Genomic DNA, 114,686 nt, shown 5'->3' on the forward strand with positions numbered 1-114,686 from the left:
CCGCTGGGAGGGCACACTCCGGTTGCCTTGCAATCCGGACATCCTTTGCAGGCGGATATGTCAATCTTATATAAATCGCAGATGTCTGTTTCCCAGCCCGCTTTTGCAGCCGCCTGTACGGCAATTTGCAGCATCTTCGCCGTCATTCCGTCCGGCCTGGGACCGCCTTTAATGGCCAGCAGCCGTTTCGTCGGCATCTTGTACCTCCTTTGCGATCATACGCAGCAGCAGATTGCAGCCGTATTCCAGCAGCCCATTTGTTGTTGCGCCCATCGTTTCGGAGATATAGCTGCTTTTGCGATGCGCCACCATAATGAGCGAGGACAGACTGCTCCAATAGATCAGAATGGCTTCCTTGATCCGGGTGTCCGGGTTAACAGCCCCTTCCGCAATTCCCTGACGGATCATGCCTCCAAGTACGTCGTTAATTTCTTCCCCTACATTAAAAATGTCCCGCTTCACCTGCGGCAAATCCCGGCTGTCCAGCGGTTGGGTCTGGAAATCGACAATGCCGGCGTAAAGGTAGGGAGAGGACTCATAGAACGTAATCAGACTGTCGCATAGAGCTTGATATTTGGAAAAAAAGTCCGCCTTGTCATCCACATCATGCAGAATATGCTCCTTAAGCTGCATAAATCCTTTCAGTACGATCCGGCCATGAATCTCCTCCTTGCTTGGAAACTGAATGTATACTGTGCGTTTGCTGTATTCGGCGCTCTTGGCGATATCATCCATCGTCGTCGCCGCAAAGCCTTTTTCCGCGAACAGCTTCTCCGCTGCAAGGAGAATGTTCTCCTGATGCAAGTTTGCGATAGTCTCTTTGCGCGTTGTACGGTCCAACAGTATTAAACCTCCAGTTCTAAAAGTAAACTATTAGTTTACCTGGATGATATCATCTTTTTTTCAAGGTGTAAATCCATTCTTTCACATTTAATTTTCGTTTTACATTTCACATCGTTTTCAATTTACATTTCACCTCTGTTTTGACAGGAGTGGGTAGAGGGAGCTGCCCTTATGGTGGGGCACGAAAGATGTAGTTATCCGACGAACGGGAATTGCTCCGCCTTATTTCTTGTTTTACAGCTGTTTTGAGAGATTAACGGGAATTTCTCCGTCTTATTTACTCTAATTTCACTTCTTTGGGCCAAAACGCCAAAATTAGCTGGAGAAATTCCGCTTTATCGGATGGGCAGGTGCTGTTAGGGGAGAATTAGCGGGAGATTTTCCGGTTCATGGGGGAAGGGTGAGTGTCTGAACAGTGAAAGAGATAGTCCGAAAGCGAAGGAATGGGCAAGCAGGCTATTCGCAGGAAATCAGGCCGTACCGCCGAATGTAGTAAACGGAATACTTTGGAAAAAGAGCCGAATTATTAAAGGGGGTTCAAGAGGGTGAATACGAGCCTATACATGATTAGACATGCCGTTTCTCCGTATGTTCACGGACAGGAACGAAACCGCGGGTTATCGGAACAAGGAGCTGCCGATGCGCGAAGAGTAAAGGAGATTTTGAAAAACGAGGAGATTGCACATTTTGTATCCAGTCCCTACGCGCGGGCGATTGCTACCATGCAGCCTTTAGCGGAAGAGGCTGGGAAAGAGATTATTTTATATGAAGGGCTGAGAGAAAGAGCGTTTTTGAACAGGGAATATGGGGATGATGAGTTGCTTGCTGCGATCCGCCGTTCTTTTGAAGACGAAGGTTATAAACTGGAAGGGGGAGAAAGCAACAATGAAGCCGAGGAACGCGCCGTGCCGATTATTAAGCGACTGCTGCGGGAATATGCGGGGAGCAAAATAGCAATTGGAACCCACGGCAATATCATGGCGATCATTATGAACTATTACGATAAGTCGTACGGATTCGATTTTCTGATGTCGACGACCAAGCCGGATATTTATAAGCTGGAGTTTGCGGGGAAGAAGCTGGTGAGGGTGCAGCGGTTATGGGGACCGGAGTCTGGGACCGTGTAAAAGCCGCCCCATCAGGGACGGCGTTCGGCAGCACTTCTTTTTCGAGAAAAAAATCCGGATCTATGCGTTTAGACGCTTATGGTTCTGATGCGCCAGCGTGAGCAGCGCGACGTAGATCGGCTGGACGTTGAATTTTTTGCCGAACTCGAATCTGTACGAGCCGACTTGCGGGTTGTTGGTCTTAAAATACGGCGATTGAATATAGTGGATGGTGATTTCACTGTCATCGAAGCCGGTGCCGCCCGTTTCCATCGTAACTTCATACAGCGATTCGAGGGAGATGGAAGCAACCCGGGTCTTTTTGCCGGTTACGCCCTGGTGGTCGATAAAAATCAGCCGTTCGTCCGTAATGATAAACGTATCCCGCACGAGGCGGAATCCCATCTGGATCTTCTCATCCGGCATCAGGTACATTCCGTACTGGCTGTTCAGCTCGGGAATGGAAACCTCGGAATAATTGCCCAGCAGTCCGCTAAATAGATTCGCCATTTCAAATTCCTCCTGAGATTGTAATTCTACATTATTCTACATTCAAGGTGATTTTTCCTTTATGCTGCTGGCAAATTCTATATTTGAGATGGAGGTAATACGATATGAACCGAGAGGAATTTATCATTTTTACGGCGCTGACGAGTTATTTGAAAGAACTGGATCTTAATCCGGCGGAGTATCTGAGTAAGCAGGAGCTGCTGAAATATACCGAAATCGGCAAGGATTATCTAGGCATAGATACAGCGGAGTTTCGGACAGCATTAAAAGAGATCATATTGGAGATGGCCGCGAGGCATTTAAAATAAGCGGCGGGTGCCGATAGCGGATATATGCCATTAGGTATCCCGAGGTTTGGCAGGCGCCCCCAGTGCTGCAACCTTTCCGTATGTGCGCCGTCAGTTAAGGATAGAAATAGATTCAAGACTGTCCAATCAGCAGGGAGATGACACATATGAACAAGCACATAAAAATGATGACGGCAGGCGTTATGCTCACGGGAATGCTGGGTCTTGCCGCATGCAGTTCCGGAGGCGGAGAAGCATCCCCGTCGCCATCGGCGACTGCCTCACCGTCTGTACCGCCTTCTGCTGCCGCATCGTCAGCCCCGGCGACTTCCGCGGCTTCTCCGGCGGCCAGTGATGCTGCCCCATCGGGCAGTCCGGGCGTTTCCGCCGCGCCTTCGGCCGCTGCATCGCCTGCCCCCGGCGGCGGCATGGAGCAAAATACGGCCGCGCAGCTCAAAGAGCTGCTTGAGCTTGCCAAGCAGGGCAAAGCGCCGGGCATCCCGTTCGCCGCGCACACCGGGCTGATCGACGATGTGAAGCAGGCCTGGGGCGAGCCGGACAAGGAAGAGGGGGCGGGCAAAGGCATCTACGCCACCTACAGCACCAAGCATGCGGTGATCGGATTCAACAAGGGCAGCCTGATTTTTGATGTCCGGTCCAGCGCCGCCGATCTGCAGCAGCTGACGCTGAAGCAGATTGAGGACACGCTTGGCAAGCCGAATGACGTAAAGACCAGCGGGAACGACAGCATCTACATTTACAATGCGAGCGCGCAGTATCAGTTGAAATTCGTGATTCCGAAGTCTACCGGTAAAGTCGATCATATTTCGGTCTTCTCCGAGCAGGATTCCATCAATAATATGGCCGGGTAGTAAACAGAACGGTAAGGCCGCAGGTTCAGGTACTTAAGAGCAGTCAGGAGGGATTTCCCGCCTGGCTGCTTTTTTTCGGGGGATGACAATCGCCTCTTATCCGAGTTGAAACGCAGCACCGTGGTACAATTTTTTTGTTGTTGACAATAACGGATTCACGCTGTATATTTATCTTAAATCAAAGACACTTTGAGTAGAGATATTCTACATGAAGATATTTAAGTCAAAGATATATATGGGAGGTGAGTCAATGCCCATTCAATTAGACGATGCTCAAGCGACTTCTCTTAAGCTGCTTGTCGTTCTTTCCAAGGCGAACAAAGCGATTACGGATCAGGCTGTAAAGGATGTGAGGGGATACGGATTGTCACCTTCCGAATTTATGATTCTTGAGGTTTTGTACGCGAAGGGGAAAATTCCGATGCACCAAATTGGAGAGAAGATATTAATTACAAGCGGCAGCATAACCTACAATATCGACAAGCTGGAGAAGAAAAATCTGTTAAGACGTGTGCCATCCAACGAAGACCGGAGAGTGATCTATGCTGAAATTACCGAGGCTGGAAATGAATTATTTAACCGGATTTTTCCCGAACATGCCGCTAAAATCCACTCATTAATGAAGGCTGTATCCCCAGATGAGCAGCAAGAAGCGATTGTACTGCTTAAGAAATTAGGGAAACGGGCGAAAGAGAGTTAACCGGTAGCTGCTAAAGTTTAAAAATCCAATTAGGGAGGTTGTTCATTATGCAAACCAGAGTCTATACACCCGCTACGCAGGGAAGAGGAGAATTTGACGGCGGGAAAATTAAGGAACAAAAACCGATTGGCTTCTCGGGCGAAGGGTCGGTTATCAAACGGGTAGGCCCCTTATTTTATTGGGCATGGGCCACTTCAAGCACCGAAGCCGGGATCGGTCTGCACCCCCATCAAGGCTTTGAAATTTTGACTTATGTGGTTGAAGGCAATGCCTTTCACGGGGATACCTTGGGTACTGACAGTACAGTCGGCGCAGGCGGGGCGCAGGTCATGCAGACAGGTTCGGGCGTAAGTCATCAAGAACGGCTGAGCGCGGATTCGGAGCTTTTTCAAATCTGGTTTGAGCCGGAATTGACGGAAGCGATTCGGAGAAAGCCGACTTACCGGCAGTATGCGCATGAAGATTTTCCACAGGAAACGACAGCCGGATATACCGTAAAGACGGTCATTGGTCCTGGTGCTCCCGTTCAATTAGTCACAGACAGCGAAATGTGGGATGTTGAAGTAAGCGGCGGTGCAAGATATGTGCAAAAAGTGCCTGCCGGTTATACTTTAACGGCTTTAGCCATTCGCGGGGAAGGAGCATTGGCAGAGCCAGGAGCATCGGAGGAGCCCGTACCTTTCCGGCACAAAGATTTCATCATCAAAGCCGTGGAAGCCGATACGGAGCTGGAAATTACGAACTCGTCGGATCAAGACGCGCTGCGCCTGATTATCATCAAGGTTCCCGCAAAAGTGAGTTATCCGCTTTACCCTAAAAGATAAGTGAATCCATCGATTTTTGTAAAATATCTTTAAATAAAGATTATTAAATCCAAAACAATAGGAGATGACTTAGATGTTAGCATTGGGATTACTGGTTGTTCGTTTGGTAGTGGGGCTGTTGTTCATCGGGCATGGCGCTCAAAAGCTGTTTGGCTGGTTCGGCGGTTATGGCCCGAAAGGAACCGGAGGCTGGATGGATTCGATCGGCATTAAGCCGGGCGTATTCATGGCTGTGCTGGCGGGGCTGCTGGAGCTGATCGGAGGCGCTCTGCTTGCTGTCGGACTGTTTACTCCACTTGCCGCCTTGTTCATTACGCTGACTATGCTCGGCGCCATCGTTAAAGTGCATGGCAAGAATGGACTGTGGGTAACCGCTAACGGCTATGAATATAACGCAGTCTTGATTGCGGTAGCTGTCCTTGTGGCTTTATCTGGTGCGGGTGAATATTCGCTGGATGCGCTGTTGAATCTTTAATTGAGAGACCTGTTGATTAACTAAATTATGTAACTTCAAAAGCTCCGTGAGGATTATATAAATGAACATATTGCTGAATCCTTATCGTCCATTCAACCGGTAGCCTGTTCAAAGTGAATAAGCGTGAAAAACGGACAAAAGAAAGACACACCATCCGAGGCACCCTTGAATGTGTAGAGTCAAACAGCCATTTGAGCAAAACATAGACGATCAAATCCGAAAAGAGTTGGCCATACACGGCATTTTGGGTAGTACCAAACAAGAAGGGATGTTCAAATGTTGCATAATCCAGCGAAAGAAGACCTCGATTTGTAATAGATGATACACTGTAAACTTACGAGCATCGTCTTCGTACTTGGCAAGCCTAACCACAGATTGAACTTCTTCTGAAGTCAGCATGGATTGAAGGATGGACAGGTTTATGGTAGATTTTTTCATGGAGTCGCCACCTTTCGGTTGTTTGTAGGGGTACAAACATTTTACCGAGTTGGCGACTTTTTTCTACCATTTAGTGGTTAATCAACAGACGTGTAAAAAAGGCATTGCTTAAGATTACCCCATCAATACGGCAAGTATTGCATTAGTCGTGCAATCAACAGAGACATACATGTATGAACATACGCTTGCGAATATCCCCTTTCCCCATCTTGACCTAAACTAACTAGGTATTTTCGAAAGGAGAATCTGGAAAGCTATCACCTTGGTCAATACTAATCCAACAAGTCCAATTGAAGGGTAAAATCGCATGGCTACCAACTTGAGAATTGTAGACCTTGGGCACTGTCTGCAGAGCAAAATGGGTTGCATTACAAAATTAAAATAATTCTCAGCCGGGGAACAGTTAGAGATATAATGAAATGAAAAGAGTTTCATTAATTGTGTGAGATCAGTTTGCTCGATATAATGAGGAAAATTAACTCCACAATACGCGGCAGGAGGAGCAAATATCATGAAGCCGAAATACCAAATGACAGTGGAACAGAACATCTTTGTGGCCAAACGAAATATTATTGATTATATATGGAAGAGCGCCAAATTGGAGGGTTTTGCTGTAACGTATCCCGACACGGAAGCCATCTTCAACGGATTAAGCGTTCCCGGCATCAAAGTAAACGAAATTGTCGGCGTAAACAATCTGAAACATGCTTGGCAGTTCATTTTGGACAATCTCGATTATTCCATCGACCTGTCGTACATTTGCAAAATCAATCAACTGGTAGGTGGAGATAATCTGATTGTTCAGGCAGGCTATTTACGCAAAGTTCCCGTCTCTATCGGGGGTACAACTTGGCGACCTGATATGCCTGATGAATCGCAAATCAAAGAAGACTTATCTATCATTCATGCCATCGAGAGTCCCACGGAGCGAGCAATCACATTGATGCTCTATCTCATGCGAAAACAGATGTTTTTGGATGGCAACAAACGTACGGCCATGCTCTCCGCTAATCAGGTGATGATCTCTTCGGGTTGTGGCATCATTTCCATCCCGATTGAACATCAACGTGCCTTCACAGGTTTATTGGTGCAATATTACGAGTCCAATGATATGGAAACATTGAAAACGTTCATGTATGATTACTGTATTGATGGCATTCAGTTCGATCCTGTTCAGAAAACTGTTTCCCCTAAACCAGATAAAGAAGATATAGAACGCTAAGCCCCTTGAACCTTACGGAGAAGAGCCCATTCACTTTTTGTGGATACGACTCTTTTTCCTTTTTCATCTTAGATTAAGCGAGGGTTAAGTATCTACACAGACCTGTTGATTAACCAAATTATGTAACTTCAAAAGCCCCGTGAGGATTATATAAAGATGTTCAAATGTTGCTTAATTCAGCGAAAGAAGACCTCGATTTGCCAACGAAGCTATAGGCGGCGCTCGGGAGGCAGAGCATCTGCGCGGCATTCTGGGTGAACTGTCCGTAGCGGATGTCCGCATCTACGCGGCTCCAATGTGGGCAGCCGAAATGAATACCGTTATGCAGTCAAAAGATGGCTCCTGAATTCGTCAGGAGTCATCTTTTTTTTCGAGAAACTTACTTACGTCCTTTAAGTACGCCGTCAGGCGTTTCTTCTTAGCTGGAGTCCCCCGGATAGTGCCTGTTATAATAGCGGGAAGAGTTCCGGCAGGGAGTGGGAGGATCGGTATGGTTCTGGAATTTAATGAAAATGGGCATACGGTATCCGCCGGGGGAATCACGGTTGAATTGTTCGCCAAAGAGTCCAATCTACTGCGGTTCCTGTACCGCAACCGGGGGCGGGCGTTCAGCCGGGGGCAGCTACTGGACAGCGTATGGCCGCTCGAATATCCGGTGGAACGCACGGTGGACGATCATATCTACCGGCTTCGCAAAAAGCTCGTCCCGTTTGAAGGCCTGACGATCCGCACGGTCCGGGGATTCGGATACTGCCTGACCGTGCGGGAGCAAGCAACAGGCATTGATGCCCGCCCATCCGTTCAGGACGAAGAACTGCGGGAGAAGATGCGGGAGGTATTCGTCAAATATCATCAGTATGGGCAAGGGAAGTCGATGCTGGCGCTTGCCCGGCAGCAGGATATTTTGGGCTACGAGTTGGACCCGTTTTACTCCGTTTACGTGCATTTTGTGCAGGGCGATCTGGAGTGGCTGCTTAGCGGGGGAGATCCGCCCGGTTCGGAGCGCGCATACTGGCTGCTGCTGTTCTATATGTTCGCGGGCGAGCCGAAGGACGCTCTGGACTATTGCGAGCGGGTGCTTGCTGCAAGACTTCTGCCTCCGTCCCAGCACCGTGAAATGGAAATCCTCAATATTCTGGAGCTGTACGCACTGACGGGAGTACCGGAGAAGGCGATTGAACGGCTAAAGCTGACCCGGCGGGTCATTGCGGAACCGGGCTACGAAAATTTTGACACGCCCGTGTCCACCGCCGAGATGTTCGTCCACCTGATGATGGGGACTCCGGACGAAGAGATGCAAAGAATGGCGGGGGCTATTGAAGACCTTCTTCAGGCGAAGCCCTTTTTGCGGGAAATCGGAAGCTATACCGTTATTAAAGGGCTTTGGATGCTGAGAAAGAATGAAAGACGTACGGGCGAGGCGCTGCTGGACGAGGGGCTCGAAGTGCTGGAGCTATCCGGATTCGTGCCTATACGGTTATTTGGACTTTACCGAATTACGCAATTCTGCCGGCAGTTTGCGCCGTTTAAGGGTGTGGAAGCGGTGCTGCGTAAATACGAGGCGTTATTTGCGGAAGAGCAGGCGCGCTGCGGATTGCCCGGGCTCATAAGCCGGATCGAAGCGGCGCTGGACAACTGTCTGAAGACACGGCGCCAAGGCTGAAAGCGCGGGCTGCTATGCTTCGCAATCACGTAGTTGGAGTGGTCCGCTCTCTGATATTTCTCTGACAATCCGGCGATATACTCGGCGTAAAGAAAGGCGGGTACAGCCGGATGGAGGAATACTAGAGTGCGAATGGAAGCCCCTTTGACTAAACGAGAGACGCGCGCGGACCGCGGCCTCTTCGGCAACAAAATCTATATGCGCGTATATGCCGCTTACGCCGCGGCGGAATTTGGCGACTGGTTCGATATGCTGGCGATCCAGGTGCTGGTCGGCTACCGCTGGCAGGCCGGGCCGCTGATGCTGGCGCTGATTCCCGTCAGCCTGGCGCTGCCGGGCATTGTGCTTGGCTCCGCAGCGGGAGTAGCCGCCGACCGGCTGAACAAGCTGAAGCTGATGCGCTTATGCAACCTGCTGACCGCAGTACTGACCGCAGCGGTGCTGCTCGCTCCCGGCATGCTGTGGCTGCTGCCGCTGCTTGCGCTGCGGTCGGCCGTGTCTGCGCTGAATGTGCCGGCCCAGCAGTCACTCACCCGGAGCATTGTCCGGGAGGACCAGCTGCTCCAAGCCGCGTCCCTTAACGGCTTCGTCACGCAGGGCTCCAAAATCGCCGGTCCGCTGCTGGGCGGACTGGCGCTGGCCGCTCTTTCGCCCGCCTGGTGCATTGCGCTGAATGCCTGCATGCGGCTGCTTTCGTATGTGCTGCTGCTGTCCATAAAGAACGCTGATACCAGTGGGAGCACAGGCGCGGATTCGGATGTACGAAAAAAAGCAGGGGACCAAGCTGCCGACGGGGACTCGCTTTCGGCGCGGACAATGTGGAAGGAAGGCTGGAGCTTTATTTTCCGCAGCAGGCTGCTGCGGAATACGATGCTGTTTGGCCTGATGGGCGCCCTGTCGATCCAGATGGTTGATTTCCAGTTCGCCAGTTTATTCCGTACCCTTGCCCCGGATAGGGAATATTTGCTCGGCTGGCTGGTGTCGGCGGCGGGGGCGGGAGCGGTGCTGACGATCGCCGCCATGAATAAGGTGGGGCGCGGCGCAGGCTACGGCTTAAGACTGGGCGGAGGCTATGCGCTGATCGGCGCGGCCATCGGAGGGCTGGGCCTGCTGCCGCCTGGCGTTTCTCTCCTTCCCGTGCTGCTGCTGGGTCTGCTTATGGGCGCCGGAAACGGGATGTTCATGATCACCTTTAATTATTGTCTGCAAAAGGAAACGCCGCCCCATATGACAGGCCGGGTGTTCGGCATCCAGAGCATGGTGCTGAACGCCGCGATGATTGCCGCCCCGCTGCTGGGCGGCACGATGGTCGATCTGGCGGGTCCGCGGCGGATCTTTGCCAGCTTCGGCCTTGTAATCGCTATGATTGGTGCGGCAGGAATACTTCTTAGGCGCTTGCTGTGGCCGGAGGGGAAGGAAGGCCGGGAAGGGGGACATAAGTTTCAATGACGACTCGGGGAACCATTAAAAATAAATCGGGAACCTCTTGGGGAATAGTCCAATCTAGTCCCTGGGTATTACATACACTTAAAGGGTCAGATGCAGCATGCGATTGAGCATATGGAGATGTATCGATAGCCGCATATGGCATCACATCACGATTCCAGCAATTTCCGGAATTTGTCATCATGGGTTTGTGTGAAGGGGTCGTTCCGCTCATCGCCTTTTGTTTCACAGCAGACAAAAAAAGGATGAAGTCAGTATAAAAGTTCGTCGTAATTCTTGTTTCTTCGTTGGCTTCGGTTTTCGGCTTGATTGTTTTTGCAGCAGGTATTGATCCCCACTCTTTATGCGGCAAATGGATATTGGAAGTTCGAAGGAGTAAAATCAAATAAAAAAGGGAGCCGGACGCATCCGATTCCCTTAGGTTTAGAGAGGATATAAATTAGCTGCAAAAGAACGCCTTATCCTAAATGAGCTCGGACTTCTGAAGGAACCTCTGAATAATAACTGCAACTTCCGCTCTCGTAATGGGTGCTTTTGGAGCAAGCTCCATCTTATTTCTGCCCGAAACAATTCCCGATTGCAGACAGTCGGCAATACTCTCCTTGGCCCAATTGGAAGCATTCGCTGCGTCTTTAAATGGAGCAAGCGCTGCATTTGTCTCCTGGGCCGGGAGCTTGGTTTTCAAACCGGTCAGCGTCATTGCTTTTGATATCATCACAATTGCCTGTTCCCGTGTGACTTTGTCCGTTGGATGAAAGCTGCCATCTTCAAAGCCGCTGATGAATTGGTGGGCGTACGCAGTTTGAATGGCATCGCTATACCAATCGGAAGCTTTTACATCCGGGAATGCGGTTCCTCCATGCACTAACTTCACTCCTAGTCCTCGAACAAGAATGGCCGCAAACTCTGCGCGAGTAATGTCTTGATCGGGGGCATACCTTCCATTGTCGAACCCGTTAATGATCATGCGCGAGCCCAAATCATTTACTGCAGATTTCGCCCAATGGCTGGCGGTATCTTGAAATTCGACCGGATGTGAAATGATAGCGTACGTGCTATTCGACAAGCTCTTGATTGTCGCATAATACTTCCCATCCATAACGGTAAGCTGGGTTGGTACAGGGTGAACTAATCCGCCCGGTTCGACGACAATACCGGTTGTGGACTGGCTGGCGTCAACGCTACCGGGAATCGCTATTGTGCGTTCTACATATGCATTGAACCGGGACACTTCCAAGCTGCTGCTGTGATATGCCGCACGTACTGTAAAGTTAAGCGGAGGAGCGAGAAGCTTGAAATTGCCTTTGAATGCCGCATTTTCGATCGTTTGCAGCATGTCTGCCGCAGGAGCCGCAATTTCAATTTGAACGATCACATCCTGTAGTAGCGCCGATTGCTCCAGCTGATGGGAGATGGATTCTATATGGATTTGCCGGGCAGGCAGCGTATAGCTGGCCTGATCGGTTTGGATTTTCACCACCGCCTGATTTTGCTCCAGAGTTTTGATCATCTGGCCGTTGAACTCACCGATGACGACATCCGATCCCGGACTGAATGGAATTGTAATTACTGTACCCGGACTTGCCGCTGCAAAAAACTCCATAAATTTAGCGGGGTTTAGTGAAATCGTGGTGACCGATTGATTATTAACCCGGGTTGTTGTTGCTAATCCCCAATTTTCGGCTTTTCCATTGACCAGGATATTCATAACGGTTCCAGCATTCCCCGTTGTAACGGGATTTGTCGGTGTACCGTCCCCATCTCCGGCATTTGATGATGGTCTTGGAATAATCTCATTGGAAACGGCTGATCCGGCGCTTTTCCCTGCGCTGTTGACCGCTTTTACCGTAAACGTATAAGCAGTGCCGTTCGATAAGCCCGTAACGGTAATTGGACTGCTGGTTCCTTCCGCAATGATATTACCCGGCAAAGCTGTAACTTCGTATCCGATGATCGGGCTTCCGCCATTATCCGATGGAGCCGTAAAAGAAACGGTGGCCTGGCCATTTCCCGCAACCGCGTTTACATCTGTTGGAGCGGCCGGAACGGTTCTCGGCGTTGCGCTCAATTCATTGGAAACCGCACTGTCCCCTCCCGGGTTAGTCGCTTTAACGACAAAGTAGCTCGTAGTACCATTGGTTAAGCCTGTTGCATCAAAATCGTAAGTAGACCCGGTAACGGTAGCGACTTCGGGACCATAAGTGCCGGATGTTAAGCTTTGGTAGATTTTGTATCCCGTAGAGCCATCTACAGGACTCCAGGCAAGTTGTACATGTCCGTCACCGGCAACAGCGGAGTTCAGGATCGGCGGGGTTGTGTCGTTCACAAACAGGGTATACAGAGCGTTCGATCCCTTATTCATCACAAAAGCAATTACATGATGGCCTGTTTCTAATGCAGCCAAGTATTCCTTATGAATGGTTATTGTATTTGCGGATAATGTGTAGCTGGAAGCTTCCAGAATCGTGTCGTCAAGCTTTATGCTTGACAGTGTATTACCGTTCAAGGTAAGGGTTGTCACGATATCTTGATAGTGCCCCTCCACAGGATTGGACGAATATTTGTCAAAAATGCCCGATGCCGGGTAGATCGCACTATCCTGCAGCCTTGTAACCGAAATCGTATACCGCTTGAAGTAGCCCGAATCTTCCGCTATCACTTCTAGAGTGATGAGATTACTGCCTGGAGTCAGCGGCACATCTATTCCGTGTCCATTCGTCACCGGTGTGTAGCCGCCGCCATTCACGTTTACACGAACTGAAGCGCCTGCCGGATCGGCCAGCACCGGCGACACCGTCAACGTATCCGTCGTGCTGCCCGCGTCTTCCAGCGAATAGTCCAATCTTTCACTGGAGAACGCCTCATTAAGGCTTCCCGGCGATACGAGCAGCTCGCTTAACGCGGCATTATTATTTTTTCGCTTCACTGTGATCGTGTATACATTGCTTGTTATCCCGTCCTGGGCGGTTACTTGGATTTCAATGGTATTGCTTCCGACGTTCAGCGCCAGCGATCCGCTGGCTGAGCCGCTGTTAACCGTCATGTAGCTGCCTCCATTAACCCGAACCTTTACCGTTGACGCCGGATCGGCTGCCGTTGGAATTACCGTCAATGAATCGGCAGCATAAGCGGCACTTGCCAATGTATAGGCAGTCGTACCTGTTGCAAAAGCCGGACTTAACAGGTTTCCGGGAACGGTTAGATCACTCAAGCCGGTGTTCGTGCTGGGTGCGGCTCGTGTCACCGTTATCGTATACGTCTTGTTCGCCGTTTGATCATAGGATGCGGTCGCGATTACTATCGTATTGCTTCCGACATTTAAAGGAATCGCACCGGATGCAGCGCCATTGGTTGCCGCTGTTCCATTGATTGTCAAAGAGGCAGCGGGATCATCCAGCACCCCGGTGAACGTAATGCTGCTCGTTGTATAAGGTACGTGTGCTGTGTAATTCATTACCGAGGATTGAAAACCCGGGCTTAACGCTGCTTCATCTGAATGTAAATCAATCAAATCCGCGTCATTGGTCGATGGATAATAAACATGAATTGTATACGTTTTGGTTGCCGTTAAATCCGCCGAAGTTACCTTGATTTGAAACGTGTTATCTCCCCGATTTGTCGGAAGATACCCGGTTGATGTATAGGAAGGGATTGCAGTCCAAAAACCTCCATTCATCGAATACTCCATTGCCGCTCCGGAATTTGCAGGAATTGCCGCCGTGTAATAACCGATTGCAGAGCTGTGCATTCTTACCCAATATTCCGTCACTGATGGAGAAAAGGCAGGGGATAATGAGCCGGTCCCTTGATAAATAGACACCAGATCGGCATCCGCATCGCTTATTTGAGCTCGTACATACCAAGGAAGAGCTGTAATAAGGATCAAAACCGTAAAGCTGATGAAAAAATACCTTGCAAGTCTCACGAAACGCCTCTCCTTTCTTGTCTAACTATTATGTAAGAATAATTCTTAATATATCATATCGGTTATTTTATGTAAGTAAGTTAGTTTCATACGGACGTAAAGAATATGGGTTTACACAAATGGTAATAATTGATATCCTATCGATAAATGAAAACGCGATGATGAGAAGAGTAAGGAAATCACGTTCTTGCACAGAGAGCTCCGGCAGCTGAAAAGGAGCAAAGAGCGATTTCCCGAACCAAGCCTCTGAGCAGCATGCCGGAACCCTCAAGGGGATAGCGTGACGGGAGCTCCCGTTATTGAGCTAGAGTATAAGCATTGACTGCAATGCCGTACTTAAAGAGGTTAATATGGCGACATATTAATGAACCTGGGGTGGCACCGCGACAACTTCGTCCCCAAGACATGAAGTCTTGGAGGTGAAGTTTTTTTTGTACTGGTTGATCACTTTCTAAATTTCCGGAAATCTTTAGGTGTTCTTTCATGATATTTTTTAAAAGACTGAATAAAGTGATTTACATGATTGAAACCCACTCTGTGGGCTATTTCGGTTATTGTATAATCTGTTGAGATTAATAACTCGCTGCTTTTCTTGATACGGTACTTAATTAAGTAGTCGTAAGGTGTCATATGAATGGTTCTCTTAAAACTCCGAGTACATTCCGAAACACTTAGATGCGCTACATCAGCAATCTCTTGCAGTGTTATATTATTTGAGTAGTTCTGATGGATGAAGCTGAGCATTAATTGAAGTCTTTCTTGTTGCAGTTTTAAGTATTTAGGTGCTTCCTCAGAAGAGAGCGAAATGTTAGAAATTAAGGTAAACCATAATTGTACAGTTTTAATCGAAACCTCATATTCCCACCCCCAGTTTTTTTTCATATCAAATTTCTTTTTCATATCCCAAAGCATTTCCAGTACTTGACTTTCCCATTCAACATCTCCCTTGATTACTAGTGACACTAAGGAAGAGTTTGTATAAGGTAGTACATAATTTTTTTCCATGGCACTATCTGCATAGAAGGCCAGCAGCTTCTCAGGAAAATTAAAACTGACATACTGAGCGTTATGTGTCAGGTTCGTAGTAACATGAAGGACGCCCTCATTAATTAAAATTGCCTGTCCTGTTTCTAATTCATGATCAATCCCATTAACTTGTATAACTAGTTTTCCTTTAGTAACCAAAGTGATTTGTAGTTCTTCATGCCAATGTAAATCGTTAAATCCTCTACCTTCAGGAATACTTCCATGAATAGTATGGGTGTACATGATATATGGAAATGAAACATCGGGATATAAAATGGTCTCGTGCAACTGTTTTTTCATCTTAGCGAAGTCCTTTCTGATGACGATATTTCTATATAAATTAAAGATATAATTACACAAATAAAATGAAGGTGGTGATATTATCATATCAAATCTTCGGCTTATCATTATAATCCTGTGCACAGACTTTTGGTTACAATCCTTAAACTATTCAGAGGTGAGTGTTTAAATGGCAACGTTTGATGATTTTTTGAAATTAGATATTCGTGTTGGAACAATAATCAAAGCTGAGTTTTTCGCAAAAGCAAAAGTACCTGCTATCAAACTTGAGATTGATTTTGGACAAGAAATCGGAATAAAAACGTCAAGTGCACAAATTACCAAAAGATATACGGCTGAAGATATTATAGGGCAACAAATAATAGGGGTAGTCAATTTTCCTCCGCGTCGTATAGCCGGGTTTAATTCAGAGGTATTAGTTCTTGGAGGAATACCCGAAAAGGGGGATGTAGTTCTATTAAAACCTGATTTTAAACTACCTGATGGAACACCGATTGGGTGATTTGGCGAAAGGGGCGAGTTCAAGAAATATGAAACGAATCAACCGGAAGCAGCGTAATGCATAGCATGAACGTACTACAAGGATTCAATATTGCGGAGGTGGAACCGGTACATGTCTATGTTCAAAAAGGTATTGGCAAGCGTCGGCATCGGGTCGGCTAAAGTGGACACTCGGCTGGAGGAGGCGCGGGTAGTGGCTGGCGGTACGCTGCGCGGAGTGGTATCCATTCGCGGGGGCCAGGTGGAGCAGCAAATTGACAAGATTTATATTTATGTGAAGACTCAGTATGATAAAGAGGAAAATGATCGAAAGATAACGCACGAAACCGAAATCGCACGCATTCTCATTACCGAGGGATTTTTGCTGCAGGCCGGGGAGGTTCGGGAAATTCCGTTTGAAATTACCGTTCCTGAGCGTACGCCTGTATCGTACCGCCATACACCGGTATGGCTGATGACCGGGCTGGATATCAAGATGGCGCTTGACCCAAGCGACCATGATTATCTCGAGGTGCTGCCGAGCGATAACATGCAGGTGGTATTCGGAGCGCTGGATGAGCTGGGCTTCAGGCTGCGTGAAGTGAGCAATGAGTATGCTCCCCGTCTTGGCGCCGGCTTGCCTTTTGTACAGGAGTTCGAGTATGTGCCGACCCGCGAGTTTCGCGGTGCGCTGGATGAGCTTGAAGTGATGTTCTTCCCACGGGGCGACAATTTGGAGCTGTACATCCAGATTGACCGCAGAGCTCGAGGACTTGGCGGTTTCTTGTCGGAAGCCATGGGTACGGACGAAAGCTTTATCCGCGTGACCTTTACCGGAAATGATCTCCGCCGTGGTGTACATGAGGTATCCAACCAGTTGTATGAACTAATCTCCCGATACAGCTAAAATTGAAAGTAGAGCAAGTTCGCTCTCCTTATGAAGAGCACCCCTTAGAATAGTAATCGGATAACCTCCCAGGTTAATTCGATAAATCTAGGGGGTGTTTTTTTTATGCCTGGCAGAAGGACAATAGGCAAAAGCACTTGCACTTATATAGATAGGGCATATATTAGTGTAGAAAATTGAAGGAGGGATAGCGATGGGTGGTTATGCAGGGTTCTCCTCGACTACTACTGTCTTAGTGCTTTTCATTCTGCTGGTGATTATTCTGAAGACATTCTAAGATGACGTCCTTAAAAAGAAAGAGCCTACTTCACCGTATAGGCTCTTTCTCAAATGTTATGTGTACAATAAAGTGATGACAAGCAGCTCGTAAAGAACAAGGGTTAGAATCATTTCATCATACGGATTATAGAAAGCACGATTTCCCCCATGCCTTGGAACTGCCAAATGCAAGAAGCCCCTCTCGCAATTCACGATTCTCCCCGTGACCACCTGACCGTCGATTGTTTCAATCCTGACATATTGATTCGTATGTTGTCTGCATATATTGTGCAAATGGCTCCTGATGGATTTTAAGTTCTGAATGGACTGGCTGTCTGCTTGATACAGCACTTGTTGTTGAGGTACACCCATTTGAATGCTCATGGTTATTCACCACCTCTCTATGGAACTAATACATAATATGCCTATTGCAGCTGCGCGGTTCGTTCCTTTGGGAATGTCAGGATCAAGGTTCAAGCGTAGTTGGGTTTGGCTGCGGCTTGCTGAGCTTATGCCTCATGAGGCATAAGCTCAGCATTGTTGGGCTATTTTTCCATGCTATAATTATGCAAATGGACTTATCTGGAAGGTGACGCATGAGAAAAAAGATTCTGCTGATTCAGCCGGAGAACGAGAAAATCAACCGGTTCAGAAGGAAGCAGTTTAACAACTTCGTTCAGATCACGATGCCGTATTTGGCGGGATTCATTGATGAGAGCAAGTATCAGATCACGCTTATAGATGAATATCGGCAAAAAATCCCCTTCCGCCGCACGTTTGATCTGGTAGCCATTACCGTGAACACGCCGAACGCCTACCACTGCTACCAAATCGCGGAGAAGTTCCGGGCACAAGGGGCCAAGGTGGTCATGGGCGGACCGCATGTCACGCTGCTGCCGGAGGAGGCTTCCGGGCACTGCGACAGTATCCTGATCGGTGAAGCGGAGGAGACCTGGCCGGAATTTCTGGACGATTTTCATAAAGGAAAGGAACGGGCCGTGTATCGGTCGGAGGGCATACCTGATCTGAAGAATCTCCCTTTGCCGAGATGGGATCTTTTAAAAAGAAACCGGCTGATGAAGGGCGCCGTGTTCGCGACACGGGGGTGCCCTTACCGCTGCGCTTACTGCAATTTGAAGCAAATTTACCACGACCGCTTTCGCGTCCGTCCAATCCCGGAAGTGATCCGCGAAATCTCGCTGATGAAATCGAGGTTTTTCGTGTTCTGGGATGATAATTTTTTTGCGGATAAGGCACATGCCACTGAGTTGATGGAGAACCTGAAGCCTTTGGGCAAAAAGTGGGCGGCACAGGTGACCCTCGCCGATTGCAATGACGATGAACTGCTAGAGCGGGCGAGGGAAGCGGGCTGTCTGTATCTGTTCGTTGGGCTGGAGTCCTTTTCGCCATCGGCGCTGCGGGGCGTCAACAAAGGGATCAACCGGGTCGATTCGTACCGTGAAATCATCGGGAAGCTGCATGGGCACAAGATCATGATCCAGGCCGGCATTGTATTCGGCTTTGACGAGGATACTCCGGCAACCTTCCGGGATACGCTTGCAGCCTGCGAGGAGCTGGGAATCGACGGGGTTACCGTCAGCCTGCTTACGCCGCTGCCCCGGACACCCGTATACGCTGGAATGAAGCAGGAGCAGCGGCTGCTGAGCGGAGACTGGAGTCTGTACAACGGCAAGACGGACGTCGTGTTTGGACCCCGGAATATGACTTCGGAGCAGCTATTCGAGGGTTATCTCGATTTCCGCCGCCGTTTCTATTCGCTGCCATCCTTTATCAGACGGATGCGGGTTTCCAGGACGCATCTCTTCTACAATTTTATCATCAATCTGGGATACCGATTGGCCCTCAAGCGTTAAGCGGGAAGTCCGCTAGCTGAGGGCTTTTTTCTGCCGCAGATATATTATGGCGTTACGCCTGTACGGCGCGAACCCGCTTGGTTTGAGGACATTCGAGAGAGCCAAGCGGGAAAAATCGGAGCTTATCGGAGCCAAAAGCCAGTTACCGCGCGAATAAAAGGGATTTTCTCCCTCTTAATAAAGGGGAATTCCCGAAATAGGTCCTTTTCTCAGAAATAAGATGGAGCTTTTCCCGTTGGTTTCGATTAATACGTCCATGGAGGAAGAATAAACGGGAGATTTTCCAGGTTAACTCCTAAAAAAGCGAACGAAATATCCGGTACTCTCCAATAAAGAGTGTAAGACCGAAGGGGGAATGGCGGATGAATCATCCAAAACAAGATTCGGAGCTCGCAGCGCTTGTGCTTGCCGGCAGCCGTGAAGCGTATAGCGAGCTATATGAAAAAACAATAACCGAGGTGTATCGAACCGTCCGTTTCCTCATTGGGGAGTCATCCGATACGGATGATGTCGTCCAGGAGATTTACATTCAAGCGTACCGGTCTCTTGGGCAGTATGATGCGGCCCGGCCTTTTCGTCCGTGGCTGATGGGGGTGGTTATGCGGCAAATCCGTTCTTACCGGAGAAAGAGTTGGAATCATATCCGCCTGATTAAAAAAGCGCAGCAGAGTATCGCCCTGGCTTACGATTTTTCGGGGGAAGTGGTAGATAAAATATCGAACCGTCCCCTGATTGCAAGCGTGGAACGCCTTCCATTCAAGCTGAAGCAGGTCGTGATTCTGCACTATTTGAACGAGTACTCCCAGGAGGAAATTGCGGATGCGCTGGACATCCCTCTCGGAACGGTAAAATCCCGTATTCACGCCGCTTTAAAGAAGCTGCGCAGCAAGCGGAGCAGCGAGATTTTGCTTAGGGGAAAGGTGGAGGATTTGCATGAAGCTTGAGCAAGAGCTGCGAGAGGCATTGCGGGAAGAAAGCAGGGCCTGGACGGCTCCGCTGGAACTGAAGGACAGAATATTAAATCACAAATCACTGAACCCGGAGGGAAGAAGAATGAAAAAATGGATTGCGGCAGGCATTCTGGCCGCCGTGCTGCTCGTTCCTACGGGAGCGTATGCCGGGTACCATTATCTGGCGGACTCCGTATACGGCTCGCAGGAGCGGATAGAGCCATTCGGCGGCACCCAGCAGTATGATTATCTGGAGGAGAAGCTGCAAGCGGCAAAGCAGAGCTTTGAACCGCAGGAGTTCGCGAAGCTGATGGGCATGCTTAAAAAATTGGGCGATTATAACCTCAAAATAGCCGATGACACAGGAGTGTTGCATCCCGAGCGGCTAAGCCCCGCAGATCAGGAAACCTATAAGAAGCTGAACGCGGAGCTAGAGCCTTATTTTGAGAAGCTGAATGAGCGGGTAACTGCTAAGGAAGCTGTCCGGCAAGTGGACAACGTGTGGAAAGACGTGCTGGCCCGCGGGGAGCAAAACCTCAGCAGTCAGGATTTTGCCAAAGTGAAAGGAGTTATCAGCGGGATTCAAAAGCTGCAAGCTCAAGCGGCCCGGCCGGACGGCACTGATCGTGCGTTTACGAAAGAGGAGAAGGAGCAATTGAAGGAACTGGTTCGGCAGTTGGAACCCTACCAAGATCAGCTGGGGATTATGCTGAAGCCTGTGAAGTGATTTTGAGCGAATAATCGGTCTGGCAATGGGCGTCTTTAAAGCACGGATCTCAACCGATCTCATTGCCAGTTCCGGCCCTTTCAAGGGCTGTCCCGTAAGTCATGAACATGACCGGGGACAGTCCATTCGCTGTTCCGCATAAGGAGGGCTTTTATCAGGCAAAAGGTCGGGTGCCATGTATACTACCTGCAAGCTGCCGGCCCGGATGCTCAGATATTCTGTGCGTATTGCTCGCCCGGGGTGTTGATCAACGTTACATATAGACTCGAATTGGAGCCTTCGCCGCTTCGGTAAGAGAAATCTTCATCACCCGATATCTGAACCACATCGCCTTGCGATACGGAGATTTCTCGTCCATCGGAGGTTACTATTCCGCTGCCTTCAAGAAAGAGAATGTACACGCTGGCTCCGGGATGCTTATGAACGGGCAATTGCTGCCCCGGTCCAAAGTTCAAGACAAAAACTGTATGCTTGTCTTCTTTAAAGACAATGCGCTTGGTGAATCGGTCCGTTTGATATTCTTGAAATTGAACTAGCTCTTTCTTTTCCATTTGAAAATCACTCTCCTTGTTTTGAATTAATCAGGCCCTACAGCCGGATTTCGTATTCGCAGAACTAATTAGATTGTATAAGAATCAGACAGATGGCTAGTGATTTCAATCACATTATTTTCAATCGAATCGTGAAAGGCTTGTCTTGTTGCTGCTTTTTCCTGCTTATGATCACCCGTTCCAAGTGGCTGAGCCTTCTCAGGTGCGAACCCCAAGCGCACATAAAAACCCTGGGAGGTTCGCACCTCTTGCGGGGCAAGGGTTTTCGCGTTATTTTATAGAAGGAGCCCCCCTTTAAACGGTCATTTTAAGGGGTTCGCACTAAAGCGTTTGCATTCCCTTGCGCAGCAAGGGGTTACACTGATGCTGTCGCTCCCCGTGCGGGAGCGTGGATTGAAATTTTTGGAGTGGTATTCGTACAAAATATTTGCCGTACGTCGCTCCCCGTGCGGGAGCGTGGATTGAAATATGTAAAGATCCGACATTATTTAGCCTCCTTTGCTGTCGCTCCCCGTGCGGGAGCGTGGATTGAAATTTGGATCAGTATAGCCGGACCGCCGGAGCGATTGGTAGTCGCTCCCCGTGCGGGAGCGTGGATTGAAATAACGATGTAATCATCTAAGTGTTCGGGGGCATCAATGTCGCTCCCCGTGCGGGAGCGTAGATTGAAAATTCGCTTGGCAGCTTACGGGTGGATACCGAATGTGGTCGCCTCGCCTGGTGGAGTATGAATTGAAAATGGCATTTGAACTATCACTAAGCGAAATGAAGGGGATCTTAATCAGAAAGAGGGACAAATGACTTTGAAAGCCAATAACACTATCTATCGGTTAGAAACCTGTTAAGGCTGATGCCGTCTTTTAGACCTTGCTTATACATCAATGTTTCTGCAATTCCTTGAAGTAGGGCAGTGCTCGTATCATAATTTTGCAGCATTTCTTTGTATTCTTGGGGAAGATCGGTCATTAGAGTTAAGAACAACTGATTGCATTCTTCAATCAATTGCCTGTATTCATTACAGTTAGACAAAATCGAGTTAGCTATATACTCCATACGAGCGGAAAGAAACTGGTTAAAAGCTTGCTCCATGTATGCCATGAATGTCCTCCGACAAAATAATATCAAGGGTTGTATAAAATAAATTATATAGTGACATCACTTAGATGTCAACATGAATGTATGAGCGGAAATTTCATAATGATACAATAATGACATCACTTTTGGGGAGTATTAAACATATGGCAACTGATAAAAGAGTGTTTACGTTACGGCTAAAGGAAGAGAATTTCGATAAAATTAAGTACATCGCAGACAAGAACAAGAGGTCTATTGCCATGCAGATTGAATATCTAATTGAACAACATATCGAACATTTTGAAAAGGAAAAAGGAATCATAAAAACGGACGAATGATGGTTTTCAATGTTTGCAGACGGAATTCACTCTGCTTCCAGTAGACCCTAAATATAGCCGCGACAAAGTAAAAGTCTTTCCACAAGAAAACAAACGATACGGTTAGAGTATAAAACTTACACTTAAATAGAGAAGAGTATTCCTTCCTAAGCAATATTAATCCTCCGCATTTCGTGCTTGCCCATTATTTTTTATATTTAAAGATGACACTGACCCGTTCACAACAGAACTGGTCAACTTGACAAAGTTCGATTTCTTCAATCTTTCCAAAATTAGAAAAAATCGGTACCGAAGGCTCCGATTGAGAAGATAAAGTAAAATACTAGAACCGAGGTTAGGTTCAAAATGATTCGACTCCCCGGTGCGAACCCCAAGCGCACATAAAAATCCCGGGAGATTCGCACCTCTTGCGGGACAAGGGTTTTCGCGTTATTTTATAGAAGGAGCCCCGTTTTAAACAACCATTTTCAAGGGGTTCGCACTAAAGCGTTTGCAATTCCTTGCGTAGCAAGTGGTCGCAGCGGCTGCTGTCGCTCTCCATGCGAGAGCGTGGATTGAAATCTCCCACAGAACCGGAGCCGGAGCGTAAAGGGAGTCGCTCTCCATGCGAGAGCGTGGATTGAAATCTTGGGCGTCGTCGATGCTTCGCCACTCTCGTACCGGTCGCTCTCCATGCGAGAGCGTGGATTGAAATTTCACGGTTGAAGGCGATACTTCAAACTGTCTTGCCGTCGCTCTCCATGCGAGAGCGTGGATTGAAATGGGTTAGCGGTTGGCGGATCGGAGTTTACGGATGGTCGCTCTCCATGCGAGAGCGTGGATTGAAATATCTTTGCCAAGTTATTTATCAGATCGCGAACAGCGTCGCTCTCCATGCGAGAGCGTGGATTGAAATTTGGAGCCAGTACACACCAGCCTCTGCTGCTCCTTGTCGCTCTCCATGCGAGAGCGTGGATTGAAATAACTGCACCGTTCCCGGCGATCCCGCCACAGCCACGTCGCTCTCCATGCGAGAGCGTGGATTGAAATCGTTAATACTCCGCCCGTATCACGCAAGTTGTACGTCGCTCTCCATGCGAGAGCGTGGATTGAAATACTGGTGAAGCCCTACGGTCTTGGTCTTTATAAGTCGCTCTCCATGCGAGAGCGTGGATTGAAATCATGTTACTTCTGTGCTTTGCTCTGACTCATCCCACGGTCGCTCTCCATGCGAGAGCGTGGATTGAAATTGTCCAAGTGGATGCTTGTCGATCCTCGGCCTTGTCGTCGCTCTCCATGCGAGAGCGTGGATTGAAATGAGACAACGAGAACGCTGATAAGCCATACTCAGAGTCGCTCTCCATGCGAGAGCGTGGATTGAAATCATCTAAACCAAGAAGAAACATTATCGTGGCAACGTCGCTCTCCATGCGAGAGCGTGGATTGAAATAACCGAATGAACCAGCCAACGAGAAGTCCTATGGTCGCTCTCCATGCGAGAGCGTGGATTGAAATTACACGAATTGGTTTCCCGTTTACATATTCCGTCGTCGTCGCTCTCCATGCGAGAGCGTGGATTGAAATCTGAGCATGCAGCTATGGTAATTGGGAGCCCCGGTCGCTCTCCATGCGAGAGCGTGGATTGAAATCCGTTGACTGATCTCATGGTCATTTTGGGGCTTGTCGTCGCTCTCCATGCGAGAGCGTGTATTGAAATAGATCAACCTGGACAAGCTGGACATCCCCTCCTACAAGTCGCTCTCCATGCGAGAGCGTGGATTGAAATAATTGAATCTCTCGAAATATTTTTGATAAAAAAACGTCGCTCTCCATGCGAGAGCGTGGATTGAAATCGCTATGAAATGGTTTATTGTGGGCGGGGCGTTATTGTCGCTCTCCATGCGAGAGTGTGGATGAAATTGCGGCACCCAGTTTCACTGGCAATCTGACGGCCTAGTTTCGGCGCTTTATTAGCCTGAGGGAAGCTTACTCTTTGGGGCGCACCTCAAACAATTCGTTGGGACTGATATCGAAGTATAAACATAACTTCACGATCAGCGCTGCCGAGATTTTTTTCTTTTCCATATTGGTGTTATGCATCAATTCCATAATGGTTGTTCTACGGTGGCCTATCTCTTTAGACAATTTCAAAACGGACATATTATCGTGCTCTTTTAAAATCTCGTCCAATTTGCAATGGAGTGTATATCTGTTATATTCCATTTCGTCCTCCGAATTTAAGGTATTGCACTTCAAAAGTGCATATGGTATATTGTGGATACAAGGGTTGAACTTTAAAAGTGCAATCGTATTAAGAAAATCCATTTGCGGTTAGGTTGCCTTTTATAGATACCTATCTTTTAAAAAATTCAGTGGAGGATGCATATGCCCAAGCGTCGCCCCCGCAAGCTTAACTATCAAGCTGTAATAGACATTATGAAAAAGATTTGGTTTGGCCGGAATTGGGCGACTCGCCGGAGGCAATTCATTACTATCATCTCACTGATTCCCTTGGACGTAAATGGCAAACAATCGGTTGTCATGTAACGGACGCTATTTAATTCGCCAGCCAGATGCAATCAATTTGTAGATAAAATTGTTAATGTGAATCATTTCAGTGTCTTTAAGCTTTTGTATGAATTGAAAAATGAATACCTTGTACATGAACCGATGTCTCAGTAATCTTTTAAATCAATGTACAGTGTAAATCCAATTGAGGCACTTTCTCATTTTTTTCTTGAAAATGTGGATACTCTAGACTATTGGGAATGGAAACAGGCTGGCGGACCGCCGAACTGGCGATCTTTTATAGGAAAACAAATCCGGATCTCAGCCTGATTGAAGTCATAGAAAAAGCGGAAAGGTCCCGGGCAAAACAGTAGCTAAACATGTTGCTGCCCTGGTCTGTAAGCTTATGTTTGGTGCGAACCTCAAGCTCACATAAAAATCCCGGGAGATTCGCACCTCTTGCGGGACAAGGGTTTTCGCGTTATTTTATAGAAGGAGCCTCTTTTTAAACGGTCATTTTTAAGAGATTCGCACTAAAGCGTTTGCAATCCCTTGCGTAGCAAGCGGTCGCAGCGGGTGCTGTCGCTCCCCATGTGGGAGCGTGGATTGAAATTATCGAAAGTATCAAATGTGCCGGTCTCTTCGCCCTCGTCGCTCCCCATGTGGGAGCGTGGATTGAAATACTTGTTCGTCCTCCTTTTTTTGAAGCGCAGAATACAGTCGCTCCCCATGTGGGAGCGTGGATTGAAATGTTTGATTCGTCATCACTTATCCCTCCCGCGTATGGTCGCTCCCCATGTGGGAGCGTGGATTGAAATCAGCAACAGCGCTGATGTTTCCTGGTGTGAGATACGTCGCTCCCCATGTGGGAGCGTGGATTGAAATTTACGCTTAAACGGCCACATCCGTAATCACCTCCGCGTCGCTCCCCATGTGGGAGCGTGGATTGAAATAGGCGGCCATTAAGATGACGAATGACCAGCTTGGTCGCTCCCCATGTGGGAGCGTGGATTGAAATCATACCGCCTTGCCGCTTGCGTAGAACGTGTGTACGTCGCTCCCCATGTGGGAGCGTGGATTGAAATCATTCTGCAAATCTATCCCACCTTAATAGGCACGGGTCGCTCCCCATGTGGGAGCGTGGATTGAAATAGACCATTGCTAACGTGGACAGCCAGAGACGTATTCGAGTCGCTCCCCATGTGGGAGCGTGGATTGAAATAATGCTTTGAAGACACTGTCCAAAATCTTTTGTTGTCGCTCCCCATGTGGGAGCGTGGATTGAAATCTCAGACCAGTCTGCAAATTTTACGATGTTTTTCCGTCGCTCCCCATGTGGGAGCGTGGATTGAAATCGAACTCAAAGACGTTGCTGGAAAGGTTGTTAATGTCGCTCCCCATGTGGGAGCGTGGATTGAAATTTCGGTGCGGCGGATGTTACGGGCCAACATGAGGCCGTCGCTCCCCATGTGGGAGCGTGGATTGAAATCGAATCAACAAAGGCAATCGATACAAATGGGGATTGGTCGCTCCCCATGCGGGAGCGTGGATTGAAATTTCTATATAAATTAACATGTCCGTATCATATTAGTCGCTCCCCATGCGGGAGCGTGGATTGAAATCATAAATTCACATTAAAGTAAGTGATTTTTGTCGTCGCTCCCCATGCGGGAGCGTGGATTGAAATCATTCATGGTACAGGGCTTCTTGCAGCGTTTCGTAGTCGCACCCCGTGCGGGTGCGTGGATTGAAATAGCAATCCGACACTGGGCTAATCACTAAAACTTAGGGTCGCACCCCGTGCGGGAGCGTGGATTGAAATGTTAATGACACACCTTTGATTGCCCTCAATTCCGTCAAGTCGCTCTTGCTGCCCTGGGGGTAATTGCTAGTGCGAACCCCAAGCTCCCATAAAAATCCCGGGAGATTCGCACCTCTTGCGGGACAAGGGTTTTCGCGTTTGCAATCCCTTGCGTAGCAAGGGGTGGCAGCCGGTCTGTCGCTCTCCATGCGAGAGCGTGGATTGAAATTGAACTGCAATCCCAATAACACAACCATCCAAGAGTCGTCGCTCTCCATGCGAGAGCGTGGATTGAAATATCGGCTGTGACGGCATTCGCTTGGATATGATTACGTCGCTCTCCATGCGAGAGCGTGGATTGAAATTTCGAGACCAATAACGTCATATTCTTGTCCTTGATGTCGCTCTCCATGCGAGAGCGTGGATTGAAATTTTTTGGCTGGCCAGAAGGCAACCTCTGACGCGTGTCGCTCTCCATGCGAGAGCGTGGATTGAAATGATAAGAAAGAGTATGAACGATTGAAAGTGGAAGTTGCTCCCCATGTAGGAGCATTTTGCTCGGCTGATCTATAAAAACGACGACTCCTTTTTTTACAAAGAACATTATTCATAGGTTGACGAGTATGAAAATAACTGGAAATCGAAGTTCCGAAGCGATAAGATAGAAGTGCTGGAATTGTACATCAAATTGGAAAATCAATGAATTGGGGGCGTCTAACGATGAAAATTGCGGTTGCGGGCGATCATGCGGGTTTTTCCTTGAAAGAAGAAGTAAAAGCTTTACTAACCAGCCAAGGGCATGAGGTAGTGGATTTCGGAACGCATAGTGAGGAAGCTTCCGATTTGCCTGATTATATTTATCCTGCGGCTTTGGCAGTGGCTGAAGGGAAGGCGGACCGCGGGATTTTTATTGATGGTGTAGGCTATGGAAGCGCTATGATTGCTAATAAAATCTATGGGGTGTACGCGGCGGTCTGTCAGGACCCGTTCTGTGCGGAACTGGCGCGGTCTCACTCCGACACTAACGTACTGTGCATCGGCGGAAAAATTATCGGCTCGGCTATCGCCCTCGAAATCGTAAAGGTGTGGATGACGACCGACCACCTTGGAGACGTTGAGAAATACAAGCGCCGCGTGGATAAAGTGGTTGAAATATCGGAGAAGCACTTGAAAAAACTGTCCGAGCTTTGAACGGATGACGATTTTGCCGCTCTGGGAACGGTTTGCTTTTTGGCTTCCTGAGCGGCAGGATGGTCCTTACCTCAAGGGCATTGCTGCTGCCATCACTGTGATAATGATATTTAAATCTCAACGGCTCATGTATTCTTTCAATTTCTCGTCTATGATTCCTTTGTTATACAGCATTTCAAAAGCGTCCCTGCTACTCTGGGAAACCCCCAATTTCAATTCGGAAACCGAATGCATTGCCAATTCGATACACGCCTCGCAGCATCTTTGCAGATTAAAAATGATACAGATTCGAATGTTTTCGGTCTTGTTCAGCAAAATATCGCGATTCATGACTCGTCCTCCTGCAATAATGTCTGCAAAATCTCCCATCTTTCCTCATTAAGCATGGCATATTCTTTAAGCGACCGCATAAAAAGCTGTTGCCGTTTTAGCGGCTCGGCGTCACGCAGCAGTATCCCGATTCCGATAATTTGAGCGCGAAAGACAGGACTGTTGATAATATTTATTTTGAAAAAGATGGCAGTAACAATCCGCCTCAAGTATTCCGCTTTCTGAGGATAAGCTGGATAGGCTAGAAGCCAAGGGGGAGAGTATTAAGACAATAAACAGGTTTTTCTTGTCAGATCTTCTCGATTGTCTCTCGCTAATCAAAAAGTGCGAACCTGAAGCGAACATGAAAACCCCGGGAGGTTCACACCCCTTGCGGGACAAGGATTTTTGCGATATTTTGTAGTTGAAGAGTTATGAAGTGGACTGTTTTTACAGAGGTTCGCACTTTTTGGGCTTCAAACCCTTGCGGCGCAAGTGTTCTGTGGGCTACCTGTCGCTCCCCGTGCGGGAGCGTGGATTGAAATGCCGCATTATTAGAGGCGGGACGCTCATGCCGCAGTCGCTCCCCGTGCGGGAGCGTGGATTGAAATTAGTCAAACATCGTGGAAAGTCCCCATAGAACTGGGTCGCTCCCCGTGCGGGAGCGTGGATTGAAATACCGAACCGCGTCTTGCCCGTCAGCAACCATCTCGTCGCTCCCCATACGGGAGCGTGGACTGAAATACAAGCAAGCGGTACGCTACCAAACGGCGTAGTAGTCACTCCCTACCGGGAATGTGAAAGGAGGTTCACTGAATGGATAAACTAACTCTAACTGAAGCGCAACTACGAGAGATTGTCGACAGCTACGATATGCAGCATGAGGGGATCGATTCTTTTTTCAATCTGGAGAGCAAGGAGGTTGTCTTCGTCAATAATGAATTTTCTGATCCGGAGGACGAGGAATTGGAAGAGGAGATTGAAGAGGGGTTTGGCGAAATCTGGTTCCGCTTGCCAGAACGGTATTCCAGCGACGGGTACCGGGATATGGAGGATTTTGTAGATATTGTATCGGACGAACGACTGAGAGAGCTGTTGATAACGTCCCTTAGAGGGGGACGCGGGTTTTTTCGCCGTTTTAAAGATACGCTGGGCGACAACCCTGAAGAACTTGAACGTTACTATCAGTTTGTGTATGAACGCAACCGCGAACGGGTACTAAAGTGGATGGAAGCAGAGTTTGATTTGGAGATAGAGATAATAGGCGGGGAAGATTAAGGAGATTTATGCTGCCTCCAGTTGCACGAAAAGTTGGGAGCGGATTCATAGCGCATGCGGGATCGTATACATACGAAAAAAACTGCTGCTGCCCGATTCACTTCCAGCGACTGGTCACTTTAGCGGCGACCTATATTCTCTCTATAACGGCGGTAGCAAGGCTTTTGCGATATTTTGTACATATCGGCGAACTCGCTCCCCGTACATAAGCATGAGTTTAAAAAACATACTATTGCAATTGTTCTATTTTTCCAAGCCCCCGCTTGTCAAGCCCGTCTGCATATTGCGGCCAAGTTCCTCATAGACATGTACTAATCATTGCATTCAAAACAGGTTAAGGGGATGATGTCATGCGCCGGATTGCATGGGTACTCGCGATCATTATGAGCGTTACCCTGATCATGACAGGCTGCGGGAAGAAGGACTCCGCATCTGTGGTTAAGGATTTGAACGACGTTGCCGACAAGCTGGAGAGCAAGACGGGAGCCTATCAGGGGGAGGGCACGATGACCCTCTATACCGGCGAGCAGCCTCAGGAGTACAGGGTTGAGGTATGGTATAAAAACCCTTCTTACTATCGCATCAGTCTGGCCAATGTGCAGAAGAATATTACTCAGATCGTGCTCCGCAACGATGAAGGCGTGTTCGTGCTGACGCCGAGCCTCGGCAAGAGCTTCCGGTTCCAAAGCGACTGGCCGGACAAACAAGGGCAGGTCTACCTGTATCAGACGCTGGTGAAAGGCATCGTCGCCGACAACAACCGCCAATTCGTGGCTGACAAGGACAGCTATGTATTCGAAGTAGCCGCCAATTATCAGAGCAGCGCCCTGGTACGTCAGAAGATCTGGCTCGACAAAAAGACCTATGCGCCCAAGCAGGTACAGGTATCCGATTCGGAAGCCAAGGTTGTGGTGGACGTAAAGTTCAACAAGTTCGCTTTCAATCCGGAGTTTTCCGCGGATTCTTTTGATATGCAGAAGAATATGGCTTCGGGGGGGAATTCGAAAAATACGGTCGCTCAGGTCGACGAGAACGGCAATCCGCTGCCCGCAGCCGACAACCAGGAGGGAACGCAAGCTCAGGCGAATGCGGCCCTTGGCGATTTTGGCATTATTGAGCCGGGCTATACTCCGGAAGGCGTGACGTTCAAGGATTCCAATAAAGTCGAGAACAGCGACAATCACGCCGTACTTCTGCGGTATGACGGAATTTACCAGTATACGATCATGGAATCGCGCCCGCTGGATCAAGCTGTGTCGCTCGCGCCGGGAACGCTCATCGATCTTGGTTTTACGGCGGGACTGCTGACCGGGGATGAACAGCAGACCTTGACTTGGATGTCGGGTGATGGAGTGGAGTTCCGGATTACAAGCGCGAACCTTCCTCCTAGTGAAATGATGGAAATTGCCGCTTCTATGCAGGATCAAACGGGTAAATAAAAGGTTGTAGGCGGATACTGCGAATTGTGGGATGATTTCCTCTACAATGCGGTATCCGTTTTGCTATAACTTGCTGGCTGCACGCTTCCCCCTTTGCGCGGTGAACGTCAAACCCTCGCTTACATTGACAGTGCCTTCCGTTAGCATTACCATTACGAATAAGAAAGTGTTTAATGTGTATATTCGGCAGGATGACGCTTATCACAAACGAGAAGGTGACTGGAAGTGCAAGAAAGCTATCGACCGACCGTGGCCGAGATTGATTTGGATGCTTTGCGTGCCAATTATGAAAGCTTTCGGCGGCATTTGCCGGCGGGCGTGAAGTTTATGGCATGCGTCAAAGGCAACGCATACGGCCACGGGGCCGTGGAGGTGACGCGCGAGCTGGAACGACTGGGTGCGGACTATGTAAGTGTAGCTTTTCTGGATGAGGCGATCGAGCTGCGCCAGGCGGGAATTGTCCTGCCGATTCTGGTGCTCGGCTATACGCCGCCGGAAGCTATTGCCGCCGCCTGGGAGAACGATGTGACCGTGACGCTTTTTACCCCGGAAGGGTTGGAAGCGGCATCCAAACTTCCTTTGAATGACAGCCGGAAGCTGAAGGTGCATATCAAGATTGACAGCGGCATGGGCCGGCTCGGGCTTCTTCCGGACGATGTGCCGCTGTTCATCGAAGAGGCGCAGCGTGTCCGGCAGATCGAATTGGAGGGGATGTTTACTCATTTTGCCAAAGCGGATGAAGCAGACAAAAGCTATACACTGGAGCAGTACCGACGGTTCATGGGCGTGACGGAAGCGCTTCGGGAAAGACAGATTCATATCCCGATCATACATACGGGCAACAGCGCTACGGCCATTGATACCCCTCATTTATCTCCGAACATGGTGCGTGTGGGCGTCAGCATATACGGATTCTACCCGTCGACGGAAGTGAACCGGCAGCAGGTCAAGCTGCACCCGGTCATGACGCTGAAGACGAAAGCCGTCTATGTAAAAAGCCTACCGGAGAGCTGGGGCGTCAGCTACGGAACCCGCTACCGGGCGGACAACGGCGAATATATTGCCACGCTACCCATCGGGTACGCAGACGGATATTCCCGGATGCTAAGCGGTAAGGCGGAGGTGCTAATACGCGGCCGCCGCGTTCCTGTCGTCGGAACCATCTGCATGGACCAGTGTATGGTATCGCTCAAATCTTTCGCCAATGAGGCGGAACAAATCAAAGCCGGCGAAGAGGTTGTCCTCATCGGCCGCCAGGCTGGCGTCTCCATAACGGCAGACGAGCTGGCTCTCCTTCTTGGAACGATTCACTACGAGGTGACCTGCATGCTGGCCCACCGGGTGCCGCGCGTCTATATTCGCGAAGGCTCGGCTCCCCGTCTGGTAAATGCCTTACTTCAAGCCCCAAGCCCAAATCCTGTAAGTTAAGCGGGAAATATGCTCAAGGAATATTTAATCGTGGACGACATTGTGACTTATGGTCTATACGAACCGCCGTTTCTAGTTTATAATGGGATGCAGCATACTTGATATACTGGCGGCATATATTCGTTGTATAAAATTCCTTGCATAATGCTACACTGGAATACAAGGGCAGAAGGTTTGTGGGGGTGGAAGAGAAGTTGGCCAATTTGCAGAACACCAAAAGAATCATGATCAGCTTGCCCGATCATCTCTTGCAGGAGGTGGACGGAATTGTCCAGATGGAGAATTCCAATCGCAGTGAATTGATTCGGCAAGCCATGAAGCTGTATCTCAGCGAACGGAGGAAGCGTTCCATAAGGGAGTCTATGCAGCGCGGATACATGGAAATGGCTAAGATCAACTTGACCATGGCATGTGAAGCGTTCCTTGCCGAGGAAGATGCAGACAGTACTCTTGGCCGCTTAGTAAGCGGGGTGTAGATATTGATCGTAAAACGCGGCGATGTTTTCTTTGCCGATCTTTCGCCGGTAGTTGGTTCCGAGCAGGGCGGGGTAAGGCCTGTTCTCGTCATTCAGAACGATATTGGCAATCGCTTTAGTCCAACGGTAATTGTTGCGGCAATTACCGCACAGATCCAGAAGGCCAAGCTGCCTACTCATGTGGAAATTGACGCGTCATCCCACGGCTTTGACCGGGATTCCGTCATTCTGCTGGAGCAGGTTCGGACGATCGACAAGCAGCGCTTAACGGATAAGATCACCCATCTTGATGACGAAACGATGAAAAAGGTGGATGACTCGCTGCAGATCAGTCTGGGTCTGATTGATTTTTGAAGAGGACGGGCACAGCCATTTTATACAAAACGCAAGGAAGGCTCATCGCAGGTTTGCGGTGAGCCTTTTTTGGGCTTCTAGACCAGAGCTATTATTCGCGGCTATTCAATAAACTCTCCGGCTGGAACGCCTTCGGGCAAATATGATACTATTTGACGTATCGGATGTAAGAAAAGAGGGAGACGTATTGATCGAACAGGATATGAATATCGTTTCGGATGAAGCGGCGCGCCGGGAACGGCAAATGATGATCGGCCAGATTGCAAAAGAACTCGGCCTATCTGAGCGGCAGGTCGGAACCACAGCGGGACTGCTGGATGAGGGCAACACGATTCCATTCATCGCCCGGTACCGCAAAGAGATGACCGGAGAGCTGGACGAGAACGCGCTGCGTGATATTGAGGAACGGCTGAGCTATTTGCGTTCCCTTGGCGAGCGCAAACGTGAAGTCATCCGCATCATCGAGGAGCAGGGCAAGCTTACGGATGAGCTGCGTGAGCAAATAGCAGGGGCAGTCAAGCTTCAGGAAGTGGAAGATTTGTACCGTCCGTACCGCCAGAAGCGCAAGACCCGGGCGAGCGTCGCCAAGGAAAAAGGACTGGGGCCGCTGGCCGACTGGATCATGGAGCAGCGGCGCGGCGGAAACCCGGAAGCAGAGGCCGGAAAATATGTCGATCCGGCTAAAGGCGTGGAGTCGGCGGAACAAGCCCTGCAGGGAGCGCAGGACATTATTGCCGAGGCCATCGCCGATGATGCGGCGGTCCGTTCCTGGGTGCGCCAATTTACCGCCTCTCAGGGCATTCTCGTTTCCGAGGCGAAGGACAAAGAGCAGGAATCCGTCTACGAGAATTATTACAGCTACCGCGAGCCGGTCCACAAAATGCCGCCGCATCGTATCCTCGCCATCAACCGCGGGGAGCGGGAGAATGTGCTGAAGGTCAGCATTGAGGTGGATGCGGCCCGTATCCATGCGCATATCACACGCAAGCTGGTCAAAGGTCCGTCACCGGTTAAGGAGCTGCTCGAAGCCGTGGCCGAGGATGCCTACAAGCGTCTGATCGCTCCGTCGGTGGAGCGTGAAGTGCGCGGGGAGATGACGGAGAAAGGCGAGAATCAGGCCATTTCGATCTTCTCCGGCAACCTGCGCAGCCTGCTGCTGCAGCCGCCGGTCAAGGGACGCCGCGTCCTCGGCGTCGACCCTGCGTACCGCACCGGCTGCAAGCTGGCGGTCGTCGACGAGACCGGCAAGCTGCTGGAGGTGGCGGTAACTTACCCGACACCGCCGCATAACAAGAAGCGCGAGGCGGCGGAGAAGTTCAAAGAGCTGATTGCCAAGTACGGCATCCAGCTCATCGTCATCGGCAACGGCACCGGCTCGCGGGAGACGGAGCAGTTCACCGCCGAGACCATCGCTGAGATCGGCGACCCCGGGCTGGCCTACCTCATCGTCAATGAGGCCGGGGCCAGCGTGTACTCCGCCTCCAAGCTGGCGCAGGAGGAGTTCCCGGACCTGGATGTGGCCGAGCGCAGCGCCGCATCGATTGCCCGCCGCGTGCAGGACCCGCTGGCGGAGCTGGTCAAGATCGAGCCGAAGGCGATCGGCGTCGGACAGTACCAGCACGATGTGTCCCAGAAGCATCTGGACGAGAGCCTCACAGCGGTGGTGGAATCGGCGGTTAACCATGTCGGCGTCGATGTGAATACCGCATCTCCGTCGCTGCTCTCCTACGTGGCCGGCATCAACTCGACCATTGCCAAGAATATCGTTAAGTTCCGCGAAGAGAACGGCAGCTTTAAGAACCGTAAACAGCTGCAAAAGGTGCCGCGTCTCGGCGCCAAATCATATGAGCAGTGCATCGGTTTCCTGCGTATTCCGGAAGGCGAGAATACGCTTGACCGCACGCCGATTCATCCCGAGTCGTATGATGTAGTCAGCCGATTGTTCAAGGAGCTGGGGCTTGCGCTGTCGCAGATCGGCAGCAAAGAGCTGGCTGCGGAGCTTGCCGCTCAGAATCCCGAGGAGCTGGCGGCCAGGCTGGACGTCGGCGTGCCGACGCTGCGCGACATTCTGGAGAGCCTTCAGCGTCCCGGACGCGACCCCCGCGAGGAGCTGCCCCCGCCGATCTTTCGCACCGATGTGCTGAAGATTGAGGATTTGGCGCCGGGCATGGAGCTGCAGGGTACGGTACGCAACGTTATCGACTTCGGAGCCTTCGTCGATATCGGCATCAAGAATGACGGGCTGGTGCATATTTCCCAGCTTAGTTCAAGCTTCGTCAAGCATCCGATGGACGTCGTGTCCGTCGGCGACAATGTGACCGTCTGGGTCCTCAGCGTCGATCTGAAGAAAGGCCGGGTCAGCCTGACCATGCGCCCGCCGCGCGGCGAATAAAAAACCTCCAAACGTTCCCGGTCCAACCTGAAAGAAGGTTGGTCCGGGAACAACGTCTGGAGGTTTTTTTGGATTCTGCCGGGACAAGTCCCGGCCCGAAAGGAACGCTGCCGCTACTATACCTTCCCGCGAGCTTGGTACGGAGTCTCAGAACTGCGGAGAGTCCGGCTCCGGCGGCGTATACGATCCAGGCATAGGCTTGGCGCTAGCCACATAGCCTTCCGGTAGATAAGCAACGGCTGTCGCTTTGGATATTACCTGCGGATACATCCCTGGTCCCGGCTTGGTTACTTCATAATAAATGACAGCCTTTTTCCCCTCGCCAAACTCGATTTTCGCAATCGTCAGGCCGTACCCCGGATTGGGAAGATTGCCGACGGTAACCGACACTTTGTTCACGCCATCAGCCGCTTTTTCCACATTGATGTCTGCCCCCTGGCTCGTATCTGCGGAGCCGTCCCCGCCAAACATACTCTGGACAAAAGCTCTTGCGTCATGCACCCACGCTGCCGCCTCCGAACGGGTAACGGCGTCATTCGGACGGAACTTTCCTCCCGGATCCAGCGAAATAATGCGCATATTGAGAAGCGTTTGGAGACTGCCGTTTACCTCCGCGCTCAGTTTGCCGCCGTCAGCGATATTGAAATACATCTCCGTCACCGGAAAATCGCCCTTGGCCTTCAAGGCCGCATCCAGCAGCTGTGCAAAAGTGGCGCGGGAAACCGCCGCATTCGGGTTGACCGCTTTATCTAGCGGCAGGCCGTTCTGGACGGCAATCAGGAGAGAAGGGGCATACCAGGATTTATCATCGACCTTGGCAAAATAATCGCTGGCCTTGGACGGACTGCCCGGCACCGGATTTGTCTTAAGAGCAAGCCCGCTGACGATCAGTTGGACAGCCTGGCCGTATGTCATTTTGGACTTGGGAGCAAAAAGCTGACTCGTCACTCCGTTAATCACCCCAGCTTCATGCAGTGCGTTGATCTTGGCCTCAGCCGGATCTCCCTTCAGGTCGGAAAAAGCGAAAGCCGACGCTCCGAATAATACCGCCCCCGCCAAAATCCCGCATGCTATGGTCATTTTTTTGGCATTGTGCCTAAATGTCTGTCTCTTCATCATTATTCACCTCTTATCTTCATAGATGCCCAATACGGCGAAAAGGTTGCAAGGAGGTGAAAGATTGTCCGGTTAAGTGCGAACCCTAAGCGCACATGAAAATCCCGAGAGGTTCGCACCCCTTGCGGGACAAGGGATTTCGCGGTATTTTGTATATATTGGGCCGCTTTATTTTCCCCCTTTACAGAGGTTCGCACTTTTTGGGGCTGAAACCCTTGTGGAGTAAAGGATTTTTAGGGTGCCTGTCGCTCCCCATGCGGGAGCGTGGATTGAAATTCACTCTTCGGGATGTAGCCAGAGAGGAAGGATTGAGTCGCTCCCCGTGTGGGAGCGTGGATTGAAATCTTTAGGTGTTCCGGTGTTCCTGTGGCTACTTTGGGTCGCTCCCCGTGCGGGAGTGTGGATTGAAATCGCAAAGGTCACGATTTTCGCTGGCGAAGCCATCGGTCGCTCCCCGTGCGGGAGCGTGGATTGAAATTCGACAGGTATGGCTGCAATGTGTAAAAAATCATGGTACGTATTCAACGTATCCAGATTAATTAGCGGAAAGGTTTCACTCTCCGTACAGGAGACAAAGTTTCCTCTCAGTTATAAAATATATCCTACCTTGGGGCTTAAGTCTTTCACAGAGACAAGAGAGATCTGAAAACTTAATATGTAAAGCACCGAGAGCTTCGCTTTTACAGCAGAGTTTTGTGCTTTTTTAGCCTACTAAAGGAGACCTTACTCTTTTAGTCTGGTGCGAACCCCAAGCTCCCATAAAAATCCCGGGAGATTCGCACCTCTTGCGGGACAAGGGTTTTCGCGTTATTTTATATTAGGATCCCCATTTTAAACGGTCATTTTTAAGAGGTTCGCACTAAAGCGTTTGCAATCTCTTGTGTAGCAAGTGATCGTAGCGAGTGCGGTCGCTCCCTATACGGGAGCGTGGATTGAAATCATCTATCTCACCGCCTGTATTCTGAATGATGGAGTCGCTCCCTATACGGGAGCGTGGATTGAAATCGCGAGATACCGCTCGCTCCCACCGTTTTCCAGAAGTCGCTCCCTATACGGGAGCGTGGATTGAAATGAAGCATCCATGTGGATTACTTGGGCGACGTAGACAGTCGCTCCCTATACGGGAGCGTGGATTGAAATTGTCTGTAGCGCGTTGTCCACGGCGATAGATCCGGTCGCTCCCTATACGGGAGCGTGGATTGAAATTGAGCATATAAATGGACTCTGCCGGGAGTAGACATGTCGCTCCCTATACGGGAGCGTGGATTGAAATAATTAAGGAGCAAATACATATGAAAACTAAAACAGTCGCTCCCTATACGGGAGCGTGGATTGAAATCGCGATCCATGTTACTTGCACGCCACCATACACACCGTCGCTCCCTATACGGGAGCGTGGATTGAAATCGGAACAACCCCATCTGGCGGTATGATTCCGCAGGGTCGCTCCCTATACGGGAGCGTGGATTGAAATCCCTCGGCACAGTAATTTTTTATTGTTCCAGGTGTCGTCGCTCCCTATACGGGAGCGTGGATTGAAATTGGAAAACCATGACATAATTATTGTCCTCCTTTGTGTCGCTCCCCATGCGGGAGCGTGGATTGAAATGATAAGGAAACAAGTGACACGTTCACGAAAGCCATGCGTCGCTCCCCATGCGGGAGCGTGGATTGAAATCGCCGCCTCACTGTTACGTGCGGCGAGTGCTTCCTGGTCGCTCCCCATGCGGGAGCGTGGATTGAAATTCCGGAGCCACATCGCCGATAATCCGCAGCTCCGGCGGTCGCTCCCCAAGCGGGAGCGTGGATTGAAATCACTGCTCCCCCATGAGGCGCACCTGGTTGGCCCAACTGTCGCTCCCCATGCGGGAGCGTGGATTGAAATGGTTTCGTGGTAGTAAGTTTAGATGGTTATAAAAAGTCGCTTTCCGTGCGAGAACTCGGATTGAAACAATACCGCCTGGGCTTTATGGCTTTTTTGTTATTCATTGCTTGCTTTGCCGGAGTAGGGATTCAAATCGGACTTACCAGAAGCAGTGGAATGGTCATACTGCTCCCTTTGGTCAGTACGATCCTCCAATAAGATTTTCTACTAAATGCTTTACTCCAGTGCCTACTGGAGTATTTTTTTTGTTGAATTTTTACATAAAAAGAGGAATTAGGCCTAGTTCTGGAGAAGTATATCTGTGAATTTTAGGGTGATATTGGATATTTTGTTGAAACAAGGAGGATAGCATGGTAAGGGCTAAAGTTCTTGAATCAAGTAAGATTTGAGCAGTGGGTTCAGGCATCTGGAACAGAATTAATAACATATACAGGGAACATTGAGTGATATTGAAGATTTTTATAAAGGAATCGGCTCTTATTCACTTGAATTTCATGTACATTTCCAAAAGTGGTAAGGAGGAACTATGGAATATATTGCCCATATCCGCCAAAAGGATAAAAAAATTCAAACGGTGGAGGAACATCAGAAGGAAGTGCAAGTCGGCTGTGAGCAATATGGTGCAAAGATAGGTGTGACCCATTTGGCCGGATTGGCGGGAATGCTGCATGATATCGGAAAAAATACGAACGAGTTCAACACGTATCTTGTCAAAGCGGTCTACCACCCGGAAGCCGCTTCCCGAAAAGGCTCGGTCGATCATTCAACGGCGGGAGGAAAGCTGTTATATCAGCGCTATCACAAGGGCGAGGGAGTTTCGATGAACAAGCTGGCAGCGGAATGGATCGGGAACTGTATTATTTCCCACCATCAAGGGTTGCGGGATTTCCTTAGTCCACAATTGGACTCGCCTTATCTGAAACGGGTGGGGCAGAAGGAACTTGATGAGTATGACCGGGCTGTCGCCGCTTTTTTCGAACAAGTGCCAGCTGATAAGCTTGACCGCTATTTTGAGCAGGCGGTTGCGGAGCTAAAGCTTGCTTTAACCATCATCCAAGAGTATAAGTTGCCACGCATTACGCTTGCTTTACTCATCAAGTACATTTTTAGTTGCCTCATAGATGCCGATCGGACGAATACCCGGGATTTTGAAGCGGATGAGCATACGGACTGGATCAAGGATCATCAATCTTTTTTTCTTGAAAGCTATAATCGCCTGTTGGCGAAGATTGCATTGTTGAACGAGGCGAAGGATGCGGATCATCCAATTAATCGTTTAAGACGGGAAATGTCCCGGCAATGTGAAGAGTTTGCGCTGCTCTCATCGGGCATTTACACGCTCTCTATTCCGACAGGAGGGGGGAAGACGCTGGCCAGCTTACGTTATGCACTACGACATGCCCTTGAGACCGGTAAGGAACGGATTATTTATATTGTGCCGTTTACGACGATCATCGAGCAGAATGCGAAAGAAATACGGGAAATCATTCAGAATGATGATATGGTTCTGGAGCATCATTCCAATGTTGTGGATGAAATTGATCCTGGCAGCGATGATTACGATTTGGAAAAAGAGAAACTGAAGCTTGCCAGGGACCACTGGGATCGACCGATTATTTTTACTACCATGGTACAGTTTCTGAATACCTTTTACGCCAAGGGGACCCGCAATGTGCGGAGATTGCATCAATTGTCGAATGCGGTGCTGATCTTTGATGAGGTCCAGGCCGTTCCTCACCGCTGCCTTTCGCTGTTTAATGCGGCCCTCAACTTTCTCCACACCTTTGGGAAATCCAGTATTGTGCTATGTACGGCGACGCAACCGGCGCTTGATGATGTCAGACATAAGCTGCATTTGTCCGAGCAGTCGGAGATGATCAAGAATTTGAGTGATGTGGGACGGTATTTTAAAAGGGTGGAGTTGGTCGATTATACCGCCAAGTGCGGCGCTTCGGGATGGGGAGCGGAAACATTGGCTTCCTTTGTACGTGAGAGAATGAATGAGGTGAACAGCGTGCTGGTCATTCTCAATACGAAGACCGCCGTACGGAAGCTGTTCGCCGAGCTGGATCAGGAGGAATGGGCCGAAGATAGAAAGGTACGCCTGTTCCATTTAAGTACGAATATGTGTGCAGCGCATCGGAAAGATGTACTGGCCGAGTTGATTCAAGTGCTTGACTCCAAAGTAAATGAACGGGTGATATGCGTCAGTACCCAGCTTATTGAGGCCGGGGTGAACATCAGCTTTGATTGCGTGATCCGCTCGCTCTCCGGACTGGATTCGATTACGCAGGCAGCGGGTAGATGCAACCGCCATGGGAAAGACCCTTTGCGTCAGGTGTACGTCATCCAATCTGCGGACGAGAACTTAAACCATTTGCAAGAAATCAAGATTGGAGCAGAAATGACTCTTAAGGTGCTGGACGACTTTCGGAAAAAGCCGGAACTCTACGAAAATGATCGGCTATCCCCGTCCGCGATGAAGGCTTATTTTAAATACTACTATCATCGTATTAAAGATGAGTTGGATTATCCCGTTCCGAAGCTCGGGGGGAAGAAGCTGTTTAATCTGTTGAGTTCAAACAAAGCGTATTATGATGCTTACCGAAATCGCTATAGCGAAAAGCTTGGACTTGGGAGCCTGCAAGCCTTGGCGACAGCGGAGCAATACTTCGAGGTTATTGACAACCCGGCAACTTCAGTTATTGTCCCGTACAATGCAGAGGCGAGAGACTTGATTGCTAATCTGAACGGGGAACTGGATATTTGGGAGCTTGGCGATTTGCTGCGGAAGGCGCAACAGTATGTGGTCAATGTTTATAAGCATGATCTTGTTAAGCTCGATAAGAGCGGGGAACTGTTTCCACTATTGAATGGCAATGTTCTGGCGTTGCATGACACGGCTTACTCGGAGCGATTTGGCGTAGGAACAGAAGGGGACGGAGAGTGGGGGACATCTATTATATAGGGAAAAACCCGCATTAAAGCGGGCTTCTCTTGATTGTCTTAGTGACATTATATAATTTTCAATCCACGCCCTTGAGAGCGACGAGTTGAGTTTATCACACGATGACACATAAACGCAATCATACTAAGAATGAAAAATAATGGAATTCCCAAATAAAGGGGTTGCCAAAATTATAGACAGCCTTTATCCTATATTTAGGGGAACTCATATATTTAGTGACATTCTATAAGAATTAATTCATGTACTCCTAGTAAGTGGTTATTTGCCAAATCAGAAGGTGGGGTAGAGATTAAGAATGTCGGCAAAATGATTTGGGGAAAGGAGATCTTTTCGGATGAGAAAAACAGTATGCAAGGCAATGTTTAAGCTCAATTGCACAAAGTGCGATGAGAGCAAAGACCTCAAAGTGAAGATTAGCCACCATCTCAAACAGACTTGTACAATCCAAGTTAAAAATTGAAGCCTTCCATCCTAACGAGCGCGGCTGTCCTTTTAAATTAAAGATAGTGCAGCCGCCTCTCCAAATCCGGCACGCCAACACTCTGTTCTTGCTTTTTAATAAATACACAACAATTTAAATTTACAAAAAGGCGGTGAATACATGAGAAACCAGATCGAGTTCGAGGTTTACGGAAAATACGGATTGTTTACGGACCCGCTGACCAAAATCGGCGGGGAGAAGTTTAGCTATCAAATACCGACCTATCAAGCGTTGAAGGGGATAGTGGAATCCATATATTGGAAACCCACGCTTATTTGGATTATCGACGAGGTACGGGTCATGGAACCAATACAGACGGAATCGAAAGGCATTCGTCCTATTGAGTACGGGGGAGGTAATACGCTTTCTTATTATACGTATCTCAAAGAACCGCGATATCAAGTCAGGGCGCACTTTGAGTTTAATCCTCACCGTGAAGATTTGATTCAGGACCGCAACGAACACAAGCATCATAACATTGCGAAGCGGGCGGTACAGGCGGGAGGCCGGCGGGATATTTTCCTGGGCGCGCGGGAATGTCAGGGCTATGTGGAACCTTGCGAATATGGTAAGGGAGTCGGATTTTATGATGAAATTGCAGAGATTGACTTCGGCATCATGGTGCATGGTATTAACTACCCTGATGAAACGGGGCGACAAGAGCGGGAAACCCGGTTATGGCGGGCAAAGATGGAGCATGGCATTATCCGGTACATCCGGCCTGAAGAGTGTACGCTGCTCCGTAAGACCGGAGAGGGACACATCAAATCGTTCGGCCTAGCAGATATCCAGTCTGTGGAGGAACTGTATGCCGATTATTTCCAAGGGGAGGAGAGGGGATGACCTGGCTCGCCGATTTATACAAGACATACGAGAATAACGCGCATTTGACCGGGCAGTTTGAGAGAAAGAAAAACGGCCGGGAGTACGCGCTCATCCCTGTCTCGCACACCACACAAAGTTCACATATCGAGGTGCGGCTGGATATGGAGGGCAATCTGCTTCAGGCCAGGGTTGTGGAAAAAGAGGAAGCAAGCACAATTATTCCTTGTACGGAGGCATCCGCAAGTCGAACCAGTGCGCCGGTGCCGCACCCGCTGTTCGATAAGCTGGTCTATGTAGCTGGCGACTATACCCGTTATTACGGGGAAGTCAAGGGAACACCGCATGCGGACTATATGAAGCAATTGCTTGCCTGGTGCGAATCTCCAGCGGCACATTCCAAGGTGCAGAGCGTGTATACCTATTTAAGTAGAGGTACCTTGATTGCCGATTTAGTTCAACGGGAGGTGCTATGGCTTGATGAGAAGGGGCAATTGGCGCCGAAATGGACACCGGCTATGGAGCAGAGATATGGAGAGAAAAAAGCAATTTTCAAGGTCATCGCCTCCGATCAAAGCGCCGCCTTCATCCGGTTTGCCGTTCATGTCCCCGGTGATCCGGAAGATCGGTTGTGGCGAGACCGGTCGGTGCAGGAAGCCTTTATCCGCTATAACGAGATGGAACTGGCTGAGCAGGAGCTTTGCTACGTAACTGGGGAATATTTGCCGTATGCGGACAAGCATACTTCACGTATCCGCAATTCCGGTGACAAAACGAAGCTGATCTCAGCCAACGATTCGCTAGGCTTTACCTATCGCGGACGGTTCCGCAGTGGAAGGGAAGCGGCGGCGGTCAGCTACGAAGTCTCTCAAAAAGGGCATAATGCCCTGAAATGGCTGATTGACCGCCAGGGCGTCACTATTGATGGTAAAGTGTTTCTGGTGTGGGGAATCGATAACCCGGATCTTCCCCCTCCATGGGAAGATGGGCTGGACTTGTACGGCGAAGAGGAGGATGAAGATACAGCGGGAGACGCCGCGCATCGTGAATTCGCCGGACAGTTTCGGCGTGCTATTCACGGCTATCGTTATAATACCGACGACTACAAATCCGAGGTTGTCATCATGGTGCTGGATGCGGCGACGCCGGGACGATTGTCGATTGTATATTACCGAAATTTGAACAAGGAGCTATTTTTTAATCGTCTAAATTATTGGCATGCAACGTGCCGATGGCTGCACCGTTACCGTAAAAACGAACAGAAGGAGATACTTTCGTTCACCGGCGCACCGGCAACGCGGGATATTGCCTTCGCCGCTTACGGCCCGCAGGCGAGCGATAAAGTTGTTAAAGTGCTGCTTGAACGGATGCTGCCATGTATAGTGGACAAGCGTCCTGTCCCGCAGGATATTGTGCGCAGCGCGGTGAACCGTGCCTCCAATCCGGTTGGCATGGAGCCTTGGGAATGGGAGAAGACGCTCAGCATTGCCTGCGCGCTAGTGAAGAAAACATATGAGAAGGAGGGTTTTACCGTGAGCCTTGATGTAGAGAATGAGGACCGCAGCTACTTATTTGGCCGAATGCTGGCAATCGCCGATGTGCTGGAGCGGCGCGCGCTCGGTAAGGAAGAGAAGCGGGCCACGAACGCGGTGAGATACATGAACGTCTTTGCGCAGCATCCGGGACGGACCTGGGAGATTATTCAGTCGAATTTACAGCCTTACCAGGCCAAAATGGGCACGAAGGACGGCATCATCAATTACTGTAATAAAATGCTGGATGAAGTGGGCTCTCGGCTGAAACTGGAAGATTACAATGATAATCGGCTCAATGGACGGTATTTGCTCGGATTTTACAGCCAGCGTAATGAATTGTACAAGAGCAGGGAGCAGAGGGAAGCCGAGGCTGGACAGACTGCCCGGACCGACGAGAGCGCCAATAACGATGTACAAGGAGAGAATGAATAATGAGCACGCTTGATCACAAAATTGATTTTGCCGTTGTATTTTCGGTTCATAATGCTAACCCGAACGGAGACCCGCTGAACGGCAATCGTCCTCGGCAGAACTATGACGGATACGGCGAGGTATCTGATGTCTGCATCAAGCGGAAAATCCGAAATCGCCTTCAGGACATGGGAGAGTCGATTCTCGTGCAGTCCGATGAAAGACGGGGGGATGGCTATCGCAGCATTAAAGAACGGGTAGACGCCAATGCGGAGGTGCAGGAATTCGCCAAGGGAAAAAAAGCAAATAATGACCTGTACGCCCAAGCTGCCTGCAACGCATGGCTGGATGTGCGCAGCTTCGGTCAAGTGTTCGCTTTTGGCGGGGCGGAAGGCTCTGGCAGCGGCGTATCCATCGGGGTTCGCGGACCGGTTTCGATTCATACGGCGGTGAGCATCGACCCGATTGATATTACCAGCATGCAGATCACCAAGAGCGTCAACGCGACCACCCCCAAAGATAATCCGAACAAGAAAAGCCCGGACACGATGGGTATGAAGCACAGAGTGGACTTTGGTGTATATGTTTTTTACGGAAGCATTAATACGCAGTTAGCCGGGAAAACCGGTTTCACCTATGAGGATGCAGAGAAGATACGCGAGGCGCTGGTTACCTTGTTTGAAAATGACACTTCCTCGGCGCGTCCGGACGGCAGTATGGAAGTACATAAAGTCTACTGGTGGGAGCATAAGTCCGGCCTGGGGCAATATTCTTCTGCCAAGGTGCATCGTTCTCTTCAAATTCATTTGAATGAAGGCGTTACTCAGCCAAAATCCTTTGACGATGATTACACCTGCACCCTTCAGCCACTGGATGGACTGGAAGTGCGGGAATATGCCGGATTATAACGAAGATGACTATTTGCTGCTCTCGGGGATTCAGCATTTCAACTTCTGCCGCAGACAGTGGGCGTTGATACATGTTGAACAACAATGGGAAGAGAATGTCCGCACGCTGGAAGGTACATACGTTCATCGAATTGCGGATCAACCTCATCTTCGTGAAAAAAGAGGGAACAAACTGATCGTGCGCGCATTGCCCGTTCATTCCGGGACGCTGGGCATTACGGGGATATGTGACGTGGTGGAGTTTGTACGAGATCCGGCGGGAATACCGCTTTCGGGGGAGGAAGGTCTGTATCTTCCGTATCCGGTTGAATACAAACGGGGCAAGCCTAAGAAGAACGATTCGGACCGCTCCCAGTTGATTGCCCAACTGATGTGTCTGGAGGAAATGCTGGCCTGCGATCTTTCACTCGGCTATCTCTACTATAATGAAACCAAGCACCGGGTCGAAGTACCCGTTACTCTGTCAGACCGTGAGCAAGTCAAGGCGGTTTTGCAGGAAATGCATCATTATTTTGCGAAAAAGCATACACCGAAGGCAAAAGCAGGGCCGCACTGTCAAAGCTGCTCCCTGCATAACGTGTGCCTGCCGGAGATGCTGAAGAAGCGGTCCGTTGCGAGCTATATTGAAAGCAGGTTGAGCGAATGAAAAAACTGCTGAATACGTTATTTGTGACGACACCGGACACTTATCTGTCACTGGACGGTGAGAATATTGTCATCCGGCAGGAAGAGAATATTCTGGGGCGTTATCCTCTGCATAATCTGGAAGCTGTCTGCACATTTGGGTACGCGGGGGTAAGTCCGGCATTGATGGGTTCATGCGCTGAGCGAAGTATCGGCCTGACTTTTATGACCCGCACCGGGCGTTTCTTGGCTAGAGTGACCGGTGAGAGCAGAGGTAATGTGGTGCTCCGCAAGGAGCAGTACCGGATATCCGATGATGAGCGCCGAAGTGCGCTGGTAGCGAGAAATTTTATTCTCGGCAAAATCTATAACGCCAAATGGATTCTGGAGCGTGCCACGCGGGATTATGCGCTGCGGCTGGATATTCCCCGGATCAAGAAGGTGTCGGCGGCTCTTTCCGAAAGCATGAATCTGGTTCATAGCGTGGAAGATCTGGATATTTTGCGGGGAGTGGAGGGTTCTGCGGCGGTTCAATACAACTCGGTATTTGACGAACTGATTTTGCAGCAGAAAGACGACTTTTTCTTCCGTGGCCGGAATAAGCGGCCTCCGCTGGACAATGTCAACGCCTTGCTTTCCTTTGCGTATACCCTGCTGTCGAATGATGTAAGGTCGGCGCTGGAGAGCGTTGGTCTTGACGCTTACGTTGGTTTTCTTCACAGAGATCGGCCCGGGAGGGCTTCGCTGGCGCTGGATATGATGGAAGAACTGAGAGGCGTTTATGCGGACCGTTTTGTTTTATCCTTGATTAATAAAAAGCTTATCAATCCGAAGGGGTTTTACCGGAAAGAGAACGGCGCGGTCCTTATGGACGATGACACCAGGAAGCAAGTGATTAAGGGTTGGCAGGAGCGAAAGCAGGAGAAAATCATTCATCCTTATCTAAACGAAAAAATCTCCTGGGGACTCGTGCCTTATTCACAAGCGCTATTGCTGGCGAGATACATTCGGGGAGATCTGGATGAGTATCCTCCATTTTTGTGGAAGTAGGTGTTTTCAGGTGCTGGTCTTGATTACGTATGATGTAAGTACAAAAAGCGCGGAGGGCAGAAGACGTCTGTCACAAGTCGCCAAGAAGTGTCTGGATTACGGTCAGAGGGTCCAAAACTCCGTATTCGAATGTATTGTGGATACGACGCAGTTCCGCCGGCTAAAGTTTGAACTGGAAGAACTGATCGACGAAGAGACAGATAGTCTGCGTTTCTATAACTTGGGAGACAAGTATAAAACCAAAGTCGAACACATCGGTGTAAAAAGCTCATATGACATGGAAAGCCCGCTGATCATTTAAGGTGCGAATGCCAAGCTCCCATGATTTCCCCGGGTCCTTCGCACCTCAAATTTTGTCGAAAAGTAGAAGAATAACGGTTTATTGAAAAAAGTCAATTCTGGATTTATACTTCTTTTGCAACGTTTTTGGCGGAAATTGAAGGAATTGATGTCTTTCTCAGATCAATCTTAATCATTTTCGCCGTCGCACCCCATGCGGGTGCGTGGATTGAAATATCCTCGACTTGTTGGTTTTTTACATTTTTTTGAGTCGCACCCCATGCGGGTGCGTGGATTGAAATAAGGAAGAGTTGGAACTCCGGGCAAGGGCGCTGGCTGTCGCACCCCATGCGGGTGCGTGGATTGAAATCATTTCTGCTTTTGCCGCTTCGCGTACCAGCCTGGTCGCACCCCATGCGGGTGCGTGGATTGAAATACTAGATAAAGCGGATAGGAACGGATCAGCTCAAGTCGCACCCCATGCGGGTGCGTGGATTGAAATCTGCTGGTACTTCTTGACGCCTTCCGGGTATTGTCGCACCCCATGCGGGTGCGTGGATTGAAATTATTACAATGACATCCTTGTAAATGTTATTTTCGTCGCACCCCATGCGGGTGCGTGGATTGAAATTGTAGTAGTCGGCAGGTTGCAGAGGAATTCGAAAGTCGCACCCCATGCGGGTGCGTGGATTGAAATATGCCTGACCGCTTCCCGATAGCGTAGATTATAGTCGCACCCCATGCGGGTGCGTGGATTGAAATATATCCTCCTTTTGCTTGTGATAAGGTTTTCTTTGTCGCACCCCATGCGGGTGCGTGGATTGAAATCCGATAGCGTAGATTATATAAATCAAGAGCGCGTCGTCGCACCCCATGCGGGTGCGTGGATTGAAATCAGCATCGATGTTCGCCCGTGCTCTCTGGAGTGCGTCGCACCCCATGCGGGTGCGTGGATTGAAATTCATTATTACTGTACGCTGGTCATCACTAAGCAGTCGCACCCCATGCGGGTGCGTGGATTGAAATTGCGTCTGTGAGGATGGATAAGGATTCGGCGTTGTGTCGCACCCCATGCGGGTGCGTGGATTGAAATGCGGAAAGTATCCTCCACCGGACTTTACGATTAGTCGCACCCCATGCGGGTGCGTGGATTGAAATCCGTATGAGACGATATGATCTGGCGTGATCGTTCCTCGTCGCACCCCATGCGGGTGCGTGGATTGAAATCTCGATGTTATAGGACTTTCCGGGAAATTCCGGGAATGTCGCACCCCATGCGGGTGCGTGGATTGAAATTAGACGATCAGGAGTGGGAGCTGATATTCCGGGCGGTCGCACCCCATGCGGGTGCGTGGATTGAAATTTTAATCTCGCTCTACCTTATGTAGACAAGCGAGTCGCACCCCATGCGGGTGCGTGGATTGAAATCACACTCGGCAGTCCCGAGTATCTAAGGAAATGTCTAGTCGCACCCCATGCGGGTGCGTGGATTGAAATCAAAATGTCTTGCACAGAAACGCCCAAGTACCCACGTCGCACCCCATGCGGGTGCGTGGATTGAAATATTCAAAACACTCAGCGGATCGCCGTCTGAGGTGTAGTCGCACCCCATGCGGGTGCGTGGATTGAAATGTTGAAGATGTACGCCAGCAGAGCCGCTTCGCCATTGGTCGCACCCCATGCGGGTGCGTGGATTGAAATGCCCGGCGTCAAGCCTCTGCGCGCTGGACAACTTGTCGCACCCCATGCGGGTGCGTGGATTGAAATTCCCTGAACCGATGAAGGGTTATATACCGGCTGAGTCGCACCCCATGTGGGTGCGTGGATTGAAATAGTACCGGGATGAAATATAAACTGTCCCGGCTGAGTCGCACCCCATGTGGGTGCGTGGATTGAAATCCCGTAATGATCGACAATGTAGGACAGCAATTGTACGGTCGCACCCCATGTGGGTGCGTGGATTGAAATCAGAGCCGCCGACAAAGGAGGAAATAAAAGATGATACGTCGCTCCCCATGCGGGTGCGTGGATTGAAATTTATACTGTACCAGATCAACCAAACACTCAAACACGTCGCACCCCATGTGGGTGCGTGGATTGAAATTCGTAAAACCTAGCCGTATTATGCTCTTACTGAGTACCACCCCCGCACGGGTGCACAAATCGTAACTAATAACCAAACCTTATAACAAGATGACGCCCCCTTTTTTTATAAACGCAAACTGAAATTCATTTTCTATACGTTAATGTATAAAAACAAACCGACTCACTACCACGGCATGGAAGCAAAAAGTAAGCGTTCACAACTTTGTAACGAGGCTTGAAGATTTTTGATGGAATTTGGATAATAATGATTGTTTTTTGCTCGATTTATGTTACTATATGGTCAGTTGGAGGAATGAAGATGCTGACTGAAGAACGCCACGGAATGATAATACAGCGCTTACAAGAAAAGGGCGTCGTCAAAATGCAGGAGCTGACGGAAATGCTCGGGGCTTCGGAATCGACGGTACGACGGGATTTAATTGATCTTGAGAGCCGTAATTTGCTGAAAAGGGTACATGGCGGAGCTTCGCTGCTGCCTCATAAAAGCCAGGAGCTCGGCATGGAGGAGAAAACCTCCAAGAACATTCAGCAAAAAAATTCCATCGCCTCTTTAGCAGCCGCTCAACTGCTTGATGGTGAATGTATTTATCTGGATGCGGGAACAACAACGTTAGCAATGATTTCCCATATTGACGCTAAAGGTGTGACCGTCGTGACCAACGGCTTGTCCCACATTGAAGAACTGGTTAGGAAGCAAATCCCCAGTTACCTTCTCGGCGGTATGATGAAGAGCCATACCAAAGCTGTAGTCGGAAGCATTGCGCTTCAGAATATGGAGAACTTCCGTTTCGATAAATGCTTTCTAGGTACAAATGGCGTAGATGCCAAAATGGGTTATACAACGCCTGATCCCGAAGAAGCGCTGATTAAGAGACGGGCTCACCAGTTATCCGGCAAAACTTACGTGCTTGCGGACTCCAGCAAATTTGGCGAAGTCGCTTTTGCGAAGCTGTTCGACTTGCAGGAGGCTGTTGTGATAACGGATACCGTTCCGGAAAGGCTGCGCCAATCCATCGCAAGTAAAACCAAAATAATTGAGGGGTAAATTATGATCTATACTGTAACGCTTAACCCTTCCATCGATTATATCGTGGAGGTTGAAGACCTGAAGCTCGGCGACTTGAACCGGATGAAGCGGGATTTGAAGCTTCCTGGCGGCAAAGGGATTAACGTTTCCCGCGTGCTGGACCAGCTGGGGGTAGAAAATACGGCTCTCGGATTTCTCGGGGGGTTCACCGGTCGGTTTATCGCGGACAAATTGCGTGAAGACTCGATCAAGAGTGATTTCGTGTTCGTAGCGGATGACACCCGGATCAACATTAAGCTCAAACACGGGGACGAGACGGAAATTAACGGTCTTGGTCCTGTAATCCGCGACGAGGAGGCGCAGCAGCTGCTGGACAAACTGTCCCATCTGCAGCAGAACGACATTGTCATTTTGTCCGGAAGCGCCCCGCCTTCTCTTGGAGGAGATTTCTATCAGAAGCTTATCCGTGCCTGTGGACAATCCGGAGCGGAATTCGTCATCGACACAACCGGTAAGGCTCTGATGAACGCTCTGGTTCATAAACCGCTGCTGGTTAAGCCGAATCATCACGAGCTGGCCGAATTGTACGGCGTTACGATTAACTCTGTGGACGAGATCATTACGTACGGCCGCAAGCTGCTGGAAGAAGGCGCGAAGCATGTGCTGATTTCCATGGCCGGCGAAGGCGCTTTGCTCATTACCGAACAAGAGGTGTACCGCGCTACGGTGCCGTCCGGGACGGTTAAAAATTCGGTAGGCGCGGGAGATTCAATGATAGCTGGATTTGTCGGCACGCTGTTTCTGACGGGAGATCCGATAGAGGCTTTTCGTGCAGGAGTTGCCTCTGGAAGCGCCACTGCATTCTCCGATGACCTGGCAACGAAGGAGGAGATTGAGCGGCTGCGCCCGCAGGTTCAGATCAGTAAGCTGTAACTAGTTGGAAAGTCATTTGCAACGTGCGATGCACACTTATGAATTCAAGGGAGTTGAACTTATATGAGAATTACGGACCTGATGATCAAACAGACAATGATCATGGATTTGAAGGCTACAACCAAAGAGGCGGCAATTGATGAATTGATTGCCAGCCTTGCCGCAAACGGCCGGATTAACGATCCGGTGCTGTTTAAGCAAATGATTCTGAAGCGTGAAGAAGAGTCCAGCACGGGCATCGGTGGCGGAATTGCCATGCCTCACGCCAAGACGAAAGCCGTCAATGAAGCGACGGTTGTATTTGCGAAAAGCGCCGGCGGCGTGGATTTTGAATCTTTAGACGGTGAACCGGCGCATCTGTTCTTCATGATCGCCGCTCCGGAAGGCGCGGCTAATACGCATCTGCGTACGCTTGCCGCCCTGTCCCGTCTGCTGATCGACGTTGAATTCATCGACCAACTGAAGAATACCAAGACGCCGGATGACGTAACGGCGCTCTTCGACGCCAAACAGGAGGAGCAAGAAGCGGCTAAAAAGGCGGAAGAGGAAAAAACCAAACAGGAAGAAGAAGCAAAAGCCAAGCAACCGGCCGCAAGCGGAATGATCGTTGGCAATCCAAGTAATATGGAAGCGTTTGTAGTTGCCGTTACCGCGTGTCCGACAGGCATTGCCCACACTTTCATGGCTGAAGATGCTCTTAAGAAGAAAGCCAAAGAGATGGGAATTAATATCCGCGTCGAAACCAACGGTTCTGAGGGCGCGAAGAATGTGCTAACCCCCGATGAAATCCGCCGAGCGAGCGGTGTTATCGTGGCCGCCGACAAACAGGTGGAAATGGCCCGTTTCGACGGCAAGCCAGTGCTGCAAAGACCGGTTAGCGATGGTATCCGCAAGCCGGAAGAGCTGATTAACAAAGCGGTTGCCGGCGATGCTCCGATCTACCGCAGCCAAGGCAAAGCCGCTTCGGATGCGGCGCCTGCGGGCAAGATCAGTGTCGGCAGCAAAATCTATAAAGATTTGATGAATGGTATTTCCCATATGCTGCCTTTTGTAGTTGGCGGCGGTATTTTACTCGCAATTTCCTTCTTGTTCGAGCAGATTGCAAGTGTAGATAATCCGATCGTTAAGCTTCTGCAAACCATTGGCGGCGGTGATGGAGCGTTCCACTTCCTGATTCCGATCCTCGCCGGATTCATTGCTATGAGCATCGGCGACCGTCCTGCACTAATGCCCGGTATTGTCGGCGGCTTTATGGCAGCGAGCTCCAATGCCGGTTTCCTTGGCGGTCTTGCCGCTGGTTTCCTGGCCGGTTATGTTGTTATCGGATTGCGTAAGGTGTTTGCAGGTATACCCCAGACGCTTGACGGCCTGAAGCCGATTCTGCTATACCCTGTATTCGGCCTTCTGATTACCGGCGCCATTATGTACTACTTGTTCGATCCATTCTTTAGCTGGATCAACACGGGCCTTATTGATGTTCTGAACAATCTTGGAACAGGCAACGCCGTTCTGCTGGGGCTTGTCCTTGGCGGCATGATGGCGATTGATATGGGCGGTCCTTTCAACAAAGCGGCTTATACCTTTGCGATTGGCGTCTTCACCTCTACTGGTGATGGTGCAATGATGGCGGCTGTTATGGCTGGCGGCATGGTTCCTCCGCTGGCAATCGCACTGGCTACCACACTGTTCAAGAACAAATTCACGGAAGATGAACGGAAATCCGGCATAACGAACTATGTGCTCGGCTTGTCCTTCATCACCGAAGGCGCAATTCCATTTGCGGCTGCCGACCCGATGCGTGTCCTGACCTCCTGTATTCTGGGTTCGGCCGTTGCCGGGGGATTGACCCAATTTTGGAAAATTAATATCCCGGCTCCGCATGGCGGCATCTTCGTAGCGGCACTTGCAAACCATGCGCTGCTGTTCCTGCTGGCGGTTGCCATCGGCGCGGTTATTTCCGCTCTGGTATTTGGACTGTGGAAGAAACCGCTTGTAGAGAAGCCAGTCGAAGTGAGTGCCAAACGTTCTTTAGTCTAATATAGAACCAGAAAGACAATAGTTTCATAATATAAAGTAAAGAACGGCCCGGGCGAATCCGAGGCCGTTCTTTTGTGATATAAGAAAGTATAAGCTGCACGCTGAAGCCGCTCACTGTTCCGCTTTCTTCCGGGCCCGGAAACGGCGGACCTTCATCAGATTGCCGCAGGCTTTATCGTCGCAGTAGCGCTTGGAACGATTGCGCGTATCGTCATAGTAGACCCAGAGACAGTCGGGATTATCGCAAATGCGAAATCGTGACTGTTCTTTTTCCGCCAGGGCAGAGGCAAAAGAAGCGGCGATCTCCGCCATCACCTGTTCCCAGTTAGCCTGCAGCGGCATCAGCGACACTTTAATTCGTCCATCATCGTCTCTTGCCGCTTGCCTCATGACGGGACCGGCCGCCATATAATGGTTCATTTTTTCCGGCAGACCGGCAGGCTCTTTGCCCTCCACTACCTCCCGGACGGTATCGAAAAGATAGCCGCGCAGCTCCTTAAGTTCATCCAATTGCTCGGAGTCCGGCATAGGCAGAGCAGGCAGTCCATGTGCGGAGAGCCAAGACTCCACCCACTGGGGATCTTCCAGACGGTCCCTGTCCTTGCTCTTGTCTCCCGTTCTCCAATCCCGCCAGTAGCTGTTTATAAAATCATCCCACAGCATCATCGATCCTTCCTTTCCTACAGCTACATTGTAACAGTTAAAAATAAGTTTTGCTAGTTACTTGTATTCTGCCTGTTTCTTATGTTACAGTTTTCTTGTAACCATTGTTATTGTTTTAGACAGTTACAACTAAGGAGGAAGCTTTACATGCAAAATAAAATTAGTGAGGTTCTGCTCCAAAACTGGGATTATGCGATGGATCAGGAGGATTGGTCGCCGCCGCTGAAGAATGCGCTGGATGGCGTTAGCAGCGAGCAGGCACTCTGGAAGCCGCAGGGAGAAGCCGCCAACTCGATTTGGGAGACGGTTAATCATCTGACTTATTATAAGGATCGGCTGCTGCGGAAGCTGAAGGGCCTGCCCAATCCGCCGTATTTAGAGAGCAATGACGCTACATTTACAGTAACGGAAAGCGGTGAAGAAGCATGGGGACAGGCGGTTTCCCGTCTCAAAAAAGTCCATGCCGACCTGCGTGAGATTATTGAGGCGCTGGAGGAGGGCGCATATGATTGGGGCGGTTCGGGGCATGCTCCCGGGGAAGAAGTGATGAGCCTTATTCTGCATGATGCTTATCATACGGGACAAATTGTGCTGGTCCGCAAGCTGCAGGGCTCCTGGCCATCCAAACGAAGCTTTAATTAGCAAACTCCGGCTTTATCCGTAGATCACGGCATGGTTCCGTTAACAGGGTATCCAAACGGGTAATCTGTCTTATAAGCCGCACTTCCGCTTCCGCCTGCAGCCGGGAACAGCGGGGGCGGCTGTTTGTTTAAATTTGAATATCTCCGGGTAATGAAGGCTAAAAAGAAAAGGAGCGATCGATCATGGACCCGCGTTACCAACACAGCAGTATGGAAGCGGAACATCTGGAGACTCCAAAGAAAGCAAACTCCAGCCTTATCGCCTCCGCCTTTGTCGAGTATGCCGCATACTTTATTATTTTCTTGGGATTCCTGTACTTTCTGGTTATGTATCTGTTTCCTAAGTTCTGACTTCTTCATAAGAACAAAACAAAATCCATCCCTTCACGAAGGAGATGGATTCTGATTAAAAAGGCATTTCTAAGGCTTGCCGGGGGGGCAAACCGGTAACGGCTATCGGACCGTGGGGCGTCGAACCAGACTCTGGCCTAACGCTTGACTGCGGAATCCCGGTAAAAGAACCAGCACTCGTTCAGCAGCTTGATCTGTCTCCGGTCCTTTTTGTAATAGGCTTTCATAAGCTGATGGCTGAGCCATTGCGGCATTGGAATCCCTCCTCTGCGTGCTTGCGTAGGTTAGCATATGTGCAGAGGTAGGCAATGGTGCGCCATGAACTGAAGATGATATGAATACCGCCGCAGTCCGGAAGGTTGTTCGAGACCAGACGCCACAGGTGATTCTTCTTGCATGCGGATCTTACTGAGCCCGCTCTTCTTCCTCTTCATACCACTGCTCAAGCTGCGCCTGAAGCGCCCGGATTTCCGTCAGCAGGGAGATGAGCGGATAGTTCTGTTCTTGAATGGCGGCAAAAGCCCGCTCCAGCCGATTGATATAATCAAGCCCGGACTCTAATGAATACTGCTCGCGCAGCAGCTCCAGGGAATCGCACTCGGCCACCGCAAGCGGCAAATCGGGCACGTTCTCGGCCGTCAGCTTGTCGATCTCTTTATTCAATCTAAGATTGAGCGCGCTAAGCTGATACGCATAGTCCTCCGGCATTTCCACGAATTGAAGCTCCTGATTCTGCTGCAAAATTACATACCGCATTTTCGGCATAGTCATTCTCCCTCCGTCCTTGTCTTCCTTCTTGAAGTGTAGCGTATGCGCAAGTTACAATTCAAGTACAGATTGCAGCAAGCGCCCGGATGGCGCGTCAAAGAACGGAGCCGGCCAACATGATGAGCATGACCAACGAAGAACTGCAGCGCTGGATTGAGCGGGTGTCGCGGGAAAGCTTCGGATTGCCTTTTCGCCATAAAGCGTCTTTTAACAGCAGACTGTCCTCTACGGGCGGACGTTATTTTATGAAAACCCATAACATAGAGATTAATCCCCACCAGCTTACGGCGTACGGGCCAGAGGAAACGGAGAAAATTATCAAGCATGAGCTCTGTCACTACCATCTCCATCTGGCAAAAAGAGGGTACCGTCACCGGGACGCCGATTTTAAAGCGCTGCTCGCCCGCGTAGGAGGCAGCCGCTACTGCCGGAACCTTCCCGGAGCGAAAGCGCGGAAGCCGATGCCTTACCGCTATAAGCTCATTTGCACGCAGTGCAGCGCGGAGTACCTCCGCAAACGCAAGGTGAATCCGCAGCGCTACCGCTGCGGGAAATGCGCCGGTCCGCTGAAGCTTACGGTGATCGAAGGGGCCGAGCCTAAAGGGAAGCGATAGAGCGGGCGGTGGGCGCTTTTTTAAAAATATAAGAAAGTATAAGCTTCGCGCTTATCATTTGCCTTATATTTCTACGAGAAACGATACCGTCCCTAACAGGACGGCGCAGCCGTTTCTTCTTGTGGAATATAAACGTTCGCTGCCTACTTTACCTGGCCTATGGCGAGACTCACCTTATAGTTGCCGTACTTTAGCAGGCGGTCGAGCAGCGCGTTCAGCCGTTCCGGACTCTCTGTGCGCGCCCGCATCCAATAACAGCCTTCGCCGCTGACGCGGTATGCCTCTTCAATCTCCCCCTCGGATGCAACGAACTGTAGGAAGGTCTGATGGGCGCTCCCTGAATTCAGAAATACCGTGATCAAGGCATGCACGTGCAGTCCCAGCTTTTCCGGGTCCCAGCCTATCGAATAACCCGTAATTACGCCCAGCTCCCGCAGCTTGCGAATTCGCGCCCCCACAGCTTGCCCCGTCATATGAACCGCCCTGCCAATCTCTTTGTGGCTGAGTGTGGAGTCTTGTATCAGCTGCCGCAGAATGAGTAGATCGATCTCGTCTAAAAGCGTTTGGCCCATCTTTAAGTGATTTCCTTTCCGAATGAAAATAGATTCGCTGTATTCCTTTCATCGCATTATGTACTCCAACCCAGGAAGAAAATTATACTTAATTGTAGCAGAACTTATGGAAAAGAAGGAGTGCATCCATTATGAAGCTTCAATTAATAAGACATGCGGCGCTTTGGCTGGAGTACGGGGGTTCCGTCTTCCTGATCGATCCGATGCTCGGTGAGCCCGACGCCTATCCGCCGATTGTGAACAGCGGCAATGAACGCCGGAATCCGCTCGTTGGCCTTCCCGGCCCAGTGAACAAGTGGCTTAAACCGGACGCCGTAATTGTAACCCATTTTCACAATGACCACTGGGACACTGCTGCGGCTAACTTGCTTTCAAAGGATATTCCGCTGTTCAGCCAGGAAGAGGACGGGAAACGGTTCAGCGCACAAGGGTTTACTGCGGTTACTCCTATCCATGAGCAGGCGGAATTCCGCGGAGTCCGGTTAATCCGTACAGGAGGCAGACACGGTACCGGAGAGATCGGGAAGCTGATGGGACCAGTGTCCGGCTTTATACTCCAAGCGCCTGATGAGCCCGTACTTTATATCGCCGGAGATACGATCTGGTGTGAAGAGGTGCGGGAAGCGCTGGACCGGTATCAGCCGGCAGCAGTGGTCGTAAATGCGGGTGAAGCGCAGTTTGTGAGCGGAGACCCTATTACAATGAATGAACCAGATATATTAAGTCTGCGCGCGCATGCTCCCGAGACGAAAGTGGTGGCCGTCCATATGGATGCGATCAACCACTGCCATCTGACCAGGGATAAACTGCGGGAACGGCTTGAAACGAAAGGATTGCTCGGCAGGGTGCTTATTCCATCGGATGGAGAGGTTCTAGAGCTTGACTGAGGGATGAAATCATGATAAATTATTTCTTGTTCACATCAAAATGTTCCCTGATAGCTCAGTTGGTAGAGCACTCGACTGTTAATCGAGTTGTCACAGGTTCGAGTCCTGTTCGGGGAGCCATTTTCTTGGAGAGATACCCAAGTGGCTATAAGGGGACCCTCTGCTAAGGGGTTAGACTGCGTAAGCGGTGCGAGGGTTCGAATCCCTCTCTCTCCGCCACAATTCTTCTGAATTGTGCGGTTGATTTTTACATAGAAGAGATAGCTCCCGTAAGGGGGCTTTTTTACAATATAAGACTTTATAAGCTTCCCGCCTATCGTTTGGTCTTATATTTCTACGAGAAACGGGTGCCCTCCTCCTCCGAGGACGGCGCAGCCGTTTCTTCTTGTGTTGGGTGCATGTTAGCTTTTGGGTGCATGTTAGCTTTCGGCTTAACGGAAGAACGACGGTTGGATTTATGATCACTAATTAAAGAAATATGACGCATTAACTCTTTATTTATTTGAAGGATTGATGCATTAAAGTGAAAAATGTTATATTAAATGCTACATAATAAAGCTTTGTATTTCCTGAGGGAATAAATCCCACATATTAAATGCCTTCGGTTTTCTTTGTTTTTCACCATATTGCCCCGTTTTTCTCGATTCTCGTTACATTATGTAACTTAAATATTACTTATTAGGTAATTTATCATAACATCGAATTTCGAATTTTCTTGGAACCCCTCAAAATTTTAGTGACGAAAAAAAGGACATATGTTAATATAGGTAACATCATTAAAAAGAAAGAATGAAAGAGAGAAGAGGGAATGACAATGAAAAAGGGAAAAGGGGATGGCGATGGAGTATTTTATTCAGCAGTTAATTAACGGGATTTCCGTAGGCAGCATTTATGCGCTGATCGCCTTGGGCTATACCATGGTTTACGGGATCATTAAGCTGATCAACTTTGCACATGGGGATGTGTTTATGGTTGGTTCGTTTATTGGACTGTTCAGTGCCAGATATCTGGCGTCAGCGGGTCTTCCTCCGGTTTTGGTCCTGATCATATCTCTGATTTTTTCCATGACGGTCAGTGCGCTGCTTGGCATCACAATTGAACGTTTTGCCTACAAGCCGCTGCGCAAATCCACACGGATTGCTGCGCTGATTACGGCAATCGGCGTATCCTTTTTGCTCGAATATACCGGTGTGCTCGTACTTGGACCGCAAGCTCAAGGGTTCCCTGATATTCTGGCTAAGAAGCAGTTCCAATTGTTCGGGACTTCCATCCAGGTGGAATCGAACCAGGTTATGATTTTGATTACAACGATTATTCTGATGATTATTTTGCAATATATCGTACGTTATACGAAGACCGGTAAAGCTATGCGGGCGGTATCGTTCGATATGGAAGCGGCGCGTCTGATGGGGATCAACGTGGACCGTACCATTTCGGCAACCTTTGCCATCGGTTCGGCGCTTGCGGCTGCGGCTGGTGTCATCTTTGGCATGACCTACAACTCCGTAGACCCGCTTATGGGTGTTATGCCGGGGCTGAAAGCTTTCGTCGCTGCGGTGCTTGGAGGCATCGGAAGCATTCCGGGCGCACTTGTGGGCGGCTTGCTGCTGGGTACGGTAGAGACTGAAATTTCCTCGCTCGGATATTCCTCCTGGCGTGACGGCGTAGCTTTTGCCGTACTGATCCTGATCCTTATCTTTAAACCATCCGGGCTGTTCGGCAAGAATGTCCGGGAGAAAGTGTAGGAGGGAAGCGGCGTGAAGAAGATAAATCAGAAATTCTGGCTTGGCATTATCGTTGCCTTGGCCTTATATGGAGTCGTGCAAGTTCTGCTAACAGCGGGAGTATTGGACGATGTTCAAAGATCGATGCTCCTTCTGATCTGCGTCAACGTTATGCTGGCGGTATCGCTCAACCTGATTAACGGCATTACCGGACAATTCTCCATCGGTCACGCCGGGTTTATGTCCGTCGGCGCCTATACTTCGGCAATTCTGACTCTTGACTATGACGTTCCGTTTATCCTTGCTATTCTCGCGGGGGGCATACTTGCTGCGATTTGCGGCGTGCTGATCGGGATACCGACACTTCGTCTGAACGGCGACTACTTGGCGATCGCGACACTCGGATTCGGGGAAATTATCCGGATTATCTTGCTCAACACGGAATACGTCGGCGGTGCTTCGGGTCTCAGCGGCATTCCGGCAAAATCGACATGGACCATCATGTTCTTCTTTATGTTAATTACGGTTGTGCTGATTAATAACTTTATCCGCTCCACTCACGGGCGGGCTTGTCTTGCCATCCGTGAAAATGAAATCGCCGCGGAAGCCATGGGCATCAATACGACGCTGTACAAGGTTATTGCCTTTACGCTCGGCGCTCTGTTCGCAGGGATGGCCGGAGGTCTGTCGGCTCATACGTTCTACGTTATCACTCCGGGCAGCTTCAACTTCCTGAAGTCGTTTGAAATTCTCGTTATGGTCGTTCTCGGCGGACTCGGAAGCACGGCCGGTTCGATTGTCGGCGCTGTATTCGTCACCCTGCTGTATACTTACCTTCGGGATTTCCCGGAATGGCGTATGATTATTTATTCGATCGTTCTCATTCTGATGATGATTTTCCGTCCGGGCGGTCTGCTTGGAAGCACGAAATTTTCTCTCAAGAAGTTCGGCAAAAAGGAGGCGAAGGCAAATGGCGGCATCAGCGACAGCAGTACTTCTTGATGTTAAGGAAGCCAGCCGTTCCTTCGGGGGACTGAAGGCGCTCAGCGAGGTTTCTCTTCATATTAATAAAGGCGAACTGATCGGTCTGATCGGACCGAACGGCGCTGGCAAAACGACGCTCTTCAATCTGCTGACCGGCGTTTACCCGCCTTCCACAGGCAGTATTATCCTTAACAATGAGTCGGTCGGCGGCATGAAACCATATAAGATCAATCACAAGGGAGCCGCGCGGACCTTTCAGAACATCCGCCTGTTTACGGCAATGACGGTGCTGGAGAACGTTAAAATTGCCTTTCACCAGCATGCCAAGCACTCCATGTTCACCTCCATGCTTCGCCTGCCGAAGCATTTCAAGGGGGAGAATGAAATTACGCAGAAGGCGCTGGATATTCTGAAAATATTCAATCTCGATGATCAAAGCGAAGAGCTTGCCGGAAATCTCAGCTATGGCAACCAGCGTCGCCTTGAAATCGCGCGTGCGCTTGCGGCTGGACCGAAGCTACTGCTGCTCGACGAGCCGGCGGCCGGCATGAATCCGAATGAGACACGTGATCTGATGAATCTCATCGCCTGGATCCGCAAGGAGTTCGACCTTACGATTCTTCTGATCGAGCATGATATGTCGCTTGTTATGGGAGTCTGCGACCGGATTTATGTTCTGGATCGCGGAATGCTCATCGCAAACGGTACGCCGTCCGAAATCCGGAGCAATCCAAAAGTTATCGAAGCGTATTTGGGACAGGAGGCGTAAAGGCTATGCTTAAAGTACAGGGAATCAACGTTTACTACGGAGCCATTCACGCTCTGAAGGACCTCAGCATCGAAGTCAATCAAGGCGAAATCGTCACGCTGATCGGAGCCAACGGCGCCGGCAAGTCGACGCTTCTTAAGACGCTTTCGGGATTGCTTAAGCCGAAGACGGGAAGCATTGAATTTTTGGATAAATCCATTACGAACCAGAGCGTTCAGGCGATCGTCAAGCAAGGACTGATTCATTGTCCCGAAGGGCGACGCGTGTTTGCCAATATGTCTGTCGAGGAAAATCTGGAGCTCGGCGCTTATTTGCAGGATTCCAGCCATTTGGCAGCCGACTTCGAGAAAGTCTACAATACATTCCCGAGACTTCGGGAACGCAAGAAGCAGCAGGCCGGAACACTGTCCGGCGGCGAACAGCAAATGCTCGCCATGGGGCGCGCTATTATGGGACATCCGAAGCTGCTTCTTCTGGATGAACCGTCCATGGGCCTCGCCCCGCTGCTGGTGCAGGATATTTTCAAGATTATTCAGGAAGTGAACGCGGCCGGAACAACCGTGCTGCTGGTTGAGCAAAATGCGCATCAGGCACTCAAAATCGCCCACCGCGCCTATGTACTGGAAACCGGCAGAGTCGTACTGGAAGGGGACGCCAAGGAATTGGCGGATTCGGAAGAAATCAAAATGGCTTATCTTGGGCACTAACACGGTTATTCCTAATCAGGGCATCACAGAAATAACATATATAATATTAATTTATCTGGGAGGCTAGGAGAACAATGAAGAAAATCGGGGCCATTATTTTGTCGACAGTGCTGACTGCCGTATTGGCAGCAGGCTGCGGCAGCAACAACACAGAGAGCAGCGGAAATTCCGCAAGCGGCAGCAACTCCGCCGGAGACACGATCAAAATCGGGGCTGACCTTGAGCTTACGGGTGGTCAAGCTTCCTTCGGCGACTCTGCTCTGAAAGGTGCTCAACTGGCAGTTAAGGAAATCAACGATGCGGGCGGTTTGCTCGGCAAGAAGTTGGAATTAGTTGAAGCCGATAACGCCTCGAAATCCGAAGAAGCAACACAAACTGCGCAAAAGCTGATTACCACCGATAAAGTTGTAGCGATCGTTGGGGCAACGACTTCCACCAACACATTGGGTATCGTACCGGTTGCCCAGGAGAAACAAATTCCGCTCGTGAGCTCCTCTGCTACCAACCCGAAAGTAACGGTTGACGAGCGTACCAAAAAAGTGAACGAGTGGGTATTCCGCGCTTCCTTTATTGATCCTTTCCAAGGCCAGGTTATGGCTAACTTTGCAAGCAACACGCTGAAAGCTAAAACGGCTGTTATCTACACAGATACTTCGAGTGACTACTCTAAAGGTCTGCAAACCTTCTTTGAAGAAACTTTCACAAAGAACGGTGGACAAATCATAAGTAAAGAGTCTTACCAACAAAAAGACTCCGACTTCAAAGCCGTATTGACACGTATCAAAGCAGCTAACCCGGATGTTATCTACCTGCCTGGCTACTATGAAGAAGTCGGCAAAATCCTGAAACAAGCACGTGAAATGGGAATTAAGGCTCCATTCATGGGCGGCGATGGCTGGGATTCTCCGCAGCTGGCTGAAATCGCAGGCGCGGCAGCACTGGACAACACTTACATGTCTAACCACTATTCGCCGGAAGATACCGCTCCAGAAGTTAAGACCTTCGTTGACGCATACAAAGCGGCCAACAGCAATGCAGTACCGGACGGCATGGCAGCCCTTGGCTATGACGCTGTTAAGCTGGTAGCTGATGCCATTACCCGCGCAGGAGCAGCTGAACCGGCCAAGATTAAAGACGCTCTGGCAGCGACTAAGGATCTGCAGCTTGCCACTGGCAAAATCTCGATGAACGAATCGCATGACCCGATTAAAGCGGCTGTCGTACTGAAATTCGTTAACGGCAAGCAATCCTTCGAAACCAAGGTTAATCCGTAAGCCCGTTTGATCTGATCCATCTTTCGCAGCAGACAATTCGCTTCCAAATATCGCTTGGCCGCTTGGGATGCCGCTCCAATGGAGCGGCTATCCTTCTATCTGAAATTCTTTCCACTGCTTCGGAGGTGTGGTCTAAAGCAGAGATGGTGATCAAGGTGAAGGAGCCTTTGCCGGAAGAGTACGGCTTCTTCCGCCAGAATCTGATCCTGTTCACATATCTCCATCTGGCTCCGGAAGCGGCTTTGAAGGAAACAGGACTCGTTTAGACGGATTTACTGCTTATCTCCGCGGGAAGGGCGGAGGCGGGCATTCGCGGCGGTTTGCATCCATGGGGCAAGCCGCCGTATTTTTTTGAAAAATAGTTCTTGTCAGTTGGTCTGGGATTTGATATAATCATTTTTGTTGTGAAACTAAAGCATGGCCCGTTGGTCAAGGGGTTAAGACACCTCCCTTTCACGGAGGTAACAGGGGTTCGAATCCCCTACGGGTCACCATAAGCGGTAGTGGTGGAATGGCAGACACGCTATCTTGAGGGGGTAGTGGGCGTACGCCCGTGGAGGTTCGAGTCCTCTCTACCGCATAATAGTCAAGGAAGAATCCTGAGAGATCAGGGTTCTTTTTTGGATTTAAGGGAACTTTTGAGAGGTCGGAAATTATCGTGAACTCGGCGGAGAAGGGGCATGACGGTTCACGGCGTTAATCAGCCAACCGTTCCAAAGCGCCGGGATATTGGGGATACAGCTGGGCAATGCACTCGGGACAAATGTCATGGGTTAGTTCGGTATGTAGTTCCTGCTCCAGAAAACGTTCTACCGGAATCCATTCGCTGTCCTTACGGATGGATTTGCAGGAAGCGCAGATCGGCAGATAATGATAGGGCTTCCGACTGAGTGTATGGGCCGGCGGCTTGGCTTGGTGCGGGTCTGCCGCGTGAGAAATAAAGCGGTGGGATAGCAGAACAAAAGAGATCGAGCGCTTAGTCTCTTCAGGTATAGCAAAGGCCTCAATTTGGAACCATTTTCTTCCCTTCAGGGAAGGAGGTTTGGGAAACCTGCCGCTGTAAACGAGCCGTTCCTCCGAGAAGATGGAATGGACGGCCTGGGTTAGCTCCAGCATAGAGTCCGGCGGAAGAACAAGCTCACGCATCATTTCAAAATAGTCTGTTCCCGTCCATTCGAAGCGCATGGAAAGGCCCGAAGCGATACCGAAGCTCTTCCATGGTTCGTTCGCAGCGGCGATCAATCCATGTCTGTCGACAGCCAGTGAGATGCCCGGCAGGGAGTGTATCAATCGGATAGCGAGGGATAAGGCGCTTTTGGACAAAGGGATCGCTCCTTGACAGATTTCAGGATAGGATACTAAGATTAAGCAGATAAAAAGAAAGCTCAGTCATTTCGCACTTCATACGTTATGTCCGCGGTTATATCCAGCAGTTGGTTCACCAGCCGGCGGTACCGTAAGGCGCTGCGCGTTCCGTGAATTAGATTGGATAGGCGGTAGGGCGGTATGCCGTGCATTTGGCAAAAGTCTTTCTGACTCAGCATCATCTCCGCCAGGCGCTGCTTGATTGTCCATCCGTAAGGGGTTATAGGCTTTTTGCTGCGTATATTGCTCACCTCTTATCGACATTACAGTCATATGATATAATGGGCTAAAGCATAAGATTAGTTAATTATATACTTTTTTACGTCATTTTACAATAAAAAATGACTTATTTACGTTATTTGTTATCATTTCGGAAGGCGGTCTGGAAATGCAGTCCATTTATGATCGAATTGAACTTTTGATTGAACAAAAAGGCATGACCAAAAAAGCGTTCAGTGAGCAGCTTGGCATCAGCACAGGAAATATGGGAGACTGGAAGCGGGGCAAGTCGACGCCCGGAACGCATAAATTAATCGAAATCGGTGCTTTTTTCGGCGTCAGTCTGGACTGGCTCATCTTGGGCAAGACTTCCCCGTCGATACTGCGCGAAGAAAGCGAGGATTATTTTTTTGAGCAAATACGGCAATCCAATTGCCATTTCGATGAACTGCAACCCCGGGAGAAGGAGTTCATCAAGGAATATCTCGCTTTTACCGAATATCGCAGACGGAAACAGGAAGAGCAGCTTCCTGAATAATTAGCTTTACTTTTGAGGAAGAAGAGAGTATAATAACATGTGTTGGCCTCAAAAAAATGATTCACCGCGCGGTAGTGGTGGAATGGCAGACACGCTATCTTGAGGGGGTAGTGGGCGTACGCCCGTGGAGGTTCGAGTCCTCTCTACCGCATATAGAAAGAAGCCTTGCGCAGCAGGGCTTTTTTTGTTTTGCGTATGGCGGTTTTACAAACGATGGGAATTCCGGTATGCTCTTCTTAATACCGAGTTTTTGCATGGGGATAGATGAACGCTTTTATTTTGAAAAAAACTGATTTTGGAGGCAGTGCATAATGGGGAAGATCGTGAAGAGTTTGACCGAACTGATTGGAAATACGCCGCTTCTTGAATTGTCGAGTTTCAATGAGGATGGCGCGGCGGCGACCATTCTGGCGAAGCTGGAATATTTCAATCCGGCGGGAAGCGTGAAGGACCGGATCGGATACGCTATGATCAAGGATGCCGAGGACAAGGGGCTCATTAACAAGGAGACAACCATTATTGAACCGACCAGCGGCAATACCGGCATCGGCCTTGCCTTTGCTGCGGCGGCTCTGGGCTATCGGTTGATTATTATTTTGCCCGAATCCTTCAGTATAGAGCGTCGAAAGCTTCTGAAACAGCTTGGGGCGGAGTTGGTGCTGACCCAGGCTTCGGAAGGCATGGCGGGCGCGATCCGCAAAGCGCAAGAACTGTCCGCTGAGATACCCAATTCCTATATTCCGCAGCAGTTCGAGAATCCGGCTAACCCCGATGTACACCGGAAGACTACGGCCGAAGAAATTTGGAACGACACGGATGGAAAAGTGGATATTTTCGTCACCGGCGTCGGTACCGGCGGTACGATCACGGGAGTCGGCGAGGTTCTGAAACAGCATAATCCGCAGGTGCGGATCATTGCTGTGGAACCGGCCGGTTCGCCTGTTCTGTCAGGCGGGCAGCGGGGGCCGCATGTCATTCAGGGCATCGGTGCAGGCTTTGTGCCGGGTAACTTCAACCGGGCTGTTGTGGACGAGATCATCACGGTGAAGAATGAAGAAGCGATTGCAACGTCGCAAGAACTGGCAAGGAAGAAAGGGCTGCTTGTCGGGATTTCTTCCGGGGCTGCGGCATTCGCTGCTTATCAGCTGGCTAAACGGCCCGAAAACAGCGGGAAGAACATCGTCGTCCTACTGCCGGACACCGGCGAACGTTACATTTCAACCGAATTATTTCCCGAGGAATAGAACGAGAAGCGGCATGCAAGCCGCGCAAGCAGCGGTCAACAGACCGGTCGCCGAGCAGAAATGCCCGTTGACCGGTCTTTATTTTTAACTAATAGAAAAAAGCCTGTCCGCTGTATTGACGAAAAGAAACTGTAAGCGTATACTAAAGCCACAAAGCACAAATGATAAAATAAAATGCACATATGTGCTAATAATATAAATGGTCTGGAGAGAAAGCCGATGACAATCCTTGATGAAGATAGAAGGCTGTTGGCTCAAATCGCTCGAATGTATTACCTCGACGACATGACACAGAGCGAAATTTCAAAGGCGCTGGGCATATATCGCACTTCGATCAGCCGGCTGCTTAAGAGAGCCCGGGAAGAAGGTGTGGTCCAAATCAAGATTACGGAGGGCACAGGCAAATACGAAATTGAGGAACGTATGGAGAGTGTATTTCAATTAAAAAGGGTGATTGTAGTGCCTGCCACCCCTGAATTGTCCGAGGCGGGACGAAAAAAGGCCGTGGCCAGAGCGGGAGCCGAGCTGATGAAAAATGTAATAGTGGACGGCGATGTCGTAGGATTGGCCTGGGGCACTACCATGGGAAGCCTGATCGGGGAATTTACCAATTGCGAGCAGCGTTCCGCACATTTCGTTCCCCTGGTTGGGGGGCCCGGGCCGATGGAAACGAAGTATCATGTCAATGCCATCGTGTACAGCATCGCGAATGACTTCAGAGGAGAAGCGTATCTGATTGACGCAGCGGCCGTTGTGGAACGCAAGGAAACGAGAGACGAAATCGTGCAAGCGCATTATTTTCGCAAAATATCCGATCTGTGGGATCGTCTTACGGTCGCTGTAGTCGGCATCGGCGCTCCCATCAGCAATTCCAACATGATCTGGACCGGATTTTACGGCGACAAGGAGATTGCCGACCTGAACCGGCATCAAGCGATCGGCGATATTTGCTCTAGGTTCTACGACTCGGAAGGGAAGTTAATCGAATCCGAATTAACCGAGCGTACGATCGCCATTCCGCTGGAACGGCTTCGGAACACCCGGTATACAATTGCTCTGGCAGAATCGGCAGAGAAGGCGCCTTCCATTATCGGGGCCATCAAGGGCAAATATATCAACACCTTGGTCACCAATGAAGAAACTGCGGTAGAGATGCTCCGCCTGGCGGCGCAGAAGAAACCACAAGCAATGAACTGAAGGGGGGTGATTAATCATGGGATTTATCATTATCGCGATGGCATTGTCATGGCTTTTGCAAAGTGTGCTCGGGTTCCTGCAAATCAGACATTTCAACCGGCATTATACGGAACTGAGGCGGATCGGGCGAGTTGCCATCGGCAAAAAGGCGGGAAGGTTCAGGGCTGGGACCGTCGTAATGCTCGCAATCGACTCGCAGGGGAAGATTCTTAAAGCGGCTAGGATTCAGGGAGTTACGGTCTTTTCTAGAGTGCGATCCTTGAAAGGTCTGGAAGGTAAGCCGCTGCCGAAGCTGGAAGAGGGAGATCTCGCGGGGTTCGACAAGCTGACTAAGGGCGCTATAAGGGATGCCATAAGCAGCTATAAGATTATTTCAAATGGAGGTGAACTGAAACTTAAGAAGACCTGGATCGAAAGACTAATACCGGCGAAAAAATAACAAAATGGGGTGAAAGTATGGAAATTGTAACAAACCTGGCCAACGGCTTTATGAATCTGTTCAGGCAGGGAGGCGTGACCTTTACCAATCTGGTTACAGGAATTGTCCCGCTGCTGATTATGCTGTTGGTGGCTATGAATGCACTGATTCAACTGATCGGCCAGGAACGGGTGGAGCGAGTCGCAAGAAAATCAGCAAAAAATCCCTTTACGCGCTATTTTATCCTTCCGATTGTAGGCACTTTTATTCTTGCCAATCCGATGACCCTCTCGCTGGGAAGATTCCTGCCCGAGAAATACAAACCAAGTTACTATGCCGCCGCCTCTTATTCCTGCCACACGCATAACGGATTGTTCCCGCATGTGAATCCCGGAGAACTGTTCGTATTCCTTGGAATCGCGGCTGGCATCACTACACTGGGCCTCAACACGACAGAACTGGCGCTGCGGTACTTCCTGGTAGGGATTGTAACGAACTTTTTTAGAGGCTGGGTAACCGATCTTACCACTTCCATCGTCGAGAAGCAGCAGAAAGTAAAACTGAAAGAAACCATTAATTTGTAGGAGGTGGGAAATTTGAGTCATTACAATGCGGTTATTATCAAAGCGGGAACAGGCGGGTTTGGTGGTCCGCTCATTATCAGGCCGACTGAGGAAAAAAATAAGGTGGTCTACATAACGGGGGGAACGAAACCGGATATTGCCGACCACATCGCGGAGCTTACCGGGGCCGAACTGGTAGACGGCTTTAAAACAAGCGTGCCGGAAAAGGAAATCGCCTGCGTGATCATCGACTGTGGAGGGACACTGCGCTGCGGCGTGTACCCGCAAAAAGGGATTTTAACCATTAATGTGCTCCCGACGGGGAAAAGCGGACCGCTGGCAAAGCATATTACCGAGGATATTTATGTATCCGGAGTGAAGGTTTCGGACATTGAGCCGTATGAAGGTGCTGCAACACCCCATACAGCCCAGCCCGAAAAAAGTGATACAGAAATAAAAACCCAACCTAAGTATAGCGCAAACCAAAAAATAAGTGAACAGCAAAAGCCGAAAGGCTTGCTGGCACGGGTCGGCATGACAATGGGCTCCATTGTAAGCGTATTCTATCAGGCGGGACGGGAAGCGATAGATACGGTCATCCGAACTATTCTGCCATTCATGGCTTTCGTGGCTATGCTGATCGGCATTATTAACGCCTCTGGAATCGGCGACGTATTCGCCAAATTTCTCTCGCCGTTCGCGGGCTCGCTGCCTGGCTTGCTCCTGATCTCGCTGGTATGCTCTTTTCCGTTGCTGTCTCCTTTTTTGGGACCGGGTTCGGTTATCGCGCAAGTTGTCGGCACCCTGATCGGAGTGGAAATCGGTAAAGGAAATATCCCGCCACATCTGGCGCTGCCCGCCCTGTTCGCCATCAATTCCCAGGCTGCCGCCGATTTCGTTCCCGTGGGACTGGGACTGGCGGAGGCTGAGGTGGAGACGATCGAGGTAGGTGTGCCAGCCGTATTGTACGGCCGGTTTCTTACCGGGGCGCCCACGGTCTTTATCGCTTGGTTGGCAAGCTTCGGCTTGTACAGTTAATGTTCTGAATGGAGGACTTTGTTATGCAAACCATTTATCAAACCCGAATTACGCAGATCGGTTCGTCGGTGTTTGATTTTATAGAAGATAAAATCTTTGTGCTGTTCGGTGAGAACGCGCCTTCGGATGTAGCGGATTATTGTATTCTGATCCATGTTAACGATGTGGAAGGCGAAATCGAAAAGGGAGATGTTCTGCTCCTGGATGGCATCGAGTATATGATCACTTCGGTCGGAAACAAAGTGGCCAGAAATTTAAAGCTGCTCGGGCATATCACCCTTCAGTTTGACGGAAGAGAAATGGAAGGGCTGCCCGGCACGCTGTATTTGGAGAACAAGGATTTTCATAAACCGGGAATCGGCGGCGAAATAAAAATTATTAGAAAATAAAAAGATCGATAAAGGAGTGCTAAGAGATATGAGTCAACGTAAAGTAGCAATAGTTGCCGGCGGAGGCCAAAGTTTGGGAGAAGCGCTTTGCTATCGTCTCGCTGACGAAGGTTATAATATTGTTGTGGCTGATTTAAATGGTGAACATGCGGGGAGCGTAGCTCGGACCGTTGAGGAACACCATGAACAAAAAGCGCTGGGTGTAGCGGTAAATTTCATTCAAGAACACGAAGTAATTGAGATGGTGAATAAGGCAACTAAAGCCTTTGGGCGCATTGATCTGCTGGTTTATGTGGCGGGTGTCGCCAAGAGCCGTAAAATTACCGACTTTGGCCTGGAAGATTGGAATTTAACCGTCGACGTAAATCTCACCGGATACTTTTTGTGCGCAAGAGAAGTGTCGCGAGTCATGATCGGGCAGGGCGGTGGAAATATCATCCAAATCAATTCGAAATCAGGGAAGGTCGGCAGCAAGCATAATTCGGCCTATTCCGCCTCCAAATTCGGAGGGGTGGGGCTGACGCAAAGTCTGGCGCTTGATCTGGCGGAGCACAATATTCGTGTCAACTCGATTATGCCGGGCAATCTGCTGAAATCGCCGATGTTCCAGAGCCTTATTCCCCAATATGCCCAAAAGCTTGGCATCAAACCGGAAGAGGTGGAGCAGGTATATACGGATAAAGTGCCGCTGAAGCGGGGCTGCACATATGACGATATCGCCAATGCCGTTATCTTTTACGCTTCCGACAAAGCGTCTTACATGACGGGACAATCCATTAACGTAACGGGTGGACAGGTCATGCACTAACCGGGGAGTGCCTCCAGAACGAATGCAGGTGGTAAAACGAAAAGGATTGTGCAGAATTTATGATGCTGCGCAATCCTTTTTTCTTTTTCCCGGGGGGATACTGGCTGCACCTTTATTCAATCCAGCAGAGTCTTAATTTCATCTTCGATGCTTTCGGGCGTCGTCGTCGGGGCAAAGCGTTTCAGCACACGTCCTTCACGGTCAACCAGGAATTTAGTGAAATTCCACTTTATGCTTTTGGAGCCGAGCGCGCCGGGAGCCTCCTTCGTTAAATATTTGTATAACGGGTGGGCGTTGTCGCCGTTAACCTCGATTTTTGCATACATTGGAAAAGAGACACCGTAGTTGAGCTGGCAGAACTCCTGGATTTCCTCGCTGCTGCCGGGCTCCTGCGCCGCAAACTGGTTGCTGGGAAAGCCGAGTACCTCAAAGCCGCGGTCCTTGAATTTTTCGTAGACCTCTTGGAGACCTTTGTATTGAGGGGTGAAGCCGCACTTGCTGGCCGTGTTCACAATAAGCAGCACCTTGCCTTTATACTTGGATAACGACTCTTCCTGACCGCGCAGAGTATTGGCATGGAAATCATAAACGCTCATGAATGGGGTCCTCCTCTAAATTATAATATATTTATCACAATTTAATTTTAAACAATTTAGAATCACAATCAAGTCCTTTGGAGAAAAATTAAAATTTTTTGTAATTTCTCGTTTCAAATCACGCCTCAAGTTTAATTAATGGTATTGCTAGGGTGAAAATTGGATGATAAAGGAGACGATATTATGAAAGCATTATATACGGCTAGCGCAACGGTTCGCGGAGGACGTGAAGGCTCATTTGAATCCTCCGACGGTGCATTACAGCATAAACTGAGCATGCCTAAAGAATTGGGTGGTGCGGGAGGAACGGGCACGAATCCCGAGCAGCTGTTTGCTGCGGGGTACGGCGCCTGCTATGAAAGCGCGCTGGCCTTTATTGCGCGGCAGGAAGGCGTCAAGCTTCAGGATGTGGAGGTTACGTCGAACGTATCCATCGGCAAAGATGAGAGCGACGGAGGATTCAAGCTGTCCGTACGGCTTGATGTAAAAATGTCGGGTATTGACCATGACAAAGCGAAGGATTTGGCGAAAAAAGCCCATGATTTCTGTCCGTACTCCAAAGCAACGAGGGGAAATATCGAGGTGGAGCTGAACGTGCTGGAAATGAGCCATCAGTAACTCTTAGCTATGCGGACAGCCGAAATTATTGCATAAATAAAAGACCCGTTACCGCATTGATGATGTGGAAGCGGGTCTTCTGTGTTTTTCTGAACGACTGAAGTTTAAACCGTTATTACTCTACCGGCGGTTTGCTGTCAATGATTAGCTGCGCTTCGTCATTGGTGAGATCGTAATTCAGGAACTGCTTGTAGAAACTTACGGTTTCTTGGACGATGTTCAGGTCGGGAAACAGATCGGGATGCAGCGTTTTGGCCGCCCATTGGATTTGCAGCGCGGCTTCTGCGCCGTAACGGTCCCAGAGGAAAGCGCCGCTCGGGTTGTTATAGACATGGCCGTTCTTAACGGCATTAAGCGTCTTCCATGCGGGATCGTCCATGATGTGGTCGGTATCCGTCAGGCCGCTGCCGATCATAATATAATCCGGATTCCAGGCAACAATCTGCTCCAGACTTACCGGCTTCATGTTGCCGCTGATCTCTTGAGCGGCATTGACGCCGCCAGCTACTTCAATCCAGTTCTGGATCATCGTGTCCTTGCCGTCAACCTGAAGCGGCGACAGGGACTGAATATGCAGCACCTTAGGCTTATCCGACTCGGGAATTTTGGACGTTACAGCCGTTATCTGTTCGAGCTTGCCATCGAGATAGCTGATAAAGGAATCGGCCCGGGTACGCGCATCTTCCCCGAGAATGTCCCCCGTCAGCCGGAAGCATTCCTTCATCTCGTCGAAATTCGTAAAGTTAAGTGCCACTGTAGGAATCCCGGCATTCTCCAGAGGCTGAATCAGCGGAGAACCGGTTGACGCAAAGGCGATATCAGGCTTGTTCTTCAGCACCTCTTCCATCTGCGCTTCGGATTTGGTGAAGGCGGTCACGGCATTTTTCATTTGCGGATTAACTTTGTACAGCCAAGGAACCGACTTGGGCGTAGAGACGGTGGACACGATTTTGCCGCCGGCTCCAAGAATGGTCACGACTTCATTATGAGCAGGCCAAGCGTCAGCAATAGTATTGATTTGCGAGGGAATTGTCACCTGGCGTCCGTCTGTGTCCGTAATGGTCTTGCCCGCATCGGTTGCCGTCGAGGAGGCCGCCTGCGGAGAGGCTGCCGGCGATGCCGCGGTTCTGGTGTCACCGGCATTTGCGTTTGAATTATTGCTCCCGCATCCTGCCAGGACCAGAATTAATGCAAACGATAGTATGAACGCTACTAAACTTTTTTCCTTGAATCTTCTTTGCATGATAGTACCTCCTATAGCTATGAATAATGAAGTTTGGTTAAGACAACTCCTCAAGCCTTTGACTTCCTGTCCGCATAAGCGGAACGCATGTCTTCACTTGCTGTCCTGTGGCGGCGGTAAGTTCCGCAATCTCGACATCGATACCGTAGGCGGATTTCAAATTTTCGGATGTTACCACCTCCTTCACAGACCCTGCTAGGAAAGGAAGCCCGCGGCGCAAGAGCGCCACCCTGTCTGAGCATAGAAAGGCGTGATCCGGAAAATGCGACGTCATGACTACCGTCATTCCCCGATTGCTGAGCAGCCGGATTTGTTCCAGCATTCGGATCTGGTTGCCGAAGTCCAGGTTGGATGTCGGCTCGTCCATTATCAAGATGTCCGGCTGCTGCGCCAGCGCCCGGGCGATCAGGACCATCTGCCGCTCTCCTCCGCTCAGCTCCGTATATACTCGATCCCGCAGATAAGTGATCTGAAGCATTTGCAGAGCCTCATCGGCAATGCTCCGGTCTTGGGGGCTCGGTGAGGCGAACAGCCCAAGGTGAGCGGTACGGCCCATGGTGACCACATCGATGACGCTGAATGGAAAAGGAGCGCCGTGCGCCTGAGGGACGTAGCCAACGGAACGGGCCAGCATTTGTCTGGACCATCCTTCGGTGCTCTGCCCATTAATTTTGACTGTTCCCCCTAAGGGCTTCAGAAAAGACAGCAAGGTCTTGAACAAGGTTGTTTTGCCTGCGCCGTTGGGACCGAGCAGACACATAATCTCCCCGGCCTGAACCGAAAAGGTAACCCCTTTGACAATCGGCTGACTGCCATATCCGCAGGAGAGATTCTCGACTTCCAGCATCAGTCCCACCCCCTTTTTCCAGTAAGGAGCAGCACAATGAAAAAGGGAGCCCCGATCAGGGAAGTCAGGATTCCAAGCGGAATTTCCATAGTGAGTGCGCTGCGGGCAATATCATCGACAAGCAGCAGATAGGTCGCGCCATATAGGGCGGAGACGGGCAGCAGCACTTTGTAGTTTGGCCCGACGACCATACGCGAGAGATGGGGCACGATTAGACCTACCCAGCCGATCATGCCGCTGACGGATACAGCGGCGGCGGTCAGCAGGGTGGAGCAGATGATGGTAACGATGCGGATTCTGGCCGTATTGACACCAAGCGATTGGGCTTCCTCCTCGCCAAAAGACAGTACGTTCAGTTTCCAGCGCAGCAGAAGAAGCGGTATCAAACCGATGAATACGAGCGGGGCAAGGATTGCCAAATCATCCAGTCCGACAAGAGACAAGCCGCCCATCAGCCAAAAGGTGATGGAGGGAAGCTTGTTGTCGGGATCGGCAGCCAGCTTAATAATCGAGGTGAACGATCCGAACACGGTGGAAATGACGATCCCGGTCAACACCAGGGAAAGCACCGCCCCTCCTCTGCGGCTGACCAGCGATCCGATGGAGTAGGTCAGCGCCACCGCTCCAATGCCCAGCAGGAAGGACAGCAGCTGAATGCCTCCCGGGCCAAGCGACAGCAGCATCGCAAGCGCTGCGCCGAATCCCGCCCCGGCGGAGGCGCCCAGAATATCCGGTGACACCATCGGATTACGGAACAAGCCCTGGTACGAAGCTCCGGCGGCAGCCAATGCTCCGCCGACGAGCAGGGCGGCGGCGATTCGCGGAATGCGCACATTAAACAGGACGGTGCTTACAGAATCCGGTCCCGGGTCGGGCAGTCCGAGCAGGCGGGCCCGGATGATATCCGTCATCTGGGACAGCGAGACGCTGTAACGTCCGAGCGTAAAGGAGAGGAGCAGCACGGCAATTGGCAGTCCGGCGGTCAGAACGATCCGAATCACCCGTCTGCGTTTGCCGGAGGAATTTGTCGTTTGACTCAACATTTCGGACGTTTGTGTCATTTTTGCGTTCATCCTTCAGCCTCCTTTTTCTGAATATTTCTGAAACCAACTTGAAAAGCCTAAGTTTTTTTACATTTTGATATAAAAAGATAAATATTGTTATGACATTTAGCATATATTCATTATTTTTATATATAATTAGACATAATTAGATCGAAAAAGACAGCGGTTTTCGCGTTCATAGCCATAGCATTCCGGTAGACTTTGATCACAGGCCGATAATCCCGATTTTTTCCTTCATTAACCTCGGCTTTAAACTCATCCTTGCTTTGGTTGACATCCCCCCTAAAATTCTTTAAGATGTCTAAGTATCTGAGCTTACGGTCATGTACACATTGGATCAGCCAAAATTTAAAATAATAGGTGATGAACATGTCTTATAAACCGGTAATCACGAACGTGACGAAGGCCAGCAGCAACGACAAGGAAGGGCTGTATGAATTTATAATTAAGCTTGCTGACGGAACGGAATGCCGCGCGTTTTACCATCGGTTTCCTGAATGGAGAATGACGAACATCAGCCGACTTCTCAAGACTCCCTGCCCGATTTGCCGCAAAGACTTTATTTGTAAGTGCATGGAGGCGTTCACCGGAGACTTGGAAGATCAAATGATCGGTGACAACTGGATTGAGAAGACAACTGCCGAGTAACAGCAGCAGACAGGAACTTGGAGCGCGGGAAGATTCCCGCGTTTTTGTTTTGCCGTAAAATGGGGCAAGATAGAATATGAAGGAAGGAGAGGAGCCGGATGGCTGATGTGAGAAGTACGCAATCCACCGAGCGGGAGATGCCGGAAGAACAAGGAAAGACGGAGCAGCAGAAAAAGGTGAATGTATCATCGAATACGAAAGAGCGGACAAAGGCGGCAGCGCCTCAAAAATCAACAGACACCAACGAGGCATCCATTGTGCTGATCGACGGCGTTTGTCATTTGTGCGGATGGCTCACAACCTTCATTATTCCCCGTGATCCCGAGGGACGTTTTCGCTTCGCGCCGCTGCAGAGCGACATCGGGCATAGGCTGCTGGAAAAGGGCGGGCTGGACGCTCATCGGCTGGATACGGTAGTGCTGATAGAGAAGGGGAGGTACTATACGGAATCGGCTGCTGCTCTACGTATTCTGCGCAGGCTTCGCTTTCCCTGGCCAGCCGCTTATCTGCTTATCGCCGTACCGGCTCCGCTGCGCAACAGACTGTACCGGTATGTGGCAAAGAACCGCTACCGCTGGTTCGGCCGCGATGATCAGTGTCTAGTGCCTACGCCGGAGATCCGGGGGCGGTTTTTGTAGTGTGATCCCCTTCACGTTGCACGTTCGCTGGCTAGGGAGACGAACAAGATGGCCGACTCAATTATCTCGATTTTTAAATATTGCCGTGTCCCAATAAATATGCTAGTATGACTGTAAATTATAGGAATAGTAACGGAAGCACCGTTCATTAACCGTTTGTCGCGGTTATTGGCGGTGCTTTTTTGCTGTGTTCTTATAAGTAAATTACGAGGAAGTTAAGGAAAGGGGGAAGATTATGGCCGCTAACATCGTGCTCGCCGTGCGTGAAACCCAGTATATTGAACCGCTGCTTCACTATGTTCACCACAGCGAATATGGCGAAATGCTGAATATTAAGGCGTTCAGCCGAATGGATGTTTTTACCGAGTACATGAAAGGCGGGGAAGCGCCTGACGCGGTTGTCGGCGATCCCGCGTTCATCGAGGCATGGCTCGTTGGGGGCCGGGCGGCGGTTCCTTGGGCGATTCTGGAGGAAGCCGGCGGCGCGGCGTTCACGGAGAATCAAGGCGCTGCAGGCGGCAAGCGTATTGGAAAATATCAAGCGCTGCCTGCGCTGCTGTCCTCCATGCTTCAGCTATGTGAAGTGGGGCGGAAGCGCACAGCTTCCGGTTGGGGTGAAGGCACTTTACTGCTTGGAGTTGTGTCGGGAAGCGGCAGCAGCGGCAAAACAACGGTTGCGATGAACTTAGCCAAGCAGTTTGGGTGCCAGGGGTTGTCCGTATTTTATCTAAATCTTGAGACGGTGAACAGCAGCGGGTTGTTTCTGCATCCTTCCTGGGGCAGCGGGCCGGGGCTGGAGCGGCTTCTGTACGAGATCCAAGCCTCCAAAGATAGAGGACACGCTTCGGAAATTGGCATAAGACGCTATGCTGTCAGACTGGACGCGCTGCACTGCGATACCTTCAGACCTGTCAGCAATATTAAGGAAATGCTGCATATGAGTGCAGGGGATGCGCAGGAGTTAATGGAACTGCTGGCCGGGGACGGCAGCTATGATATCGTCATCGTCGATACGAGCAGTATCGGGGAAGAACGCGCCGGAGCGGTGCTGCAATGCTGCGGACGTCTGGTCTGGGTGCTTCGGGACGACGAGATGGGCGTCTACAAGACGGGAAGATGGCTGTCGCACTTTACATCTCCGCACTCCGGGATGAAGGCCGATTTGTCCGGCAAGAGCTTATTTGCAGTAAATTTCGCTAAGGAGAATGCTCCGCAGATACCTTCCAGCGGGGGAATAGAGCCCGATGTCCTGCTGCCCTACATTTCCTCCTGGAATCTGCCAAATAGAGGGGAGCTAAGTCTCAATTCACCACTGTTCCAGCGCGGCATCCAGAAGCTATGCGGAATGATTACGGGGATGCCGCAGCCTGAGCTTCAGTCAGGTGGAGAGGGAAATTCATGAATGACGAACTATTCCGGGCTCTTCGCAGCGATATACGTTCAGGGCTAGATGTGACCTCCTCCGTGGGAAACGGCGAGCTGATCTCGCATATTGAAAAGACGATTTTTGAGCGGGAAGAGCTGCGGTCGTTAACTGCCCAGGAGAAGCGCGCGCTTGTCCGCAGACTGTTCGATTCCTTTCGGGGTCTGGATGTGCTTCAGCCGCTCGTGGACAATCCGGCCATCAGCGAGATTATGATTAACAGCTACGAAGATATTTTTGTCGAGGAGGAAGGGGAGATCCGCCGCCTGCCGCTGGCGTTCGAATCGGCGGCCAGACTGGAGGATATTATCCAGATCATTGTTTCCGACGTCAACCGCGTCGTCAATGAATCGTCGCCGATTGTCGATGCCCGCTTAAAAGACGGGTCGCGGGTCAACATTGTGCTCCCGCCCGTCTCGCTAAAGGGCCCGGCGATGACGATCCGAAAGTTTCCCGAGTCGCCGATGACCATGGATGATCTTGTCCGCCGGGAAACCATCGGCCAGGAAGCGGCTGATCTGCTGAAGACGCTCGTAGCCGCTAAATACAATATTTTTATCAGCGGCGGAACGGGTTCGGGTAAAACGACCTTTCTGAACGCCTTATCCCAGTTCATTCCTCCGCAGGAGAGAGTCATTACAATCGAGGATTCGGCGGAGCTGCAAATCGTGACCGTGCCTAACCTGGTATCCCTAGAGACCAGGAACGCCAACACGGAGGGCAGGGGAGAAATCACCATCCGCGATCTGATCCGCTCGTCGCTGCGGATGCGTCCCAACCGGATAGTCGTCGGCGAGGTGCGCGGTGCAGAGGCACTTGATATGCTGCAGGCGATGAACACTGGACATGACGGATCGTTATCCACCGGCCACGCCAACAGCGCGCGCGATATGATCAGCCGTCTGGAAACGATGGTGCTGAGCGGCGCCGATCTTCCGGTTGCCGTCGTCAGGCAGCAGATCAGCTCGGCCATCGACATTTTTGTCCATCTGGCGAGGCTGCGCGACCGATCGAGGCGGGTTATGGAGATCAGCGAGGTTGTCGGGCTGGATGACGGAGAAGTGCAGCTGAATCGGCTGTACGAATTCCGGGAAACCGGCGAGAGCGGAGGACGGCTGCGGGGCGTGCTGGAAGCAAGCGGCAATCCTTTGCGGCATACAGAGAAGCTGGCCATGGCGGGAATGGCTTTTACTCCGCTGAGTCGTTATGAGGGTGCAATTTAAATAAGGAAGAGAGGCGGGAATTATGCCCGAGATACTGAGAAAGAATCGGGGGCAGGCTGATCGTGCAGCATCCGATCGTCATCCGGTCATCTGTGAACCGGCTATCCGGGGACCCTCCCGGTACGGGATGGTTAAGCGGAGTCATGTCAGCCGAGAATTGGCGGGGAGTAGGGATGCCGCTGCGCCTCGGTTACCGGATTATACCGTGTACACGCTGAATTCGCGGCAGAGAATCATTTCGGCGGCGGCAGGCGGCTTCATTCTGTTTGGGGTCGGCTATCTGTTCTATCACAATCCGGTTATCGCCTTGTTATTGTCAGCAGGAGGATACTTCGCCCCGCGTATTTGGAGGGATTATCTGAGGAAACGCCGCCGCGCTATGCTTAACCTTCAGTTTAAGCAAATGCTCTTCTCGCTCTCTTCCTCGTTGTCTGCGGGCAGGTCGGTGGAAAATGCGTTTCGTGAAGCGGTGCAGGATTTGAAAATGCTCGATCCGGAGGGCGGCAGCGATATGATTGCCGAGCTGAACATTATCTGCGCGCGGCTTGAATATGGACAGCCCATTGAAGAAGCGCTGCTTGATTTTAGCAAGAGGGCAGATATGGAGGATATCCGGCGGTTCGCCGACGTCTTCTCCGTCTGCAAACGGACGGGTGGCGACCTGGTCGAGGTAGTCCGCCGCACCTCAAGCATTATCGGCGAGAAGCTGGATGTTCAACAAGAGATCGCGGTCAGCATCTCCCAGAAACGGTTCGAGTCCAAAGCACTGCTTGTTTCCCCGCTCATTATGCTGTTGTTTATGAGCTTTAGCGCCGGGGACTATATGCAGCCTATGTACACCGGGTTCGGAATGCTGATCTCGACGTTTGCGCTAGCTGGGCTGATTCTGTGTTATTTCTGGATCAGCAAAATTATGGACATTCCACTGTAAGGAGAGTGGGGAATCTGAGATGGATTTGCGGATTGGCGGCCATTGCGCTGATTGTGAGCTGGATAGTGCTGCGCGGCAGAAGCGGGAAGAGATACGCAGCCCTGCGGAGCATGCCTGTGGATGGCTTACGGCTGCGCAGTCTTTCGGAGCCGCTGCTTATGCTTCTGGAGCAGGGGGGATTTGCCCGGAAGTTTCCGGTATTCGCATTCCGGCTGCAGCGGTCGGTGCAGCGGATATACGGGCAGCGCCACAGTGCGGAAATAACGCTGCTGTTTATGGGAGAGATGCTGGCCTACAGCTGGCTGCTCGTCTTGGGAGGCTGCGGCTTGGCAGCGCTCAGCGGAGAGCCGTCTGCACTCGTTCTGGGAATTCTGCTGGCCATACTGCTTCCCGCCACGCTTGCAGCCGATCTGCATAAAAAGGTCAAGGTGCGCGAACAGCTCATCATGATGGAGCTGCCGGATCTGCTGAGCGGGATTGTACTGCTGGTCAGCGCGGGTGAAACGGTGCAGCGGGCGATTACGCGCTGCCTGGAAAGCCGAAAGAATGACAGCCATCCGCTCTACCGGGAACTGTTAACAATGACCGCCGAGTGGGAGAGCGGCTATTCGCTTCAGCAGGCATTCGAGAATTTCAGCAAGCGCTGCGCCGTGCAGGAGGTCTCGCTCTTTACGACGACGGTGCTGCTGAATGTGCGCAGAGGGGGAGGGGATTTTGCGCTCGCGCTTCGCGATTTATCCCGGCAGCTGTGGGAGAAGCGCAAGGCGGTCAGCCGGACGCGGGGAGAGCAGGCGTCCTCGAAGCTGGTATTTCCGATGGTCGTTATTTTTGTAATTGTAATTGTATTGGTAGGTACTCCGGCTTTTATGATGATGAATATGTAGGAGGATGAGAAACATGTTGACTATTGTGGAGAAAAGCAAAGATTTTTGGCGGGATGAGGAAGGCTTGGGCACGCTCGAAATGATTCTAATTATTGCCGTACTGGTCGCTGTAGTTATATTGTTCCGCCAGAAGATCAAAGAGGTGATTTCAAATCTGATTGATACCGCTGGCGAAAAGAGCCAGGAAGTATTTGAAGAGTAAGTAGAGACTTGGATGAGAACAAAACTGCGCAGCGACGAAGGAAGCTTCACCGTGGAGGCGGCGATGGTGCTGCCGATTATTATGTGCGTCACCATGCTGCTCCTGTTCTTCTGCTTATACAGCTACCAGAAATCAATGCTGCTTCAGGTTGCGTCTTCCGCAACCGAGCAGGCCGCCTACAACTGGGACAACAGCCATAAAGCCAGGGATGGATCGTTCCCGCAAGGGGAATATGATTCCCTCTACTGGCGAATCGGGGACGATCATCTGCTTGGCAGCTTGTTTGGGATTGGAGAGAAAGGCGGAGCTGCTGCAATACAGCTTCCAAGCGGCGGCATGCAAGAAGACAATCTGCCTTCCGCCAAATTGGGAAAATCCGCTGACAGGGTTCCGAACAATATGCCTGGAGAAATGAGCTACAACTACTCTTTTACGGGAAGAAAAGTAAATGCCAAACTTCGGAGGGTGCTGCATTTGCCTGTTCTGGACGATATTCTTTCGGACGGAGCGCAGCCTGAGGTTACCGCACAGTCTCTTGTGGCTGAGCCGGTAGAGTTTATCCGCACCGTCGATTTGATGCGCTACTATGGAGCCAAATTTCGCGGAAAGTCCGCGAATAATGAACCGAAAGAGGCCATGAAGCAGCAGGATGCTTCCGCCATGATGACTAAACTTGGGAACCGCTAAGGGCAGTTAAACCATCTGCTGCACATTTATAAATGAGAGGAAAAGAGGATGAAAAGACGAATTGCGGCTCTAAGCCGCTGCGCCATGCGGTTTAAACGCTGGAGAAGGCAAACGGAAGGATCGGTATCGGTGTTCCTGATCATGGTGCTGGCCTTTGTGTTTCTTTTCTCCGCAGTACTCATTGATTATGCGCGAATGGCCGCTGCTAATGTGCAGGGTGAACGTCTGGCGCGTGCAGCTGTTCGGTCGGTGATGTCCGCGTACGATGTGGAACTGCGGGAACAATACGGGCTGTTTGCCTTCGGTGGAAGCGATGGAGACGAGCTGATGGCCCGGGTTCTTGATGATACTCTTCGTAAAAGCGGACGAGGGGACGGCTTCAATCTGGTGAACCTCGGTCTTGACACCTCTACGCTGGAATGGAGCCGTTCGCTGGGCAGCTATGATGTATTCCGCCGTCAGATCAACGAGGAAATGAAATACAAGGCGCCGGTTGATTTCGCTCTCGAAATCGCGGGAAAGTTCAAGCCGCTGTCCGAAGCCATGGAGGAAGCTTCGCGTACGACAGACCTGTTCGCCAAGCTGCAGCCGCTTTATGACAAGCGGGAGGCGGCTCTCGACCGGATGCTGGAACATAGGCGGCAAGCTGCGGAAAATGCGCGGAAGCCGCTCACGCTGATTAAGAATCCGTCTGGCGGAGGCATTGCCGATAGTTCCATAGGAACTATAACAAACGCAGCGGATATCGCTGCCCAATATAACGATTATGTGAACAAGTCCTATGCGGATTTAAACAGGGACCCGAAAGAATCGCCGAGCTATACATCGGCTATCAATTCCTATCTAGAGCAATCCGCAGCGGTTATTTCCAGACTGGACAGTCTGCTTGCTGATTGGCAGAATAACCATGCCCCGTTGATGAGCAAGGCAGGCGATGCCCTTAAGGAAGCTGAGGCGATCAACGAAGAAATGAGAGAAGCCATACGGCAGGCCAAGAGCGCGAGTGCAGGAAGCGGCTATGATTCTTCCGCCTCCTGGGATATCCCTGACTCGGATGCGAATGTTACAGCCCGTCCTAACCTGCTGGAGCAAGCGGAGCTGCTGCTGCTTGATACCGTAGACTTCCGAGGCATGGAGAATAATCTGACGATGCAGGAAGCGGCTTATCGGGATGCGGAATCAAGAGCTTCCTCTCTTTCAGGGGAAATTAATCCTTTATCGGTGGGTCTTAACGGCAACAGTGGCGCAATGGATGCGGCGGTGACCGGCGCGGCGGAAGCCGTTGATGCCTATTTGCATGATTACGGAAACGGAGGGGCCGTTATCGGCCGGGAAGCGTCTGGAATCGAGGAGCACAGAGGCTCGGACAACCAGCGTAAAGAACTGGAGAGAGAAGCAAAGACTAAGCTTGGGGAGGCGCTTAAAGTTGCCGACGCTCTTCGCAATCTAAGCGGCGGTGCTGAAGAAGTTCTGGAGCGTTACGAAATGCTGAATCAATATTACGAAGAAAATCTTGAGTATAACCGGGGCCTGCGTGAGCAGTTGCCGGATAATCCTGCAAAGAACAATCCATACGCTGCCGAAAGCGCGGCCATGGATCAAATGGACAATCTTTACGAAGCGCTGAGCGGCGTTATGCTTGCCTCGAGGGACAGACTGTTTCAAAGCGAATATGCGGCGCAGTATTTTCCGCATTTTGATATTTCTCAGCTTACGGGCATTGCCGAAGGCTCCACTGAAGAGATCGGGGAGAAGCTCAATGAACAACTCGATCCGCACAGTCAGGAACTGGAGTACATTCTGTACGGCTTCAATCAGCCGGGATTGAATGTAGGGGCGGCATACAGCGAGATCTTCGCGGCGCGGCTGGCTATTCGTACAATGGAGGGATTTGTGAAAAAAGCGGGGCTGGGCAATCCGCTGCTCGTCGTGGCGGCCGCAATACTGTACGGGGTGACAGAAGCGGTAAAGGATATGATTATGCTCTGCCGGGAGGGTGCAGCCCCTTTGTCCGAATATGTACCCGTTAATCTGACCTACCGTGATTATTTGCGCCTGTTCATGGTGCTGCATGGCTCGGGAGAAGCCGAGCTCTCGCGGATGCTGGCCCTGATCCGGCTAAATACGGGCATTAATCCGGGTGATAGGAGCACCTATGTCTCCGCTGAGACAAGGCTGGGAATGCGTCTGTGGTTTCTGCCTGGCATTATGAAGCTGCTTCAACATACCGGCGCGGTTCCGGGGGAAATTGACGGCCAAACTTATTTCAAGGCGGTTAAAGCGGACTTTGCGTATTGACGGGAGGAACATGAGGGAGATGGAGGATCGGCGCAGGAGGAGAGGGAGATCTCAAGACGAAGGCAGCATGGTTGTGGAAGCGGCAATGGTGCTGCCGGTATTTTTGCTGTTCGTGCTGTTCCTGATCTTTATCGTACAAATGACGCTGTATTCGACCGCCCTGCAAAGTACAGTGTCCGATACCGTCAAAGAGGTGGCCACTCATATGTACCCTGCCGCTTTGGCGGCGGAGAAGGCGGAACAGTCCGGAGCAACCTCCGGAGAAGCCGAGAACGAGACCGAGGATCAGGCAGCCGCTGAAAATGCAGGCAGCGAAGCAGCTGGCGCGGATAAAACGCCGGTGTGGACCATCCCGCGGCTGTCGGTCGCCGATTGGGCCGAACAATACGCCGCCGATCTGCCTCCGCCGCTTGATGAGTGGATAAGAAGCGCTGCGGAAAAAGGGGAAGGTCCTCTTCAGGAGCTTCAGGCCGAAGGCTCGGAGGCCGTGTTGGACGCCGCTGTCAAACCGCTGCTGAGGCCCTATATCGCTTCGGATATGCTGGATTACAGGCGTATTCATGTCTCGAATGTAATTGTTCCGAAATTAAGAGACGGTGAGAAGCCCTACTTCGGCCTTCAGGTTAGCTACGAGCTGCCAATGAAGGTGCCGTTCCTGAACCGGAGCATTGTGCTGGAGGCCTCCTCCGTCGAGCGGTTATGGATAGGGGATACGGGTGAAGGCGGAAGCGGCGGTCAGGAAAGCGGAGGGGAAAATAACAGCTCCATTGCCATTCTGGAGAAGCCGAATCCTGCAAGGCCGAACAAACAAGGAGTCATCCGGATTAAAATAGCGCCGAATACTTCGGCAAATCTTACGGTCTTCTATAAAAGCGGAAAGAGCACCGCCAAGTATTTGGGGTGGAAGACAGCGGACGAGAATGGCTACATCGAGTGGGAATGGAGGATCGGCGGCAAAACGACGCCGGGCTCATGGCCAACATTCGTCATTGAGACAGAGGATGGTCAATCGGCGGAAGGCCAATTTTACGTAGCGGATAAGCCGGACTGACTTACAAAAAGGGGAGCTTGGGAAATGGATGGATGGGCATTTTGGGGTTGTTTGCCCTTTTTGGCGGCGGCGTTCCTGACGGATACGCTGACGATGAAAATACCGAACTGGATAACAGCGCCGGCCGTGCTTGCGGGCCTTCTGGCTCAAGGGCTGGCCGGAGGCTGGACAGGCTTGCTGTTCGCGGGAGCCGGAGCGGCCGCAGGATTTATGCTCCTGTTACTGATGCATATGATCGGAGCTGTCGGGGCGGGCGATGTTAAGCTTTTTGCCGGAATCGGCGCTTGGACCGGGTTTTCGTTTACCGCTCAGGTTATCATCTACTCGCTGCTGTTCGCGGCGGTGATAGGCTGGATAATTATGCTCAAGAGGCGGGAAACCTTCCGCCGGCTGCGGAGTGTCGTCGGATTGCTTACGGGAATCTTTTATATACCGAGATGGACTTTGTTCAAAGGCCGGGATAGAGAAATGCTGAGGTTTCCCTTCATGCTCGCTGTGTTTCCCGGAGCGGTAGCGGCTTTTTTGGGGGGATGGACATAATTAATATCTGTTTATTTGGAATTGGGGGTGAGCGCCGTTGTTTGGATTAACCCGGGATTTTGTGCAGCAGGATGGCATCCGGATGGTGCTTGGGGGACGGGAGGGGATGCCGATATCGAAGCTGAATACGGTCCAGAGCCGCATGCTCTCCTCGTTAAGCATTCCGCATCATCTGCGGCTGTTTCTCAAAGAGGTGGATCTGAGTGTAACACTGGAATATTCGGTATCCGGCAAAAAGCTGCTCTCGCATCTTCTCAAGGGGGCAAGACTGAGCCTCGCCGAACTCTACGGGCTGCTGCTGCAGGTCGCCGAAGGTATGGAGGCCGGCAGACTGCATATGCTGCGTCCCGAGCAGTACGTTTTGCACGAGGATTATATTTTTATCGAAGGACCGCTGCAATCGGGAAAGGTGTACCTTACGTACGTTCCTCTGGAGATGATTGAACCGGCGCAGTCGTTGGGAGAGAGTCTCAAGGGATTAATTATGGCGTTGATGCCGAGCGTGACAGAGCTGAATGGTGATGGCGTCCAGCGGCTGCTGCACTACTGCGGGGAAGATGAATGTACCGCCTTGGGATGGAAGGAGCTTCTTTCGGCGCTGCTGACGGAGGATGACGGGGAGCGGAATTCCATAGTGAACGCGGAGACAGCGGCAGCGGCTTCCACTTCGACGGAAGCTGTCAAATTGCCAGTTGCCGAATGGAGGGGCGGAGAAAAGACGAGACGATGGAAGGACGAGGACGACGCTGAACCTGATTTGGCCATTGATGCAGCCAGTCCGCCTAACGGGCGAAATTCCTCGAAAAAAACGTATATTTTGCTCGGATGCATTCTGCTGGACGCCCTGCTGTGGAAATATGCATACCTTGACCATCCCGGAAGGCTGCCCCTGATGCTCTGCGGATTAGCCACGGTGGTGTTCATTGCAATAAGCGCCTTGACATGGATAGGGAAAATAGGAGGCAGCAAATCGGAAGAGGAGGAGTACTTGGAGGAGGAAACGGAAGATCCGGGAAATAGATTCTCTTTTGGATTCGGATCGGCCTCGCCGTTTGGCAGACAGGACAAGTTCGATGTATCCCAGAAGTTCCAATCTCCGACTGTTGAACGAAGTAAGCGGGTGTCCGCCGGAATTCTTGAATTTGGAACCGGAGAACAAGAGACAGAATGGGCGGAGGAGCATCCGAAGACCTCGGACTCCGGAGCGGCCACCGTGCTGCTGTCCAGAGAGAAAGCTCCTGCTTCCGTGGAAGCGAAGCTGCGCGAGGGAGGACTGCCCTATCTTGAAAGAACGGAGGAAGGAAGCGACCGGCGGGAAAGAATCGAGCTGAACCGGACAAGCTTTATTATCGGCCGCTCTTCGGAGGTGGCGCAGTATGTGGAGCCGTCGGAAGGAGCCTCCAGAGTGCATGTCGAGGTATTCCGCAGCGGCGGCGGCTATGTGCTGAAAGACCTCGATTCGCGCAACGGCACCCGGTTTCAGGGAGAGGCAATGATTCCTTACAAAGAATATCCACTGGCTGACGGAGACGCCTTCACTATTGTAAAAGGGAACTATACCTTTCATCAGCGTTAACGCTTTTTGAATCGGGCTCATGATCTGAGCTTCCGCAGCGCTTATTGAAATTTACTTCATTAAATGGCGGTAAGGGGAATAGTCAATGTGATTCTTTTCCAGAAATTGAATCAGGAACTTGCTGTCGCGCCTTGGAGTAGCGGAGATGTATCCTTTGATGCAGTGATCACGCGTAACCTCGCTTGCATTACTTTCGATGGCGATCCTGCCGATTTCAGCGGCGATGGAGTGCTTGGCGATATCGCGGAACGGTCCGGGGACGGGCTGCACCAGCTGATCGAGAAAGGCTTTGGATTCGTCGCTCCACAGCGGGCGGCTGCGCTCCACCCAGTAGTTCTGCCAGTCCAGCTTGGATTTGCCGTCTGCCTTGGGCAGTACCTTGAGAAATTTGCGGAACATGAAATAGCCGCCGATGCACATGCAGCCCAGCAGCAGAAATGTCCAGAAAGCGATCGTGTTCATAAATAAGCTGCTCGGTGACGCGGATAACCAGCCAAGCCCTGATTTAATAATCATAACTGCACCACCTTATCAATGATTATGATCACTGACTTCTCTCCAACTTAAATTATAGCGTATAGCCGGCGTTTTGCGAAGGAGCGAGCCAGATATCGGCAATGCCTAGATTTATTGTCCCAATCACGATAAAATAAGTCTTAATTCGTGAAAGAAAGAGGGAAAAGGCATGCTTAAAATTGGTTCCCATGTGTCGTGTGCGGACAAAGGACTGCTCAGCGCGGCAAATGAAGCGAATGAATACGGTTCAAGCTCTTTTATGATATATACAGGCGCACCGCAAAATACCCGCCGCAAACCGATCGAAGACATGTATCCCGAAGAAGGCAAAGCGGCAATGCGGGAAAATGGCGTTGAAGAGATTGTCGTTCACGCGCCATACATCATCAACCTGGCTTCTTACAAAAATCATACCTATGAGCTTGCGGTCGATTTTCTCCAGCAGGAGATCCACCGTACTCATGCCCTGGGTGTCAAGCACATCGTGCTTCATCCGGGAGCTTACACCGATAAGGACCCGGAATACGGCATCCAGCGAATCGCCGACGGCCTGAACGAGGTGCTGGGCGGCACGCATGAGACAGAGGTTCATATTGCACTGGAAACGATGGCTGGCAAAGGGACGGAAATGGGGCGGAGCTTTGAGGAAATCGCGTCCATGATCGATAAAGTCGCGCACAACGAGCGGCTGTCGATCTGCCTGGATACATGCCATATCCACGATGCCGGTTACGATATTGTAGGCGACCTGGACGGCGTTCTCGAACAATTCGATAAGACAATCGGTCTGGACCGGATCGGCGTGGTGCATATCAACGACAGCAAAAATCCGAGCGGTTCGCATAAAGACCGCCATGCGCCAATCGGTTCGGGCTGGATCGGATTCGATACAATCAACCGGGTCGTTCATCATGAGCTGCTTGCCGGGCGCCCGTTCATTCTTGAAACGCCGTGGATCGGCAAAGATGCCAAAACCCAGCGGCCGATGTACGAAGCGGAAATTGCGCTGCTGCGCGGCAATGTTCAAGAGCGTTTTGGCGGGGAGTTTTTGGCCCAGGTTGAAGAATTGCACGCTTTCTTTGCCAAGCAGGAGCTGGACCCTAGACAGTATGTGCTGGATATTTGGAATTTGCTCAAGACCGACGCCAAGGCCAAAAAGGCCGATCCGCGCGAGCCGCTGGAGCGTCTATACGATCAGGTACTTGCAGCTGGTCTGTTCCCGGATTTAAGTGAAGAGGCGGTAAATCATCGGCTGATCGCCTGGCTGGCGGGCAAGCAGGTTCTGGTTAACGCTTAAACTTCAAGCGATGCGTACATGATGAGAGGATGGAAGGAATCCAAATGGAATTGCATGTAAAAAGAGACCATTCTACTTCGGACGAGCAGCACCCCAACCGGGCGCGAATGCTCATCTCCTGTCCGGACGGCCCGGGAATAGTCGCCGCGGTATCCCGCTTTCTGTTCGACCACGGAGCCAATATCGTGCAGTCAGATCAGTATACGATGGACCCTTCGGGCGGAATGTTCTTTATGAGAATCGAGTTCGATCTACCAGAGCTGGAGCAGCGTATGGCACATCTTCAGGCGGAGTTCGGCGAAATCGCCGGACAGTTTCAGATGAGCTGGCAAATGTTCAATGTCAGCCATAAAAAGAGACTCGCGATCTTCGTATCCAAGGAGGATCATTGCCTCGTCGAGCTGCTCTGGCAGTGGCAGGCGGGTGATCTGGACGCCGACATCGCGTTGGTTGTGAGCAATCATGCCGATATGAAGGAATACGTTGAGTCATTCGGCATACCGTATCATTACATCCCTGTAACGGCGGATACGAAGGCGGAGGCGGAACGGCGGCAGCTGGAGACGATCAGAGAAGATATCGACGTCATTATTTTGGCGCGGTACATGCAGATTATCTCACCGTCTTTTATCAAGCATTACAGGAACCGGATTATCAATATCCACCATTCGTTTCTTCCGGCCTTTATCGGCGGCAATCCTTATGCCCAGGCATACCAGCGCGGGGTGAAAATCATCGGGGCTACCGCCCACTATGTAACCGAGGAGCTTGACGGCGGTCCGATCATTGAGCAGGATGTGCAGCGGGTCACCCACGGGGAAGATGTTGGCGAGCTGAAGCGGATCGGCCGCACAATCGAGCGTGTCGTTCTAGCCAGGGCGGTTAAATGGCATATCGAGGACCGTATCCTTGTTCATCAGAACAAGACGGTTGTGTTCAACTAATTGAATAGCAGCTTGCTTTATTCAGGTAAAAAAGCATTTTACCCACACATTGGCGCTCTATGCCAAAGTGTGGGTTTTTTATGCGCAAAAATTAATCGTATAAAGGGGGAAATCCACTTGTCGGCGCAGCGCGGTCATTTATTGAAGCGCAATTATATTTTTGCTGTTCTGATCTTGATTGTCGGTTTCGGCGGTCTATTGGGATATGATCTTTACTTCAAGCCCTATGTGCTGTCCCAAACTGTGGTGAAAGTTAAGGTGGATGGGGGCGGGGTCCTGCCCAAGAATCACGTACTTCAGGCGGGCGAGCTTTATCTCGATTCCGTACAGACGAAGGATGTTCCTGCCGGAGCTGTAACGGAGATTAATCGGGCGGAGCGCAAAATCACCAACGTCAGCCTGACGGATGGCAGCATTTTGACGGAAGGGCTGGTTGATTTGAACGATGTGGAGCCCAGAGCGGACGAGGGGATATTCCCAGTGCCGAAGGAAGCTGTCTATGCGATTAACGGTTCTCTCCGCAGCAGGGACAAGGTGGATATCTATCTTGTGCAGGAGGAAGCGAAAACTGTGGGCAATTCCAACATTGCGGCAGGTTCTGTCCAGGGAAGCCCGGGCGGCGAGCAAGCGGCTATGCCGGAGAAAGCTTTTCTAACCGGAGTAACCGTAAATTACGTCCGCACGGAAGATAACAACGACGTTCGCGACACGGAGCTCGGCAATGACAACAACCGGGTGACCTCAACCGGCAAGGTAGCCGTTCCAGAACTGAAGCTGAAAAAGAGTGATGGCGAATTGCTGAAACAGTACCTGGAGCGCGGCTGCAAGCTGTGGATCGTCCGGGTGGAATAGGAGGAATAAAGATTTATGAAAATATTCAGTCTTGGCTTGGACCAGCTGACGATTAACGATATTCGGCAGGCTGGCTACACCGTTGTTATGCAAACCTCACTCCCTGATCCGCAGCAGACGGCCGGTCATATGCTGATAGCGGCAAGCGGACAAGCCGGAGTTTCCGAACTGCGGGGACTGCGCGAAAAATACCCGGATACGATCATCCTTTACTTTTATATGGAGCACGGGGTTCGCGGGTATCACGGCATCCATCTGACCTGCGAGGAGCTGGGCGTGTATTTTCTGCCGCCGCGCTCGACTTCTTCGGCGATTATCGAAAAGATCAGACTCATTCTGAAGGAAGACGGAGATGAGCGCAGCAATGTGGTAGGGGTGCTCGGGTCCGGCCCGGGAATCGGCTGTACGAGCGTGGCCGGGCTGCTGGCGGGAAGAATTGCGGCGGCGGGCCGCCGGGTTATTTTGCTGGGGATGAATGTATATGACCCGGGTTATGACCGTAAAGCAGCGATCAGTCTGGACCGGCTCCGCCCGAAGCTGACGGGAAACAGGCTCCACGACGTGGATTTCGATCAATTGATTATGCAGGACGGTTACCGTTATTTGCCGGGCAACTTCGATTACTTGAGCGCCCAGGATTATCAGGAGAACGAGATGGAATATTTGCTTGACCGCGCCTCGGACAACGCCGACATCGTCATTGCCGATCTCGGCTCCGTACCGGAGAGCGCGGCGTGGTACACCGGAATGAGAAAGTCCGCGCTGCGCCTGCTCGTTACTCACGCGAAGCATGAACATAGGCTCGAATCGCTTATGGATTTGGCGGGACATATGGATCTCACTCCGCAGGATTTCAAGCTCATTCTGAACCGCAGCGGCCTGGAGGAGAACGTTTCTCCCAAGAGTATGGCGCTCCGATTCGGCACCGAAATCTTTCTGAATATTCCTTATTATCCGCAAATCTCAGCCACTCTGCCGCTTGGCAAGAAGGACCTGGCGCAGGCGGACGAAAAAGTCCGGGGGCTGCTCTCCGTGTTCGGCTTTGAGCCCGAGATCAAGAAGAAAGGGATGTTCCTATGAGCAGTCTGGAGGCTACACGACGTGCTGAAGCTGCCTATCCGGCAGCAAGGTCTCCTTTTTCGCTTAAACAAAGCGTACTTCGCGGCAGCAGGCCGGGAAAGGAAGACTTCCCTTCCTTCCTGCAAAAAATGAAAAGAGAGATGAACGCGGGTCTGGAGCGGGAGGACGAAGCGTATTTTGAGCTTAACGCCAAGGCGCTGACGGGTGATCCGCAGGCGGTCAGCTTTTTCATGAATGAGATTGAAAAGTACCTGCGCAAGACGCCTTTCACCGGCAGCGTTCCCGAAGCCTATGACACGGCGGCCGAAGCGCTTTTTCACGAATGGAAAGGATTTGGCCCGGCCTACCGCTGGTTTACGGATCGGGCGTACAGCGAATCGACGGGTTTGCAGATCATCGGGCGGCAAATTTTTTACAATGTGAAAGGCAAATTTGTTCCTTATCCGTATGAGATGCCGTCGCTGGACCGGGTCGAGCAGTTGAAGCGTTCGCTGCTAAAGAGTGATCCGAACAAGAAGCTGAATAAGGATAATCCGTCCGCCGAGTTCAAAATGGATGATCCGCTCTGGCCCGGCCGATTTATCCGGCTCGCTATTTGGGTTTCTCCCCGGGTGTGGGAGGGCTTTACGACGATTTCCATGCGGCGGCAGGTGGTTGAATTTCTCGATCTGGACGATCAGGCGGGTACGGAGTGCATTCCGGCGGAGGCCGTACCGATGATCCGGGCGCTGGCGATGACTTTCCGCAATACGATTATTGCCGGCGCGGTCGGCTCGGGCAAAACGACCTTTGCCAATACGATTGTCGGCGAGCAGCTGCTCGGTTCCGCCTCCTGCATGGGCGTCGTCATGATCGAGAAGCACCCGGAATCGACGCTGCCTTACCAAATTAAAGGGCACCGGATTATTCCCATCCAGGCCGCTAATGAAGAGCTGATGGAAGTAGGCGTAGAGTCGCTGCGGCATGATCCCAACCTGCTTTATATGACAGAGATGCGGTACAACGAATGGGAATTTTACCTGTGGAGCGGGGAAAAGGGGTACGACGGCATAACAGGGACCTTTCACACCGTTGATTCGGAGGATGTCCCTTATCAGGGCGCTTTTGCCGTCTCGACCCGGATTGGCGGAAGTATGAAGGGGCACCTTGTTTCCGCGCTGAAGGCCTGCGAGCTTGTGTTTATTTTGGAAAGTGTAGGAGAAGGGAAAAAGCGGCTGTCGCGCATATCCGAAGTGTTCTATGACGAAGCCCATAGCTCGGTGTTTGCAAATGATCTCATGCGCTGGGAGGAGGAGAGCGGAGATTGGACCTATAATGCGGAAATCACCGAAGGGCTTGCTCTAAAAATGCGGAAGAAAAATGCGGAGGCGGCGCAGGCGCTATTAGAGATTTTAGTGCGATTGGCCGAGGAGAAGCCGATGTCCGGACCGCTGAAGGAAAGTCTGAAGTCCAGAATCGTGCTGAACGAATAAGGCGGTGATGACAGTGAATGGAATATTTTATCTGCTGCGCTTTGTGCTGCATCTGCTGATCGTCTGGGGGATTTGGCTGCTCATTAGACCGCTCACGGAACAGGGCATACGGTATTTTTCGGCCCCAATAACTCACCTGCTCCTTCGCAGAAGGAAGCTTCTCGGACAAAAGGCAGGTGGACTCCCTAAAAAACTGCCGTTTTACGGACATTTGGACAACCTGCTCTACTTCACCAAGCGAAACTATGAGCCGGGAATCACTGTGCTGCGGTTCATGCTGCAATCCGGTATTTTGGCCGCTGCCGTATTCTTGTCCGGTCTGTTGACGCTCCGCGAGCTTCCTGGACATTTGGCCTTTCATAATCCTTTTTTGGAGGGAGTGTCGTTTGACAGCGGCCGTCCTTTGCAGGATTGGTGGCGGCTGCCTCTGTTTTTGGCGGTCCTCGCCGGGATGCTGCCCTACCTGCGGCTGCGGTATGTCTGTGCGCATAACAAGGTGAAAGGAAGTTACCATCTACTGGATGTGGTGAAGATCGCCGCGAAGTTTACGCACCTGCCTGTCGACGCGCTGCTGGGCAAAACCGCCGATTTTTTGGACGAAGACAATGTACTTGTGACGCCGTTAAAGATACTGGCTTCCTCCTTCGCCAATTACAGTAATGAGCATGAGCTTTTTGAGGAGGCGCAGCGTTTTGCCCAAGCGGTTGGCACCACTTTTGCCGTCGAATTCGTCTCGGATCTGCTGTACTGCGAGAAGGAGGGGAGCTTTTATCTGAAAAATTCGCTGCTGATGCTTAACCGCTCTATGGAGCAGCAGCGGGAAACGATTCTGACCGTCAAGGCGAACAGCCGGGATGCGATCAGTCTGGGGCTATATGGCAATCTGGTTGTGCTGTTCTTTTCCATCGGGACTTTCATGTATATGCTGAAGCCTGGCGTCTATTTTCGTCTGCAGTTTCAGACCAAAGCCGGTTTGACTTTTCTGATGGTGATTGTCTCAGGTCTGTTTCTGTCCTTTGTGATCAGCAGCGTACTGGCCAAGCCGAAACTCGATTATCACTGAGGAGATACGTATGGACAGATTATTTGTACTAACCGCCGTAATCGGAATCGTCTATCTCGCTTTACTTGTGTTCGTCAGCAGCACGGGAAAAAGGGAGCGGTATATGCTGCGTCTGCAGCAGAGGTGGCAAGGATTCGGTGAACGTCTGGAAAATAGCAGGCTTCAGCAGCTTCTTTATGCCAGCGGCCTGACTGTATCTGCGCGGAAAGTCACGCTGTTTCGTTATTTGGCGGTCTTTCTCTATCTGCTTGTAAAAGTGCTCGGCGATTATATCCGCGGCTTGCCGTTTAGCGCATATGATTTGCTGATCGCCGCATTGATTATCGGTGTTACGAGTCCTGCCCGCTACCTTCCGTTCGGCTGGCTGCTCTCCTGGCTGCATCAGAGATCTGTCGTTCAAAAGGATGGCGAACTGATCTCGTTTCTCCGGCTGTATGAGAACAACAGGCTTCGCAGGCGGGGATACGTGCAGTTTGGCGCTTTCTGCGCCGGGGCTGCCGGACATTTTGTCCACATCCGTCATGATTTGTACGAGCTGTCGGAACGGGTGGTCGATGAGGGGCCGGAGCGGGCAATCGAATGGTTCTGCGACCGGTTTCCGGAGGGACATGCTTTTATCGGCGATATCAGGTCCATTCTGCTGGCTACGGAGGGTATGGATGATGATACGGAGGCCGTCGCCTATTTGCGGGAGCAGGGGAAAATGATTGCTAAAATATCCAGCGACCAATACCTGCGCAAGTGGTCTCTAATTGGGGACATTTCCTCGATTATTAACGTGATTCCGTCGATTGCCACCTTTTTGATGATCGTAACATTAGCCATGCAGTACATTATGCTGATCAAGGGGAATTTTAATGATCTTGGCCTGTTTCAATAAATATTTGTCATATTCAATCAGCATATAAAAAAATAAAATGAAAAGGGAGATATTAACAATGAAAAAAGATGCTATTTCTGCGGGGCTGTTTATCGCAATCGGGTTTCTGTGTGTCGCTATCGTGATCGCCGTTCTGATTCCAGTCGTAAGAGATGTTATAGATGATGCCGACGATAACCGTCCGACCGTACCGGCGGTCAGTATGACGCAGCCGCTTAACTCTGCCGATCCGACGTCTGACGCACCGTTCAGTCTAGGAGCCTAACAGCCGATGAAAAAAGATTCGATCTCGGTTGCCTTGTTTCTCGCCATCGGATTTATTATTGCCGGAATCTTCATCACGTCCGCCACTGGGATGATCGGCAGCAGCCAGGATGACATTATCGCTCATACGAAGCAGGTTGAGCAGTACTAGCCGAATTTTTGGTCCTGCCGATCTTACGGCGTTTGAAAGGAGCACGCATTTAGACTATGAAGGCGACTGTTCTTCGGGCTTTGTTTATGTGGCTGGTCTTGTTTATTATTTTGCAGCCGATCTTTACCTACATCGATTATTTGCTGGATTTGCAGGTCAAGGCCAACACCTCTTACCTTACACAAAAGGCTGCAACCGAAGGAATGGTAACCGCTGGTATGCGAAGCGAAGTCGTGAGCAATCTGAAGGCTTTGGGATTTTCGGATTCGTCCATTGAAATTACGAGCAGCTCAGAGACGGTTCAAGAGAGAGAAAAGAGACTTGATGTGTATGTCAAAGCTCCGCGGATTTCCATGTTTCCGTATAACTTTTCCGGCGGGACGCAGCCTTCGTATTATTACGGCCATGGTTCTATTATGAGCGAATATCTCGATTAAGGTGACATTATGGATTACGTTATCAAGCTTGCCTTTGTACTGCTGATCTTTATTTATGGCTGGTTTTTTCAGGCGCAGAATCAGGAATGGGACATTGAGCGGGAACTGCTCAAACACGCGAACAACATGGCTGTCCACGATGCCGCCCAGGAAATGGACGAGTCGGAACGTGCGGAAGGACGGTTGATTATCGATCAGGACGCGGCGGAAGCAAGTTTTAAGGAAACGCTGGAAGCCAATCTCGGACTGGATGACAGCCTCACTCCCCGTACCGGTAGCCGCCTTCGTTCCAAAGTGGAAGTCGTCGAGTTCAAGGTGATCGATGAATCCTCGGGTGTTACCTTCCCATTCCTCTATGAAGACAGCCGTTACGGAATTACGAAGTATATACAAGGACCCTCTGTAATTGCCGTTATAAAAACTAAGCATCCGGTGCTGATCGCAAGAGCCAAAAATCAGGCAGACATCCAGGTGCCGGCGATTCAGGAGTACAAGTATAACAAGTAGCAGTCTGGATTCGAGGACGCCATTTTGAAGGACAGTGGCGCGGTTTGGGTCTGCTGGAATTTCCGGTTCCGGGCCGCCGCTCATTGCCCTTCAGTTTATCGGCAAGGAGCTTTCCCTCTGCTAGGTGCAGAGAGTCTTTGCCGATAAATCACACAAATATTATTTTAGGGAGAGATCAATGATGAAAAAAACGATTCTGAATGTAAGTACAGTTGCGCTGCTGCTCACGCAAATGTTTTCCGTTGGGGGAGCTTCGGCTAAAGCTGTGGACACAGCAGCACCGCGTGTGGCAACGACAGTTACGGCTAAGGCAACGGCTCCAGTGATGACGGATAATCTGTTTAAGTATGGCTTGAAAAAGGATGTAGAGCTGCCCGTCACCGTAACGGCCGGGGGGCTGAGTTATACGCTGGAGAAGATCATGATCTATGATATTAACTCTAAAGAAGCAGTTACTTTGCGGAAAACCTATAAATATGGTTCTCAGTCTGGGCTAGTTGCAAATCCGAAATATTTTGTTTGGACCAAAATCACTGTAAAAAACAATAGCAAAAAGACGGTAGATAATATTAGTGGTGAGAAGTGGACCCTTAGTTTTAGAGGGTTATATAGTCTTGATCCTGTAAGGAACTTTTCGCGTATGGAAAAAACGAATGATCAATCGGCTCTTAATTGGATGGAATTGAAACCTGGACAACAGTTGACAACCTACCAAGCTTTTATGTATGCAAAAGATTTTCAATACTTCGTTATTCGCTTGTTCTATGATGGTCAATTCGCTGAAAAATATGTTGTGGAAGACCTGTAAGGGAATGATATGAGAAAACTAAAATATCTTTTATTAGCTATCATTTTTCTGGCGACAAGTTTCTCTCAGTCTGAATATGTTAGGGCGGCAAATTCTAAATCTGGTTCTGTAGCTATTCCGATTACAACAGGGCTAGTGGGATCTGATAATAGTGCCAAAACCTTCTACTTAGACCTGCCTAGTGGAGTTACAAGTTCTTCTATAGCTGCTAATACGCTTAAATATAATGGGACCAATGAAAAAATAGGCAATATTTCTATTGAAAATGGAAAGATAAAAATCACCTTAAAAGGTACGCAAAATTCTAAACTACTCGATAAAGTACAAGGCTACAGAGCTTCTTACGAACAGATGTATATCACCAATATCTACAATTCAATTTGGCTTTATTCTGACGGAAGACGATGGCAAATCAATGAATATGATGAGAATAATGATCGAATGAAGACAAAAGATGTTAATGCAACTGATGGCTATCCCTCACAGAACCCGCCCAGGACGGTAGTCACGGCTGGACCATTACAGGATCAGACGTATCTTAAATGGTACAACGGCTCAAAGACTGAAGTTATTGACTCAGCGGATATCATTTCATCTTCGATTACACCAGTTTTATTTCAATGGAGTGATTATGTTTACAAAAAACCCACTATAAAAAACGGAAGAATTATTATAAATTACTATATTCCTAACAGTACACCTTGGAAGAGTGAACCGGACGATGGATTAAGCGGGAAAGCGGAAGGACGACAATACTTCGCTAATATTATCTATTACTACGAAGCCAAAGCCAGAGTCACTACCTATAGCTATGGCGGAACCGTCACCTTTGACTACGGATTACCGGATGAAGTCACGTTGACCGGTTCCGCCATCCTTGAACAGCCGAATCCAAATCCAGCGAAGTTCGAGAACAAGAATGTGCCAGTCAAGATCACCGTAAAAGGTGAGCTTCTGGCATATAACGATTCCTCTAACATCGGAGAATGGGTATTTTATGTTAAAGAGAAGAACAATGAAAGCTCGCTTAAAACTAAAAAAATGTATACCAAGACCCTAACCGCAAACGAATCATTTAGTTTTGAAATTCCCAAGGTAAAGGTGACAGGGAGCAGCTTTAGTCAGGACTATGACCTGAGCGTAGTCGTGCGGTTTAAGAAACCAGTGGTGACCAAGACGGGAACAATTACCTCCTTGAAGGAATCCTTCTCGGCCAGAGCAGGCGTATATACAACGCCCAATCCACCGGGCAGCGGCTTTCCCGGCCCATCGTCACCCCCAGATCCTCCGCGTGAGATGAAGCCGCCTATAGCTCTTATCAACGCGCCAAGCAAGGTAAAAGCTGGACAAGAGTTTGAAGCCAGCGGCGCAGGCTCTTATGATCCGGATGGTTTCATTAAAAGCTACTACTGGGATGCTCCGGGTGCTGAAGGAGAACTCATAGATAAGCCACGAGGAACCATTTGGTACGATAAAGACCATTTGGGTGAACAAACGATTGCTTTGACTGTCGTGGATGATGAAATGATGACCGGAAGCACGAGCAAGGAAATCACCGTTATTGAACCCAAGCCGGACGCGTTGATCCGTGCCGAAGGCACATTGAAGCAAAACCGGAAGGTGATTATACAAAGCTACAGCAGCAGTCCTAAACATTACCCGCTAGTCGCCTCCAAAACCAAAATCACCATCACCGCTATCTCAGGCGGGACGGACGCGGACATTAAATACAGCGGATCTTTAAATGGGGTATTCAGTAAAGAAGCTCTGTTTAAAAAGCCTGGACAATATAAAGCAACGATCTACGTGGAGAATACCTTGGGGCTTTCCGCGAGCAACGAAACGACGTTTGAAATTGTGCCCGATGAAAAGCCATTTGCTTACTTCACCCTTCCAGGTTCGGTATACCGTAATCCGGAAGACGGGAACCAAGCCACCATTTCAATCGATGACATGTCCTTTTCCCCGGATAAGGATATTGTTGCGCGTAGACTTTGGGAATATCGGTATGATTCCAACAATAACGGAACCTTTACCGATGAACACTGGGTGATTTTTAATAATGAAAACTTAGATCGTCTGAATCTCAAGGTGCAGGAAGTCGGCCAGTACGAAGTACGATTAACGGTATTTGAAGAGTTTGGGCAGCCCACCATTGAAGAGTTTGTGACTCAAGCGGATCGGCAATCCATAAGTTCAGAGAGTACCCAAAATGTAATCGAACGGATCTTCAAGGTGAAAAATCAGGCGCCGGATGTGGATTGGTCACGATAGAAAGGAAACAATGATGCAGAGGTTAAAAAAATCCGTCTCAACGTTTATGGCCGTTGTGCTATTGCTTCTTACATTCCCCGAAGTTTTTTCGGGGAATGTTCAGGTAAAGGCTGCAAGCAGTAATCCAAATGTGATTAATTTTGTGGATATACGCATTGATCCATTTACTCGAATAAGTCCTTATGACCCGAGCATGGGGAATATTGGTGCTTTAACTTTAGAGATGCCTGGTTTAACGCTAAAAAATGTTCGGTTCAATTTAATTAATAAACATTTGGAATATGATATTGTACCCGATGGTCCATTCATCCTAAAAACAGACTCTCACGTATATTGGTGGGAAAACATGGAACGAAATAGATATGTTACTATTGCCACATGGCTCCAAAGTGCTAATACCGGGATGAAGGGGAGGTATACGGCTTGGCAAACAATTGAGTATCCAGGTGCTGGGACGGCCCACACGATGTCATTTGATGTATCCCGCCCTCCTGACGGGGATTCGTATCTAGAATGGAATTATGATGTTCCTAGTCAGGTTGGTATTTATTTTACGGCCCGCGATATACAATCAGAGCCGGGAAATGCATTGAATGGGTGGAGCAACCTAGTCATGTTTGATGTGACCAAGCCACTCATTATTAATTCGGCCCCATCGCTCACCATCACGACCCCAAGCGAGCAGCAGCTTTTAAATGAGCCGGGCTTCAGCGGAATGAACATTGAAGGATATGTCCGCGATGTTGACAACAATGATCTGGTCGTCAGTGCGGAGATCCCCAATGTATTTTATAAGAAGGTGACTATTCCCCAAGCTCTAATCAATAAACCGTTCTCCATTCCCATCGATGTTTTAGGTGACAGTATTCCACCCGGTCATCATACGATAATTGTCAAAGTTGTCGATCCGTATAATTATAAGGACGAAAAAACGATGACCGTGAATGTCTCCTATAGGCTCAGGAACAAATCCTTCATTTTAATCAATACGCCGGTTGATATCGGTACCAGCTACAAAGATTACGAAGGCGATCCCAAGCATCAGGAACGGTACAGGTACGACCATGATCCGAACTTTTTTGATAATTCAATGGGGATCATTTCAGATAGCGGGCTGTGGCGTTCGACAAAATATAATTCTTTTCCTTACACCGGAGTGTACACCGCTACTTTTCAGGCCAAGGACAATCCCAAAAACGATGACAGGTTCGATAACTACCGGCTATGGAGCCGGGACAATCTATCTTCCATGACGTATCATGTCCACCGTAAACCGGTTGCGCTATTTGCAGCAAAGCTTGTGGACGGGAGCCTTCAATTAACGGACAGCTCATACGATCTAGATCATATCACGGCATCCAGTAAAGGCTTGATCGACTGGCAATGGCAGTACAAAAAAACCGAAGCTGAAACGTGGACGGACGGTCAGCCGCCTGCTCAATTGCCGACAGTCGAGCAATATGACATTCGCCTAAGAGTACGTGACATGGACGGGGAAAATGGAGTGGGCGTATGGAGCGATTGGTGCCTGCGGACGGTTGGCAGTGGAAGCAACCTCCCGCCGGTTGCGGTATTCACCGTAAATCCGAATATCGTCTCTTACCGCAAGGCCACCACCATTACGGACAAGTCCTTTGATCCGGATAATGATCCTCTGGATATTTATAGCTGGTCAGTGGTCAAGGATGGCTGGAATACGGTGTGGTCGCATTGGGGAGGGCCGACTACGCCGCCTAATATCGCAGCATTCGGGATCGGCAATTATCAGATTAATTTGCAGGTGCATGACAACCGCGGCCTATGGTCGGAAACGTACAGTCAGTCCGTACAGGTAATGAATCATCCACCGGCAGCCGCATTTTATATGCCGCCTGAAGTGTACCGGGATACGGTCATTACGATGGAAAACATGACTCCCGATCCGGACGAAGACGGAGATAACCTATCCTATTCCTGGAACGCAAGGATTAATAACAGTCCCTATTATTATGCTGGCAGCAACCGCAACCAGGTTCTGACGATTCGCGATCTTATCGCAAACAACGGCATTTCTCTACAGCAGGCCATTTCGGAGGGATGGGAAATGCGTCTTACGGCATCTGACGGTTCGCTGAGTTCAAACGCCACACGCTTGTTCACCGTGAAAAATCATATTCCAACAGCGGCAATCGTAGGTCCGGATTCCGTGTTCCAATATGATACGAAGCAGTACACATCTAGTGATGAGGATGGAGATCCTTCAGATGCGGCCAGCCTGCAGTATTATTGGAAAGTCACGGATAGCGACGGGCAGACAACCATTTATCGTACGCCAAACATAGAGATCGATTTCCCTGAACCGGGCGTGTATACGTTGGAGCATTGGGTCGTGGACCAGATCGGCGACAAGTCCAATGTCGTCTCGCTGAAAGTAAATGCTGCGCAGAATTTGGCTCCTTTTATGACGTTGACATCTCCTCTCGGTACTGTAGGCAATCCGACTGTGCTTGATGCTGAAAAGCAAGGAGATCCATTAATCCAGTGGACATACGCCGATCCGGAGAATGACCCGCAGGAAAAATACCGTCTGGAGTTCTTTACGAAAGACAGCCTGCTTACCAAAACGGTAGAAAATTCGGATAGCACCGGCCTGCTTCGGAAGTATCAAGTGCCTAACCTAACATTTGAACGGTTTGAACTGTTCTCCGTATATGGACGTGCGTATTCCAAGAACAGCTGGTCGGAAATCTCCAACGAGAAAGCGTTCATTATCGACAATCCTCCGGTTCCGGGCTTCTCTTTAACTACAGACACCGGAAAGGATGCAACCCAAACGCCGATTTTTCGGACCGATGTCTTACAGATTACTGGCACTGCTCATGACGATGACGAGGCGAAGGGTGACAGCCTAACCTATAAATATTACCTGAAACCGAGCGGAGGAACCGAAGGCTTAATCAGCACATCCGAAAGCTTTACAAAACAATTCACAACCAACGACACGTTTACGATCCGCCAGGTGGTGACCGACTCGCTGGGCTTATGGCGGGAAGTCTCTCATGCATTCATCGTAAAAAATCGGCTTCCCGTGGTGAATCTCACCTTTCCGACCAGCGACACGGCTGCCAAGCCGACCATCACCAGCACGATGACGCCGATTATGAAATGGAGCTATACCGATGATGACGGCGATGAGCAGCAGCGGTTCCGGGTACGTATACTTGATGCGACAACTGGCAGTATCGTTGTTCAGTCCGGGGATCAAGCGTCCAGTCAGCAGCAGTGGACCGTTCCGGCAGGCGCTTTAGTGGAGAACCATAAGTATGCTGTAGAGATCGAGGTTTTCGACGGCTTTGATTGGAGCGCGGCCTCACCACGCAAATATTTTATGGTCAACCTGCTGAGCGTAAAAGGCGGCGTGAAACACACCACGGAGTGGAATGCCAACCGTCAGAGCTACAATTTAAAGATATCGGGAGACACAGAGCAGCCGCGTGGTTATAATATATTTTGGGCAGGGGAGAAATTCGTGCTTCAGGCGGACGCTACCGGGCTGCCGGATACGATTGACGTAACGATGGACGGCGGATTTATGGCGCAGCTTAGTCCTTCGGATAGCGACAAGACCTTTTGGACCGGGGAACTCTATGATCCTTCTTTTGAACATTTGCCGAACGGGCCTGTGACCTTCACCTTTACGGCCAAGAACGAATACAACACGAAGATCGATAAAGTAACGGTTATCATCTCGGAGAATTGGAGCCAATATTTCCGCAGCCACCGGGTCAAGTAGCGTACTCCTCATGATCTGTACCAGCCTGCACCGGTCACCGTATAAAAAAGAAACCAAGTTGCGAAACTTAAAGGTTGGGGCGTCCGGCAGGCAAAAACAATTGGAAATGCTTCCACATTAGTGATACAATAATAGTCAAAATGACATTCTTGAGCTTTATAGAGGAGGACAATTTGAATGACTGAACAACAGGCAAAAGAGCAAGCGATCCACAAGGATGAAAACTCGGCAGTCGACAACCTGGCGATTACGACGATTCGTACACTGGCCATTGACGCGATTGAAAAAGCGAAATCCGGCCATCCCGGTATGCCGATGGGTTCCGCTCCGATGGGCTATCAGCTCTTCGCGAAGACGATGAATCACAACCCGGAGCATCCGACGTGGGCCAACCGCGACCGGTTCGTCTTATCAGCCGGCCATGGCTCCATGCTGCTGTACAGCCTGCTGCATCTCAGTGGTTACGATCTTCCGATGGAAGAGCTGAAGCAGTTCCGTCAATGGGGAAGCCTCACTCCCGGTCATCCGGAATTCGGCCATACGGCAGGTGTCGACGCTACGACGGGTCCGCTTGGACAAGGCATCGCGATGGCGGTCGGAATGGCGATCGCGGAAGCGCAGCTCTCCGCTACGTACAATAAAGATCAGTATAATGTAATCGACCACTATACTTACGCGATTTGCGGCGACGGCGACTTGATGGAAGGGATTTCCTCAGAAGCCGCTTCGCTTGCAGGTCATCTTAAGCTTGGCAAATTGATTGTGCTGTACGATTCGAACGACATTTCGCTTGACGGCGAGCTGAACCTCGCATTCTCCGAAAATGTTGCCAAGCGTTTTGAGGCTTATGGCTGGAATGTGCTGCGCGTGGAGGACGGCAACGATCTTCCGGCAATCGGCAAGGCGATTGAGGAAGCACAAGCAGTCACAGACAAGCCTACGCTTATTGAAGTGAAGACCGTGATCGGTTACGGCAGCCCGAACAAGCAGGGTAAAGGCGGACACGGCGGTACGCACGGCTCTCCGCTTGGCGCCGAAGAAGCGAAGCTGACCAAAGAGTTCTACAAATGGGTATATGAAGAGGATTTCTATGTACCGGAAGAAGTCCGCACCCTTTTTGCCGAAGTGAAGGAAAAAGGCGTTGCCGCAAACAAGGCCTGGGAAGAGAAATTCGCCGCGTACAAGAAGGCTTATCCGGAACTGGCTGCACAGCTTGAAACGGTGCTGAGCGGCGATCTTCCGGAAGGATGGGACGCCAAGCTGCCGCTATACAAAACGGAAGACAAAGCCGTATCCACTCGTGTGGCTTCCGGTAATGCCCTGAACGGTCTGGCTGCGGGCGTGCCTCAACTGTTTGGCGGTTCCGCTGACCTGGAGAGCTCGACAATGACCCACCTCAACGGACTGGCTTCCTTCACGCCGGAGTCGTACGACGGCCGTAATATTTATTTTGGCGTCCGTGAATTCGGTATGGCGGCAGCCATGAACGGCATTGCGCTGCATACCGGACTCAAGGTATTCGGCGGCACATTCTTCGTATTTACGGATTATCTGCGTCCAGCGGTCCGCTTGGCTTCCATTATGAAGCTGCCGGTTACTTACGTGCTGACTCATGACAGTATCGCCGTCGGCGAAGACGGACCTACGCATGAGCCGATTGAGCAATTAGCATCCCTGCGCATTATTCCGGGGCTTACCGTTATCCGTCCGGCCGATGCGAACGAAACGTCCGCTGCATGGGCCTATGCGTTGGAGAATAAGGAAAATCCGGTAGCACTGGTACTTACCCGCCAGAACCTGCCGATTCTGTCCGGTACGGTAGAAGGTGTCCGCGAGAACATCAAACGCGGCGGCTATGTCATCTCCGATGCCAAGAACAGCAAGCCTCAGGCGCAAATCATCGCTACAGGTTCCGAGGTGCAGCTGGCTGTTAAAGCCCAAGCGGCTCTGGCCGAAGTAGGCATTGACGTCCGCGTAATCAGCCTTCCTAGCTGGGATCTGTTCGAGAAGCAGGACAAGGCATACCGCGACTCCGTCATCCTGCCGGATGTCAAAGCGCGTCTTGCGATCGAAATGGCTCAAACCTTCGGTTGGGAACGCTATGTCGGCGACCAAGGCGATATTCTCGGCATCACAACATTTGGCGCTTCCGCACCTGGCGACACAGTCATCAAAGAATATGGCTTCACTGTGGAAAATGTCGTTAACCGCGTGAAGGCTTTGCTGTAGAATAATACTTTGGATGATCGGGAATTCAAGGGGGAAGAAAAAGAGATGAGTCAATTCAACAATGCAACCATTCAAAAAGAAGCCAACGTTTACTATGATGGAAAAGTAACCAGCCGCACGGTGATTTTGGAGGACGGCCTCAAGGTCACTCTTGGAATCATGCTTCCTGGCGTGTACGAGTTCGGCACGGACGGCCCGGAAACAATGGAGATTTTGTCCGGAAAGCTGAAGGTGCTGCTGCCCGGTTCGGAAGCGTGGCAGGAGATTGACGGCGCGGAAACCTTCCATGTGCCAGGCAATTCGAAATTTTCGCTGGAAGTTTTCACGGTTACCGACTACTGCTGCTCTTACCCGAATTTGTAAATTACAGAGTGAACATGTGGAAGCTCCGCTTAAACGCGGGGCTTTTCTTTTTTTCATAAAGGTAAGAGTCCCACAGGATCTATCGTTTTCCATGGCTCTTTGGATGTGAAGGCAAAGATGGTGTATTCAAATATTCAAAAATAGCAGCCCAGAGACGATGAATATAATGATAGATTCATACATCGATCTAAGGGGCTGGAAACGCTGAAGCTAATGTCGTATAAGTCAATCCGTTATTCTATTATTCTATGCCACATTTTACTGCTATTTGTATTTATCTTTCAGCCCGGCAGGGCTGAGGCCCAGGCTCAGGCCGATATTGTAAATCCGAAACAAGTCTATTCCTATTCCATTATGAAGCGGGATATTGACAAGCTGGCAGCCGCATATCCCGACCTGGTGTCCGTTCAGACCTTGGGGAAGACCGCTTACGGAAGAGAATTATGGGCTGTAAAGCTTGGCCGCGGGGAGTCTGTGCTGTTCCTTAACGGTTCTCATCACGCCCGGGAGTGGATGACGACCACGCTGCTGATGAAAATGATCGATACATACGCTAAAAGCTACTATCTCGACAAACCGGTCGGACCCTATGATGTCAGGGAGATACTGGACCATGTCAGCATTTGGATCGTACCGATGGTCAATCCGGACGGGGTAACTCTTTCCCAGCAGGGTACCGCCGGTTTGCCGAAAGAGGCAGCCGCACTATTGAACCGCTATAACAGAGGCAGCGCCAACTTTATACGGTGGAAGGCCAATATGCAGGGACTCGACCTGAACCGCCAGTACCCGGCGAATTGGAGTACGATGAAAAATGCCATCAATTACCCCAACTATCAAAATTACAGAGGGATAAAGCCCGTTCAGGCGCCTGAAGTGAAAATGATGATGGATTTTACCTATAAAATCGATCCGGATATCACGGTTTCTTACCATAGCTCCGGCGGAATTATTTTTTGGCATTATCATACACTTGCTGCAAACCTGGCGCGCGACAAGGAGATTGCCTCCTCGCTGGCGCGGTTAACTGGGTACGATCTTGTCCGGCCGGAAAAAAATCCCTCGGGAGGAGGCTATAAGGACTGGTTCATTCAGCAGTTCGGGCGTCCGGGATTTACCATAGAAATCGGAAAATACGCGGGAGAGGGCAGCCTGCCGCTGAGCGCGTTCGGGAATATATGGGCCGAGAACAGGCAGGTTCCATTGTATACGGCTTCGCAGGCTTACAAACTTTGGCTGAAGCGGCAGAGTGTTCAGATTCTTAATCAAAAAATGAGTTTATTTACAGAAACGCCGGTATATCCAGGGGCGGGAGCGGCCGCGTCTTCTTTCGTTATCGGTCCGCAGGAGGTGTTAACGCTTGCGCGAAAAGGCGACTGGTACCGCATTCAGACGGAAAGCGGCGCAAGGTGGATTCATCCCGCTCCCGGACAGTTCGGTATTGTGGAAGAGATTGATGCGGAAGCCGATATCAAGCTAAACACCGCGCTGCGCAAATATCCGGATGCTTTTGCACCGAAGGTGGCCTTTGTGTCTCAGCGAAGTGTTAAAGTGACGGGCAGGTTCGGCACATGGCTGCGGATCGCTTCAGGAGCGGGAAAATGGTGGATTGACGGACGCGAAGCGGTTCTCCGGTGGCCTGTGGAACCCGCAGTGACGGGCAATGCGGGGGCGGGAGCGCCCGCTGCGCCTGAGAGCGCCAAGCCGGATAGCCCGGCATCGGAGATGACGCCGGCAGCCTCGCCGGCGCCTGTACAGCCGCCTACCGCAAGCGCTGGAGGCGTCTCAGTGCAGCAGATGCCGCAGGTTCCCGTGAAATCTGCAAGCCGGTAAATTAAGTATTCCTGTTTGAAGCTATTCGGAAAGCGAAAGATACCAAAAAACAGACTGCCTCTATGCAGATCGATATGCTGCATAGAGGCAGTCTGTGCTTTTTCTAACATGATTCCGAAACCTATTACTATTCGCCTATTTTTTGGCCGATCCAGGCTTCATAGGTTTTGACGACAGCCGAGAGGTCTTCTTCGCCGTATCCCTGGGAGTAGCCGGACTGAAATAGGCTCTTCGCCAGTTCCAGCGCCGGAGTAGGCACGCCACTGGCGTCGCTCAGCGCGGAGGCCAGTTTCAGGTCCTTCAGCATGAGCTCCAGGGAGAACTGGTTGCTGAAGTCGCCCTCGATAATTTTGCGGCCCTTCAGTTCAACCTGCTTGCTACCGGCCGACCCGTTTCGTATCAGCTCCAGAAATTTATCTGCCGGAACGCCGGACTTCACCGCGATGGAGAAGCCTTCGGCAAGCGCGATATTATGGATGCCGACCATCGCGTTATGGGCCAGCTTCGCCGCCGCGCCGCTGCCGTTCTCGCCCATATGCAGCAGGAGCTTGCCCATAGCGTCAAACACGTCGCGGTTAGCTTCAATAATATCGGCGCTGCCGCCGACCATAAAGACGAGCGTGCCTTCGACGGCGCCCGGCTTGCTGCCGGTCACCGGAGCGTCGAGGAAATGCCCGCCCTTGCTTTCGACGGCGGCCGCAATTTCTTTTACAAGCCCGGGAGAGATGGTGCTGGAGTCAATCACCACCGCGCCCGGCTTCAGAGCTTCCAGAATGCCTTCCGGACCGTAAAAGATCTCGCGGATCGAATCGTCATTGCTGACCATGGTAATAATAACATCCTTGCCTTCTGAAGCAGCCTGCTTCGTTGCGGCGGCTGTTGCGCCTTCTTTCACCAGAGGATCACATTTTGAAGCGGTGCGGTTGTACACCGTTACCTGAAATCCTGCCCGCAGCAGATTGGAGACCATAGGCGCCCCCATCGTTCCGAGTCCGATAAATCCGATTTGTTTCATAAAATTTCACACCTTTGCTATTAGAGGTAGCAGAAGAACGGAAATAACTGCGGAAGAAGGACTAGACCTGTTCCGAAATCAGCATTTTCCCCCGGACTTCCAGCCTAATCTTTTTCATTTTAGCACGAGTTGGAGAGAGGTTCCAACTTGAAAAAGCCGCTCCTGCAAGGGAAACGCTTCCGCCCGGGTTCCGGTGTTATTCAAATTGATCCTTTTGCCTGTGCCATAGGACCTTGCCAGCCCAGTGAAATTAAAGTATCCTATTATAAAGTTGTTACAATTCGTGTCAAATCGAAAGAGAAACAGGAGGGTACCGTTACCGATGTCCAAAAAAATCAGTTTTGATTACAGCAAAGCCCTGTCCTTTATTAACCAGCACGAAATCGACTATTTTGCAGCGCCGATCAAATTGGCCCATGAGCAATTGCATACCAAGACCGGCACAGGCTCTGACTATACTGGATGGATTGATCTTCCGCATGATTATGATAAAGAAGAGTTCGCCCGCATTCAGGCGGCCGCTAAGAAGATTCAGAGCGACTCCGATGTGCTGATCGTTATCGGCATCGGCGGCTCTTACCTGGGAGCCCGCGCAGCAATTGAATCGCTGACCCATTCTTTCTATAACAATCTGGAGAAGGGTAAGCGGAAGACGCCTGAGGTTTATTTTGCAGGAAACAATATCAGCTCCACTTATCTCACCCATTTGATTCAGCTTCTTGAAGGCAAGGATTTCTCCGTTAACGTTATTTCCAAGTCCGGTACGACGACCGAGCCTGCGATTGCTTTCCGGGTATTCCGCGCGGAGCTTGAGAAGAAATACGGCAAGGAAGAAGCGCGCAAGCGGATCTACGCCACAACCGACAAGGCAAGAGGCGCGCTCAAGACACTCGCTACCGAAGAGGGCTATGAGTCGTTCATTATTCCGGACGATGTGGGCGGACGTTATTCCGTACTGACTCCCGTTGGCCTGCTGCCGATTGCCGTTGCCGGCATCGACATCGAAGAAATGATGAAGGGCGCAGCCGCAGCCGCTGACGAGTTCAACAATCCGGATGTGGCGACGAACCAGAGCTATCAATACGCCGCTGTTCGTAACGCGCTTTACCGTAAAGGCAAGACGACGGAAATTCTCGTAAACTACGAGCCTTCCCTGCACTACGTATCGGAATGGTGGAAGCAGCTGTTCGGCGAGAGCGAAGGCAAGGACTTCAAAGGCATTTATCCTTCCTCCGTGGATTTCTCGACGGACCTGCACTCGATGGGGCAATTCATCCAGGAGGGCAACCGCAACATTTTTGAAACGGTTATCCAAGTGGACCAAGTTCGGGAACATATTACAATCGAGAGCGATCCGGACGATCTGGACGGACTCAACTTCCTGGCAGGGCAGACCGTGGACTTCGTGAACAAGAAGGCGTTCCAAGGCACACTGCTCGCGCATACGGACGGGCAAGTTCCGAATCTGGTGGTCACCATCCCGGATCAAACGCCTTACAGCTTTGGCTATCTCGTATACTTCTTTGAAAAAGCCTGCGGTATCAGCGGATACCTGCTCGGCGTCAACCCGTTCGACCAACCGGGCGTAGAAGCGTACAAGAAGAACATGTTCGCGCTGCTCGGCAAGCCGGGCTATGAAAAGGAAAAAGCGGAGCTCGAAGCTAGACTTACCGAGTAGATTGCAGCTTCTCACCTCATAACACACTACAGTAATTCACCAGGGAGCAGTCCAGAGGTAATCCAATACCGCGGGCTGCTCCTCGTATATCTCAAGATCACAGCGAATAAGGAATGAATGAATAATGCTGGAACAATACCGGACGGTGCGGTCTTCCGGTTCCAAGGAAATCGTGATCCGTAAGTCTCGCTTTATCGGACATGTCATGCCGGTTGAGACGGAGGAAGAAGCGGTTCAATTTATTGAAGACATTAAGAAGAAGCATTGGGACGCCACGCATAACTGTTCCGCGTATATGATTGGGGAACGGGATGAAATTCAAAAGCAGTCTGACGACGGGGAACCGAGCGGCACGGCAGGGAAGCCGATTCTGGAAGTCATCCGGAGCCAAGGCGTCAAAAATGCGGCAATAGTCGTTACACGTTACTTCGGCGGAATATTGCTTGGAGCGGGCGGTCTGATTCGGGCGTACACGGACGGCGCCGTACTGGCGCTTGAAGCTGGCGAAGTTATCACCCGTGTTCTGCACCGTGAAGTATTTGTGGAATTGGACTATACCTGGCTCGGCAAGGTCGAGAATGAACTGAGGGGCCGGGGGATCAAGACCGGCGAGACGGAGTTCACCGACAAGGTCAAGCTGACATGTCTGCCGCGGAATGAAGCAGCCGATGCCTTTAAGGCATGGATAACGGATTTGACCCAGGGACAATCGGTTGTAACGGAGGGCAGACAGCTTTACTACAGCGAAGGGGAATAAAAATTATGGCTAGAAGAGCAGTGGAACAGGAGTTGTCGAGGGAAAGGATTCTGGAGGCGGCAAGGCACCTTTTCATTACGAAGGGTTATCGGGCCATCTCCATGCGCAGCATAGGTCAACATTTGGGATACAGTCATGGATCCCTTTATTATCACTTCAAGGAAAAAGCGGAGCTGTTCTATGCCATTGTGGTTGATGACTTCAATCATGTGGCAACGCTGCTCGGCGAGGCGATGAACAGACCTCCGGAAGAAGGCGTAAGCAAGGTGGAGCAGCTGATGCTGGAGTTTATCCGCTTTGGGCTGGACCATCCGTATCAATACGAAATTATGTTCATGATCCGTGACGAAGAGCTGCTGGCATACTGTAGAGCGGAACAGGGAAAATGTTTCGATCTGTTCGCCGGCATGGTGCGCCGCTATCTTAAAGAAGAGGGCTATGTGCCCGAAGATTGGCAGAGTGTGCCGCTGACTCTGTTCCTGTCTGCCCACGGATTTATCTCTTATTACATTCAGGACCGAATCAAGTTTGACGATGTGAAATCGGCGGCTTTATCCCATGTCCGGGTGCTGTGCCGCAGTTTGTAGTGTATTTTTTTCCTTTTGCGCTTTACGGCTGTGCATTGGTAATCGAGTGCTCCTCTGCACTGTAAAAGCAAAAATGGTCAGACAAGTAAAAGACCGATTCGGCTTCTTGCTCCGAAAGCGGCCTTTTACTTGTGCCCGGAAACTATCCTTCAATGATCTTCACATAATACTGCCGGCGTCTTGGTCCGTCGAACTCGCAAAAATAAATACCCTGCCATCTTCCCAGCAGCAGTTCCCCTTCATGGATGATGATGCTCTGGGACGGTCCGGCTGTAATCGATTTGAGATGCGAGGCCGTATTGCCTTCCGCATGACGGTACTTTGGATGCTCCCAAGGATATACCTCATCCAGACGCATCAGCACATCATGCTTCACGTCGGGGTCGGCGTTCTCGTTAATTGCAATGCCGGAGGTCGTGTGGGGGCAATATACAACCGCTATTCCGCTTTGCACGCCGCTTTTTCTTACATAAGAAATAACCTCTCTCGTGATATCCCGCAGTTCATCCCGCTTGCTTGTTGAAATCTCGAACGTCTGAAGCATGGCGGCTTCCCCTTTCTTAATCGGTTTCAAGCCCTTTCAAGAACTATTTTAACCTAAAATAGCTCAAAAGTAATTGACGGTGGCAAGAGGTCAGTGGTAAAGTATTTATAATTATTAAACCCAGTATATTAATAGGAATTATTTATCGGCTAATGGCTAGTATACCGACCCGTCAACCGGAGGTAGGAGGACTTAACTGTTGAATTCGCTGCTAAGACACAAAGGATGGACCTGGGGATTCCGATCCACGATTTTGCTGTATTTTGTCGTATTAATTGTGCTTCCGATTCTCGGCGTTTATTACAACTCATTTTCGCTCGGTTTCACAAATTTTGTCGAAAGCATATCTGACCCGATTGCCTGGCGATCTGTGCTGCTTACGCTTCGACTGGCGTTTATTGCCGCTATTATCAATGTCGCTCTGGGCACGATGATCGCCTGGGTGCTGGTCCGCTACAAATTTCCCGGCAGGCCGCTGCTGAACAGTATGGTTGATCTGCCGTTCGCCCTGCCGACTGCCGTTGGCGGACTGATGATTCTGCTGCTGCTTGGACCGGGGAGCCTGATCGGAGGAGCCGCGGAATCGCTGGGTCTGGAAATCGTCTTCCATCAGCCAGCGATTGTGATTGCGATGGTCTTTGTAACGTTCCCTTTTGTGATTCGGGCGGTACAACCGCTGCTTGAAGAGCTTGACCCTTCCGAGGAAGAGGCGGCCTACACGATGGGAGCTAAGGGCATCCGGGTATTCCGGCAGGTTATTTTACCGGCGATGGCACCTGGCATGATCGGAGGCGGCATGCTTGCCTTCTCTAGAGCGCTGGCTGAATTTGGGGCGGTCGTACTGGTAGCGGGAAATATCCCGGGACGCACGCTCGTCTCGTCGGTCTTCATCTACGGAGAGGTGGAGAGCGATAACGGGGTCGGCGCCGCAGCCGTATCCATCATTTTGCTGACCTTGTCGTTCCTGATCCTCTGGCTGATCAATGTAGCGCAGATGAGGGGGAGAAGACGATGAGACGGCTGTGGAT

At 50.5% G+C, this 114,686-nt stretch carries 109 protein-coding genes, 5 tRNA genes, 3 pseudogenes, 6 CRISPR repeat arrays and 1 other annotated feature (2 of these 124 running past the window's edge); of the genes and pseudogenes, 94 read left to right on the forward strand and 23 right to left on the reverse strand.

Features of this window, described 5'->3' with window-relative positions:
• Positions 1–197, reverse strand: partial view of a flavodoxin family protein gene (locus tag VK70_RS02565; RefSeq protein ID WP_025700137.1) — the beginning only. It extends 379 nt beyond the left edge of the window; the window shows 197 of its 576 coding nt (coding positions 1–197); its start codon is at positions 195–197; its stop codon lies beyond the left edge, outside the window.
• Positions 169–840: a TetR/AcrR family transcriptional regulator gene (locus VK70_RS02570; protein ID WP_025700136.1), complete on the reverse strand. Its 672-nt coding sequence runs from the start codon at positions 838–840 to the stop codon at positions 169–171. The genes VK70_RS02565 and VK70_RS02570 overlap by 29 nt, the downstream gene beginning before the upstream one ends.
• A gap of 548 nt (positions 841–1,388) precedes the next feature.
• Between VK70_RS02570 and VK70_RS02575 the strand changes: the two genes are divergently transcribed.
• Positions 1,389–1,970: a histidine phosphatase family protein gene (locus VK70_RS02575; RefSeq protein WP_046722759.1), complete on the forward strand. Its 582-nt coding sequence runs from the start codon at positions 1,389–1,391 to the stop codon at positions 1,968–1,970.
• A 60-nt stretch (positions 1,971–2,030) separates the two neighbouring features.
• Here VK70_RS02575 and VK70_RS02580 read toward each other — a convergent pair whose 3' ends face one another.
• Complete coding sequence (locus VK70_RS02580) at positions 2,031–2,459, reverse strand: PH domain-containing protein (protein WP_025700133.1); 429 nt, start codon at positions 2,457–2,459, stop codon at positions 2,031–2,033.
• 104 nt (positions 2,460–2,563) lie between these two features.
• On the opposite strand from VK70_RS02580, the gene VK70_RS02585 reads away from it, so the two are divergent.
• The 10 genes and pseudogenes from VK70_RS02585 to VK70_RS28795 form a co-directional block, all read left to right on the forward strand.
• Positions 2,564–2,767, forward strand: coding sequence for a hypothetical protein (locus VK70_RS02585; RefSeq protein WP_025700132.1), 204 nt, complete (start codon positions 2,564–2,566; stop codon positions 2,765–2,767).
• Positions 2,768–2,913: 146 nt separating this feature from the next.
• Positions 2,914–3,618, forward strand: coding sequence for a YjgB family protein (locus VK70_RS02590; protein WP_046722761.1), 705 nt, complete (start codon positions 2,914–2,916; stop codon positions 3,616–3,618).
• A 250-nt stretch (positions 3,619–3,868) separates the two neighbouring features.
• Complete coding sequence (locus VK70_RS02595; RefSeq protein WP_025698908.1) at positions 3,869–4,318, forward strand: MarR family winged helix-turn-helix transcriptional regulator; 450 nt, start codon at positions 3,869–3,871, stop codon at positions 4,316–4,318.
• A 47-nt stretch (positions 4,319–4,365) separates the two neighbouring features.
• Positions 4,366–5,142 carry a pirin family protein gene (locus tag VK70_RS02600; protein WP_025698906.1) on the forward strand — a complete coding sequence of 259 codons (777 nt, stop codon included), beginning with the start codon at positions 4,366–4,368 and terminating at the stop codon, positions 5,140–5,142.
• A gap of 73 nt (positions 5,143–5,215) precedes the next feature.
• Positions 5,216–5,617 (forward strand): DoxX family protein, encoded by a 402-nt coding sequence (locus VK70_RS02605; RefSeq protein ID WP_025698904.1) that lies wholly within the window; start codon positions 5,216–5,218, stop codon positions 5,615–5,617.
• A gap of 949 nt (positions 5,618–6,566) precedes the next feature.
• A complete protein-coding gene (locus tag VK70_RS02615; protein WP_025698900.1) occupies positions 6,567–7,277 on the forward strand; it encodes a Fic family protein in 711 nt (236 codons plus the stop codon).
• A gap of 208 nt (positions 7,278–7,485) precedes the next feature.
• Positions 7,486–7,569, forward strand: a pseudogene (locus VK70_RS28790) (NADPH-dependent oxidoreductase); the annotation flags it as partial.
• A 198-nt stretch (positions 7,570–7,767) separates the two neighbouring features.
• A complete protein-coding gene (locus tag VK70_RS02620) occupies positions 7,768–8,940 on the forward strand; it encodes a winged helix-turn-helix domain-containing protein (RefSeq protein WP_025698898.1) in 1,173 nt (390 codons plus the stop codon).
• A gap of 132 nt (positions 8,941–9,072) precedes the next feature.
• Positions 9,073–10,389, forward strand: coding sequence for an MFS transporter (locus VK70_RS02625; RefSeq protein WP_046722763.1), 1,317 nt, complete (start codon positions 9,073–9,075; stop codon positions 10,387–10,389).
• A gap of 110 nt (positions 10,390–10,499) precedes the next feature.
• A pseudogene (locus VK70_RS28795) lies at positions 10,500–10,643 on the forward strand (MATE family efflux transporter); the annotation flags it as partial.
• A gap of 206 nt (positions 10,644–10,849) precedes the next feature.
• On the opposite strand, the gene VK70_RS26240 reads toward VK70_RS28795, so the two are convergent.
• Together VK70_RS26240 and VK70_RS02635 are read right to left on the reverse strand one after the other, a co-directional pair.
• Positions 10,850–14,311 carry a cadherin-like beta sandwich domain-containing protein gene (locus VK70_RS26240; protein ID WP_025694358.1) on the reverse strand — a complete coding sequence of 1,154 codons (3,462 nt, stop codon included), beginning with the start codon at positions 14,309–14,311 and terminating at the stop codon, positions 10,850–10,852.
• 149 nt (positions 14,312–14,460) lie between these two features.
• Positions 14,461–14,714 (forward strand) — a binding site (T-box leader).
• A 41-nt stretch (positions 14,715–14,755) separates the two neighbouring features.
• Positions 14,756–15,637 (reverse strand): AraC family transcriptional regulator, encoded by an 882-nt coding sequence (locus VK70_RS02635; protein ID WP_025694357.1) that lies wholly within the window; start codon positions 15,635–15,637, stop codon positions 14,756–14,758.
• A 169-nt stretch (positions 15,638–15,806) separates the two neighbouring features.
• On the opposite strand from VK70_RS02635, the gene csaA reads away from it, so the two are divergent.
• From csaA to VK70_RS28800, 3 genes are all read left to right on the forward strand, one after another.
• Positions 15,807–16,139, forward strand: coding sequence for a chaperone CsaA (gene csaA / locus VK70_RS02640; RefSeq protein ID WP_025694356.1), 333 nt, complete (start codon positions 15,807–15,809; stop codon positions 16,137–16,139).
• A gap of 111 nt (positions 16,140–16,250) precedes the next feature.
• Positions 16,251–17,024 (forward strand): sporulation protein, encoded by a 774-nt coding sequence (locus tag VK70_RS02645; protein WP_025694355.1) that lies wholly within the window; start codon positions 16,251–16,253, stop codon positions 17,022–17,024.
• A gap of 193 nt (positions 17,025–17,217) precedes the next feature.
• Positions 17,218–17,301, forward strand: a complete 84-nt coding sequence (locus VK70_RS28800) for a YjcZ family sporulation protein (RefSeq protein ID WP_233277819.1) — start codon at positions 17,218–17,220, stop codon at positions 17,299–17,301.
• A 56-nt stretch (positions 17,302–17,357) separates the two neighbouring features.
• Here the strand turns inward: VK70_RS28800 and VK70_RS02650 are convergent, their stop codons facing one another.
• Positions 17,358–17,666: a hypothetical protein gene (locus VK70_RS02650; protein ID WP_025694354.1), complete on the reverse strand. Its 309-nt coding sequence runs from the start codon at positions 17,664–17,666 to the stop codon at positions 17,358–17,360.
• Between the two features lie 212 nt (positions 17,667–17,878).
• On the opposite strand from VK70_RS02650, the gene VK70_RS02655 reads away from it, so the two are divergent.
• The 3 genes from VK70_RS02655 (at position 17,879) to VK70_RS02665 (ending at position 20,833) form a co-directional block, all read left to right on the forward strand.
• Entirely contained in the window at positions 17,879–19,156 is a 1,278-nt protein-coding gene (locus VK70_RS02655) for a B12-binding domain-containing radical SAM protein (RefSeq protein WP_025694353.1), read from the forward strand.
• Positions 19,157–19,518: 362 nt separating this feature from the next.
• Entirely contained in the window at positions 19,519–20,100 is a 582-nt protein-coding gene (locus VK70_RS02660) for a sigma-70 family RNA polymerase sigma factor (RefSeq protein WP_025694352.1), read from the forward strand.
• Complete coding sequence (locus VK70_RS02665) at positions 20,090–20,833, forward strand: DUF3600 domain-containing protein (protein ID WP_025694351.1); 744 nt, start codon at positions 20,090–20,092, stop codon at positions 20,831–20,833. Before VK70_RS02660 ends, VK70_RS02665 begins: the two co-directional genes overlap by 11 nt.
• A gap of 209 nt (positions 20,834–21,042) precedes the next feature.
• On the opposite strand, the gene VK70_RS02670 is transcribed toward VK70_RS02665, so the two are convergent.
• Together VK70_RS02670 and VK70_RS02675 are read right to left on the reverse strand one after the other, a co-directional pair.
• A complete protein-coding gene (locus VK70_RS02670) occupies positions 21,043–21,384 on the reverse strand; it encodes a cupin domain-containing protein (protein WP_025694350.1) in 342 nt (113 codons plus the stop codon).
• Between the two features lie 368 nt (positions 21,385–21,752).
• Positions 21,753–22,057: direct repeats of the CRISPR family, unit length 32 nt.
• A 146-nt stretch (positions 22,058–22,203) separates the two neighbouring features.
• A complete protein-coding gene (locus tag VK70_RS02675) occupies positions 22,204–22,482 on the reverse strand; it encodes a hypothetical protein (protein ID WP_025694349.1) in 279 nt (92 codons plus the stop codon).
• Between the two features lie 140 nt (positions 22,483–22,622).
• Between VK70_RS02675 and VK70_RS27695 the strand changes: the two genes are divergently transcribed.
• Entirely contained in the window at positions 22,623–22,796 is a 174-nt protein-coding gene (locus tag VK70_RS27695) for a hypothetical protein (RefSeq protein WP_036638762.1), read from the forward strand.
• A 529-nt stretch (positions 22,797–23,325) separates the two neighbouring features.
• Positions 23,326–24,697: a CRISPR direct-repeat array (repeat unit 32 nt; unit sequence GTCGCTCTCCATGCGAGAGCGTGGATTGAAAT).
• A gap of 64 nt (positions 24,698–24,761) precedes the next feature.
• Here the strand turns inward: VK70_RS27695 and VK70_RS02680 are convergent.
• On the reverse strand, positions 24,762–25,100 hold the full coding sequence (locus VK70_RS02680) for a helix-turn-helix domain-containing protein (RefSeq protein WP_324607981.1): 339 nt from the start codon (positions 25,098–25,100) through the stop codon (positions 24,762–24,764).
• Between the two features lie 764 nt (positions 25,101–25,864).
• Positions 25,865–27,106: direct repeats of the CRISPR family, unit length 32 nt.
• Positions 27,107–27,281: 175 nt separating this feature from the next.
• Positions 27,282–27,582: direct repeats of the CRISPR family, unit length 32 nt; unit sequence GTCGCTCTCCATGCGAGAGCGTGGATTGAAAT.
• Positions 27,583–27,804: 222 nt separating this feature from the next.
• On the opposite strand from VK70_RS02680, the gene rpiB reads away from it, so the two are divergent.
• On the forward strand, positions 27,805–28,275 hold the full coding sequence (rpiB, locus tag VK70_RS02685) for a ribose 5-phosphate isomerase B (protein WP_025694814.1): 471 nt from the start codon (positions 27,805–27,807) through the stop codon (positions 28,273–28,275).
• Between the two features lie 117 nt (positions 28,276–28,392).
• On the opposite strand, the gene hepT is transcribed toward rpiB, so the two are convergent.
• Entirely contained in the window at positions 28,393–28,605 is a 213-nt protein-coding gene (hepT, locus tag VK70_RS02690; protein WP_025694815.1) for a type VII toxin-antitoxin system HepT family RNase toxin, read from the reverse strand.
• A gap of 795 nt (positions 28,606–29,400) precedes the next feature.
• Between hepT and VK70_RS02700 the strand changes: the two genes are divergently transcribed.
• The 6 genes from VK70_RS02700 to VK70_RS02725 all read left to right on the forward strand — a co-directional run bounded on the left by VK70_RS02700 (position 29,401) and on the right by VK70_RS02725 (position 35,951).
• The gene (locus VK70_RS02700) at positions 29,401–29,862 is read left to right on the forward strand and encodes a UPF0158 family protein (RefSeq protein ID WP_025694817.1); all 462 of its coding nucleotides are present in this window, start codon (positions 29,401–29,403) and stop codon (positions 29,860–29,862) included.
• Positions 29,863–30,212: 350 nt separating this feature from the next.
• Positions 30,213–31,301, forward strand: coding sequence for an outer membrane lipoprotein-sorting protein (locus VK70_RS02705; RefSeq protein ID WP_025694818.1), 1,089 nt, complete (start codon positions 30,213–30,215; stop codon positions 31,299–31,301).
• Positions 31,302–31,526: 225 nt separating this feature from the next.
• Positions 31,527–32,729 (forward strand): alanine racemase, encoded by a 1,203-nt coding sequence (gene alr, locus VK70_RS02710; RefSeq protein WP_025694819.1) that lies wholly within the window; start codon positions 31,527–31,529, stop codon positions 32,727–32,729.
• A 194-nt stretch (positions 32,730–32,923) separates the two neighbouring features.
• Positions 32,924–33,205, forward strand: coding sequence for a CopG family ribbon-helix-helix protein (locus VK70_RS02715; protein WP_025333624.1), 282 nt, complete (start codon positions 32,924–32,926; stop codon positions 33,203–33,205).
• 3 nt (positions 33,206–33,208) lie between these two features.
• A complete protein-coding gene (locus VK70_RS02720; protein WP_025691534.1) occupies positions 33,209–33,559 on the forward strand; it encodes a type II toxin-antitoxin system PemK/MazF family toxin in 351 nt (116 codons plus the stop codon).
• A 202-nt stretch (positions 33,560–33,761) separates the two neighbouring features.
• Positions 33,762–35,951 (forward strand): Tex family protein, encoded by a 2,190-nt coding sequence (locus VK70_RS02725; protein WP_025694820.1) that lies wholly within the window; start codon positions 33,762–33,764, stop codon positions 35,949–35,951.
• A gap of 147 nt (positions 35,952–36,098) precedes the next feature.
• Here VK70_RS02725 and VK70_RS02730 read toward each other — a convergent pair whose 3' ends face one another.
• Positions 36,099–37,070 carry an S-layer homology domain-containing protein gene (locus VK70_RS02730; RefSeq protein WP_025695199.1) on the reverse strand — a complete coding sequence of 324 codons (972 nt, stop codon included), beginning with the start codon at positions 37,068–37,070 and terminating at the stop codon, positions 36,099–36,101.
• Between the two features lie 904 nt (positions 37,071–37,974).
• A CRISPR array of direct repeats spans positions 37,975–38,952; the repeat unit is 32 nt; unit sequence GTCGCTCCCTATACGGGAGCGTGGATTGAAAT.
• Positions 38,953–39,478: 526 nt separating this feature from the next.
• Between VK70_RS02730 and VK70_RS02735 the strand changes: the two genes are divergently transcribed.
• The 10 genes from VK70_RS02735 to VK70_RS02780 all read left to right on the forward strand — a co-directional run bounded on the left by VK70_RS02735 (position 39,479) and on the right by VK70_RS02780 (position 54,133).
• The gene (locus VK70_RS02735; RefSeq protein WP_025695200.1) at positions 39,479–41,920 is read left to right on the forward strand and encodes a CRISPR-associated helicase/endonuclease Cas3; all 2,442 of its coding nucleotides are present in this window, start codon (positions 39,479–39,481) and stop codon (positions 41,918–41,920) included.
• A gap of 601 nt (positions 41,921–42,521) precedes the next feature.
• Positions 42,522–43,244 carry a type I-C CRISPR-associated protein Cas5c gene (gene cas5c, locus VK70_RS02740; protein WP_025695201.1) on the forward strand — a complete coding sequence of 241 codons (723 nt, stop codon included), beginning with the start codon at positions 42,522–42,524 and terminating at the stop codon, positions 43,242–43,244.
• Complete coding sequence (cas8c, locus tag VK70_RS02745) at positions 43,241–45,190, forward strand: type I-C CRISPR-associated protein Cas8c/Csd1 (RefSeq protein ID WP_025695202.1); 1,950 nt, start codon at positions 43,241–43,243, stop codon at positions 45,188–45,190. The genes cas5c and cas8c overlap by 4 nt, the downstream gene beginning before the upstream one ends.
• Positions 45,190–46,077 (forward strand): type I-C CRISPR-associated protein Cas7/Csd2, encoded by an 888-nt coding sequence (gene cas7c / locus VK70_RS02750; RefSeq protein WP_025695203.1) that lies wholly within the window; start codon positions 45,190–45,192, stop codon positions 46,075–46,077. Before cas8c ends, cas7c begins: the two co-directional genes overlap by 1 nt.
• A complete protein-coding gene (cas4, locus tag VK70_RS02755) occupies positions 46,064–46,723 on the forward strand; it encodes a CRISPR-associated protein Cas4 (protein WP_025695204.1) in 660 nt (219 codons plus the stop codon). Before cas7c ends, cas4 begins: the two co-directional genes overlap by 14 nt.
• Entirely contained in the window at positions 46,720–47,751 is a 1,032-nt protein-coding gene (gene cas1c / locus VK70_RS02760) for a type I-C CRISPR-associated endonuclease Cas1c (protein WP_025695205.1), read from the forward strand. The genes cas4 and cas1c overlap by 4 nt, the downstream gene beginning before the upstream one ends.
• A 10-nt stretch (positions 47,752–47,761) precedes the next feature.
• Positions 47,762–48,052, forward strand: coding sequence for a CRISPR-associated endonuclease Cas2 (gene cas2, locus VK70_RS02765; protein ID WP_025695206.1), 291 nt, complete (start codon positions 47,762–47,764; stop codon positions 48,050–48,052).
• A gap of 182 nt (positions 48,053–48,234) precedes the next feature.
• Positions 48,235–50,134: a CRISPR direct-repeat array (repeat unit 32 nt; unit sequence GTCGCACCCCATGCGGGTGCGTGGATTGAAAT).
• Between the two features lie 300 nt (positions 50,135–50,434).
• Positions 50,435–51,181 (forward strand): DeoR/GlpR family DNA-binding transcription regulator, encoded by a 747-nt coding sequence (locus tag VK70_RS02770; protein WP_025695207.1) that lies wholly within the window; start codon positions 50,435–50,437, stop codon positions 51,179–51,181.
• 3 nt (positions 51,182–51,184) lie between these two features.
• Entirely contained in the window at positions 51,185–52,096 is a 912-nt protein-coding gene (gene pfkB, locus VK70_RS02775) for a 1-phosphofructokinase (protein WP_025695208.1), read from the forward strand.
• A 63-nt stretch (positions 52,097–52,159) separates the two neighbouring features.
• Positions 52,160–54,133: a PTS fructose transporter subunit IIABC gene (locus VK70_RS02780; RefSeq protein WP_046722766.1), complete on the forward strand. Its 1,974-nt coding sequence runs from the start codon at positions 52,160–52,162 to the stop codon at positions 54,131–54,133.
• Between the two features lie 111 nt (positions 54,134–54,244).
• Here the strand turns inward: VK70_RS02780 and VK70_RS02785 are convergent, their stop codons facing one another.
• Positions 54,245–54,799 (reverse strand): CGNR zinc finger domain-containing protein, encoded by a 555-nt coding sequence (locus tag VK70_RS02785; RefSeq protein ID WP_324607983.1) that lies wholly within the window; start codon positions 54,797–54,799, stop codon positions 54,245–54,247.
• Between the two features lie 144 nt (positions 54,800–54,943).
• On the opposite strand from VK70_RS02785, the gene VK70_RS02790 reads away from it, so the two are divergent.
• Both VK70_RS02790 and VK70_RS28190 read left to right on the forward strand, forming a co-directional pair.
• Positions 54,944–55,438 (forward strand): DinB family protein, encoded by a 495-nt coding sequence (locus VK70_RS02790; protein WP_025700349.1) that lies wholly within the window; start codon positions 54,944–54,946, stop codon positions 55,436–55,438.
• A gap of 182 nt (positions 55,439–55,620) precedes the next feature.
• A complete protein-coding gene (locus VK70_RS28190) occupies positions 55,621–55,788 on the forward strand; it encodes a hypothetical protein (protein ID WP_155986987.1) in 168 nt (55 codons plus the stop codon).
• Between the two features lie 137 nt (positions 55,789–55,925).
• Here the strand turns inward: VK70_RS28190 and cmpA are convergent, their stop codons facing one another.
• The gene (cmpA, locus tag VK70_RS27705) at positions 55,926–56,042 is read right to left on the reverse strand and encodes a cortex morphogenetic protein CmpA (RefSeq protein WP_090834029.1); all 117 of its coding nucleotides are present in this window, start codon (positions 56,040–56,042) and stop codon (positions 55,926–55,928) included.
• A gap of 151 nt (positions 56,043–56,193) precedes the next feature.
• Positions 56,194–56,553, reverse strand: coding sequence for a hypothetical protein (locus VK70_RS02795; RefSeq protein ID WP_025700351.1), 360 nt, complete (start codon positions 56,551–56,553; stop codon positions 56,194–56,196).
• A 128-nt stretch (positions 56,554–56,681) separates the two neighbouring features.
• Here VK70_RS02795 and VK70_RS02800 point away from each other — a divergent pair, with 128 nt between their 5' ends.
• Entirely contained in the window at positions 56,682–57,170 is a 489-nt protein-coding gene (locus tag VK70_RS02800; RefSeq protein WP_025700353.1) for a SprT family protein, read from the forward strand.
• Between the two features lie 143 nt (positions 57,171–57,313).
• Here VK70_RS02800 and VK70_RS02805 read toward each other — a convergent pair whose 3' ends face one another.
• Entirely contained in the window at positions 57,314–57,742 is a 429-nt protein-coding gene (locus tag VK70_RS02805; RefSeq protein WP_025700354.1) for an Lrp/AsnC family transcriptional regulator, read from the reverse strand.
• 131 nt (positions 57,743–57,873) lie between these two features.
• Here VK70_RS02805 and VK70_RS02810 point away from each other — a divergent pair, with 131 nt between their 5' ends.
• The 11 genes and pseudogenes from VK70_RS02810 (at position 57,874) to VK70_RS02855 (ending at position 64,667) form a co-directional block, all read left to right on the forward strand.
• Positions 57,874–58,629, forward strand: a complete 756-nt coding sequence (locus VK70_RS02810; protein ID WP_025700356.1) for an MBL fold metallo-hydrolase — start codon at positions 57,874–57,876, stop codon at positions 58,627–58,629.
• Positions 58,630–58,673: 44 nt separating this feature from the next.
• Positions 58,674–58,749: transfer RNA gene (locus VK70_RS02815), tRNA-Asn, on the forward strand.
• A 7-nt stretch (positions 58,750–58,756) separates the two neighbouring features.
• Positions 58,757–58,848 (forward strand) — tRNA-Ser (locus tag VK70_RS02820).
• 620 nt (positions 58,849–59,468) lie between these two features.
• Positions 59,469–60,374, forward strand: a complete 906-nt coding sequence (locus VK70_RS02825) for a branched-chain amino acid ABC transporter permease (protein ID WP_025693821.1) — start codon at positions 59,469–59,471, stop codon at positions 60,372–60,374.
• Between the two features lie 12 nt (positions 60,375–60,386).
• A complete protein-coding gene (locus tag VK70_RS02830; protein ID WP_025693822.1) occupies positions 60,387–61,355 on the forward strand; it encodes a branched-chain amino acid ABC transporter permease in 969 nt (322 codons plus the stop codon).
• Positions 61,324–62,106 (forward strand): ABC transporter ATP-binding protein, encoded by a 783-nt coding sequence (locus tag VK70_RS02835; RefSeq protein WP_025690079.1) that lies wholly within the window; start codon positions 61,324–61,326, stop codon positions 62,104–62,106. The genes VK70_RS02830 and VK70_RS02835 overlap by 32 nt, the downstream gene beginning before the upstream one ends.
• A gap of 5 nt (positions 62,107–62,111) precedes the next feature.
• A complete protein-coding gene (locus VK70_RS02840) occupies positions 62,112–62,813 on the forward strand; it encodes an ABC transporter ATP-binding protein (RefSeq protein WP_025693823.1) in 702 nt (233 codons plus the stop codon).
• 74 nt (positions 62,814–62,887) lie between these two features.
• Positions 62,888–64,087, forward strand: a complete 1,200-nt coding sequence (locus VK70_RS02845) for an ABC transporter substrate-binding protein (protein ID WP_046722768.1) — start codon at positions 62,888–62,890, stop codon at positions 64,085–64,087.
• Between the two features lie 98 nt (positions 64,088–64,185).
• Positions 64,186–64,332 (forward strand): annotated as a pseudogene (locus VK70_RS28805) (alanine dehydrogenase); the annotation flags it as partial.
• 174 nt (positions 64,333–64,506) lie between these two features.
• Positions 64,507–64,581 (forward strand) — tRNA-Glu (locus tag VK70_RS02850).
• A gap of 3 nt (positions 64,582–64,584) precedes the next feature.
• Positions 64,585–64,667: transfer RNA gene (locus tag VK70_RS02855), tRNA-Leu, on the forward strand.
• Positions 64,668–64,783: 116 nt separating this feature from the next.
• Here the strand turns inward: VK70_RS02855 and VK70_RS02860 are convergent.
• Complete coding sequence (locus VK70_RS02860; protein WP_025697626.1) at positions 64,784–65,410, reverse strand: hypothetical protein; 627 nt, start codon at positions 65,408–65,410, stop codon at positions 64,784–64,786.
• A 430-nt stretch (positions 65,411–65,840) separates the two neighbouring features.
• Between VK70_RS02860 and VK70_RS02865 the strand changes: the two genes are divergently transcribed.
• The 9 genes from VK70_RS02865 to srlD all read left to right on the forward strand — a co-directional run bounded on the left by VK70_RS02865 (position 65,841) and on the right by srlD (position 71,866).
• A complete protein-coding gene (locus tag VK70_RS02865) occupies positions 65,841–66,209 on the forward strand; it encodes a helix-turn-helix domain-containing protein (RefSeq protein ID WP_025697628.1) in 369 nt (122 codons plus the stop codon).
• Between the two features lie 68 nt (positions 66,210–66,277).
• Positions 66,278–66,360, forward strand: a tRNA-Leu gene (locus VK70_RS02870).
• 160 nt (positions 66,361–66,520) lie between these two features.
• Positions 66,521–67,453, forward strand: coding sequence for a cysteine synthase A (gene cysK, locus VK70_RS02875; RefSeq protein ID WP_025697629.1), 933 nt, complete (start codon positions 66,521–66,523; stop codon positions 67,451–67,453).
• 219 nt (positions 67,454–67,672) lie between these two features.
• A complete protein-coding gene (locus VK70_RS02880) occupies positions 67,673–68,650 on the forward strand; it encodes a sugar-binding transcriptional regulator (protein WP_025697631.1) in 978 nt (325 codons plus the stop codon).
• A gap of 16 nt (positions 68,651–68,666) precedes the next feature.
• Positions 68,667–69,089: a transcriptional regulator GutM gene (locus VK70_RS02885; protein ID WP_036641678.1), complete on the forward strand. Its 423-nt coding sequence runs from the start codon at positions 68,667–68,669 to the stop codon at positions 69,087–69,089.
• A 17-nt stretch (positions 69,090–69,106) separates the two neighbouring features.
• Positions 69,107–69,652 (forward strand): PTS glucitol/sorbitol transporter subunit IIC, encoded by a 546-nt coding sequence (srlA, locus tag VK70_RS02890; protein WP_025697633.1) that lies wholly within the window; start codon positions 69,107–69,109, stop codon positions 69,650–69,652.
• Positions 69,653–69,664: 12 nt separating this feature from the next.
• Positions 69,665–70,669: a PTS glucitol/sorbitol transporter subunit IIB gene (gene srlE / locus VK70_RS02895; protein WP_025697634.1), complete on the forward strand. Its 1,005-nt coding sequence runs from the start codon at positions 69,665–69,667 to the stop codon at positions 70,667–70,669.
• A 23-nt stretch (positions 70,670–70,692) separates the two neighbouring features.
• Positions 70,693–71,058 (forward strand): PTS glucitol/sorbitol transporter subunit IIA, encoded by a 366-nt coding sequence (locus VK70_RS02900; RefSeq protein WP_025697636.1) that lies wholly within the window; start codon positions 70,693–70,695, stop codon positions 71,056–71,058.
• Positions 71,059–71,086: 28 nt separating this feature from the next.
• Positions 71,087–71,866, forward strand: a complete 780-nt coding sequence (srlD, locus tag VK70_RS02905) for a sorbitol-6-phosphate dehydrogenase (protein ID WP_025697638.1) — start codon at positions 71,087–71,089, stop codon at positions 71,864–71,866.
• Between the two features lie 116 nt (positions 71,867–71,982).
• Here srlD and VK70_RS02910 read toward each other — a convergent pair whose 3' ends face one another.
• Entirely contained in the window at positions 71,983–72,462 is a 480-nt protein-coding gene (locus VK70_RS02910) for a glutathione peroxidase (protein ID WP_025697640.1), read from the reverse strand.
• Between the two features lie 183 nt (positions 72,463–72,645).
• Here VK70_RS02910 and VK70_RS02915 point away from each other — a divergent pair, with 183 nt between their 5' ends.
• Entirely contained in the window at positions 72,646–73,080 is a 435-nt protein-coding gene (locus tag VK70_RS02915) for an organic hydroperoxide resistance protein (protein ID WP_025697642.1), read from the forward strand.
• Positions 73,081–73,195: 115 nt separating this feature from the next.
• On the opposite strand, the gene VK70_RS02920 is transcribed toward VK70_RS02915, so the two are convergent.
• From VK70_RS02920 to VK70_RS02930, 3 genes are read right to left on the reverse strand one after another with little or no spacing between them, the layout of a single operon-like run.
• Complete coding sequence (locus tag VK70_RS02920) at positions 73,196–74,323, reverse strand: ABC transporter substrate-binding protein (RefSeq protein WP_025697644.1); 1,128 nt, start codon at positions 74,321–74,323, stop codon at positions 73,196–73,198.
• 37 nt (positions 74,324–74,360) lie between these two features.
• Positions 74,361–75,170: an ABC transporter ATP-binding protein gene (locus tag VK70_RS02925; protein WP_233277755.1), complete on the reverse strand. Its 810-nt coding sequence runs from the start codon at positions 75,168–75,170 to the stop codon at positions 74,361–74,363.
• Entirely contained in the window at positions 75,170–76,243 is a 1,074-nt protein-coding gene (locus tag VK70_RS02930) for a FecCD family ABC transporter permease (protein WP_144415168.1), read from the reverse strand. The genes VK70_RS02925 and VK70_RS02930 overlap by 1 nt, the downstream gene beginning before the upstream one ends.
• 360 nt (positions 76,244–76,603) lie before the next feature.
• Here VK70_RS02930 and VK70_RS02940 point away from each other — a divergent pair, with 360 nt between their 5' ends.
• The 12 genes from VK70_RS02940 (at position 76,604) to VK70_RS02995 (ending at position 88,335) form a co-directional block, all read left to right on the forward strand.
• Positions 76,604–76,882, forward strand: coding sequence for a hypothetical protein (locus VK70_RS02940; RefSeq protein ID WP_025691393.1), 279 nt, complete (start codon positions 76,604–76,606; stop codon positions 76,880–76,882).
• A 254-nt stretch (positions 76,883–77,136) separates the two neighbouring features.
• The gene (locus tag VK70_RS02945; RefSeq protein WP_036641684.1) at positions 77,137–77,520 is read left to right on the forward strand and encodes a thiol-disulfide oxidoreductase DCC family protein; all 384 of its coding nucleotides are present in this window, start codon (positions 77,137–77,139) and stop codon (positions 77,518–77,520) included.
• Between the two features lie 235 nt (positions 77,521–77,755).
• Positions 77,756–78,922, forward strand: a complete 1,167-nt coding sequence (locus VK70_RS02950; protein WP_025697653.1) for a P-loop NTPase family protein — start codon at positions 77,756–77,758, stop codon at positions 78,920–78,922.
• Positions 78,919–80,166, forward strand: coding sequence for a TadA family conjugal transfer-associated ATPase (locus VK70_RS02955; protein ID WP_046722771.1), 1,248 nt, complete (start codon positions 78,919–78,921; stop codon positions 80,164–80,166). Before VK70_RS02950 ends, VK70_RS02955 begins: the two co-directional genes overlap by 4 nt.
• Positions 80,167–80,293: 127 nt before the next feature.
• Entirely contained in the window at positions 80,294–81,097 is an 804-nt protein-coding gene (locus tag VK70_RS02960) for a type II secretion system F family protein (RefSeq protein WP_025695763.1), read from the forward strand.
• Between the two features lie 5 nt (positions 81,098–81,102).
• Positions 81,103–81,981, forward strand: a complete 879-nt coding sequence (locus tag VK70_RS02965; protein WP_036640684.1) for a type II secretion system F family protein — start codon at positions 81,103–81,105, stop codon at positions 81,979–81,981.
• 13 nt (positions 81,982–81,994) lie between these two features.
• Positions 81,995–82,183: a Flp1 family type IVb pilin gene (locus tag VK70_RS02970; RefSeq protein WP_025695765.1), complete on the forward strand. Its 189-nt coding sequence runs from the start codon at positions 81,995–81,997 to the stop codon at positions 82,181–82,183.
• 12 nt (positions 82,184–82,195) lie between these two features.
• Positions 82,196–82,870 (forward strand): TadE family protein, encoded by a 675-nt coding sequence (locus VK70_RS02975; protein WP_025695766.1) that lies wholly within the window; start codon positions 82,196–82,198, stop codon positions 82,868–82,870.
• 48 nt (positions 82,871–82,918) lie between these two features.
• Positions 82,919–85,168, forward strand: coding sequence for a TadE/TadG family type IV pilus assembly protein (locus tag VK70_RS02980; RefSeq protein ID WP_025695767.1), 2,250 nt, complete (start codon positions 82,919–82,921; stop codon positions 85,166–85,168).
• 19 nt (positions 85,169–85,187) lie between these two features.
• Positions 85,188–86,219 (forward strand): TadE/TadG family type IV pilus assembly protein, encoded by a 1,032-nt coding sequence (locus VK70_RS02985; protein ID WP_036640686.1) that lies wholly within the window; start codon positions 85,188–85,190, stop codon positions 86,217–86,219.
• 24 nt (positions 86,220–86,243) lie between these two features.
• A complete protein-coding gene (locus VK70_RS02990) occupies positions 86,244–86,759 on the forward strand; it encodes an A24 family peptidase (RefSeq protein ID WP_025695769.1) in 516 nt (171 codons plus the stop codon).
• A 37-nt stretch (positions 86,760–86,796) separates the two neighbouring features.
• Positions 86,797–88,335, forward strand: a complete 1,539-nt coding sequence (locus VK70_RS02995) for a DUF6382 domain-containing protein (protein WP_025695770.1) — start codon at positions 86,797–86,799, stop codon at positions 88,333–88,335.
• A 51-nt stretch (positions 88,336–88,386) separates the two neighbouring features.
• Here the strand turns inward: VK70_RS02995 and VK70_RS03000 are convergent, their stop codons facing one another.
• Positions 88,387–88,851, reverse strand: a complete 465-nt coding sequence (locus VK70_RS03000) for a DUF2621 family protein (protein ID WP_025695771.1) — start codon at positions 88,849–88,851, stop codon at positions 88,387–88,389.
• Positions 88,852–89,020: 169 nt separating this feature from the next.
• Here VK70_RS03000 and VK70_RS03005 point away from each other — a divergent pair, with 169 nt between their 5' ends.
• From VK70_RS03005 to VK70_RS26960, 17 genes are all read left to right on the forward strand, one after another.
• Positions 89,021–90,148, forward strand: a complete 1,128-nt coding sequence (locus tag VK70_RS03005; protein ID WP_025695772.1) for a deoxyribonuclease IV — start codon at positions 89,021–89,023, stop codon at positions 90,146–90,148.
• Between the two features lie 44 nt (positions 90,149–90,192).
• Positions 90,193–91,092, forward strand: coding sequence for a formyltetrahydrofolate deformylase (gene purU / locus VK70_RS03010; RefSeq protein ID WP_025695773.1), 900 nt, complete (start codon positions 90,193–90,195; stop codon positions 91,090–91,092).
• A 117-nt stretch (positions 91,093–91,209) separates the two neighbouring features.
• Positions 91,210–91,944 carry a CpaB family protein gene (locus VK70_RS03015; protein ID WP_025695774.1) on the forward strand — a complete coding sequence of 245 codons (735 nt, stop codon included), beginning with the start codon at positions 91,210–91,212 and terminating at the stop codon, positions 91,942–91,944.
• A 15-nt stretch (positions 91,945–91,959) separates the two neighbouring features.
• Positions 91,960–93,024, forward strand: coding sequence for a CpaE/TadZ family protein (locus VK70_RS03020; protein ID WP_025695775.1), 1,065 nt, complete (start codon positions 91,960–91,962; stop codon positions 93,022–93,024).
• The gene (locus VK70_RS03025; protein WP_025695776.1) at positions 93,021–94,496 is read left to right on the forward strand and encodes a P-loop NTPase family protein; all 1,476 of its coding nucleotides are present in this window, start codon (positions 93,021–93,023) and stop codon (positions 94,494–94,496) included. The genes VK70_RS03020 and VK70_RS03025 overlap by 4 nt, the downstream gene beginning before the upstream one ends.
• A 13-nt stretch (positions 94,497–94,509) precedes the next feature.
• Positions 94,510–95,559: a hypothetical protein gene (locus tag VK70_RS03030; RefSeq protein WP_025695777.1), complete on the forward strand. Its 1,050-nt coding sequence runs from the start codon at positions 94,510–94,512 to the stop codon at positions 95,557–95,559.
• Positions 95,560–95,569: 10 nt separating this feature from the next.
• On the forward strand, positions 95,570–96,439 hold the full coding sequence (locus VK70_RS03035; protein ID WP_025695778.1) for a hypothetical protein: 870 nt from the start codon (positions 95,570–95,572) through the stop codon (positions 96,437–96,439).
• 58 nt (positions 96,440–96,497) lie between these two features.
• Complete coding sequence (locus VK70_RS03040; protein ID WP_025695779.1) at positions 96,498–96,704, forward strand: hypothetical protein; 207 nt, start codon at positions 96,498–96,500, stop codon at positions 96,702–96,704.
• A gap of 6 nt (positions 96,705–96,710) precedes the next feature.
• On the forward strand, positions 96,711–96,854 hold the full coding sequence (locus VK70_RS28195; protein WP_155986912.1) for a hypothetical protein: 144 nt from the start codon (positions 96,711–96,713) through the stop codon (positions 96,852–96,854).
• A 56-nt stretch (positions 96,855–96,910) separates the two neighbouring features.
• Positions 96,911–97,291, forward strand: a complete 381-nt coding sequence (locus VK70_RS03045; protein ID WP_025695780.1) for a hypothetical protein — start codon at positions 96,911–96,913, stop codon at positions 97,289–97,291.
• Positions 97,292–97,300: 9 nt separating this feature from the next.
• Positions 97,301–97,798 carry a hypothetical protein gene (locus VK70_RS03050; protein WP_025695781.1) on the forward strand — a complete coding sequence of 166 codons (498 nt, stop codon included), beginning with the start codon at positions 97,301–97,303 and terminating at the stop codon, positions 97,796–97,798.
• 178 nt (positions 97,799–97,976) lie between these two features.
• Positions 97,977–98,606: a hypothetical protein gene (locus VK70_RS03055; RefSeq protein WP_144415170.1), complete on the forward strand. Its 630-nt coding sequence runs from the start codon at positions 97,977–97,979 to the stop codon at positions 98,604–98,606.
• Between the two features lie 9 nt (positions 98,607–98,615).
• Positions 98,616–100,880 (forward strand): hypothetical protein, encoded by a 2,265-nt coding sequence (locus VK70_RS03060; RefSeq protein WP_046722773.1) that lies wholly within the window; start codon positions 98,616–98,618, stop codon positions 100,878–100,880.
• 613 nt (positions 100,881–101,493) lie between these two features.
• On the forward strand, positions 101,494–104,652 hold the full coding sequence (locus VK70_RS03065) for a glycoside hydrolase family 78 protein (protein WP_025695784.1): 3,159 nt from the start codon (positions 101,494–101,496) through the stop codon (positions 104,650–104,652).
• Between the two features lie 177 nt (positions 104,653–104,829).
• The gene (gene tkt, locus VK70_RS03070) at positions 104,830–106,881 is read left to right on the forward strand and encodes a transketolase (protein ID WP_046722775.1); all 2,052 of its coding nucleotides are present in this window, start codon (positions 104,830–104,832) and stop codon (positions 106,879–106,881) included.
• A 45-nt stretch (positions 106,882–106,926) separates the two neighbouring features.
• On the forward strand, positions 106,927–107,244 hold the full coding sequence (ppnP, locus tag VK70_RS03075) for a pyrimidine/purine nucleoside phosphorylase (RefSeq protein WP_025691091.1): 318 nt from the start codon (positions 106,927–106,929) through the stop codon (positions 107,242–107,244).
• A gap of 213 nt (positions 107,245–107,457) precedes the next feature.
• Positions 107,458–109,077, forward strand: a complete 1,620-nt coding sequence (locus tag VK70_RS26960) for a M14 family metallopeptidase (protein ID WP_025696810.1) — start codon at positions 107,458–107,460, stop codon at positions 109,075–109,077.
• 127 nt (positions 109,078–109,204) lie between these two features.
• Here the strand turns inward: VK70_RS26960 and VK70_RS03085 are convergent, their stop codons facing one another.
• A complete protein-coding gene (locus VK70_RS03085) occupies positions 109,205–110,092 on the reverse strand; it encodes an NAD(P)-dependent oxidoreductase (RefSeq protein WP_025696811.1) in 888 nt (295 codons plus the stop codon).
• Positions 110,093–110,239: 147 nt separating this feature from the next.
• Between VK70_RS03085 and VK70_RS03090 the strand changes: the two genes are divergently transcribed.
• From VK70_RS03090 to VK70_RS03105, 4 genes are all read left to right on the forward strand, one after another.
• Entirely contained in the window at positions 110,240–110,437 is a 198-nt protein-coding gene (locus VK70_RS03090; RefSeq protein ID WP_025696813.1) for a hypothetical protein, read from the forward strand.
• Complete coding sequence (locus VK70_RS03095) at positions 110,415–111,770, forward strand: glucose-6-phosphate isomerase (RefSeq protein ID WP_025696814.1); 1,356 nt, start codon at positions 110,415–110,417, stop codon at positions 111,768–111,770. Before VK70_RS03090 ends, VK70_RS03095 begins: the two co-directional genes overlap by 23 nt.
• 124 nt (positions 111,771–111,894) lie before the next feature.
• On the forward strand, positions 111,895–112,527 hold the full coding sequence (locus VK70_RS03100) for a YigZ family protein (protein WP_025696816.1): 633 nt from the start codon (positions 111,895–111,897) through the stop codon (positions 112,525–112,527).
• Between the two features lie 5 nt (positions 112,528–112,532).
• Positions 112,533–113,114: a TetR/AcrR family transcriptional regulator gene (locus VK70_RS03105; protein WP_025696818.1), complete on the forward strand. Its 582-nt coding sequence runs from the start codon at positions 112,533–112,535 to the stop codon at positions 113,112–113,114.
• A 142-nt stretch (positions 113,115–113,256) separates the two neighbouring features.
• On the opposite strand, the gene VK70_RS03110 is transcribed toward VK70_RS03105, so the two are convergent.
• The gene (locus VK70_RS03110; protein ID WP_025696819.1) at positions 113,257–113,658 is read right to left on the reverse strand and encodes a secondary thiamine-phosphate synthase enzyme YjbQ; all 402 of its coding nucleotides are present in this window, start codon (positions 113,656–113,658) and stop codon (positions 113,257–113,259) included.
• A gap of 199 nt (positions 113,659–113,857) precedes the next feature.
• Here VK70_RS03110 and cysT point away from each other — a divergent pair, with 199 nt between their 5' ends.
• Both cysT and VK70_RS03120 read left to right on the forward strand, forming a co-directional pair.
• Positions 113,858–114,673: a sulfate ABC transporter permease subunit CysT gene (gene cysT / locus VK70_RS03115; RefSeq protein WP_025696821.1), complete on the forward strand. Its 816-nt coding sequence runs from the start codon at positions 113,858–113,860 to the stop codon at positions 114,671–114,673.
• Positions 114,670–114,686, forward strand: partial view of a sulfate ABC transporter permease gene (locus VK70_RS03120; protein ID WP_025696823.1) — the 5' portion only. Its footprint extends 781 nt past the window's final position; 17 of the gene's 798 nt are visible here — the first part of the coding sequence; its start codon is at positions 114,670–114,672; its stop codon lies beyond the right edge, outside the window. Before cysT ends, VK70_RS03120 begins: the two co-directional genes overlap by 4 nt.

Origin of the sequence: Paenibacillus durus ATCC 35681 (genome assembly GCF_000993825.1) — a bacterium.
Taxonomy (GTDB): domain Bacteria; phylum Bacillota; class Bacilli; order Paenibacillales; family Paenibacillaceae; genus Paenibacillus_AQ; species Paenibacillus_AQ durus_B.

Excerpts from the sequence above, each read along its gene's own strand:
- VK70_RS03005 (WP_025695772.1), top strand. The coding sequence starts at position 89,021 with ATGCTTAAAATTGGTTCCCATGTGTCGTGTGCGGACAAAGGACTGCTC.
- VK70_RS03035 (WP_025695778.1), top strand. The coding sequence starts at position 95,570 with ATGGACAGATTATTTGTACTAACCGCCGTAATCGGAATCGTCTATCTC.
- VK70_RS02825 (WP_025693821.1), top strand. The coding sequence starts at position 59,469 with ATGGAGTATTTTATTCAGCAGTTAATTAACGGGATTTCCGTAGGCAGC.
- cas5c (WP_025695201.1), top strand. The coding sequence starts at position 42,522 with ATGAGAAACCAGATCGAGTTCGAGGTTTACGGAAAATACGGATTGTTT.
- srlA (WP_025697633.1), top strand. The coding sequence starts at position 69,107 with ATGGAAATTGTAACAAACCTGGCCAACGGCTTTATGAATCTGTTCAGG.
- VK70_RS03000 (WP_025695771.1), bottom strand. The coding sequence starts at position 88,851 with ATGATTATTAAATCAGGGCTTGGCTGGTTATCCGCGTCACCGAGCAGC.
- VK70_RS03065 (WP_025695784.1), top strand. The coding sequence starts at position 101,494 with ATGTTTGATGTGACCAAGCCACTCATTATTAATTCGGCCCCATCGCTC.
- VK70_RS02730 (WP_025695199.1), bottom strand. The coding sequence starts at position 37,070 with ATGATGAAGAGACAGACATTTAGGCACAATGCCAAAAAAATGACCATA.
- VK70_RS02970 (WP_025695765.1), top strand. The coding sequence starts at position 81,995 with ATGTTGACTATTGTGGAGAAAAGCAAAGATTTTTGGCGGGATGAGGAA.
- VK70_RS02975 (WP_025695766.1), top strand. The coding sequence starts at position 82,196 with ATGAGAACAAAACTGCGCAGCGACGAAGGAAGCTTCACCGTGGAGGCG.
- VK70_RS02910 (WP_025697640.1), bottom strand. The coding sequence starts at position 72,462 with ATGAGCGTTTATGATTTCCATGCCAATACTCTGCGCGGTCAGGAAGAG.
- VK70_RS02805 (WP_025700354.1), bottom strand. The coding sequence starts at position 57,742 with ATGGGCCAAACGCTTTTAGACGAGATCGATCTACTCATTCTGCGGCAG.
- VK70_RS03110 (WP_025696819.1), bottom strand. The coding sequence starts at position 113,658 with ATGCTTCAGACGTTCGAGATTTCAACAAGCAAGCGGGATGAACTGCGG.
- VK70_RS03105 (WP_025696818.1), top strand. The coding sequence starts at position 112,533 with ATGGCTAGAAGAGCAGTGGAACAGGAGTTGTCGAGGGAAAGGATTCTG.
- tkt (WP_046722775.1), top strand. The coding sequence starts at position 104,830 with ATGACTGAACAACAGGCAAAAGAGCAAGCGATCCACAAGGATGAAAAC.
- cas7c (WP_025695203.1), top strand. The coding sequence starts at position 45,190 with ATGAGCACGCTTGATCACAAAATTGATTTTGCCGTTGTATTTTCGGTT.
- VK70_RS02585 (WP_025700132.1), top strand. The coding sequence starts at position 2,564 with ATGAACCGAGAGGAATTTATCATTTTTACGGCGCTGACGAGTTATTTG.
- VK70_RS02800 (WP_025700353.1), top strand. The coding sequence starts at position 56,682 with ATGACCAACGAAGAACTGCAGCGCTGGATTGAGCGGGTGTCGCGGGAA.
- VK70_RS03050 (WP_025695781.1), top strand. The coding sequence starts at position 97,301 with ATGGATTACGTTATCAAGCTTGCCTTTGTACTGCTGATCTTTATTTAT.
- VK70_RS02635 (WP_025694357.1), bottom strand. The coding sequence starts at position 15,637 with ATGAAAAAACAGTTGCACGAGACCATTTTATATCCCGATGTTTCATTT.
- VK70_RS03040 (WP_025695779.1), top strand. The coding sequence starts at position 96,498 with ATGAAAAAAGATGCTATTTCTGCGGGGCTGTTTATCGCAATCGGGTTT.
- hepT (WP_025694815.1), bottom strand. The coding sequence starts at position 28,605 with ATGAATCGCGATATTTTGCTGAACAAGACCGAAAACATTCGAATCTGT.
- VK70_RS02670 (WP_025694350.1), bottom strand. The coding sequence starts at position 21,384 with ATGGAAAAGAAAGAGCTAGTTCAATTTCAAGAATATCAAACGGACCGA.
- VK70_RS28800 (WP_233277819.1), top strand. The coding sequence starts at position 17,218 with ATGGGTGGTTATGCAGGGTTCTCCTCGACTACTACTGTCTTAGTGCTT.
- VK70_RS02705 (WP_025694818.1), top strand. The coding sequence starts at position 30,213 with ATGCGCCGGATTGCATGGGTACTCGCGATCATTATGAGCGTTACCCTG.
- VK70_RS28195 (WP_155986912.1), top strand. The coding sequence starts at position 96,711 with ATGAAAAAAGATTCGATCTCGGTTGCCTTGTTTCTCGCCATCGGATTT.
- VK70_RS02925 (WP_233277755.1), bottom strand. The coding sequence starts at position 75,170 with ATGCTGGAAGTCGAGAATCTCTCCTGCGGATATGGCAGTCAGCCGATT.
- VK70_RS02845 (WP_046722768.1), top strand. The coding sequence starts at position 62,888 with ATGAAGAAAATCGGGGCCATTATTTTGTCGACAGTGCTGACTGCCGTA.
- VK70_RS02795 (WP_025700351.1), bottom strand. The coding sequence starts at position 56,553 with ATGCCGAAAATGCGGTATGTAATTTTGCAGCAGAATCAGGAGCTTCAA.
- VK70_RS02940 (WP_025691393.1), top strand. The coding sequence starts at position 76,604 with ATGTCTTATAAACCGGTAATCACGAACGTGACGAAGGCCAGCAGCAAC.
- VK70_RS02980 (WP_025695767.1), top strand. The coding sequence starts at position 82,919 with ATGAAAAGACGAATTGCGGCTCTAAGCCGCTGCGCCATGCGGTTTAAA.
- rpiB (WP_025694814.1), top strand. The coding sequence starts at position 27,805 with ATGAAAATTGCGGTTGCGGGCGATCATGCGGGTTTTTCCTTGAAAGAA.
- VK70_RS02810 (WP_025700356.1), top strand. The coding sequence starts at position 57,874 with ATGAAGCTTCAATTAATAAGACATGCGGCGCTTTGGCTGGAGTACGGG.
- csaA (WP_025694356.1), top strand. The coding sequence starts at position 15,807 with ATGGCAACGTTTGATGATTTTTTGAAATTAGATATTCGTGTTGGAACA.
- VK70_RS28190 (WP_155986987.1), top strand. The coding sequence starts at position 55,621 with ATGGACCCGCGTTACCAACACAGCAGTATGGAAGCGGAACATCTGGAG.
- VK70_RS02880 (WP_025697631.1), top strand. The coding sequence starts at position 67,673 with ATGACAATCCTTGATGAAGATAGAAGGCTGTTGGCTCAAATCGCTCGA.
- VK70_RS02645 (WP_025694355.1), top strand. The coding sequence starts at position 16,251 with ATGTCTATGTTCAAAAAGGTATTGGCAAGCGTCGGCATCGGGTCGGCT.
- VK70_RS27695 (WP_036638762.1), top strand. The coding sequence starts at position 22,623 with ATGGCAACTGATAAAAGAGTGTTTACGTTACGGCTAAAGGAAGAGAAT.
- VK70_RS02660 (WP_025694352.1), top strand. The coding sequence starts at position 19,519 with ATGAATCATCCAAAACAAGATTCGGAGCTCGCAGCGCTTGTGCTTGCC.
- VK70_RS02920 (WP_025697644.1), bottom strand. The coding sequence starts at position 74,323 with ATGCAAAGAAGATTCAAGGAAAAAAGTTTAGTAGCGTTCATACTATCG.
- VK70_RS02595 (WP_025698908.1), top strand. The coding sequence starts at position 3,869 with ATGCCCATTCAATTAGACGATGCTCAAGCGACTTCTCTTAAGCTGCTT.
- VK70_RS03060 (WP_046722773.1), top strand. The coding sequence starts at position 98,616 with ATGAGAAAACTAAAATATCTTTTATTAGCTATCATTTTTCTGGCGACA.
- VK70_RS02990 (WP_025695769.1), top strand. The coding sequence starts at position 86,244 with ATGGATGGATGGGCATTTTGGGGTTGTTTGCCCTTTTTGGCGGCGGCG.
- cysK (WP_025697629.1), top strand. The coding sequence starts at position 66,521 with ATGGGGAAGATCGTGAAGAGTTTGACCGAACTGATTGGAAATACGCCG.
- VK70_RS02950 (WP_025697653.1), top strand. The coding sequence starts at position 77,756 with ATGGCCGCTAACATCGTGCTCGCCGTGCGTGAAACCCAGTATATTGAA.
- VK70_RS02675 (WP_025694349.1), bottom strand. The coding sequence starts at position 22,482 with ATGGCATACATGGAGCAAGCTTTTAACCAGTTTCTTTCCGCTCGTATG.
- srlD (WP_025697638.1), top strand. The coding sequence starts at position 71,087 with ATGAGTCAACGTAAAGTAGCAATAGTTGCCGGCGGAGGCCAAAGTTTG.
- VK70_RS02780 (WP_046722766.1), top strand. The coding sequence starts at position 52,160 with ATGAGAATTACGGACCTGATGATCAAACAGACAATGATCATGGATTTG.
- VK70_RS03095 (WP_025696814.1), top strand. The coding sequence starts at position 110,415 with ATGTCCAAAAAAATCAGTTTTGATTACAGCAAAGCCCTGTCCTTTATT.
- pfkB (WP_025695208.1), top strand. The coding sequence starts at position 51,185 with ATGATCTATACTGTAACGCTTAACCCTTCCATCGATTATATCGTGGAG.
- VK70_RS03045 (WP_025695780.1), top strand. The coding sequence starts at position 96,911 with ATGAAGGCGACTGTTCTTCGGGCTTTGTTTATGTGGCTGGTCTTGTTT.
- VK70_RS02985 (WP_036640686.1), top strand. The coding sequence starts at position 85,188 with ATGGAGGATCGGCGCAGGAGGAGAGGGAGATCTCAAGACGAAGGCAGC.
- VK70_RS02790 (WP_025700349.1), top strand. The coding sequence starts at position 54,944 with ATGCAAAATAAAATTAGTGAGGTTCTGCTCCAAAACTGGGATTATGCG.
- VK70_RS03085 (WP_025696811.1), bottom strand. The coding sequence starts at position 110,092 with ATGAAACAAATCGGATTTATCGGACTCGGAACGATGGGGGCGCCTATG.
- VK70_RS02615 (WP_025698900.1), top strand. The coding sequence starts at position 6,567 with ATGAAGCCGAAATACCAAATGACAGTGGAACAGAACATCTTTGTGGCC.
- VK70_RS02865 (WP_025697628.1), top strand. The coding sequence starts at position 65,841 with ATGCAGTCCATTTATGATCGAATTGAACTTTTGATTGAACAAAAAGGC.
- VK70_RS02625 (WP_046722763.1), top strand. The coding sequence starts at position 9,073 with ATGGAAGCCCCTTTGACTAAACGAGAGACGCGCGCGGACCGCGGCCTC.
- VK70_RS03055 (WP_144415170.1), top strand. The coding sequence starts at position 97,977 with ATGATGAAAAAAACGATTCTGAATGTAAGTACAGTTGCGCTGCTGCTC.
- VK70_RS02785 (WP_324607983.1), bottom strand. The coding sequence starts at position 54,799 with ATGATGCTGTGGGATGATTTTATAAACAGCTACTGGCGGGATTGGAGA.
- VK70_RS02955 (WP_046722771.1), top strand. The coding sequence starts at position 78,919 with ATGAATGACGAACTATTCCGGGCTCTTCGCAGCGATATACGTTCAGGG.
- VK70_RS03025 (WP_025695776.1), top strand. The coding sequence starts at position 93,021 with ATGAGCAGTCTGGAGGCTACACGACGTGCTGAAGCTGCCTATCCGGCA.
- VK70_RS02735 (WP_025695200.1), top strand. The coding sequence starts at position 39,479 with ATGGAATATATTGCCCATATCCGCCAAAAGGATAAAAAAATTCAAACG.
- VK70_RS02590 (WP_046722761.1), top strand. The coding sequence starts at position 2,914 with ATGAACAAGCACATAAAAATGATGACGGCAGGCGTTATGCTCACGGGA.
- VK70_RS02700 (WP_025694817.1), top strand. The coding sequence starts at position 29,401 with ATGGATAAACTAACTCTAACTGAAGCGCAACTACGAGAGATTGTCGAC.
- VK70_RS02655 (WP_025694353.1), top strand. The coding sequence starts at position 17,879 with ATGAGAAAAAAGATTCTGCTGATTCAGCCGGAGAACGAGAAAATCAAC.
- VK70_RS02600 (WP_025698906.1), top strand. The coding sequence starts at position 4,366 with ATGCAAACCAGAGTCTATACACCCGCTACGCAGGGAAGAGGAGAATTT.
- VK70_RS02885 (WP_036641678.1), top strand. The coding sequence starts at position 68,667 with ATGGGATTTATCATTATCGCGATGGCATTGTCATGGCTTTTGCAAAGT.
- VK70_RS02900 (WP_025697636.1), top strand. The coding sequence starts at position 70,693 with ATGCAAACCATTTATCAAACCCGAATTACGCAGATCGGTTCGTCGGTG.
- VK70_RS02665 (WP_025694351.1), top strand. The coding sequence starts at position 20,090 with ATGAAGCTTGAGCAAGAGCTGCGAGAGGCATTGCGGGAAGAAAGCAGG.
- VK70_RS02620 (WP_025698898.1), top strand. The coding sequence starts at position 7,768 with ATGGTTCTGGAATTTAATGAAAATGGGCATACGGTATCCGCCGGGGGA.
- VK70_RS02770 (WP_025695207.1), top strand. The coding sequence starts at position 50,435 with ATGCTGACTGAAGAACGCCACGGAATGATAATACAGCGCTTACAAGAA.
- cas1c (WP_025695205.1), top strand. The coding sequence starts at position 46,720 with ATGAAAAAACTGCTGAATACGTTATTTGTGACGACACCGGACACTTAT.
- VK70_RS02725 (WP_025694820.1), top strand. The coding sequence starts at position 33,762 with ATGAATATCGTTTCGGATGAAGCGGCGCGCCGGGAACGGCAAATGATG.
- VK70_RS02650 (WP_025694354.1), bottom strand. The coding sequence starts at position 17,666 with ATGAGCATTCAAATGGGTGTACCTCAACAACAAGTGCTGTATCAAGCA.
- VK70_RS26960 (WP_025696810.1), top strand. The coding sequence starts at position 107,458 with ATGTCGTATAAGTCAATCCGTTATTCTATTATTCTATGCCACATTTTA.
- cmpA (WP_090834029.1), bottom strand. The coding sequence starts at position 56,042 with ATGCCGCAATGGCTCAGCCATCAGCTTATGAAAGCCTATTACAAAAAG.
- VK70_RS03100 (WP_025696816.1), top strand. The coding sequence starts at position 111,895 with ATGCTGGAACAATACCGGACGGTGCGGTCTTCCGGTTCCAAGGAAATC.
- VK70_RS02605 (WP_025698904.1), top strand. The coding sequence starts at position 5,216 with ATGTTAGCATTGGGATTACTGGTTGTTCGTTTGGTAGTGGGGCTGTTG.
- VK70_RS02680 (WP_324607981.1), bottom strand. The coding sequence starts at position 25,100 with ATGGATTTTCTTAATACGATTGCACTTTTAAAGTTCAACCCTTGTATC.
- purU (WP_025695773.1), top strand. The coding sequence starts at position 90,193 with ATGGAATTGCATGTAAAAAGAGACCATTCTACTTCGGACGAGCAGCAC.
- VK70_RS02915 (WP_025697642.1), top strand. The coding sequence starts at position 72,646 with ATGAAAGCATTATATACGGCTAGCGCAACGGTTCGCGGAGGACGTGAA.
- VK70_RS02580 (WP_025700133.1), bottom strand. The coding sequence starts at position 2,459 with ATGGCGAATCTATTTAGCGGACTGCTGGGCAATTATTCCGAGGTTTCC.
- cas4 (WP_025695204.1), top strand. The coding sequence starts at position 46,064 with ATGCCGGATTATAACGAAGATGACTATTTGCTGCTCTCGGGGATTCAG.
- VK70_RS02960 (WP_025695763.1), top strand. The coding sequence starts at position 80,294 with ATGGTTAAGCGGAGTCATGTCAGCCGAGAATTGGCGGGGAGTAGGGAT.
- VK70_RS02840 (WP_025693823.1), top strand. The coding sequence starts at position 62,112 with ATGCTTAAAGTACAGGGAATCAACGTTTACTACGGAGCCATTCACGCT.
- VK70_RS03020 (WP_025695775.1), top strand. The coding sequence starts at position 91,960 with ATGAAAATATTCAGTCTTGGCTTGGACCAGCTGACGATTAACGATATT.
- cas8c (WP_025695202.1), top strand. The coding sequence starts at position 43,241 with ATGACCTGGCTCGCCGATTTATACAAGACATACGAGAATAACGCGCAT.
- ppnP (WP_025691091.1), top strand. The coding sequence starts at position 106,927 with ATGAGTCAATTCAACAATGCAACCATTCAAAAAGAAGCCAACGTTTAC.
- VK70_RS02835 (WP_025690079.1), top strand. The coding sequence starts at position 61,324 with ATGGCGGCATCAGCGACAGCAGTACTTCTTGATGTTAAGGAAGCCAGC.
- VK70_RS02930 (WP_144415168.1), bottom strand. The coding sequence starts at position 76,243 with ATGAACGCAAAAATGACACAAACGTCCGAAATGTTGAGTCAAACGACA.